At 42.5% G+C, this 115,343-nt stretch carries 96 protein-coding genes, 5 pseudogenes and 1 riboswitch (2 of these 102 cut by a window edge); of the genes and pseudogenes, 35 read left to right on the top strand and 66 right to left on the bottom strand.

Going from position 1 to position 115,343, the window contains the following annotated elements:
* The 4 genes from pgl to AC3CKG_RS09140 all read right to left on the bottom strand — a co-directional run.
* Positions 1-333: the beginning of a 6-phosphogluconolactonase gene (gene pgl, locus AC3CKG_RS09125; protein ID WP_065104019.1), read on the bottom strand. The gene continues 384 nt to the left of window position 1, outside the view; 333 of the gene's 717 nt are visible here — the first part of the coding sequence; its start codon is at positions 331-333; its stop codon lies beyond the left edge, outside the window.
* Positions 330-1,832 carry a glucose-6-phosphate dehydrogenase gene (gene zwf / locus AC3CKG_RS09130; protein WP_065104020.1) on the bottom strand — a complete coding sequence of 501 codons (1,503 nt, stop codon included), beginning with the start codon at positions 1,830-1,832 and terminating at the stop codon, positions 330-332. The genes pgl and zwf overlap by 4 nt, the downstream gene beginning before the upstream one ends.
* Positions 1,833-2,286: 454 nt before the next feature.
* On the bottom strand, positions 2,287-2,982 hold the full coding sequence (locus tag AC3CKG_RS09135; RefSeq protein ID WP_017108183.1) for a response regulator: 696 nt from the start codon (positions 2,980-2,982) through the stop codon (positions 2,287-2,289).
* A gap of 69 nt (positions 2,983-3,051) precedes the next feature.
* Entirely contained in the window at positions 3,052-4,707 is a 1,656-nt protein-coding gene (locus AC3CKG_RS09140) for an ATP-binding protein (protein ID WP_102543267.1), read from the bottom strand.
* Positions 4,708-5,302: 595 nt separating this feature from the next.
* Here AC3CKG_RS09140 and AC3CKG_RS09145 point away from each other — a divergent pair.
* The 6 genes from AC3CKG_RS09145 to AC3CKG_RS09170 all read left to right on the top strand — a co-directional run bounded on the left by AC3CKG_RS09145 (position 5,303) and on the right by AC3CKG_RS09170 (position 12,866).
* On the top strand, positions 5,303-5,530 hold the full coding sequence (locus AC3CKG_RS09145) for a hypothetical protein (RefSeq protein ID WP_017110762.1): 228 nt from the start codon (positions 5,303-5,305) through the stop codon (positions 5,528-5,530).
* 215 nt (positions 5,531-5,745) lie between these two features.
* On the top strand, positions 5,746-7,182 hold the full coding sequence (locus AC3CKG_RS09150; protein WP_102543270.1) for a TolC family protein: 1,437 nt from the start codon (positions 5,746-5,748) through the stop codon (positions 7,180-7,182).
* 3 nt (positions 7,183-7,185) lie between these two features.
* On the top strand, positions 7,186-8,160 hold the full coding sequence (locus AC3CKG_RS09155) for an HlyD family secretion protein (protein WP_065104022.1): 975 nt from the start codon (positions 7,186-7,188) through the stop codon (positions 8,158-8,160).
* A gap of 7 nt (positions 8,161-8,167) precedes the next feature.
* Positions 8,168-9,484, top strand: coding sequence for an ABC transporter permease (locus AC3CKG_RS09160; protein WP_488528217.1), 1,317 nt, complete (start codon positions 8,168-8,170; stop codon positions 9,482-9,484).
* Positions 9,481-10,641, top strand: coding sequence for an ABC transporter permease (locus tag AC3CKG_RS09165; protein WP_076669463.1), 1,161 nt, complete (start codon positions 9,481-9,483; stop codon positions 10,639-10,641). Before AC3CKG_RS09160 ends, AC3CKG_RS09165 begins: the two co-directional genes overlap by 4 nt.
* A gap of 683 nt (positions 10,642-11,324) precedes the next feature.
* Positions 11,325-12,866 carry an alanine/glycine:cation symporter family protein gene (locus tag AC3CKG_RS09170; protein ID WP_065104025.1) on the top strand — a complete coding sequence of 514 codons (1,542 nt, stop codon included), beginning with the start codon at positions 11,325-11,327 and terminating at the stop codon, positions 12,864-12,866.
* A gap of 166 nt (positions 12,867-13,032) precedes the next feature.
* Here AC3CKG_RS09170 and AC3CKG_RS09175 read toward each other — a convergent pair whose 3' ends face one another.
* Both AC3CKG_RS09175 and AC3CKG_RS09180 read right to left on the bottom strand, forming a co-directional pair.
* Positions 13,033-13,197 carry a hypothetical protein gene (locus AC3CKG_RS09175; RefSeq protein WP_198594172.1) on the bottom strand — a complete coding sequence of 55 codons (165 nt, stop codon included), beginning with the start codon at positions 13,195-13,197 and terminating at the stop codon, positions 13,033-13,035.
* A gap of 234 nt (positions 13,198-13,431) precedes the next feature.
* On the bottom strand, positions 13,432-14,694 hold the full coding sequence (locus tag AC3CKG_RS09180) for an MFS transporter (RefSeq protein ID WP_488528218.1): 1,263 nt from the start codon (positions 14,692-14,694) through the stop codon (positions 13,432-13,434).
* Between the two features lie 104 nt (positions 14,695-14,798).
* On the opposite strand from AC3CKG_RS09180, the gene AC3CKG_RS09185 reads away from it, so the two are divergent.
* Positions 14,799-15,701 carry a LysR family transcriptional regulator gene (locus AC3CKG_RS09185; RefSeq protein ID WP_281052538.1) on the top strand — a complete coding sequence of 301 codons (903 nt, stop codon included), beginning with the start codon at positions 14,799-14,801 and terminating at the stop codon, positions 15,699-15,701.
* A gap of 140 nt (positions 15,702-15,841) precedes the next feature.
* On the opposite strand, the gene AC3CKG_RS09190 is transcribed toward AC3CKG_RS09185, so the two are convergent.
* Complete coding sequence (locus AC3CKG_RS09190) at positions 15,842-16,576, bottom strand: chromosome partitioning protein ParA (protein WP_488528219.1); 735 nt, start codon at positions 16,574-16,576, stop codon at positions 15,842-15,844.
* 609 nt (positions 16,577-17,185) lie between these two features.
* Positions 17,186-17,305, top strand: a riboswitch (glycine riboswitch).
* Positions 17,306-17,433: 128 nt separating this feature from the next.
* Here AC3CKG_RS09190 and AC3CKG_RS09195 point away from each other — a divergent pair.
* The 4 genes from AC3CKG_RS09195 (at position 17,434) to AC3CKG_RS09210 (ending at position 22,465) form a co-directional block, all read left to right on the top strand.
* The gene (locus tag AC3CKG_RS09195; RefSeq protein WP_102361157.1) at positions 17,434-18,804 is read left to right on the top strand and encodes an alanine/glycine:cation symporter family protein; all 1,371 of its coding nucleotides are present in this window, start codon (positions 17,434-17,436) and stop codon (positions 18,802-18,804) included.
* Positions 18,805-19,168: 364 nt separating this feature from the next.
* Complete coding sequence (locus AC3CKG_RS09200) at positions 19,169-19,975, top strand: winged helix-turn-helix domain-containing protein (protein WP_488528220.1); 807 nt, start codon at positions 19,169-19,171, stop codon at positions 19,973-19,975.
* Positions 19,972-20,433 (top strand): hypothetical protein, encoded by a 462-nt coding sequence (locus AC3CKG_RS09205; protein WP_076669475.1) that lies wholly within the window; start codon positions 19,972-19,974, stop codon positions 20,431-20,433. Before AC3CKG_RS09200 ends, AC3CKG_RS09205 begins: the two co-directional genes overlap by 4 nt.
* Before the next feature lie 556 nt (positions 20,434-20,989).
* Positions 20,990-22,465 carry an aerolysin family beta-barrel pore-forming toxin gene (locus AC3CKG_RS09210; RefSeq protein ID WP_099165501.1) on the top strand — a complete coding sequence of 492 codons (1,476 nt, stop codon included), beginning with the start codon at positions 20,990-20,992 and terminating at the stop codon, positions 22,463-22,465.
* A 113-nt stretch (positions 22,466-22,578) separates the two neighbouring features.
* Here AC3CKG_RS09210 and AC3CKG_RS09215 read toward each other — a convergent pair whose 3' ends face one another.
* Entirely contained in the window at positions 22,579-23,214 is a 636-nt protein-coding gene (locus AC3CKG_RS09215; RefSeq protein WP_065104032.1) for a LysE family translocator, read from the bottom strand.
* A 295-nt stretch (positions 23,215-23,509) separates the two neighbouring features.
* Here AC3CKG_RS09215 and AC3CKG_RS09220 point away from each other — a divergent pair, with 295 nt between their 5' ends.
* The 3 genes from AC3CKG_RS09220 to AC3CKG_RS09230 all read left to right on the top strand — a co-directional run bounded on the left by AC3CKG_RS09220 (position 23,510) and on the right by AC3CKG_RS09230 (position 27,802).
* A complete protein-coding gene (locus AC3CKG_RS09220) occupies positions 23,510-24,982 on the top strand; it encodes a carboxypeptidase M32 (RefSeq protein ID WP_488528221.1) in 1,473 nt (490 codons plus the stop codon).
* Positions 24,983-25,471: 489 nt separating this feature from the next.
* Complete coding sequence (locus tag AC3CKG_RS09225) at positions 25,472-26,959, top strand: SulP family inorganic anion transporter (protein ID WP_488528222.1); 1,488 nt, start codon at positions 25,472-25,474, stop codon at positions 26,957-26,959.
* A gap of 9 nt (positions 26,960-26,968) precedes the next feature.
* On the top strand, positions 26,969-27,802 hold the full coding sequence (locus AC3CKG_RS09230; protein ID WP_488528223.1) for a universal stress protein: 834 nt from the start codon (positions 26,969-26,971) through the stop codon (positions 27,800-27,802).
* Between the two features lie 208 nt (positions 27,803-28,010).
* On the opposite strand, the gene AC3CKG_RS09235 is transcribed toward AC3CKG_RS09230, so the two are convergent.
* The 16 genes from AC3CKG_RS09235 to AC3CKG_RS09310 form a co-directional block, all read right to left on the bottom strand.
* Complete coding sequence (locus tag AC3CKG_RS09235) at positions 28,011-28,373, bottom strand: YbbD-related protein (RefSeq protein WP_488528224.1); 363 nt, start codon at positions 28,371-28,373, stop codon at positions 28,011-28,013.
* A gap of 138 nt (positions 28,374-28,511) precedes the next feature.
* Positions 28,512-28,754, bottom strand: a complete 243-nt coding sequence (locus tag AC3CKG_RS09240) for a hypothetical protein (RefSeq protein ID WP_017106583.1) — start codon at positions 28,752-28,754, stop codon at positions 28,512-28,514.
* 241 nt (positions 28,755-28,995) lie between these two features.
* On the bottom strand, positions 28,996-29,622 hold the full coding sequence (locus AC3CKG_RS09245; RefSeq protein ID WP_488528225.1) for a GNAT family N-acetyltransferase: 627 nt from the start codon (positions 29,620-29,622) through the stop codon (positions 28,996-28,998).
* Positions 29,550-29,882 (bottom strand): YnfA family protein, encoded by a 333-nt coding sequence (locus AC3CKG_RS09250; protein WP_017110832.1) that lies wholly within the window; start codon positions 29,880-29,882, stop codon positions 29,550-29,552. Before AC3CKG_RS09250 ends, AC3CKG_RS09245 begins: the two co-directional genes overlap by 73 nt.
* 193 nt (positions 29,883-30,075) lie before the next feature.
* Positions 30,076-30,522: a methyltransferase family protein gene (locus AC3CKG_RS09255; protein WP_102291079.1), complete on the bottom strand. Its 447-nt coding sequence runs from the start codon at positions 30,520-30,522 to the stop codon at positions 30,076-30,078.
* 60 nt (positions 30,523-30,582) lie between these two features.
* On the bottom strand, positions 30,583-31,173 hold the full coding sequence (locus AC3CKG_RS09260) for a Crp/Fnr family transcriptional regulator (protein ID WP_488528226.1): 591 nt from the start codon (positions 31,171-31,173) through the stop codon (positions 30,583-30,585).
* Positions 31,174-31,274: 101 nt separating this feature from the next.
* Positions 31,275-31,757, bottom strand: a complete 483-nt coding sequence (locus AC3CKG_RS09265) for a tetratricopeptide repeat protein (RefSeq protein ID WP_488528227.1) — start codon at positions 31,755-31,757, stop codon at positions 31,275-31,277.
* Positions 31,758-31,862: 105 nt separating this feature from the next.
* Positions 31,863-32,384 carry a GNAT family N-acetyltransferase gene (locus AC3CKG_RS09270; RefSeq protein WP_102543433.1) on the bottom strand — a complete coding sequence of 174 codons (522 nt, stop codon included), beginning with the start codon at positions 32,382-32,384 and terminating at the stop codon, positions 31,863-31,865.
* Between the two features lie 101 nt (positions 32,385-32,485).
* A complete protein-coding gene (locus tag AC3CKG_RS09275; protein ID WP_488528228.1) occupies positions 32,486-32,905 on the bottom strand; it encodes a GNAT family N-acetyltransferase in 420 nt (139 codons plus the stop codon).
* Positions 32,906-32,967: 62 nt separating this feature from the next.
* Positions 32,968-33,969 carry a metal-dependent hydrolase gene (locus tag AC3CKG_RS09280; RefSeq protein ID WP_488528229.1) on the bottom strand — a complete coding sequence of 334 codons (1,002 nt, stop codon included), beginning with the start codon at positions 33,967-33,969 and terminating at the stop codon, positions 32,968-32,970.
* A 204-nt stretch (positions 33,970-34,173) separates the two neighbouring features.
* Positions 34,174-34,521 (bottom strand): DUF6404 family protein, encoded by a 348-nt coding sequence (locus AC3CKG_RS09285; RefSeq protein ID WP_099165490.1) that lies wholly within the window; start codon positions 34,519-34,521, stop codon positions 34,174-34,176.
* Between the two features lie 136 nt (positions 34,522-34,657).
* Positions 34,658-35,302: an HAD-IA family hydrolase gene (locus AC3CKG_RS09290; protein ID WP_099165489.1), complete on the bottom strand. Its 645-nt coding sequence runs from the start codon at positions 35,300-35,302 to the stop codon at positions 34,658-34,660.
* Positions 35,303-35,441: 139 nt separating this feature from the next.
* Positions 35,442-35,900: a GNAT family N-acetyltransferase gene (locus AC3CKG_RS09295; protein WP_488528230.1), complete on the bottom strand. Its 459-nt coding sequence runs from the start codon at positions 35,898-35,900 to the stop codon at positions 35,442-35,444.
* A 132-nt stretch (positions 35,901-36,032) separates the two neighbouring features.
* Positions 36,033-36,389 carry a hypothetical protein gene (locus tag AC3CKG_RS09300; RefSeq protein WP_102361172.1) on the bottom strand — a complete coding sequence of 119 codons (357 nt, stop codon included), beginning with the start codon at positions 36,387-36,389 and terminating at the stop codon, positions 36,033-36,035.
* A gap of 288 nt (positions 36,390-36,677) precedes the next feature.
* Positions 36,678-37,469 (bottom strand): EamA family transporter, encoded by a 792-nt coding sequence (locus AC3CKG_RS09305; protein ID WP_488529243.1) that lies wholly within the window; start codon positions 37,467-37,469, stop codon positions 36,678-36,680.
* 103 nt (positions 37,470-37,572) lie between these two features.
* On the bottom strand, positions 37,573-38,133 hold the full coding sequence (locus tag AC3CKG_RS09310) for a Crp/Fnr family transcriptional regulator (RefSeq protein WP_488528231.1): 561 nt from the start codon (positions 38,131-38,133) through the stop codon (positions 37,573-37,575).
* A gap of 680 nt (positions 38,134-38,813) precedes the next feature.
* Between AC3CKG_RS09310 and AC3CKG_RS09315 the strand changes: the two genes are divergently transcribed.
* Positions 38,814-39,338 (top strand): hypothetical protein, encoded by a 525-nt coding sequence (locus AC3CKG_RS09315; RefSeq protein WP_488528232.1) that lies wholly within the window; start codon positions 38,814-38,816, stop codon positions 39,336-39,338.
* A gap of 538 nt (positions 39,339-39,876) precedes the next feature.
* Positions 39,877-40,269, top strand: coding sequence for a hypothetical protein (locus tag AC3CKG_RS09320; RefSeq protein WP_099165483.1), 393 nt, complete (start codon positions 39,877-39,879; stop codon positions 40,267-40,269).
* Positions 40,270-40,649: 380 nt separating this feature from the next.
* On the opposite strand, the gene AC3CKG_RS09325 is transcribed toward AC3CKG_RS09320, so the two are convergent.
* The 22 genes and pseudogenes from AC3CKG_RS09325 to AC3CKG_RS09430 form a co-directional block, all read right to left on the bottom strand.
* Positions 40,650-40,931, bottom strand: coding sequence for a hypothetical protein (locus AC3CKG_RS09325; RefSeq protein WP_488528233.1), 282 nt, complete (start codon positions 40,929-40,931; stop codon positions 40,650-40,652).
* Positions 40,932-41,087: 156 nt separating this feature from the next.
* Positions 41,088-41,595, bottom strand: a pseudogene (locus AC3CKG_RS09330) (GNAT family N-acetyltransferase).
* An 82-nt stretch (positions 41,596-41,677) separates the two neighbouring features.
* Positions 41,678-42,016 carry a GFA family protein gene (locus tag AC3CKG_RS09335; protein WP_102326569.1) on the bottom strand — a complete coding sequence of 113 codons (339 nt, stop codon included), beginning with the start codon at positions 42,014-42,016 and terminating at the stop codon, positions 41,678-41,680.
* Positions 42,017-42,020: 4 nt separating this feature from the next.
* Positions 42,021-42,866 carry an MBL fold metallo-hydrolase gene (locus AC3CKG_RS09340; RefSeq protein ID WP_488528234.1) on the bottom strand — a complete coding sequence of 282 codons (846 nt, stop codon included), beginning with the start codon at positions 42,864-42,866 and terminating at the stop codon, positions 42,021-42,023.
* A gap of 137 nt (positions 42,867-43,003) precedes the next feature.
* On the bottom strand, positions 43,004-43,396 hold the full coding sequence (locus AC3CKG_RS09345; RefSeq protein WP_488528235.1) for a hypothetical protein: 393 nt from the start codon (positions 43,394-43,396) through the stop codon (positions 43,004-43,006).
* A gap of 138 nt (positions 43,397-43,534) precedes the next feature.
* A complete protein-coding gene (gene dfrA / locus AC3CKG_RS09350) occupies positions 43,535-44,020 on the bottom strand; it encodes a trimethoprim-resistant dihydrofolate reductase DfrA (protein WP_065111294.1) in 486 nt (161 codons plus the stop codon).
* Between the two features lie 410 nt (positions 44,021-44,430).
* Complete coding sequence (locus tag AC3CKG_RS09355; RefSeq protein ID WP_102277984.1) at positions 44,431-44,907, bottom strand: DUF2059 domain-containing protein; 477 nt, start codon at positions 44,905-44,907, stop codon at positions 44,431-44,433.
* A 629-nt stretch (positions 44,908-45,536) separates the two neighbouring features.
* Positions 45,537-46,103, bottom strand: coding sequence for a DJ-1/PfpI family protein (locus AC3CKG_RS09360; RefSeq protein WP_372159804.1), 567 nt, complete (start codon positions 46,101-46,103; stop codon positions 45,537-45,539).
* A gap of 52 nt (positions 46,104-46,155) precedes the next feature.
* Positions 46,156-46,581: a hypothetical protein gene (locus AC3CKG_RS09365; protein ID WP_488528236.1), complete on the bottom strand. Its 426-nt coding sequence runs from the start codon at positions 46,579-46,581 to the stop codon at positions 46,156-46,158.
* Positions 46,582-46,754: 173 nt separating this feature from the next.
* Positions 46,755-47,162 carry a GFA family protein gene (locus AC3CKG_RS09370; RefSeq protein WP_488528237.1) on the bottom strand — a complete coding sequence of 136 codons (408 nt, stop codon included), beginning with the start codon at positions 47,160-47,162 and terminating at the stop codon, positions 46,755-46,757.
* 55 nt (positions 47,163-47,217) lie between these two features.
* Positions 47,218-47,370, bottom strand: a pseudogene (locus AC3CKG_RS09375) (opioid growth factor receptor-related protein); the annotation flags it as partial.
* A gap of 18 nt (positions 47,371-47,388) precedes the next feature.
* A complete protein-coding gene (locus AC3CKG_RS09380) occupies positions 47,389-48,252 on the bottom strand; it encodes an MBL fold metallo-hydrolase (protein ID WP_488528238.1) in 864 nt (287 codons plus the stop codon).
* 76 nt (positions 48,253-48,328) lie between these two features.
* Positions 48,329-48,604: pseudogene (locus AC3CKG_RS09385) on the bottom strand (hypothetical protein); the annotation flags it as partial.
* Positions 48,605-48,986: 382 nt separating this feature from the next.
* Entirely contained in the window at positions 48,987-49,460 is a 474-nt protein-coding gene (locus AC3CKG_RS09390) for a response regulator (protein WP_017062404.1), read from the bottom strand.
* A complete protein-coding gene (locus AC3CKG_RS09395; protein ID WP_488528239.1) occupies positions 49,447-50,802 on the bottom strand; it encodes an ATP-binding protein in 1,356 nt (451 codons plus the stop codon). The genes AC3CKG_RS09390 and AC3CKG_RS09395 overlap by 14 nt, the downstream gene beginning before the upstream one ends.
* Before the next feature lie 6 nt (positions 50,803-50,808).
* Positions 50,809-52,227: an SLC13 family permease gene (locus AC3CKG_RS09400; RefSeq protein ID WP_102353201.1), complete on the bottom strand. Its 1,419-nt coding sequence runs from the start codon at positions 52,225-52,227 to the stop codon at positions 50,809-50,811.
* Between the two features lie 241 nt (positions 52,228-52,468).
* A pseudogene (locus AC3CKG_RS09405) lies at positions 52,469-52,681 on the bottom strand (hypothetical protein); the annotation flags it as partial.
* 93 nt (positions 52,682-52,774) lie between these two features.
* Positions 52,775-53,104: a hypothetical protein gene (locus AC3CKG_RS09410; RefSeq protein ID WP_488528240.1), complete on the bottom strand. Its 330-nt coding sequence runs from the start codon at positions 53,102-53,104 to the stop codon at positions 52,775-52,777.
* Positions 53,105-53,249: 145 nt separating this feature from the next.
* Entirely contained in the window at positions 53,250-54,428 is a 1,179-nt protein-coding gene (locus tag AC3CKG_RS09415) for a DUF2971 domain-containing protein (RefSeq protein WP_488528241.1), read from the bottom strand.
* Between the two features lie 170 nt (positions 54,429-54,598).
* On the bottom strand, positions 54,599-55,414 hold the full coding sequence (locus AC3CKG_RS09420; RefSeq protein ID WP_488528242.1) for a TIR domain-containing protein: 816 nt from the start codon (positions 55,412-55,414) through the stop codon (positions 54,599-54,601).
* A gap of 120 nt (positions 55,415-55,534) precedes the next feature.
* A complete protein-coding gene (locus tag AC3CKG_RS09425) occupies positions 55,535-56,434 on the bottom strand; it encodes an FRG domain-containing protein (protein ID WP_488528243.1) in 900 nt (299 codons plus the stop codon).
* 101 nt (positions 56,435-56,535) lie between these two features.
* Entirely contained in the window at positions 56,536-57,411 is an 876-nt protein-coding gene (locus AC3CKG_RS09430) for an MFS transporter (protein WP_488528244.1), read from the bottom strand.
* A gap of 635 nt (positions 57,412-58,046) precedes the next feature.
* Between AC3CKG_RS09430 and AC3CKG_RS09435 the strand changes: the two genes are divergently transcribed.
* Positions 58,047-59,870, top strand: a complete 1,824-nt coding sequence (locus AC3CKG_RS09435) for a M4 family metallopeptidase (protein WP_488528245.1) — start codon at positions 58,047-58,049, stop codon at positions 59,868-59,870.
* Between the two features lie 62 nt (positions 59,871-59,932).
* On the opposite strand, the gene AC3CKG_RS09440 is transcribed toward AC3CKG_RS09435, so the two are convergent.
* A complete protein-coding gene (locus tag AC3CKG_RS09440) occupies positions 59,933-60,838 on the bottom strand; it encodes a LysR family transcriptional regulator (RefSeq protein ID WP_065104069.1) in 906 nt (301 codons plus the stop codon).
* A gap of 312 nt (positions 60,839-61,150) precedes the next feature.
* On the opposite strand from AC3CKG_RS09440, the gene AC3CKG_RS09445 reads away from it, so the two are divergent.
* A complete protein-coding gene (locus tag AC3CKG_RS09445; RefSeq protein ID WP_488528246.1) occupies positions 61,151-61,693 on the top strand; it encodes a DUF3332 family protein in 543 nt (180 codons plus the stop codon).
* A gap of 135 nt (positions 61,694-61,828) precedes the next feature.
* Here the strand turns inward: AC3CKG_RS09445 and AC3CKG_RS09450 are convergent, their stop codons facing one another.
* Positions 61,829-63,298, bottom strand: coding sequence for an MltF family protein (locus AC3CKG_RS09450; protein WP_488528247.1), 1,470 nt, complete (start codon positions 63,296-63,298; stop codon positions 61,829-61,831).
* 439 nt (positions 63,299-63,737) lie between these two features.
* Between AC3CKG_RS09450 and AC3CKG_RS09455 the strand changes: the two genes are divergently transcribed.
* Both AC3CKG_RS09455 and AC3CKG_RS09460 read left to right on the top strand, forming a co-directional pair.
* Complete coding sequence (locus AC3CKG_RS09455) at positions 63,738-66,398, top strand: beta-N-acetylhexosaminidase (RefSeq protein WP_488528248.1); 2,661 nt, start codon at positions 63,738-63,740, stop codon at positions 66,396-66,398.
* A gap of 380 nt (positions 66,399-66,778) precedes the next feature.
* Entirely contained in the window at positions 66,779-67,990 is a 1,212-nt protein-coding gene (locus AC3CKG_RS09460; protein ID WP_488528249.1) for a DUF3103 domain-containing protein, read from the top strand.
* A 93-nt stretch (positions 67,991-68,083) separates the two neighbouring features.
* Here AC3CKG_RS09460 and AC3CKG_RS09465 read toward each other — a convergent pair whose 3' ends face one another.
* The gene (locus AC3CKG_RS09465) at positions 68,084-68,401 is read right to left on the bottom strand and encodes a Dabb family protein (protein WP_372138325.1); all 318 of its coding nucleotides are present in this window, start codon (positions 68,399-68,401) and stop codon (positions 68,084-68,086) included.
* A gap of 214 nt (positions 68,402-68,615) precedes the next feature.
* Positions 68,616-68,855 carry a VPA0252 family protein gene (locus AC3CKG_RS09470; RefSeq protein ID WP_065111198.1) on the bottom strand — a complete coding sequence of 80 codons (240 nt, stop codon included), beginning with the start codon at positions 68,853-68,855 and terminating at the stop codon, positions 68,616-68,618.
* A 277-nt stretch (positions 68,856-69,132) separates the two neighbouring features.
* On the opposite strand from AC3CKG_RS09470, the gene AC3CKG_RS09475 reads away from it, so the two are divergent.
* Complete coding sequence (locus AC3CKG_RS09475; RefSeq protein ID WP_488528250.1) at positions 69,133-70,017, top strand: LysR substrate-binding domain-containing protein; 885 nt, start codon at positions 69,133-69,135, stop codon at positions 70,015-70,017.
* An 83-nt stretch (positions 70,018-70,100) separates the two neighbouring features.
* On the opposite strand, the gene tnaA is transcribed toward AC3CKG_RS09475, so the two are convergent.
* From tnaA to AC3CKG_RS09490, 3 genes are all read right to left on the bottom strand, one after another.
* Entirely contained in the window at positions 70,101-71,573 is a 1,473-nt protein-coding gene (tnaA, locus tag AC3CKG_RS09480; protein ID WP_488528251.1) for a tryptophanase, read from the bottom strand.
* Between the two features lie 829 nt (positions 71,574-72,402).
* Positions 72,403-74,076 (bottom strand): GTPase family protein, encoded by a 1,674-nt coding sequence (locus AC3CKG_RS09485; RefSeq protein WP_488528252.1) that lies wholly within the window; start codon positions 74,074-74,076, stop codon positions 72,403-72,405.
* Positions 74,063-75,175, bottom strand: coding sequence for a YcjF family protein (locus tag AC3CKG_RS09490; RefSeq protein ID WP_488528253.1), 1,113 nt, complete (start codon positions 75,173-75,175; stop codon positions 74,063-74,065). The genes AC3CKG_RS09485 and AC3CKG_RS09490 overlap by 14 nt, the downstream gene beginning before the upstream one ends.
* Positions 75,176-75,460: 285 nt before the next feature.
* Between AC3CKG_RS09490 and AC3CKG_RS09495 the strand changes: the two genes are divergently transcribed.
* Complete coding sequence (locus AC3CKG_RS09495) at positions 75,461-75,970, top strand: peptide-methionine (S)-S-oxide reductase (RefSeq protein WP_102543502.1); 510 nt, start codon at positions 75,461-75,463, stop codon at positions 75,968-75,970.
* Between the two features lie 126 nt (positions 75,971-76,096).
* Here AC3CKG_RS09495 and AC3CKG_RS09500 read toward each other — a convergent pair whose 3' ends face one another.
* Together AC3CKG_RS09500 and AC3CKG_RS09505 are read right to left on the bottom strand one after the other, a co-directional pair.
* A complete protein-coding gene (locus AC3CKG_RS09500; RefSeq protein ID WP_488528254.1) occupies positions 76,097-77,713 on the bottom strand; it encodes a polysaccharide lyase 6 family protein in 1,617 nt (538 codons plus the stop codon).
* 85 nt (positions 77,714-77,798) lie between these two features.
* The gene (locus tag AC3CKG_RS09505; RefSeq protein WP_065104081.1) at positions 77,799-79,571 is read right to left on the bottom strand and encodes a sodium:solute symporter family transporter; all 1,773 of its coding nucleotides are present in this window, start codon (positions 79,569-79,571) and stop codon (positions 77,799-77,801) included.
* A 510-nt stretch (positions 79,572-80,081) separates the two neighbouring features.
* Between AC3CKG_RS09505 and AC3CKG_RS09510 the strand changes: the two are divergent.
* From AC3CKG_RS09510 to AC3CKG_RS09520, 3 genes and pseudogenes are all read left to right on the top strand, one after another.
* A pseudogene (locus AC3CKG_RS09510) lies at positions 80,082-80,694 on the top strand (toxin-antitoxin system YwqK family antitoxin).
* A 350-nt stretch (positions 80,695-81,044) separates the two neighbouring features.
* Positions 81,045-82,598, top strand: a complete 1,554-nt coding sequence (locus tag AC3CKG_RS09515) for a methyl-accepting chemotaxis protein (RefSeq protein ID WP_488528255.1) — start codon at positions 81,045-81,047, stop codon at positions 82,596-82,598.
* Positions 82,599-83,450: 852 nt separating this feature from the next.
* Positions 83,451-84,176: an oligogalacturonate-specific porin KdgM family protein gene (locus AC3CKG_RS09520; RefSeq protein WP_488528256.1), complete on the top strand. Its 726-nt coding sequence runs from the start codon at positions 83,451-83,453 to the stop codon at positions 84,174-84,176.
* A gap of 139 nt (positions 84,177-84,315) precedes the next feature.
* On the opposite strand, the gene AC3CKG_RS09525 is transcribed toward AC3CKG_RS09520, so the two are convergent.
* From AC3CKG_RS09525 to AC3CKG_RS09535, 3 genes are all read right to left on the bottom strand, one after another.
* Positions 84,316-85,032, bottom strand: coding sequence for a 3'-5' exonuclease (locus tag AC3CKG_RS09525; protein WP_065111188.1), 717 nt, complete (start codon positions 85,030-85,032; stop codon positions 84,316-84,318).
* Positions 85,032-86,894 carry a DUF294 nucleotidyltransferase-like domain-containing protein gene (locus tag AC3CKG_RS09530; protein ID WP_065104086.1) on the bottom strand — a complete coding sequence of 621 codons (1,863 nt, stop codon included), beginning with the start codon at positions 86,892-86,894 and terminating at the stop codon, positions 85,032-85,034. The genes AC3CKG_RS09525 and AC3CKG_RS09530 overlap by 1 nt, the downstream gene beginning before the upstream one ends.
* Before the next feature lie 285 nt (positions 86,895-87,179).
* Positions 87,180-87,899 (bottom strand): FadR/GntR family transcriptional regulator, encoded by a 720-nt coding sequence (locus AC3CKG_RS09535; protein WP_065111186.1) that lies wholly within the window; start codon positions 87,897-87,899, stop codon positions 87,180-87,182.
* Positions 87,900-88,241: 342 nt separating this feature from the next.
* Here AC3CKG_RS09535 and AC3CKG_RS09540 point away from each other — a divergent pair, with 342 nt between their 5' ends.
* The 3 genes from AC3CKG_RS09540 to AC3CKG_RS09550 all read left to right on the top strand — a co-directional run bounded on the left by AC3CKG_RS09540 (position 88,242) and on the right by AC3CKG_RS09550 (position 91,408).
* Positions 88,242-89,018, top strand: coding sequence for an SDR family NAD(P)-dependent oxidoreductase (locus tag AC3CKG_RS09540; RefSeq protein WP_102297619.1), 777 nt, complete (start codon positions 88,242-88,244; stop codon positions 89,016-89,018).
* 151 nt (positions 89,019-89,169) lie between these two features.
* Complete coding sequence (locus AC3CKG_RS09545; RefSeq protein WP_065104089.1) at positions 89,170-89,892, top strand: FadR/GntR family transcriptional regulator; 723 nt, start codon at positions 89,170-89,172, stop codon at positions 89,890-89,892.
* Positions 89,893-90,118: 226 nt separating this feature from the next.
* Positions 90,119-91,408, top strand: a complete 1,290-nt coding sequence (locus tag AC3CKG_RS09550) for an MATE family efflux transporter (protein WP_229633136.1) — start codon at positions 90,119-90,121, stop codon at positions 91,406-91,408.
* Positions 91,409-91,778: 370 nt separating this feature from the next.
* Here AC3CKG_RS09550 and AC3CKG_RS09555 read toward each other — a convergent pair whose 3' ends face one another.
* Entirely contained in the window at positions 91,779-92,816 is a 1,038-nt protein-coding gene (locus AC3CKG_RS09555) for a polysaccharide lyase family 7 protein (RefSeq protein WP_102543523.1), read from the bottom strand.
* 535 nt (positions 92,817-93,351) lie between these two features.
* Between AC3CKG_RS09555 and AC3CKG_RS09560 the strand changes: the two genes are divergently transcribed.
* Positions 93,352-94,212, top strand: a complete 861-nt coding sequence (locus AC3CKG_RS09560; RefSeq protein ID WP_076669610.1) for an oligogalacturonate-specific porin KdgM family protein — start codon at positions 93,352-93,354, stop codon at positions 94,210-94,212.
* A 192-nt stretch (positions 94,213-94,404) separates the two neighbouring features.
* Positions 94,405-96,309 (top strand): LamG domain-containing protein, encoded by a 1,905-nt coding sequence (locus tag AC3CKG_RS09565; RefSeq protein ID WP_488528257.1) that lies wholly within the window; start codon positions 94,405-94,407, stop codon positions 96,307-96,309.
* Between the two features lie 615 nt (positions 96,310-96,924).
* Here AC3CKG_RS09565 and AC3CKG_RS09570 read toward each other — a convergent pair.
* The 6 genes from AC3CKG_RS09570 to AC3CKG_RS09595 form a co-directional block, all read right to left on the bottom strand.
* Positions 96,925-98,493: a polysaccharide lyase family 7 protein gene (locus AC3CKG_RS09570; protein ID WP_102579486.1), complete on the bottom strand. Its 1,569-nt coding sequence runs from the start codon at positions 98,491-98,493 to the stop codon at positions 96,925-96,927.
* 424 nt (positions 98,494-98,917) lie between these two features.
* Positions 98,918-100,669: a polysaccharide lyase family 7 protein gene (locus AC3CKG_RS09575; RefSeq protein ID WP_488528258.1), complete on the bottom strand. Its 1,752-nt coding sequence runs from the start codon at positions 100,667-100,669 to the stop codon at positions 98,918-98,920.
* Positions 100,670-100,907: 238 nt separating this feature from the next.
* Positions 100,908-102,779: a methyl-accepting chemotaxis protein gene (locus tag AC3CKG_RS09580; RefSeq protein ID WP_102543535.1), complete on the bottom strand. Its 1,872-nt coding sequence runs from the start codon at positions 102,777-102,779 to the stop codon at positions 100,908-100,910.
* Positions 102,780-103,927: 1,148 nt separating this feature from the next.
* Positions 103,928-104,809, bottom strand: a complete 882-nt coding sequence (locus tag AC3CKG_RS09585; protein WP_004733521.1) for an NAD(P)-dependent oxidoreductase — start codon at positions 104,807-104,809, stop codon at positions 103,928-103,930.
* 625 nt (positions 104,810-105,434) lie between these two features.
* Positions 105,435-107,513 carry a DUF4962 domain-containing protein gene (locus AC3CKG_RS09590; RefSeq protein WP_488528259.1) on the bottom strand — a complete coding sequence of 693 codons (2,079 nt, stop codon included), beginning with the start codon at positions 107,511-107,513 and terminating at the stop codon, positions 105,435-105,437.
* A gap of 220 nt (positions 107,514-107,733) precedes the next feature.
* Complete coding sequence (locus tag AC3CKG_RS09595) at positions 107,734-109,512, bottom strand: sodium:solute symporter family transporter (RefSeq protein ID WP_017110873.1); 1,779 nt, start codon at positions 109,510-109,512, stop codon at positions 107,734-107,736.
* 912 nt (positions 109,513-110,424) lie between these two features.
* On the opposite strand from AC3CKG_RS09595, the gene AC3CKG_RS09600 reads away from it, so the two are divergent.
* The 4 genes from AC3CKG_RS09600 (at position 110,425) to AC3CKG_RS09615 (ending at position 113,896) form a co-directional block, all read left to right on the top strand.
* Entirely contained in the window at positions 110,425-110,895 is a 471-nt protein-coding gene (locus tag AC3CKG_RS09600; RefSeq protein WP_017080997.1) for a hypothetical protein, read from the top strand.
* A 25-nt stretch (positions 110,896-110,920) separates the two neighbouring features.
* Positions 110,921-111,847, top strand: coding sequence for a tripartite tricarboxylate transporter substrate binding protein (locus tag AC3CKG_RS09605; protein WP_488528260.1), 927 nt, complete (start codon positions 110,921-110,923; stop codon positions 111,845-111,847).
* A gap of 85 nt (positions 111,848-111,932) precedes the next feature.
* Positions 111,933-112,388: a tripartite tricarboxylate transporter TctB family protein gene (locus tag AC3CKG_RS09610; RefSeq protein WP_029223531.1), complete on the top strand. Its 456-nt coding sequence runs from the start codon at positions 111,933-111,935 to the stop codon at positions 112,386-112,388.
* A gap of 8 nt (positions 112,389-112,396) precedes the next feature.
* Positions 112,397-113,896 carry a tripartite tricarboxylate transporter permease gene (locus tag AC3CKG_RS09615; protein WP_488528261.1) on the top strand — a complete coding sequence of 500 codons (1,500 nt, stop codon included), beginning with the start codon at positions 112,397-112,399 and terminating at the stop codon, positions 113,894-113,896.
* A gap of 213 nt (positions 113,897-114,109) precedes the next feature.
* On the opposite strand, the gene AC3CKG_RS09620 is transcribed toward AC3CKG_RS09615, so the two are convergent.
* Positions 114,110-114,826: a FadR/GntR family transcriptional regulator gene (locus AC3CKG_RS09620; RefSeq protein WP_017110878.1), complete on the bottom strand. Its 717-nt coding sequence runs from the start codon at positions 114,824-114,826 to the stop codon at positions 114,110-114,112.
* A 265-nt stretch (positions 114,827-115,091) separates the two neighbouring features.
* Here AC3CKG_RS09620 and phnD point away from each other — a divergent pair, with 265 nt between their 5' ends.
* Positions 115,092-115,343: the beginning of a phosphate/phosphite/phosphonate ABC transporter substrate-binding protein gene (gene phnD / locus AC3CKG_RS09625; RefSeq protein ID WP_488528262.1), read on the top strand. 705 nt of this gene lie beyond the right edge of the window; only the first 252 of its 957 coding nucleotides appear in the window; it begins with the start codon at positions 115,092-115,094; its stop codon lies beyond the right edge, outside the window.

The raw sequence follows: 115,343 nt of genomic DNA on the forward strand, positions 1-115,343 counted from the left end.
TTCTGCTTTTGGCTCATCTTCACCACGGATGCGGTGGATGTTTTCAGCAGGAAGGTTTACTTGTGTAAACAGCAATGCGTTTGCTTCACCGTAGTTACTTTCGGCGTCGTCTGGTGCCACGCAACGTTCGTCGCCCCACCAGAAATGAAGGTTATTCCATTGAATGCCTTCTGCATATGGTGCTTGAGCTAAAAGCTTAAAAAGCATTTTTGGCGTGCTGCCACCCGACAGTGAAATGTGAACAGGTTTACCCTGCTCGCTGTAAGCTTTCATTTCGTTTGCTAGGTTTTCAACGACTAATTCAGGCGTTGCAAAGATCTTGTGATTGATCATAGTTCGCAGTAATCCGTGTCTGTTAAGTTTTTGCATGGGAAACGCCATGCGCGGCCATCACGCTGCAGAAGCTCATCGGCTTCTTGTGGGCCCCAAGTACCACAAGCATAGCCAAACAGTGCTTGAGGGTCTTGCTTGAAATCTAAGATCGGTTGAACGTACTTCCAACATGCTTCTACCGCATCGGTACGCGCAAACAGAGTCGCATCACCGTTTAGTGCATCAAGAAGAAGACGCTCATAAGCTGTTAGCATTTGAGTTTCAGGCAAATCAGAGTAAGAGAAGTTCATTTTCACTTCTTTTGCTTTAAAGCCTGCACCTGGCTCTTTCAAACCAAAGCTCATCTGAATACCTTCATCCGGTTGGATACGGATAATCAGCTTGTTCTCTGGTGCATCTTGACCAAACACTGGGTGTGGTGTGTTCTTAAAATGAATCACGATTTCAGTCACACGTGTTGGTAAGCGTTTACCCGTACGTACGTAGAAAGGAACCCCATTCCAACGCCAGTTGTTGATGTGTGCTTTAAGACCAATGTACGTTTCAGTACGAGAGTCATCTGCGACACCATGCTCTTCGCGGTAACCAGGCAAGTGCTGACCACGAACGTCTGATGCTGTGTATTGACCTAGAACCAAATCTTTACGTAAGTCGTCTTCTTCCAGTGGTTTCAGACACTGAAGTACTTTAACCACTTCGTCACGAATAGAATCTGCATTGATTTGTGCAGGTGGCTCCATACCAACCATTGCTAACACTTGTAGCAGGTGGTTTTGGAACATGTCACGAACTGCACCAGAACCATCGTAGTATCCGCCACGCTCTTCAACGCCAAGGAACTCAGCACCTGTGATTTCAACGTATTCAATAAAGTTACGGTTCCACAGTGGTTCAAACATCGCGTTTGAGAAACGAAGCACTAGAAGGTTTTGTACCGTTTCTTTACCAAGGTAATGGTCGATACGGTAGATCTGGTGTTCTTGGAAGTGATGATGGATCTCTTCATCCAGCGCTTGAGCTGATGCTAGATCGTAACCAAATGGCTTCTCAATGATCAGACGACGCCAGCCGTTCTTCTCATCGTTCAGGCCATGTGCAGCAAGGTTTGCTGGAATCACACCGTAAAGGCTTGGCGGGGTTGCCAAGTAGAACAATGTGTTATGGTTTTCGAATTGGTAGTCTTGCTCAAGCTTGTCCAGACGTTGTGCTAGACGAGCGTAATCGTCTACATCTGAAGTGTTGATCGCTTGATAATGCAGATGTTCAATAAATGCATTCAGCGTCTCTGGCTCAGTTTTTTCCATTTCCTGAAGAGACTTCTTCAGCTTCTCACGGTAAGACTCGTCGCTGTACTCAGTACGGCTCACTCCAAGAATCGCAAAAGATTCTGGAAGTTGATTGCTAGCATACAGGTGGTACAAAGCAGGAATTAACTTGCGGTAAGTTAGATCTCCCGACGCACCAAAAATAACGATGCTGCTGTTTTCAGGTATTACCATCATCTTTCCTATAAAAACAAGGTTTTTAGTATTCGCCAAAGGTATCAGCGACATACGAAAATAGATAATAGGTCTTGGCTATTACATCAATAGCGAGTGCCTATTACACTTGAGAATGCGTTTGGTAAACGAGGGTGAATGCTATCACCTCTATTCGGGACAGTATTGTCTATGAGTATTTGATTTACATCAACCACTGTGAAAGCAATCGATTAAATATTGACTCATTTCGAACAAATTCTAGTCGATAGCGAAGTTAACAAAGGTCGAAATAGCAGTAAATCGGCATTCTCAAACATTGTAGTAAAGAAAGAATGCCATCTGGTCTGTGGAGTGAGTAGTAGATTGGTGTTAAAAAGTAAACCGTTCTTATTCAACTTGTTTTACAGTTGAAATATGACAGGATTGTGTCTGTTGTTATCTGTCTTGGGGAAGTCACATTTGTTGAGCGCGACTACTTTCTCGGCTTGTTATAGCAACGTTCAGGTCGCCCTACTGTGCCATAGTTTAAGTCAGCCACTAACTCGCCAGTTGTGATGAGAAATTCCAAATAGCGTCGAGCTGTCGTTCGGCTTGCTCCAATGCGTTCGCCTGCCTCATCCGCAGTAATATCAGCGATGTCGGCTTGTTGAAAAATGGCTCTAATTTTATCAAGCGTTACGCCATCAATCCCTTTAGGTAACGTAGAAACCTTTCGAGAATCTGCCTTGGCATTGGCTTGCAGCATCTTATCGACCAAGCCTTGGTTTAAGTCAGACACACTTTCAAATTCTTGTTGTTGCGATTGGTACTTTTTCAGTGCCGCTTCCAAACGAGGAAACATCACAGGTTTGAGTAGATAGTCGACCACTCCACCGCGCATCGCTTGCTGAAGGGTGTCGACGTCTCGAGCTGCGGTAATTAGAATCACATCACAGCCCTGATTACTGCCACGAACATGGTTCAAAATATCAAGTCCGCATCCGTCCGGCAGATACACATCCAATAAAACCAAATCAGGTTTTAAGATATCTAACTGCATTAACGCTTCAGACTGTGTGGTCGCAATTCCGACCACATCAAAGCCTCCCATCTGTTCTAAATAGCGATGGTGAAGCTCTGCAATCGCAATATCATCTTCAATGACCATGACTCTCGTGATTGCGTTCATTTATGTTCTTCCTTTAACCATTGTATTCCTGTCACGACGATCTTCAGTCGATCGCTCCGTGCTCAATTATTATTGTTGTTCTTCTTTCGGTAAATACACCGTCATGCGTGACCCAAAGTCGGAGTTATCAATCATTTCTAGCTGCCCTTGATAACGGTCAGCAAGCTGTTTAATAAGGTACAAACCAACACCTCGGTTCTGCTTCGCTTTACTCGATACGCCTTTTTCGGTAAGCGCATTGGTTGCCAAGTGTTTTGGCAGACCACACCCCTTGTCTTCGACTTCCACTATGATTTCATTGCCAAAGTCGCTGATCGACACATCGATTACGCGACGAACTGGTGCTATTGACCCTTCTTGTTTAATTGCCATCATGGTGGCATCAAACGCGTTATCAATCAGGTTGCCAAGAATTGTCACGACATCCTCTGCGTTTAACCACGCGGGTAATGCCTCGAGCCTTGATCCCTCTTCCACTTTAAGCTCTAACCCAATCTCTCGAGCTCGCTCTGTTTTGCCTAAAAGCATGCCTGCAATAAGAGGGTCTTTCACCGTCTCTCTTAAGAACTCAATTAAGCTCTGGTAATGAGCGGTTTCTTGACCAATCAATTGTTGAACAGAGTCCAGCTCACCCATTTGAATCAAGCCACTGATCGTATTGAGCTTGTTTTGATGTTCATGCGTTTGCGACCGAAGTAAGTCTGCATACTCTTTAGTTTGAGAAAGCTGATCGGTTAAATCGTTAATCTCATCTCGTAATCGGAAACTGGACACCGCACCAACCACTTCACCCGCCACTATAATTGGGCTGCGGTTGGCAATGATTCGCTTATTGTTCAGGTACAGCTCAACATCGTGATCGGTATCGCCAGTCGATAACAGCTGTTCTAAGTCACTGCCCACCAACACATCTGATAGACGTTGCTGATTGAGTGCTTTATCTCGGTCTATAGACAAAATATCGCAAGCGCTTTTGTTTATTGAGCGCAAAATACCGTTCTTATCAATGCTCAAAATACCTTCTTTCACGGTACTCATAGTCACATCAAGTTCTACATATAAGCGACCTATCTCTTCAGGTTCAAAGCCTAAAATAGCGCGCTGAAAACGACGAGACACATAGCTTGAAATCACCGCATTGACGGCAACCACCAGCAACGCCATCACAATCAAAAAGGCTAAGTAAGGTTCGATTCGATCTTGCAAAGAATCCAATAGATAACCCACCGACACTACCCCAATAACGGCACCTTGGGGGTCTTTTACCGCAGATTTACCACGGACAGAGAAGCCAAGTGAACCTTTAGCCGTCGACACATAAGACTCGCCTAAGATCAGCGCTTTTTGGTTGTCACCACCGCGCATTGGCTTACCTAGCCTATCGTCATAAGGGTGAACCAGGCGAATGCCTTTTTCGTCACCGACAACAATAAAGGCAGCGCCAATCAGTTGAGTCAGGTTTCGGAATTTGATTTGAGTTTCGTCGGATACAACATAAGGAGCACCATTGGGATCAATGGTTCCGTTTTGTTGGATAGCGCGCAAGACAACTGGAGACTCGGCAAGAAAATCGGCAACACCTAGTGCTTTCAAACCCATCTCTTGCTCTTGAGATTGTTTGATATAAGAAAAGCCGGCTGCTGAAAGTATTAATAGTTCAACAAGGCCAGTCACCGTCATGATAATCAGCAACCTTTTTCGAAAGCTGACATTACTCCATTTCATACAAAACCGTCCCTAGTGCTTAATCATCAATGTTAACACCAAGTTAAAGGTATAGCCTTTTTGCTTATGCGAATTTGTGACTGTTACTCAACTAAATTATTGAGCGGATTGTTAATTGATATTCCTTTACGTTATGCAACCAGATTGACTGTTTATTTTTAGAACTGATTAGCTCTAAAAGACAAATAAACGAGTAAATATTGAGCTAGATCACTAAGCTTTTAGGTGTTTTTTAGGTTGTTTAAAATAAATACAATTATAATGGTTGCATATGCAGAAGTTCATTGTTACTAAGCTATGTGTCGCAATTTTAAGACAGCATTGATAACTGAATTTTCAGTTAACAGAAAGGTAACAATCATTCACTCAGTGGACGTGTCAGCACGTTACGAAATAACAAACTCGCCGTTACCGAACGTTTATCAATGTGCGTACCTCTCCAACCCCATTGATACAACAAATCAGTATGAGAACGAAGAGGCGCTACGTATCAATCGGCGCCCAATAAATAACACTGATAGGCAGAGTGACACCGTCGACACGAAACAGGATAAAAAACATAACGTACAAACATTGTTGAAAAGGAAACCAGGCAATGAAACGCGATAATTTTGGAATTTGCCTTACTAAGGCTATGCTGTTCAAAAACTTACAATCTACTTTTACTCATGTCAGAGCTTATGAGAAGGACGAGACATCCCCACTCGACCTAAAAGTATTGTTAGCTTTTCCACAAATGTCAGGCAGAGATTTATTACAAACCATGCAAGGTTCAAGACAATTGGTGTGGCGTGCCGATCACCATTGCCCAAGCTTCAAATAGAGCGCTTCATTTTGTAACAAACGCTTCTATACTGAACTTAAAGAGCACGCTTTGTCGTGCTCTTTTCGTCTCAGTGATCTTTAATATCCATATCACGTAACATATTACATTTAATTAACGAGTTATGAGAGTTTCTATTCATGTGAGACAATCAACTCAAGACAAATGATGATCCCCCTGTTAACATTAGAGCTAATACTCTAATTTGGTATTTAATGCAGATGACCAAACCAAAATTACGATGCCTTGCGATTACCAGTATTCTTATCGGTACTATCGGCGCGCCAAGCTATGCAGCCCCGCTTTCTTTCCCAGAAGCGTGGCAAATATTACAAGAGAACAATAACTCTCTTGCCGCTCAACAAGCGAATGTTGAGCGTTATCAGCACCTTCAGAACTCAACAAGTAGTCTCAACTTGCCTTCAATCACTTTAGGGGCTAACTACACGCACCTTGATAGTGACGTGACGATCAATGGTGAACAGTTCGGCGATAGCTTAAGCGGCGTCAATCCAGCATTTGCTCCCTTGTTAGCTCAATTGGGTGGTATTACCTCAACCATCACCGAACAAGACATCTTCAGCTCTTCCATCCGTGCTATTTGGCCTATCTTTACCGGCGGACGAATTACCGCTGCGCAAACTGCTGCCGAAGGTAAAAGCGAAGAAGCGCAAAGCCAGTTGTTGATGGAAAGGCAAGCTCGCTACGAAGACTTAAGTAAATATTACTTCTCGGTGATCTTAGCGGAAGATGTAGTCAAAACACGTCAAGCCGTTGAAGCAGGATTAACTCAACACCGTGATTTCGCTATCAAGCTTGAACAGCAAGGGCAAATTGCGCGAGTAGAACGCCTGCAGGCGGATGCCTCTTTAGATAAAGCCGTTGTCGAGAGAACTAAAGCGCAGAACGATCTCAAGATTGCTCAACTAGCGCTGACACAGATCCTTGGCCAAAGCCAAAGTGTCGAACCTTCAGAACAACTCTTTATCAACAAAAACCTGCCTCATATGGACGTATTTGTTGATCAAACACTCATGACCTACCCAGGCCTTAAAATCCTCGATGCAAAAGAGAAACAAGCGAGTAGCTTAATCAAGGCAGAAAAAGGCAAATACTACCCAGAAGTCTATCTATACGGTGATTACAGCCTGTACGAAGATGACTCGCTAGCCAGTGAAATGAAACCCGATTGGTTGGTCGGTATTGGTGTGAATGTACCGCTACTTGACACATCAGGTCGTTCCGACAAAGTTGCTGCCGCTCATAGCGCCGTGTCTCAAGTTCAGTTCCTCAAGTCGCAAGCCAAGCAAGACTTAACCGTTTTGGTACAAAAGACCTATCTTGAAGCGAACCAAGCCATTGAAGAAGTTCAAGGCCTCAACTCAAGCCTGTCTTTAGCTCAAGAGAACCTTTCACTTCGGAAAAAAGCCTTCACTCAAGGGTTATCTAATTCGTTAGAAGTGGTTGATGCTGAGCTGTACCTTGCAAGCATTAAAACACAGCAATCTGCTGCTCGATTCAAATACCTAATTTCTCTTAATAAGCTGTTAGCACTCACCAGCGAAATGAATGCTTATTCAAGTTACTTAACGTCTTCTGTCCCGTCTGACTTCGATTCAAAAGCAGACACCGCTAGCCAGTCAAAAGGATAATTCATGAAACCTATTAAGCCACTTATTCTCTCTCTGGTTGGCATCGGCATTATTGGCTGGGTTGGGTACAGCTTTTACCAAGCATACCAACCACAGCCTGTTAAGCTTCAAGGCCAAATCGATGCGCAGCAATACAGCATATCTTCTAAAGTACCCGGCCGAATAGACGAAGTTTTCGTACGTAAAGGTGACTCTGTTGAGAAAGGTGAGTTGATCTTCTCCCTACTTAGCCCAGAAATTGACGCTAAATTAGAGCAAGCAAAAGCAGGTCAAAAAGCCGCTGGTGCTTTAGCAAAACAAGCAGAAAATGGGGCTCGTACTCAGCAAATCCAAGCCGCTAAAGACCAATGGTTGAAAGCAAAAGCGGCAGCCGATCTCATGGACAAAACTTACCAACGTGTAAACAACCTTTATAACGATGGTGTGGTTGCCGAGCAAAAACGTGACGAAGCTAAAACACAATGGCAAGCAGCGAAATACACCGAAAGTGCCGCCTTCCAAATGTACCAGTTAGCGCGAGAAGGTGCGCGTGATGAAACCAAAGTCGCGGCAGCTCAAAAAGCATTAATGGCGGCTGGCGCCGTGGCAGAAGTTGAAGCCTACGCAAAAGACACGCAGATCCACAGTTGGTTTAGTGGTGAAGTGGCTCAAGTACTATTAAGTAGTGGCGAGTTAGCACCTCAAGGTTTCCCTGTTGTGACCGTAATTGACACTAAAGATGCATGGGCGGTGCTCAACGTGCGTGAAGACATGTTGAAACATTTTGAGAAAGGCAGCCAATTTGAAGCTTACCTTCCAGCTCTGGATAAGTCGTTAACATTTCAAGTTACTCATATTGCCGTAATGGGTGATTTCGCGACTTGGCGTTCAACGGATGCAGCACAAGGCTTCGACTTACGTACCTTTGAAGTAGAAGCTCGCCCCGTTGATACAAGCGAGACACTGCGCATGGGTATGAGCCTTGTGGTTGAGCTTTAGGTGACATATGTCTGCTAACTTTCGATCTATAGGCTCTCGATCTACGACCTCACAATCTAGAGGCGCGCAATCACCTGATCACCGTCGAGTGAAAAATACATTGCTTAGGCAGTGGGCGATTGTTCGTAAAGACAAATGGTTGTTGTCTTGCCTAACTTGGATTCCTTTGTTGCTTGCCGCCAGTATTTGGCTGATTTTTTCACAAGGGATCGCTCGAGACTTACCGGTTGCGGTTGTCGATCTTGAACACAGCCAAATCTCGCAACAGTTCACGCGCCTTGTTGATGCGTCACCTACCCTAAAAGTGACTCAGAAATACAGCTCGGCGAGTGAAGCGGCTAAAGCGATGATTGAACGCGATATCTATGGTTATGTCGTGATACCAAGACATTTTGACCGAGACCTTTTTCTAGGCTTGAACCCGCAAGTGTCCGTTTTCTATAACAGTCAATTTATCTTGATCGGCAAACTGGTGAACTCGGCTCTGTTGCAGGCTCAAGGAACATTCAACGCGCAACTTGAAGTGATTAAACAGCTCTCGCACGGTGATACCACGGTACAATCTGCATTGGGGCAAGCGGTGACAGTACAAAGCCAGATTACACCACTGTTTAACAAGAACACCAGCTATGCTCAGTTCTTGGTGTCTGCGGTTATTCCGGCTCTATGGCAAATCATGATTGTGGTGGGCACGATATTGGTTTTAACGGCGAACGTTAGAGCTCGTGGCCTTCACGCATGGTTATCCAACGCCCCGATGAAGTCATTAACATCAACATTAACGCCCTACCTTGTCTTGTTTTTGATGTTTGGTATCGCGTTTAGCTTTTGGTTCTATGTCCTCTTAGACTGGCCGTTTAACGGCAGTTTTGTGGCATTAACCATTGCCCAACTGCTTACCGTCATCACTTGTATCATCATGGGGTGTTTGTTTTTCTTCTTAACGCTTGATCCAGCAAGGGCGATGAGTTTCGCTGGAGCCTTTACAGCACCAAGCTTTGCGTTCATGGGTATTACTTTTCCAGTAACCGACATGAACACGGCGGCGCAAATCTGGAGAAGCTTATTGCCCGTGAGTCACTACATCGAAGTACAAACAGCACAATCCAGTTATGGCGCGAGTGCGGCACAGTCGCTGATCAGCCTCTCCTCAATGTTGTGGTATGCAATTCCTGCTTTCGTGGTGATGTTATTAATTAAGAAACACTTGGCACAGTCAGCTCTATCTGCAAAAGCGGATCTATCTGCACAAGCGGCTATATCAGCAAAAGCAACATCGTCAACACAGCCAGATGCATCAGCACAACAAGGAGTAAAACGATGAGCTTTACTCAACTGCTCAAGCAAGAACTGTTAGCGGTACTGCGCAACCCTGTTGTACTTCTTACGGTATTTGGCGGTGTGGTCTTCTATTCATTCTTGTATCCATTGCCTTACGCAAACCAAGTTCCTCAACAGCTTAAAGCTTCCGTTGTGAACTTGGATAAGAGCCAAAGCAGCTACCAGTTAGAAAGAATGGTCGATGCCACGTCTCAAATTGACTTGGTACGCCGTGACTCCACCATCGCCGATGCTAAGCAAGCTGTTCTTAATCAAGAGATTGGCGGGTTCATCGTCATCCCGGAGAACTTCTATAAAGACTTGCTCCTAGGTAAGAGCCCGACGCTTTCTTACGCTGGTGATGCATCTTACTTCTTGGTCTACGGAACCATTGTTGAAGGGCTTGCCAAGGCAGGTGGCACGTTAGCTGCGCAAGTAAAGGTCAGCCACTTGTTAGTTGAAGGTGTGCCGTTAGAATCGGCTGCCAAAGGCTACAGCGCGTTTAGCTTGAACCTGAAACCAACCTTCAATAGTCGCATGGGCTACATCGATTACGTAGTTCCAGCCGTCTTTGTTTTGATCCTACAACAAACCTTGGCTATGGCTTCTGGCTTAGTCGGTGCAACACAAAACGCTCAATCGACGTTTGGCTATTGGAGTAAGACCTCTCCAGCGAAACTGATGCTTGCTCGCTGTTGTACCTTGGTAGGCATTTATTACCTGTTGTCTATGTATTACTTCGGCGCAAGCTTTTCGATGTATGGCATTAACCTGCTTGCCTCCATAACAAACATTTTGACCTTACTCCTGCCCTTCTTATTGGCCAGTTGTTTGATTGGGATTTTTGTCGGTGAGCTGGTTCCAAGAAGAGAGTTAGTCACGGTTGTGGTGTTAATCAGTTCAATGCCACTCATTTTTTCTTCTGGGTTTATCTGGCCCGTTGAAATGATGCCGGAATGGTTAGTACTGCTATCACAGCTATTTCCGAGTACACCGGCGATCCAAGGTTTCTTAGCACTTAATCAGATGGGTGCTTCTTGGCAAGAAGTGGCGTCTCAATGGACTCTGTTATGGGGGCAAGTCGCTCTATGGGGATCGCTGTTAGCGCTCAAGCTCTTTCATAAATCAAGTAAGAGCATCAGTCGAGTCAGTCCCCACTAGCTTAGCTAAGAATGTTGAACCATCAGATTTATGGTTCTTCAAAAAACCATTTAAAAGCTCTGATAAAGGGCTTTTTTATTATCCTCAGATCGGATTACATCTTAAGTCGTAAATGGTCAAAAACCTCCAAAAACATATCGAACATTCAACTTCGCCTACTTCCTTATAATCTGCCCCCTCTTAGTCATATCCACCACTCATCATCCCCCCACTTTCGTCCATTGCTCCAAGGTTTAGGTTGCTTTGACTGCAAAATCACGACTCAGGTTTTCATGGGAAGCGCTTTAAGCAAGGGGAAAAGCCTAAATAGCGAAATTCACCAGTTGCTATAGCTACGACTGCATATGCCTTTTCCAACCCAAAAAGCATCGACTTATTCCAAAACAATGACAAAACCCGAACAAATGTAAATTTATTGTAAAAATTTCTTTGATGGTATTATTTTTATGTATAGGATTATCAGTAGGACGTGGTAAGCCGAATGCCATAGTCTTATTGGTTCACATTCCAAAAGGATATCCATACAAAGCAAGATCAGTACTTATATTTGTTTCGTTTTTCGACCTAGATACAGCCGTTTATATTGTCGTCGAATGAACTAAATAAACCACTGAAATATAAAAAATCAAATAGAAACAAACACAACAGCAACAACATAATTTAATAAAAAGACAGGGAAAACCATGAAAAACATACGTGAATTATTTTTTGGGTTTATATTATTATTTAGTTCCAGTGCATTTGCAGAAGAAGGATCATTTAGTCAAAGTATCAGTAACTTGAGTAAAAGTGTTGATGGATTTTTCAATGACTACACAGGGTGGTTCGTTGGATTAATTTTTAAAAGTGTTCCGCTTGGTGAAGCGAACTTCCCAATCATTGTTGGTTGGCTCTTGCTCGCCGCGATTATCTTTACTGTTTATTTTGGCTTTGTTCAATTTAAACGTGTTGGTATGGCTATAGACATTATCAAAGGTAAGTATACCGACCCTAACTCCAAAGAGGATGGCGAGGTTTCTCACTTTCAAGCTCTTACAACGGCTCTTTCTGGAACCGTCGGGCTTGGTAACATTGCCGGCGTTGGTGCGGCACTTGCGATTGGTGGCCCTGGTGCAACATTCTGGATGATCTTGTGTGGTCTTCTAGGCATGGCTTCTAAATTTTGTGAGTGTACCTTAGGTGTAAAATACCGAACTATCCTACCTTCAGGCGTTGTTTCGGGTGGTCCAATGTACTACCTAAGCCAAGGTCTTGGTGAAAGAGGATTGGGTGGATTAGGTAAAGCCCTTGCTATTGGTTTTGCCTTAATGTGTATTTTAGGTGCATTGGGCGGCGGTAACATGTTCCAAGCGAACCAAGCACATGCCATGCTCACTTATGCATTTGATGTACCGAGTGAATACGGTGTCATCACAGGGCTTGTACTCGCAACCTTAGTGTTTTCCGTTATCGTTGGCGGTATGCCTTCTATTGCGTCTGTAACAGAAAAAGTTGTTCCTTGGATGGCTGCTCTGTATATCGGTATGGCTCTCATCGTTATCGGTTCTAACCTTGATCAAGTTGGTCCTGCGTTCAGTGCAATCTTTACAGGTGCATTTACCGGTGAAGGTGTAGTTGGTGGATTTATTGGTGCCTTAATCCAAGGTTTGAAACGTGCGACGTTCTCAAACGAAGCGGGTGTAGGTTCAGCAGCAATCGCTCACTCAGCCGTAAAAACAAAAGAACCAATCACCGAAGGTCTTGTATCACTATTAGAACCATTCGTTGATACGGTAATCATTTGTACAATGACAGCATTGGTTATCACTATCGCTGGCTTAAACGTAGGTCCATATGATGGAACAGGTTTAACGGGTGTAACTCTGACTGCTGCATCGTTTACTGAAACTGCAGAAGTGTTTAAATACACACTCGCTCTCGCGGTAATCATGTTTGCATTTTCTACCATGATTTCTTGGTCGTACTACGGTCTAAAGGCGTGGACTTACCTATTTGGTGAAGGCAAAACAACGGAACTGATTTTCAAAGTGATGTTTTGTGTGTTTGTTGTTATTGGTGCGACGATTCAGTTTGGCGCGGTAATCGACTTCTCTGATGCGGCTATCTTTGCGATGTCTATCTTCAACATTCTTGGCCTGTACTTCCTAATGCCTGTTGTGAAGAAAGAACTGCAATCATTTGTTGCACGTGTGAAATCAGGTGAAATCAAGACTTACGACAAATAGCTTATCGATTGTCGTTAATAGCACTGTTCTAAAAATTTTTGTAAGACCCTTTGCTTGAAAAAGCGAGAACAGGACTGCAACTTATCCAAATCCCTACCAGCTTAGCTTGTGGGGATTTTTTATGTCTGATTGAAAAGCTTTGTAGTATGCCTTAAGGTTTCAATAGCTAACTGGCGTCTGTGTTTTCTTGCTCCACTACTTCGGTAGATTGTTCTACTTTTTCTCGCTCAGCTGGTTCTTCGATCTCTCTATGTTCTCGTCGAGCTAGCAGCGAATAACAGTCATCAAAGCAATAGGCCACGGTACACGTTTCGCACTTATATTCAGGCATGCTCCCCTCCTTTGTCCCTTAAGATAGTCTAATCACAGAATGACAACAGACCGCGTGTTCATCCTTGAACCCCACCATTATGCTATTTCCCTAGCGAGCAATTATGCGTGCAAAGTCACCCAATATTCAACTCGCCACATATGAACAGCAGTTTTACGATTCTAATCACAGATAACCTTAGTAACAACGTGCAAACGTAGCCTAGACATTCAACAACACAATGAACACTTTCACTCACTTTTCATCATTCAAGCCCAACCCTCTGCTGTAAGCAACCCAAAGGCAGGGAGTACAAAGTACGATACCAACCGCCACATAAACCAAGGTATTGAAATCCAAAGACGCACCAGATTGTGGCTGTACCAGAGCACTACCGAGCAATCCCCCAAAACCCACAGCAAAATGTTGCAACGAACTTTGTAAACGAATCAAAAGCATGCGTTTGCTGACGCTAAGAGCGTTAATTAATTCAACAGATAGAACTAAAGTCCGAGTAGAGCTCACCACGACAAAGACAACAAAAGCCACAGCAGCGCTGACCACATTGAGCGAACCAAAGCCCCAAACGATAGAAATGACCATGCCCAATGATAAACACACTATGAGGCGAGAAATTGCTTTATCAGTCCCCCTAATACGTGCGAAAGCTTGCATCGCTATGAAGGAACAGGTTCCGCTGATGGCATAACAGTATCCTAATAACGTTGCTGATATTCCGAGGTTCACCTCAAGCATCACTGGGAACTGCGTAGAGACCAGAAAAGTACCCAGTACAGCGCTGAAAGCCAACACAATTGCAAAACGAAGATCCCGACTACATAAATAGTCACCTAACTTAAACTTTTGACTATCAGTGAATTCCGGTTCTGCAGACCCCTCTTTTAATTGAATAGATGGTGACAGAGATACCACAGCGCCAATCAGCAACAGTAATCCTGCGATAACCTGAAAACCGAGTCGCCATTCCCCCATTGAAGACAGAATGATAAGCGCCGGTACGCCCGCACTTAACGCCAATGGAAACGAGCTCAGTAAAACAGCAATGTTTCGCTTTCTATCGTCATCACAAGAGATCAACGTAAGATAGTTCAGGTTTAGAACGGCTAAAGCCCCACCAAATAGTCCCGAGAGCATTCTATAAACGATCAAGAGATCAAAATCTGAGGCCACTGATGTCAACCACGTCGTTACAGCTAAACCTACAACGCAAATATAGACTCGTTTAATTTCTCTATTCGGGTCTAAACTGCCTTTCGTGAATAAACATATCACTGCAGCCGCGATAGCATAGGCTGAAACAAGGTAGCCAGCTTGCGAGGCATCATCTCTTAAGCTCAGGCTTATTGTTGAACTTAATGGGACAATAATAAGAGCATCAAGAGCGACTAGAAAGTGGATTACAAAACAACATAAAATGGTATGACGTGGTAATAAAGCCTTGAATTTCATTAAATACTTAATTAGAAATAACACTTTAATTCGATTTGTACTTAACAATTTTTACTCTACTTTATTGATTGATAATGGTGTTATTGTACAAAGTGAAACTGGTCAACAAAGTGGCTATTGTTGGTTTCATAATCCAACATTTCGGGATAAAGATGATTAATCAAATAGAACAACAATGGCTTCGAAGCTTTCACTGTGTCTTTGAGAACAACAGCTTTAAAAAAGCGGCGGAGTTTTTAGATTTACCAACATCAAACGTTAGCCGCCACATCGCCTTGCTAGAGGAAAAGCTCAATACTCGGCTGTTTGAAAGAACCACTCGTAAGATTGCGCCAACAGAAGCTGGCGAGAAGCTATACCAATCGACACAATCTTTACTGGGTCAGCTTGATGAAGCGCTAGAGGAAGTAACTCGATATTCACACGGCGTAGAGGGACAACTAAGAATATTGATGCCAGACACACCTGCACTCGCACAGGCTGTCATTTCATTCTGTACTGAGCACCCCAAAGTTTCATTGTGTTGTGACACGAGTTTAAGTCCTAAAGACGATCTGCTCGATGGTTTTGATCTTATCTTGAGCTTTGGCCGAGGCAAGCTACCTGACAGCAATTGGATAGCCCGAGAAATTAGACGCTGGCCAAGTGCTGTCGTTGGATCTCCGGAGTTAATTCAAGACTCCAAACGTCCATATCAAATAACAGATTTAGTCCACGTCCCATGTATCAGTAGCTTAACAGCGTTGAGCGGAACGCCTTGGGTATTTAGAAGTACGGAGGGAGAGCTTATCACGCAAAAAGTTAGTTCTTCATTTCGAGTAAATAGTGGAAGCCTTGCCAAAGCAGGAGCCTTAGCTGGCCTTGGGTTTTCTATACTGCCAATCGAAGCCTGTGTTGAAGAGATCAAAGCAGGATCTTTAGAGGTCGTAGAACTCGAGCATAAACCTGAAGATTTAGTTTTATATGCGTTTTATGCATCACGAAAACATCTAGCAAAGAAAATATTGATGTTTATTGAACACTTACAAACTAGTCCAGATCCCCTTCAGAAATAGTCTCAACGTATTCGCCATATACTATTGATAGTCGTAACGAAAAACGCCCACACCATTTTCATGATGTGGGCGTTTGAATATTTGCTGTCACACATTCGCTAGCAAACAGGCTTACTTATGAGTGGGCTAAGCGCCTGAGCTTATAAACCCATCTCTTCAGTTAGCGTTTTAATTTGCTTAAGATCCATGGTGTGAACTTCAATCATTTGTCTGATATCACTCAGTCGAGAGTTCGCGTTATCTTGTTTCTCACAAGCGTCAGATTTCGCATCCCATGATGTTCCATCTAAGAAAACATCACATGCCTTTTTCAATGAACCAAGGCTCAGCTCAAGCTCATCTCTTTCTTTTTGTAGTTTTTCAAGCTCTTGAGATATCTGTAATTCTTTTCGGAAGACTTCACGTGAACGTTCAAAAAGGGTCGATTGCATATCAGCCTGACGATTCAGCTTTTGGTTGTTTTTCTGAGTTTCTTCTAGCGTTTTTTTCTGCTCATTAAGCTGCTGCTCTAATGAATAATTCGCTTTTTCTAAAACGGCAGACTGCTTCTCTAAATCTTTCAGTTCTTTTTGATGCTCTTCGGTCTGCTTCACTAAAGCGGCTTCTACTTTTGCATCGATCTCGGTATCGACTTTTGCCACCTTAGCTTCAACAGACGTCATCAATTCGGTTTTGCTGTCGCGCAGTTCTTGATAACGAGTTTCGAGTACCTGATAAGTAGACTCCCACTTGGAAGCCGTCACTGTAGAACCGATTAAGCCACCAAGAGCTAAACCTATAACCGCAGCAATGCCGATATAAAGCTGACTGCGCTTATCGCGTTCTTCAATAACAACCACTTCATCTTGTTCGCTTTGTCCAGATTGCTGGTTCACTAGCGGGTACTCCCAAAAATATGTTTAACGTTACGCGGTCACTGACACTAATACCAATACTGATAGTGTAGGCTCAGTTAAACCTATCGCTCAAGTCAGAAGCACTTAAGCTTTGCTAACACGTTCATTCTATCTGCTCACAGACAGATTTAACGAGTTAACTCCGAAATCATCAGGCTGGCAGTATACAAAAGGAAGCTGCTAACGATAACTATCACTACCCATTTTTGCAGTTTTTCGTTTGTCCGGTAACGAAACAGCACAAATGCCAAAGCCAATAAAAAAACAATCGCTATTAATCGAGTCATAACTCCTCCTTGTTTCTCTATTTTATACCATTTAAATAAACAAGTTACGTCAGAGACTCGTTGTTTGATCATTTAGTTGAACAACATTTGAGCAAACAGATATTTTGTAGCTGACATCACATTTTATATGATCTAGGATACGCCTACAGATTACCTAATTATTTAGGTAATTGTTCCGATGAAGACTGCAGGAGAGTGGTTTTTAACTAAATTTTAACATTTAGTTAGATTAACCCGCCGAAGAAGTAAATCTTTCAGGCGCTTTATGCTGGAGAAATCCAGAAAAGTGAGGACTGTCGTTGGAGGAACCTCTGGAGAGAACCGTTAGATCGGTCGCCGAAGGAGCAAGCTTAGTGCCCGTTACTTATCTATAAGTGATTCGCTAAGTGAAACTCTCAGGCAAAAGGACAGAGGAGTGGAAAGCAACCGCCTTAATTAACAAAAGAATTCTATCTAGAAATCCGTATGTATTAAGTAGTGCTATCGATCTCTGTGATCTGCACTGCCTTCCCTCTTCTCCTTAAATTTTTAATTTATTAAGGGGAAACTATGAACCACCTACAAGCTACACTACAAACCATCAACCAATTCGTTTGGGGACCACCACTGCTTATTCTGCTAGTGGGAACGGGTATCTACTTTACTTTTCGCTTAGGCTTACTCCAGTTTAGACACCTTCCAACTGCACTAAAAATGGTGTTCACCAAAGACAAATCCGGCACGGGTGATGTATCGAGCTTCGCCGCTTTATGTACAGCGCTTTCTGCAACGATTGGTACCGGTAATATCGTAGGTGTAGCGACCGCAATTAAGATTGGTGGCCCTGGTGCCCTATTCTGGATGTGGCTTGCTGCTGTCTTTGGTATGGCAACCAAATACGCAGAATGTCTACTGGCTGTTAAATACCGTAGAACCGATAGCAATGGCGAAATGGTTGGCGGCCCAATGTACTACTTGCAATACGGTGTCGGCTCAAGAGTCTTAGCGGTGATGTTCGCTGTGTTCGCTTTGGGGGTTGCCTGCTTCGGTATTGGTACCTTCCCACAAGTTAACGCTATCTTAGACGCGACTGAAATTTCATTTGGTGCTTCGCGAGAAATGTCTGCTGTCGTTCTTACGGTATTGGTGGCAGTTGTAACCCTTGGTGGTATTCAATCTATCGCTAAGGTGGCAGGAAAAGTCGTTCCTACCATGGCTATCATGTACATCGTCGCGTGTTTAAGCGTTCTGGTTTCCAATGCAGACCAACTATTGAATGCCATTACCCTTGTTGTGACTTCTGCGTTTACCAATACAGCAGCAACTGGTGGCTTCTTTGGTGCGAGCATCATGCTTGCTATCCAATCAGGCATCGCTCGTGGTGTATTCTCGAATGAGTCAGGCTTAGGTAGCGCACCAATGGCAGCAGCCGCGGCCAAAACGGACTCGTGCGTGAAACAAGGGCTGGTCTCTATGACGGGTACCTTCTTCGATACCATCATCATCTGTACCATGACAGGTCTGGCGCTTATCTTAACGGGCGCTTGGCAAACCGACCTTTCTGGTGCTGCGATGACCACTCATGCATTCGCTGTCGGTTTGAATGCAGACACGCTTGGTCCAATGCTGGTTTCTGTTGGCTTAATCTTCTTTGCATTTACCACGATTTTAGGCTGGAACTACTACGGCGAGCGCTGTGTTGTTTTCTTGCTAGGTACTAAAGCGGTTCTGCCTTACAAGATCATATTCATTGCGTTGGTTGCTTCTGGTGCCTTCTTAAAGCTCGACATGATCTGGCTGATGGCTGATATCGTGAACGGCCTGATGGCAATTCCAAACCTAATTGGCCTGATCTTGCTGCGTCGCGTCGTCATCGAAGAAACAAAGCTATTCTTCAAACCTTTAACTTCTTCAAGTGATTGTGAAGCCGTTAAAGCGTAACCTGAATTGATTGAATACAGCCCGCATTAAAATGCGGGTTTTTTTATATTTATTCAAACGTTAAACTAAAAAAATCATGACTAACACTTATACCCTTACATATAAAATGATATTAATTAGGCCGCGGTGCGAATTAACACATCTCATAGAAAGCTAATAAAACCAACTCTTAATTAGATGTTACTTATATTTAACAGATTATGTATAAATGGCCGTTTTTTAGTCATAAACGAATAAACAACGCTTTGTTTCTACCACACAAAAAATAACTAGAATAAAACATGTGACTTTAATTCATATAATAGTCCGTTTATAGTCATCTACATTGTTGAGAGAATTATAATAAAAATAAAATGTTGGCTATATGATCAGATTCGACCCAATTAAAAACCGTATTTATAACGACGAACGTTCTATTAAAATAGGATATCGTGAGACTCGTGTTTTAGAGTTATTACTTAAAAACTCACCAGAGATTGTGAATAAGCAAGAGATCATTAGTTTCGCATGGGGAAGCGAATTCATTGGTGATACATCACTTGCGAAATGCATCAGTTTACTCCGCCAAGGATTCGTGAAGCTCGGCATCAAAGAGACGCCAATCGTGACGGTACCAAAGGTTGGTTACCGCCTTATAGATGATTGCGTCTTTATTGAGTCGCAACCACAAAACGGAACCACGATTCCTCTCACTCCAGTGAGCGATCAAGTTCCACTCGATAACAGCAGTATTGCGGCCTCTATTGCAAGTAGCCATGAATCTATACCTAAACCAACGTCGCCTGCTCACCAGAAAATCAGATCACACAGAAATAGACTGTGTTACTTCACAACTGGTTGTTTGCTGTTTGCATCAGCGCTGCTGGCTTTTGCTAAGGTGCACGACAGAAGCCTTGGCGATATCAACTCAGTCAACCGACTCAATGAACAGTGGATTGGTCAGGTTCAAGTGTTCCAAGAGTCTGAGATGGCCATGAGCCCTGAACTAGAAGCCATTCTCTATAAATATCAATGCGATTGCGTGGCATACATTAGCGAAGAACCTGACTACTCTGAGCTTTCAATACTCAATAAAGAAACACGCCAGTCCGTCAATATCTTTTACACACCCACGCAATTAGATCGTGCGAGTAGCGAAATAGCGTTATTCCTAGAGAGAGGCCAATTATGATGCCATTTGTTGCTCTATTTTCCGCGTTAGCTCTATTGGTTGGCATATGGAGTATTCCTAACTCTCCACCGCAAGAAGAGCACCGTTACCAACATAGCGTGGTAGACCTCATACTCGATGGAAATGTATTACGTACCGATGGGCTCACCAAAATAAGTAACAACAAAGTTCTGCACCTGATGTCGGTTCAAGATGACAACATGCCCGACCCTATTGTTCTACGGTTTAGAGGTGAGGCTGGCCCTTCTCAATCACTTTCCTTTGCAATATCTGGCACCATTGATTTAGTCTCAGTACAAAAAATAAATAAAACAATGAATGACAGCTTATTGTCGCCCTATCTACTCATCAACAATGACCCATTAACGTTGAAGGTTGATGTCTTAAGTTCGAATGATTTATTTGCCATTATTCGAACGTGTAATACGGGGCGAACACAACTGCTGGCTAAACGATAATTTATCGTTATTTGGCTACCAACTGAATTTATCGACGTTTAATTAACACCATCCTGAATATTACACATAAAAAACGGATGGTTATTTTTATAGCTATGTCAGTAAGTAACTCTCACATTTAAACATTCGATTAATCGGATGTTTAAAACAACTGATTGCATTTAAAAACCTAAGTACAATTTATATCGTTATTGTTAATTCACATATCAACATAAAGCTGTAGACGATGTGAATAATATGTCTCCTATTGTACTTACTCATTCACCTCACATGTGATTAAACAACGTCAAAATAATTTGACGTTAAAGTCGCGAGAATAACATCTCATTTTTCTAAAAATGGTTTGAGCCCCATCAAATAATTGACTTCCAGTTGCATGCAATTTCACCATAAAAACACTTCTAGCAATACAAGTCATTGAATTAATGCGGTAATTTAATTCAACCCTTTTCAGTATCTATCTATTTATCAACATGAAAAAGTGAATTGGTCTTGTTAACTGCACGGCGCACAAAACATTATCAAAATAGAAAAATTACAAACGAGGGAATTGTTAATGATTAATATAAACAGAAGTCTCTTAGCAACCGCAGTGTTGTCTGTTCTATCTACCGGTGTGAATGCAAAGGTTTACCCAGACCAAATAGTGTTTGACCAACTTGGTGAAGATGTATGTCGCTCTGGTTATCGTCCTTTAGACCGTTATGAGGCTGAAGAACAGAAGAGTGCTTTGGTCGCTCGTATGGGCACTTGGCAAATCACAGGGCTGAAAGGAAACTGGGTGATCATGGGGCCTGGCTATCATGGCGAAATTAAACAATCGAACAGCGGGTCAACGTTCTGTTATCCGAACAATGACCAATCTGAAATTCCAAATTACTCTGCTAAATCGGTGCCAGAAGGCAGCGAGATAGATGTTGAATATGACTTAGTGAACAACCGCAATGATTTTGTACGCCCTCTTAGTTATCTAGCGCACAACCTAGGTTATGCATGGGTTGGCGGGAATAATAGTCAGTATGTTGGCGAGGACATGACGATTAAACGCTCAGGTGACTCTTGGGTAATACAAGGCAACAACAGTGGTTCTTGTAATGGTTATCGCTGTGGGGAAAAAACTAAGATCACTGTCGACAACTTCACCTACACGGTTAACGACAATAATTTTTGGCACGGCGATGTCGTCGAGTCCGATCGTGAACTGGTTAAGACCGTTTATGCAACGGCAAGAAACAGAAGTAACATCGCACAACAAGTCGTTGTCGATCTGAAAGTCGATGAGTCTACAAATTGGTCAAAAACGAATAGCTATGGGTTCTCTGAAAGTGTTCAAACAGAGAATACATTCAAGTGGCCTTTGGTTGGCGAGACTAAGCTAACGATTAAGTTAGAAGCGAACCAGAGCTTTGCTGAAACCAATGGCAACTCCACTAGCGAGCAAGTAACACTTCAAGCTCGTCCTATGGTTCCAGCGAATTCAGAGCTTCCGATTCGAGTTGAGTTGTATCGTTCAACCATCTCTTATCCTTACCGATTCAACGCTGACATCAGTTACGATGTTGAATTCAACGGCTTCCTTCGTTGGGGTGGTAACGCATGGCACACCCATCCAGACAACCGCCCTTACAAAGCTCACACCTTCACTATGGGCCGTAGCAGCAATGAATCAGCCGATATTCGGTACCAATGGGATCACCGATACATTCCAGGCGAAACGAAATGGTGGGACTGGGGCTGGGCGATCAAAGAAGCCGGTTTATCGAGCATGCAGTACGCGACTGGAGGAAGCTTACGCCCATTCCACTCTTACGTATCTGGCGATTTTAACGCTGAATCTCAATTTGCAGGCACTATTGAGATTGGACAAGCAACGCCAATTACCAACAGTGTTCGAAGCAAAAGAAGTGTTGATTCAGTCAATGAAACCACTGAGCGCATTGGCGATATCGAAGTTACCACCAACTTTAATGCAGATGAGTTGAGTGACTTAGGTTTCGAAGGCGCTGAGATGAACATTAGCGTTGTTGAATAACACAGTGGCTCACATCTAACACTCGGTTTACCAATAACAAAAAAGCCCACGATACGTCGTGGGCTTTCATCTATTCATCTATTCATCTATTCATCTGCGACAGAAAAGGAAAACTACGCAGGCTCTTCCATCAGAAGCTTAACGCCAAGCCCCACCAGCACCATGCCCGTCACACCTTCCATCCACTTCATAAAGCTCGCGTTTTTAAGCAAGTTTTTAGCGGAGTTCAGAGCCCCAGCCAAACTGCATTGCCACACCATCGCAATCATAAAGTGCACCGACGCCATCACCATGGATTGCAATAAAGGTGAACCTTCTGGGTTTACAAATTGAGGCAGAAAAGCCAAATAGAAAACCGCCGTTTTCGGGTTCAGCACATTAGATAAGAAGCCTTCGCGCAGAGAACGCTTGGCACTGTATGCTTGCTTGGCCTGCTCACCGACCTGCATCCCGCCGCCATTTTTCATCAAAGCGCGTAGACTGCTTAAGCCAAGCCAAATCAGATAAACCGCACCCACCATTTTAACGGCTTGAAAGAGCTCAGCTGATTGAGCCAGAATCGCGGAGATCCCTACAGCAGAGAAAAAAGCATGCACATAGAGGCCGCCACAAATACCAAAGCTCGTCATACAGCCATCAGCTAAGCCCGAACGGCTAGTATTGCGAATCACCAATGCCGTATCTAAACCCGGCGTTAGCGTTAAAATAGTGATGGCAATTAGAAATGCCTCAAAGTTCAAAATATCCATATCATTGTCATTGTTGTTCAGCAATCTATCATCAATACCGTGTATCTGAACAATTCGCAAGCAACAATTGCCACCAGCTATACAACTCACTGATTTTGTGCACAATGGTACAGTTTAATTTGTTAAGAAATAGTAAATTCAAGGCATCGTACCGCCTCCTGCTTTTATCGCTAGATCTTCGACTACGAAGTACAGCGCATTAAAAAGCAGAGCCATAATCAAAGTACATGAGAGATGAACCTTAACCGAAAGGATGTTAAGGATCATTTAAAGAAACCAAATTAAGAGTAGTCAAATGAGCGCATTCAAAAAACTAGTCGAACACTCTCAAAAATGTTCACGCTTTCAACACCTAGCCTCGATTTGTGGTTGGGACCAAGCTTCAATGATGCCATCTGGTGGCAATCAAGCTCGCAGTGAAGCGATGGCCGAGCTTTCGGTTCATATTCACGGCTTAATGACTCAACCACAGCTTGGCGATTGGATTTCAGACGCTGAAAACGAAGCGCTAAATAACGAACAGCAATCGTCTCTGCGTGAAATTAAACGCCAATGGCAACAAGCCAACCTACTCCCAGAAAAGCTGGTTGAAGCTAAATCTCTAGCAGGCTCAAAGTGTGAACATGCATGGCGTAGCCAACGTGGTAACAACGACTGGGTTGGTTTCGAAAAGAACTGGCGTGAAGTGGTTGAGCTGTCTCGTGAAGAAGCGCAGATCCGCGCAAACGCAGCGAACCTAACACCTTATGATGCCATGCTTGATATCTATGAACCCGGCACGAGCTCTGCTTCACTTGATATCTTGTTTGCAGACGTCAAAACATGGCTACCAAGCTTGATTGACGAAGTCATCGAAAAGCAATCGAGTGAGCAGTTTAGCGCGCCATCAGGCATCTACTCGACTGAGAAACAGAAAGCACTTGGCTTAGAAGTGATGAAGCTGCTTCAGTTCGATTTTGAACATGGACGATTAGATGAAAGTGTTCACCCATTTTGTGGTGGCGTGCCTTCAGACGTGCGTATCACGACTCGCTACGACGAAGCTGAATTCGTGCAATCATTGATGGGCATCGTCCATGAAACAGGACACGCACGTTATGAGCAAGGTTTACCAAAACACCTAGCAGGCCAACCCGCCGGAGAAGCTCGCTCGATGGGCATCCACGAATCTCAGTCTTTATTCTTCGAGATGCAAGTTGGCCGCAGCGACCCATTCATAGGGCACTTAGCAAACTTAGCGGGACAGCAGTTCTCTGGTTCTGAGTTTGAGCAAAAGAACTTCCAGAAGATCTACACTCGAGTGAAGAAAGACTTCATCCGTGTCGATGCCGATGAACTGACCTACCCTGCACACGTTATCTTACGTTACGAAATTGAACGCGACTTGATCAACGGCAACATCAAACACACCGATGTTCCAGAATTGTGGAACACTAAAATGCAGTCATACTTGGGTTTAAGCACTCAAGGTAATTTCACTAATGGCTGTATGCAAGATATCCATTGGACAGACGGCGCATTTGGTTACTTCCCATCGTACACATTAGGTGCGATGTACGCGGCACAGTTCATGGCTTCAATGAAGAAGACGGTCGATGTGAACTCAGTAATTGAAAGCGGTGATCTATCCCCTATCTTCACTTGGTTAGAATCAAACATTTGGAGTAAAGGCAGCCTGCTGACCACCGATGATTTGGTGAAAGGCGCTACGGGTGAAACCTTGAATGCACAGTACTTTAAAGATCACTTGAGAAGCCGTTACCTATAATCACCTCAAAGAGCAGCGCTTTCGCTGCTCTTTTTTTGTTCGTTATGTGGGAGATGTAAATTTACTCACTTCGTCTCCTCTTGAACCATATACGCCCATTCTTTTGACAGTAAGAGCTCTTATAGGCCATCAGACGAAAAACCAAGACATCGAAAAATGGAATTTAAGTTTACACTGACGTACTCAGGACTCATTCCACCAGCGATTGTTAAATAAATACATCGGCGTATAGTGACCATTTTTAAAATACAACGAGAGGATATTAATACCTGTGTTAATTACGCCGCCTTAAACGCTCCATCCCCCCTATAGCTCTCACTGCTAACCGAAGCTTAGTACTAGCCTTTAGTATCTTGCTCACTCTTTGCGCTTGTTAATTATCCGCCTATCTTAGGCTGCTTTTTCGCGCCAAAATTTTATCAAAGAAGCACTCATCCGTACCCCAGATCTATTTCTGGTGCGTTTTGCCGTGCCCAAATTGAGAATTCAATGTACAAAAATATCAAACTTGATTGGATGTCGAACATCCGTGGAGACCTACTTGCCGGTCTCGTTGTTGCACTTGCTTTAATTCCTGAAGCCATCGCCTTTTCTATCATCGCTGGCGTTGACCCTAAAGTTGGCTTGTATGCCTCTTTCAGTATTTCTGTTGTAATTGCTTTTACCGGAGGCCGCTCAGGGATGGTTTCCGCCGCCACTGGAGCCATGGCATTATTAATGGTCACCTTAGTAAAAGAACATGGCCTAGAATATTTATTGGCTGTCACCGTGCTGACCGGTGTTCTACAAATATTGGCAGGATATTTGAAGCTTGGTAGCCTCATGCGGTTTGTCTCGCGTTCTGTCGTAACTGGCTTTGTAAATGCCCTCGCTATCTTAATTTTCCTTGCTCAACTACCCGAACTCACCAACGTAACTTGGCATGTGTATGCGATGACCGCTGGCGGCCTAGGGATCATTTACCTGTTCCCTTACCTTCCTGTTATTGGCAAATTAACCCCTTCTCCTTTGGTGTGTATCATCGTCCTTACTGCGATCGTAATGTGGTTCGATATTGATATTCGTACCGTAGGCGATATGGGGAACTTACCTGACACTTTGCCTATCTTCCTATGGCCTGATGTACCTCTCAACTTAGAAACCTTGTCGATCATTTTCCCCTATGCCGTTGGACTTTCTGTAGTAGGTTTATTGGAATCGATGATGACAGCGACGATCGTTGACGACCTTACCGACACCAGCAGCGACAAGAACCGAGAATGTAAAGGACAAGGCATTGCTAACGTCTTTACTGGCTTCTTAGGTGGTATGGCTGGATGTGCCATGATCGGGCAATCAATGATCAATATTAAATCGGGTGGTCGCGGCCGATTATCGACGCTATCAGCTGGTGTATTCTTATTGATTATGGTCGTTTTTCTTGGCCCATGGCTAAAGCAAATCCCAATGGCAGCATTGGTTGCTGTGATGATCATGGTCGCGATCGGAACGTTCTCTTGGGGCTCTATTCGCGATCTAAAGAAGCACCCTTTATCGACGAACATTGTGATGCTTGCTACGGTCATTATTGTTGTGGCTACTCACAACTTAGCAGTTGGCGTACTTGTTGGCGTGCTGCTTGCCTCACTGTTCTTCGCTAACAAGATCAGTCGAATGATGGTCATCAAAAATGACAGCCTGGAGCAAAACAGCCGTAGATATACCGTTATCGGACAGGTCTTTTTCGTTTCATCCGATAAGTTTATTGAGTCGTTTGATTTTAAAGAAGTGATTGAATCTGTGACGATAGATTTATCTTCGGCACACTTCTGGGACGTCACCTCCGTTTCAGCATTAGACAAAGTGGTGGTTAAGTTTCGCCGCGAAGGGACACATGTGGACTTGATAGGAATGAACCAAGCTACACGTACCATTGTCGACAAATTTGGCGTGCACGATAAACCCGAAGAAGTTGAAAAGTTATTAGCCGGACATTAAGGAAAACACATGAAAAACATAATCGCTTGTATTGATGGCGCTAACTCTACAACTTCCACCTGCGAAGCCAGTGCTTGGGTTGCGAACAAAGTAGATGCTCCGTTGGTTCTCTTCCACGCTTTGGATCATTCAACTCAGCCCGTGGTGAGTGAATTCTCTGGCCAAATAGGGTTAGGGAGCCAAGAGGAGTTGCTTGAAGAGCTGGCTGAACTGGACGAAGCGCGCAGTAAAATCATGCTAAAACACGGTAATACGTTATTGGAAGAAGCTCAAAAATGGGCGTTAAGCCAAGGTGTGAAAGACGTGAGCAAATTGCAGCGTCACGGCAGTTTATTAGAAGGACTCTTGGATCTTGAAGAAAAGTTACGTGTGTTGGTTATCGGCAGATCAGGAGATTCTCACTCAGTCGGCTCGCAACTTGAAACCGTCATTCGCTCGATTAAAGCTCATATACTCGTTGTGTGTGAAGGCTTTAAGCTTCCAGACTCATACCTGATTGCATTTGATGGCAGCGCCATTAGCGAGAAGCTAATCGACAAGGCGATTCAAACCCCTTTGCTAAAAGGATTAGATTGCCACTTGGTGATGATTGATGATGGCGGAAGTAAAGACGCCGCGTTCGAAAAGGCAAGAGTCCAACTCGAAGAATCAGGGATCAAAGTAACAGCAGCATCACTAACCGGTGCGGTCGATAAAGCACTTATCGATTACCAACAACAGCATGAGATTGGCATGATGGTGATGGGCGCTTACGGGCATTCTCAACTGAGACAGTTTTTTGTGGGAAGTAATACCACCAAAGTTCTGTCGAACAGTTCCGTTCCTCTCTTGTTAATTCGATAGGTTTTCGTCGGATCCCAATTCATTGGTGAAATCCCGATTGATCCTTATCTAAGGCAATAAAAAATGGCTAAACATCGTGATTTAATCACGCATGTTTAGTCATTTTAACAATCCGTCGTATTCCACTAGCCATTTTTTCCGGCTTAGTTAGCGACCCATTCTATAAGTCATCGACCCTATAAATTACCTAACCTAAAAGCTATCCAGCCTATAAATCACCCAACTTATAAGTCACCAAACCATCAGTGTTAACAGTGAAAGTCCAAACATGGTCGCCTTCAACAAAACGATACTGATTGTCTGAGTCAGTCGGCTTCACTTGTTGCAAGAAAACCTGAAGGCCTGACTCCTCAATCAAAAAACCACCATGCGAGGTGTTATTGTCGAGGTTATTAACCACCTCAATATCAATCGTCGATTCAGGCAAGATGTCAGGCAAGATGTCAGGCAACCACCCTCTTTCAAACAAGCTATCCTGTTGCGCTTCTGCGTATGTCGCGTATTGATTTGTAACAGCATCAGAACAGCCTGCTAATAGAACCAAGGCTGATAGTAGGGATATAGCTTTCATTTTATGACCAAATACTTATAAGTTTCAGACTGGATCACAATACAAATTGGCGACTCCAGAACTACTTCGAATACATCATTTTAAAACGGCCAATCACCGTCGTACTTCCTAGACACCAGACAAACTTGTTAGTAAGCATCAATGCCAAGATCTCGTACCACACTTTTCACACTTAAATTCTTCTTCGTGATCAAGGTGGAATGATCCGGCATGAGAATCACCTTTAAACAACAAAGTCGTTAAATACTCGAATAAGATATGAAAGCTAGATTGCTTAACCTCTAGTGCTGAATCTTCAGATTTTTTGATAGGGACATGCGGAGTCAAACGTTGACACTTTTCGCAATTGTGCGGGTGCTTAATGTATTTATTATCAAACATTTATATAAACCAAGCGAAGATATAAAACGAACTGCACAATATCAGTTTATCAATCAAATCTCTAACATCATATTCAAGGCGCCATTTGGTTAAATGGCATCAGCAATTCGATAGTTTAGACCTTCAAGGTCACCATTAATCCTTAGAAGCTCTTGGTTTCTCGTCAGAGGCAATCTTTTCGATGCGAAAGAAGCATCAAAATAGAACACCTTAGAATTCTGCATAATACATGCTGTATGCGTTAGGTTGATGGCTGGAAAGTCATCACCAACTCATTTCCATCGGTGGTCTTAGTTTCAAAGCCAAAGTCTTGATAAACCTTAATAGCGGCGACATTGCTGGCAAACACAGCCAGTCTCAACTCTTTTTCAGAACGTGACTCTAAAATTGTATTAGCTTTAGCCAACATCTTAGACCCAATGGCTTGCCCTCTAAATTTTGCAGAGACATACATCTGAATGATCTCTAAAGCGTTCCCACCAACTGGTGTTAAACCGCATAAGCCAACCAAATCCTCACCGACAAAAGCGCCAATCATCACACTTTCTTGATTGCCACTTTCAATAAGCCCCTCAAAATACAGAGTCGGCAATTGCGATTGAGCTTCGTAACCTGAACCAAAGCACTCAGGGTGTAATTTCAAACTTTCAAGCCTTACTGCACGGTACTTTAGGCTATCTTTACTTGCTACAACTTTACAATCAACGTCCATATTCTCTCCGAGATAGTGATGAATTTTGCGTATTTCAAGCGAAGCAATACTTGCAACATTTAAGAGTGGTTTAGCATGTTTTTTTAGCCATGCTTGGGGGCAAACATGATGATCGCCATACCAAAGAGTGCTATTGATCCACCAACCAAGTCCCACATCGTCGGCTTTTCGCCATCAACAAGCCACAACCATACCAGTGCAACTGAAATGTACACACCGCCATACGCGGCATAAACACGGCCTGTTGCTGTCGGGTGAAGCGTTAATAACCAAGCAAACGCAGCGAGACTTATTGCAGCAGGGATTAAAAGTAATATGCTCTTGTCTTGCCTAAGCCACAGATACGGTAAGTAGCAACCTACTATCTCTGCTATTGCCGTTAAAACGAAAAGACCCACGGTTTTAAATTCAAGCATAAAAACCTCGAAATGGTGAAAGACGATACCTCGCTAAAATGCCCCTAAAGTGAGGCATTCAACCAAAGCCGTTGTTCTTGATATGTTACAAGCAATCGACATCACTTGTTAGAGGTAAACTCAAAGATAAATACCGAGCATAACGAATCAACTTAGACGCTCTATATTTTGTTTAGATACCGTATATTGCTGTTTAGATCCACCGTCTTACTTTACGGCAATAGTCCTCGTAGTCTCGACCAAACTTATCGCGCATCATTTGTTCTTCAAATTTTATGTACCATCGGTCAGTCACAAGGACAAAGATCGCCGTAAGCAAAAAAGAGGAATTCGCGGCACCGGTCAGTATTGCAAAACCCAACAATGAAATAACAAACCCCAAATACATTGGGTTTCGAGTGTACTTATAGACCCCTTCTGTTACCAATAGGGTTGGCTCATCAAACGTCATGATGTTTGTGTTTCGTTTTTTGAATAGTCGCTTGCCAGACATCGCCAGTAAAAGCCCAACACCAATGACAACCAGTCCAGCTAGGTTATACGGATAAAGCATGTGATGAGGAGAGCCAAGCCACCAGCATATTAAGCTCATACTAATGACGAAAATCAGGAAGAGAATGGGAGGTAATAGTTTTTTCATTTCGATACTCCGTTAAAAGAGTCATCAAGCATATAAAAACCGAATTGCCTTCACCTTAACCTATGTTAAGCCCATCTCCCGACGAATTCTCGATAGAGTCACGTCAGTAACCCCTATATACATCGCCACATGGCGAAGCGGTATTTTCTTACTTTCGTCACCAAATTCAGTTAAGAATTCTTGGTAGCGTTCTTTGGCACTCAACAGGAGAAAGCCAGCTTCCCTTCTCTCTTTCTTGAGCACAAGACGTTCGAATAATTTACGCAGGAACTCGCCCCAATTGCGGTGACTTCTCGATAGCTCAACTAAATTTTCATAACGTATTGAAGCAACTGTACATTCCGTCAGTGCTTGAGTAAATAACGGGCTAGGACTCGATTCGATCAATGAGATCATACTAGTGAACGCGCCACCTGCTCTCACCAGAGATTTATTACGTTCATTTCCCTCTTCATCGATGTAAAAATACCGGCCGATCCCATCGAGAACAAAGTGAACATCTGATACAAAATCACCACTATGAAATATGTACTCTTTCGGTTGGTATGTCTGAGTCGTGAAGTATTGAACAGCCAATTCCACATCGTTTTCGCTCAATGGAGCTATTGCTGAAATAGTATCGTGTAATCGTATTTTGTGGGAATTATCCATAGTTCCTACTCAACCTAATTCGTTGACAGCACAACTACGCGATGCCTGATGCCATTGTCATAACCTCTCCCTCGGTTTGCACGTATTACTGTGTATATCGCTTACCACTTTCTATCTAAGTCTTCGCTATAGAGTAAAATAGCTCGCTGATACTCTTTAATGGCATCGCTATTTGTTGTCGACACCAAAAGGTCGAGCAATATAGACATCGCTTCCTTATGACGCCCTACATTGTACAAACACATAGCATAAAAAGGCTGAACTTCTATTGAATCAGGATACTCACTCAGAGTCTGCTCGAAATAACTCAAAGCCTCTTGATATTGACCCAAGCTTCGATAAGTAGAAGCCAAACCAAATAAAGCATCAAAGCGCTCTGTCGCCGACAACTCGCCAGACAAAGACAAGAGGTAATGATCGATAGCTTCAAGCTCTTTACCTTCATTGTCATATGACCACGCAATCTGTAGATGAGCTTTCGCCGCATAATGACTATTGGTTAGCAACGTCTCTAGTAAAGAGCGAGATTCGTGATACTTAGCTTCTTTACGTAATTCAATGGCTTCTTTGATGACCTGTTCCATAATTCCCTCGAAACTTATAACGATTATCGACTAGTGGTTAACCTTAACGATTAATCCTAACAAATGTTGAGAATCAACCATCAAAATTTACCGCCCTACTGCTGACTAGTACATATAACCTAACCAATCGATGTCGCCTTCCGCCCATTGCTTACCACTAATTGGCTTAACATAGAACTCATCTATATGCTCGACAGCAACACCATAGTTTGTGTGCTCATGAAGCCTCAACCAAGAATGAGTTCCGTTAATGTTGATATACCCTCGAGAGGAATAAAATTCCTTTAAGTCGGAGATAAGTACAATGAAATCCACATCACGATCTTCAGCAAATGATGTGACTTCAGATAACATCGATGACCCGATGTTTTGTCCTCGATGTTGCTCGGCTACACAAAAATCAATGACACCCAAAACTTTGTAAGTCATACCGCCTACTTTTATCACGCGATAATCCAACCCAAGATAACCAATAAGTTGATCTTCTTCGTACTGTAAAGCTCGCATATGAGGGAGTTGTTTGAAATACGAACGTTCCACTTGGTGATCAGGAAAGGACTGATTTCTCAAGGTTTCAATAGCTTTTTGCTGTGCTTTTGTTAAATCAATTTCATTTACTATGTTCATACTTTCCTTGTAATCGGCTAATGCTACTATTGAGCTTCTAATCGCGGATAGACAAGTGCTCAGTTCGACGAGAATAGGATGGCTCTTAACTAAAATGAAGCTTATGAAGAGAACGTCATTAGGTGATAACTATCTAGCTCGTCACCATAAGTTGAAGTAATCACAAAACCATTTGAATGGTAGAAATCAGTAGCGTTTTCATTAGCAACCAAGCATTTTAAGCTCAATGTAGAGTAATGTTGTTTACTGAGATTCAATAGTCTTAAACCTGCTCCATGGCGTAATCTATGAGGGCTAACAAAAAGATGGTGGATAAAAGCATCAGGTTCCCAGATCGAAACAAACCCTAATACTTCGTTCCCTTCCACAGCAACCCAAATTTGTTCACCGTCAGTATCTCGTTCAAAATCTGACAGTTCAAATACGTTGGTATCTTGCCACGTAAACGTCGCAGATCGAGAATCTAAATATAACTGCCTAAGTGCAGGTAAATAGTCACGATGATACTTTACTATTTCCATTATTCGCCTTTATACCGGATGTCCAATTAAGCCACTTTTAGTGCGCCCCAGACCCAACGGTATCAATCACCCTTCAGCATGTCTAAGAAAAGCTGCCTGGACTCTGGTGTATTATCTCTGTGTGTTTCATAACTTACGTGCGCTTCTGAATCCACCAATGGCTCCAATTTAATGCTCCAAAGTGCTCTCAATTGGTTCGGTACGATCGAATACCGGACATCGATAATGCGCATTTCATCCATTGGATCTTGTGCCACATAGCCATTTGAGAACCAGCGGAAACGTTCAATGTCTTTTGCCTGTTGAGAATCAGGATCGAGCCATGAAAAATCTCTGCTAACGTTGAGTTTAGCGATTGATTCGCCAGGGTATGTCTTAACAGAGGTACCGACCCGCACAGCATCTACGTAGTATCGATTCTCTGTTTCGTACACCACCTTCCAAACTAGGATATTCGCAAAGCTCGGCTTAGCCTCTAACCGGATAGGCGTATGTTGTCGCTCTTGCGCTAGCTGCCATCCTACAACCTCTGCTCTATCCCTTTGTATCATCCCAAGCGTTGGATAAATCAAAGCCCAAAGAAACGCGGCACGAGCCAACCAAGGGATTCGTTTCCATGTTGCAAACACAAGCAAGATTAAAATAGGCAGTGTATAGACAGGGTCGATAATCGAAATGGTGTTCCAAGCATAGCGTTCGTTGGTGAGAGGCCAAAACAACTGAGTGCCGTAAGTAGTGCATGAATCCAACAAAGCATGAGTGCCATAACCCAACGCACAATACAGCCAACTTTGTTTAAAAGAGAGGCCACGCCTTTTGGCGATCAATGGATGTAAAACCAACGCGCAAATCAAGCTGCCAATGGGAATAAACAGAAGTGAATGAGTAAATTGTCGATGGAACTCCAAAGCCAACAAAGGATCACTCTGCGATCGAATAAACGCATCTAAATCTGGCGCTAATCCAGAGAGTAAACCCAAAACTCCAGCAACCACCAAGTGCTGCTTTTTGCTCACCGATTGTGACAACGAAGCGCCTAGCACGCCCTGCGTTAACGGATCCATACGTCACCCATTTTTAGCATTCCATTGAATCGAATAAGTACATTTAGCTATAGCAGTGAATCGAGTCAAACAACAAGATTTCATCAACAGACTCATAGACATAATCGTATAAATGTAGACTGGCAAACAAAAAAAGAGCAGCTTCATGACTGTTATTTTCTGCGTCCACCAATAGCTCACACGTCATATAAATAGCTTTTTCGCTTACAACTCTTCCCAACTTGTCAGTTCACACTTCCGATACGTCCAAAGGTAATATGCGCTCATAAAAACAGCATAAAAGGCACCAGCGATGAATGATTCATACAATAAGTTTGAAAAGGTCACTCCCTCTCTCGATATGCTTAGCAGCGATGTTAAAGGAAGGAAAAAGGCGAAAAACTCAACAAAGCGCACCACTACATTGCGTAGAAATGGAACATAGTAAGGTGGTCTTAACTTGATCCCAGCCTTACGCAACCATTGATGCAAAGGAGCGTTGTAGTTCCATTTTGAAATCTTAGCGGCTTGGAGTTGTTGCAATGCCCTCTCAAGCTTTCTTCCATAGCTCATGTTGGTGTGCTCCTTAAGAGTGAACATTAAACACTTGGGCTCCTAGCCTTACTTAAAGTATCCGATCAGTTCGCTCAGCCTGCCCCTTGCGAACATTGCCCTTGTGGTAACCTTCTAAGTTAAGCCACCTTTAACGCTACCAACACAGTTCGTATTGGCTATTTCGTTGTTTAAGCGTTAAATCAGAGAAACCATCAACAATGAGATCAGCTAATGATAAATCTTCTTTTTCATGACTGGTCAAAATGGCGACCGTAAAACATCCTGCATCTTTAGCCGACTTAACCCCCGCTGGAGAGTCTTCAAACGCAACACAATTGCCCGCATCTAAACCTAAGTTTTGAGCCGCTAATAGAAATGGATCTGGATGTGGTTTCCCATTAGTGACGTCTTCTGCGCAAATCATATTGGCGGGAATCTGAAAACCAGACGCACGCAAACTAGTTTCCGCCACTTTCCTGGGTCCACTGGTTGCGATAGACCATGAATGCAAAGGTATGGTTGACACAAAATCTAATGCACCATCGATTTCGGTCGCAGCATTCATAGCTTCCATTGCAATCTCTTTTACAACAGCTTCTTCTTCAGGGTTTGAGTATTTTGAGCCGACTAGCGCAAGTGTTTCACTGATTTTTCTGCCATGCACATGGGGGAGTACTTTTGAGAACTCAATGGCGTTTTGTGTTGCCCATTTCCGCCAAATATTATTGATAACCTGTGTCGTATCAACAAGAGTCGCATCGACATCAAAGATAAAACCTTTACAGACAAACGTATTCACTCACCTAACTCCTGAACATTGACACTTCGATACTTAAACACAACGCAGACTAGCGTTTTATTAAAAACTGCATCGGATAAATAGATTGCAACTTTAACCTTTCTTAACGTCCTAGCTCGCACGTAAATGCTTACCACATTTACCTACGAACCCTCAAAAAAGTCGACCATTTGTCTTTCACGTCAGGCGTCAAATCCAAGGTGAATTCATAACCTAAATGATTCTCACGAGTAATCTCAAAGCCTAGATGCTTGTGAAACTGTACTGACAATTCGTTTATGCGTAACACGTTACTGACCAGAACATTTGCTTGATTGTTCTTGAGTGTCTCGGCAATTGAACGGAACAACGCAAGAAAAGCGGCCTTGCTTCGGTAACTAGGATGAACAACAAACATCGGCACAAACCATCGCCCATCACCCAAGTTACGCAGCGTTGTGTATCCTATTAATTGGTCTTTCCTGCGATATTCGAAAAGTAACCCTTGCTCAATGGATTCAGCTCGTGACGCTAAGTAAACTTCTCTCTCGATTGGAAACCCAGCCTCTTTAGAAATGGCCTCCAAAGTAAGCATGTCTAGTTCTAAATACTCTTCCATAATTCCCTTAACCACGAATGCTTGAATGAATGGCTATCAGTATTAAGTCGCCACTTAATCGTACGTCACTAACACTGAAACCCAACCCTAAAGTGCCATGCATTATGAATCAACCTAAATTGCCTATTTAAACTAAAACTCATCGCTCGTATCTCGCTCATCGTAGTTAGGGAAGTCGATTTTCAGAAAGCCATTTTCATCGAGAGTAAATGATACTCTCCCGCGTTCTATTCCCGATTCATTCATGTCAGAGCATCCACGGAAGACTTCCCAATCAAACGAATAATTAAGCTGATACTGAATACCTTCTATGTAACGCACACTTTGGACCTTTATACCGTTCACGTTGTGAGCCATATGATCTATGTGAGAAAGGTCAGGGATTAACTTGCTTTCAAAGTCACTCTTTTTTTCAGTGAGGAAAACGGCCAATTCAGAGCATAACTCTGAACCGCGAACTAAAGATTTAGACGAACTAGAAAAGATCACGTTCAATTACTCCCGAGACCAATGTTGAATTTGAGTATTCACGCCTAATTAAAGCGAGAAACGATTAACATAAAATATTTTATTTCAATAACTTAAGAACAAAACCTTAAACCTAGATTTCGTGTAGCAAATATGTAGCTTGATAATTCTACATGTTTGAAGCCAACAACAGGTAAGTTTTGACTCATGTCTGGACAAAAGTGAGTTAGGCGTTTCAAACATTAACGATACATCATAGAGGGGCGATATCCGCAAGCTAGAACCAACTCCCCGATAGTTGTCATACGATTAACCGAAAAGTGTAATGGTTAAGGCTGACACTATTAGCCCAAATATCGATATGCAGAGTCTCTTTGTTACAGTCTCATTGTACTTATACCAACCAATCAAAATTGAAAACACAGTCGAGAATCGTCTTAGCGAAGATACAAAAGCAACGTTTCCTATCGAAGCAGCTTGATAAAATGTCAGTAAAGTTAGTAGGTGAGCCAGAGCGGGGACAATTAAAGAAGTAAAGTCACTTAAACTTATAGTCGATGCCCGTATTCTGAGCAGAAAAGGCAAATAATATAAGAACATGACTAAGCATATGTGCGCCGTCCAATTAACAGCTCCAATCTGACCAGAACCATCTTTATGAATGATTGAGCTAAGTGACCAAAGCAGAACGACACATATCATGCTGTTTACCGCTTTGTCTTTTATTATGCTTATTAGGTTTAAACTCTCACCATAAAATATAAAAAAGATCGCAGAAATTATTCCTATGAATCCAAACAAGGAAGGGACTTCATTGTAAAAAACAAAGTTTAAAACTAGCTGGAATACAGGGACAAAGCATAAAAGAGGAATGACTTTGGCTAAGGATCCATTGCGCAAAGCTAAGAGATAAAATGTCATAGCAGCAGCATCAAGCGTGGCAGCCGAGAACATCATTATCACTAGATCAGCGTCGTAGCTCACCTTTTCGAGAATGAATATGCAGGATAGACAAATAGGACAAAGAATGAGCAACATTACCGCTGTAGATTGTATTGCTGATAATCTAGATGTCGACTGTTTTAATGAGACATCCTTCATGGTTAAAAAAACAGCGGATAAAAGAGAAAATAAAACCCACAAAATAGAGCTCTCTAAGTAAAGAATAGTGGTTCTATGTTCTATTGAAATTCAATGGTGTTAATTAACAATTGTTAATGCGGTTTTTTATTCTTGATAAACTAACAGGGCTTATCCCCATGTAATTAGCGATATCAACGCTTGTTAAGTGTTTGACCCAATGCGGAAAATCATTAACTAGATGCTTATATCTTTCTTCGTGTGTATTGAGCAGAAAAAAACTTTCCTTTTTTTCTTTATAAAGCAGTTGCTGTTCTAGGAGCTGAATTTTTGTGTTAACCCATTCTTGAGAATTAAGCATACTCATTGGGACTTTAATGAATTCTACTTTAGTTAATGATTCAATTTGATAGCTAGACCCTCGATTCTCTATCCAACTCGAAAAAAGTATGCAAAGGCTTTGTGGAAAATAAAACTCCTTACATCGCTCTACTCCTGAATCGGAATAATGGCAGGCCTTCAAGATACCAGAGACCAAATAGAATGCATGGGTCTGCGCTTCGCCTTGACGTAGCAATACACAAGATTCATCGACTAATGAAGTTGAAAACGTAGAAAAATAACGTTCAGGATGAGTAATACCTAGCCCTTCAAAAAATGAGCATACGGATTCTATATTTTTCATATTACCTACAATATTCCCTTGAATGGTAGGCTTTGCATTACCCTACACGTAAGCCCTTTCATACAGAAACGAAAGTTAACCACAACAATGTCTAACTTGTATAGGGGCAATTTCGAGTTAGCAAGTGCAACGAGTAAAGTTCAACCTGAGAAGATTTTGGACAAAAATGAGTCAGTGACTTTGCTAGATTAGTCATTCACGGATAACTTCTGGTATCCCAAAGTTAAGAACGGCGCCTCTATGCGAGATGCCGGGCGTGAAAGCTTTTGGACATTTTCGAGCACGGTTAGTTTTGTCGCTTTTTAAATTACGCACTAATAACGACTAACTATGTGTACTGGCCATTTCACTCGTCAAGCTTTGGCCCGTTGCGCGTTATTACGATTGCTCTCCACAGTACAGTTTTACTAGTACGAATAATTCGCGATTGGGTTAATAGGAGGTCTTTCCTATATATATCTAGCGCCCGAACAAAATTAATAAAACATGTTGATGCTGGTCTGCTTTTATGTCTAAATTCAAGGAGATAGGTTTAGGTCATAACCGGGAAAGTGGGATAACCCAGTTCGAGACTGTAAAGGTTTGGCAGGTCAACAGAGTTTTGTGGTGGGATTGGTACTCAGAAAGATATCAAACCAATGCCACCTAAAAGGATATTTAAATAAATAGCGAATACTTAAATGCTAACGAAAATTAAGTTACTTACATACTACTTCAATTTTAGTAGGTTAAAAATTGAGAGAGATTTTCCTCAGGAGAATTCATATACAAAGGCCCTTAGTGCACTATACTGGTTAGTTAGTTACATATTAGCTGCTTTGTTTTTCGCTCTATTACTCAATGTTGTTGACTATGATGTCATTGTTGATGCATGGCCATATGACTTTGGCCGAGAGCATGGAAAAAACTTTATTGCTCCAAGTGCTGTATTTTTTCTGATGGTTTGGTACCTGATAAGGCGAGCTTTTATAGCATCCTTCTTAAACAAAAAAGCAATAGCGGAGATAAAGCAATTCTATCGGTCAGAGAGCATTGAGCAGAAAGAACATGACTATCTAATTAATATTGATACTTTTCTATTCTTTGCCACCACGACATCCATCGTTTTTCAAGTATGGCCCGCTTTTATGGTCTGCTTTGCATTATTTTCCGCTCAGGAAGTATGGATACGGAAGCGTTTCTCACCAAGTAAAAGCCAGAACTAACATTACAGCCTAATCAGCGACGCTAAAAATACGCATAAAAACGCATTGATTAATGTCTGCCGAGAAACTCACTTTTTGCAAGAATTTGGGAGTAAGTGAGCATTGATTCTTCGAAGTCAGTCATGAGGAAAAGCACGGTGACTTCAGTGGCGCGTCTGCCACTAAGTAAATGCGTTAACAAACTTCGGGGCACAAACGTGCCAGCGACGATCATGCTGACACGCCTCTGGACAAACCCTTCTTAGGGCAGTCACTTAAATTAGGCAAATGCTGATAATTTTTGGGAATGGAAAGTCACTTTATGAAATGTCTAATTTTGCAGGTACAGCTCAGATCACGCAGAGAAGTTTCGGGGCAGATAATTTTCACTTTATTGGCTGTTTATTCAATTTAGAATATATCCTTGGATTTGTTGAGTGGTTATTGTTTTTTAGTCTAAATATAAATTACAATGCTATTTTTATATATTAATATACTAATGATGAAAACAAAATTATCCCTAATATTTTTACCTTTTTGCTTAGTTGGCTGTGTAAATATGCAAGAGTTAGACTTGGTTAATCAAGGTGAATATTTAGTGCTTGAGAGAGACCTAACAAGAATTAGGACTCACGCCGTTTTGGGTATTCAAGACTTATTTCCAACATCTTGGGTTGAGGGTGTCTCCTCCGGAGTATATGTTTCAGAGGGGCAAGATTCTCAAGGTATTTTTTATCAAAGTGTAAATTCCTGCATCGGTTTAGAAAACAAGAGAAAAATGGTCGGATACATGCATGGGTGGGACTGTGGCATTTGGGTTCCCTACAATAAAAATGAAGTCGTTAAATCCTACATCCATAATGATAGCCACACTTTTGGGGCACCTTCCTATTTGGATTGGTACGCGGAATTTACATATGACCAATTTGAATCAACTTTGAAAAAACAATAAGAAATAGAGGCAAAGGGGAGCAATTTTATCTCAAACTTGCACAAAGATGTTTGTTGATTCCCTTGCTTTAGTTGTTAACTTTTTCTAAACGAGTCTCTTTGAAATGGTTGAACGTCTCATACACTCAACGACCCACCTGAAAGATGACTCCAAGAAAAGAGTTTTTCTTAATGAAAAAAGTTCAAATAGAGGAAGACGCACGCCCCTAAAATTTTTAGAGCATTTGATCTAACAAGTTTTGGGGCAAAAATGCGTTAGCTAGGATTTCACAAACTCGGAGATAAAGAGAAACAGCTTAACGGGGATTACATTAAGATCTAGGCAGCACTGCCGCCTAGTTTAAAACATTCACATCATCAGCCAGCGCTGCTAAACAAAAACTAAAGAACGGCGACGCCTTCAATCTCGATCACAGAGTTAGCGTTCGCTCTCTCGATTATTTTTAATAAGGTTGTTTGAATGAGCTCATTGTCTCTGATTTCCGTTTCACATGAGAAACGCTCTTCTTGGACACTATCGCCCTCGCCTAGCGCGAATTGAACAGACACTTCAGTCGCGCATTCTTTGGTAGCGCCGTAGTACGCTAGAGTAATTTTAGGATAACCGTTGAAGCCTTTTTTGACCTGTTTAGCGATACGTTTTTTAGCTTTATCCAAGTTCATATTACTTCCTGTTTAATAGTGTTCCTAAGACCAATATAACGCCCAATTCATTAGTAAACCAACACAAATCTGAACCTCACGTAAAACACCTTTGCAGTAAAACCATTAAGGACTGCAAGTGCCAAGCAATAGGAATCATTTTTCAGAGCTTAGCTATCAACCTGACTCTCGGTTGGACACCTTTTCTAACCACATTGAGCTGATGTACTGCCCGTTTTTCTTTGCGTACTCATTGAATACTCCGACTTCTCGAAAACCAAAACTCTTGTGTAACGCAATTGAAGCATCATTTGGTAACGCGACTCCAGACAAGGCTCTATGAACACCGTGGGTGCTAATGGATGAGAACAACTGAGAATACAACTGAGATCCTAAGCCTTTCCCTGTTACCTCTTCCGACAGATAAACGGTGATTTCAACAGTCCCTTCAAATGCTGACATCACTCTGTATTGTTGAGAGCACGCGAAACCTAGTAACGCACCATTTTCTATCGCGACATAAAGTTGATGTTTGCTGTTATTTGAAAACTGAGTGAACCACTGTTGGCGGTTTTTCCAACGTAAATTCCTCTTCTTCAAATCGAGCATTAGTGTGTTGAATATAGAAATTGAAGATATCTGTGATTCCTGCAACATCAGATAACCTCCCGACTCTGATTTCCATGTAATGTCCTTTAAGTTGTCGATCCCTTTTCTCTACTTAGGACTCGCATTTGGAATCCGAGTGCAACACCGAGCAAAATGAATTAATACGAGGCGCCATTTATTTTTCGGACAGGAATACTAGAGAGCAATTCATTTTCAGCCATTCTCATATTCACCGCCACGATATCTTCTGAGCATTTTTCTGTTGTTACGTAGTGTGTTAAACAACCACACAAGTTACAACGATGAAACTCAACTTCCTTATCTCCCCAACAATAGAAATCAGTCTTGTCTTTGGAATCAATTCGAACCTGCTCCGGGGGAAAATACGCCCAAGCAGCAGCATAACGACGACAAATAGAACAATTACATTCGCCAACCTCTTTAGGTATTGAGCTCAACGTTAAGTTAACATTTCCACAATGACATTTTAATTCCATGTAACTACACCTCAATACATTTACCTGTAGACATTGCCTCCAGACGGTCTCCAAGTACTTCTTTCAACAAACCATAAGCCTTCTGGCCGGTACAGTGCCCTGTGTAAAGTTTATCAATCGGATATTGTGATAGCTCAATGCCGAGATCTTTGATGCCTTGCTTGGTTCCGCCAATACTATTGAATAGTGGTAACCCAACGAGATGAAAGCCCCCAACAACCGCCTTAATCTTCTCTCCTGGGAAAAGATCCATCGCAGTATCAACCATGTTGAGAACGCCACTGTGCGCACAACCGGTGAAGATAACTAAACCATCACACTCTTTGATTACCAATAACAACTCGTGATCGAACGAATCTTGCTCCCATCCACTTTGAGATTTTGTATAAAGGTATTGATTTCCCTTTGGCTTCACATGCTTCGAGTTGATATCTGTGACGGCAAAAACATTTGGGGCAATTTCAGTCGTTTTATTGATGAAGACTAACCGATCATTATTATTTTTTAGGAGCTCTGCATTGATGCCAACATCACTTTTAAACCCATAAGATCGAAAGTAATAACTCTTTTCTTCGCAGTTTTTTAAATACACTCTCGCTTTGGAATTATGTTCAACAAAAGCGGCAGTGCCATTGCAGTGATCATGGTGTCTGTGCGATATAACGGCTAAATCGACATCTTCAATATCAACATCCAATAGAGCAGCATTTTGGCAAAACGTACTGCCACTTCCCATATCGAATAATATCTTTGAGCACTCAGTTTCAATATGAAGTGACAGCCCTCGCTCAACGGCTAAATCTTGCCTTTCATCTAATCGGGTATTATCTACCAATGTCGTTATTTTCATGGCTTCCTTCAGGCTCTTTCTAACGCTTACGCCTAGAGAATAATATCGGCTCCCTTATCGAGGGTCTACTGCGCCCCTGTGGTACTGAGATCAGAGATGGGGAATAGCGGTATTCCGAATCAACATGGAACAAATTCCTATGTTCGTAGTTTCAAAATTAACGTCCAACTTTCAGGACTCAATACACATTTTGGAAGGTAAATATTACGTTTTTGCATAGTATCTACAGTATAAGAAAGCTTCACGACTGACCCGATTTGACGAGGTAAGAAACTACTTTTCAAAGCTATGTCGCAAGCAAAACCATTAAAACGTAGATGACCGCCTGATATTTCAAATGAGCTACCGCGGAATTGCCACCATAACGTTAAGATTTTTGCTGCTGCCGCGACGCAATATATCAACCCAATAGTTTGCAGTAACGAATGATCACCGCCTGAGAGCCAATAGACAAGCGCCAGTGCAACAGCAATAAATGACAACTCTGAAAATACGTATTTAATAATATTTAATTGGATACGACTGTCCATGATTCCTCTCGGTAATACAGCATGGTGAAGATGTGAACAACTTAGTTGTTAAACGAAAAACTAACGTGATAGTAAATCGCCATGTTCGTTTTGGTGGTTGACTCTGCAGGATTGAAACGTCAAGTCTTGATAATCACTCTATACGGTTGATTTCCCCTTTAACCAAATTTGATACGTATAATCAATGTTCGAGTTAAACTTCTGCTCAAACACCTGATTGAAACTATCAGGAAGCGAAGGGAATAATACATCCCCAGAAATGTCGCTATGAATGACCGAAAGGTGCACTGTGTCAGCCTGATCGACTAATGCTTTATATATTTCACCACCGCCAGACACAAAAACATGCTCAGTCACTTGAGTTAAATAAGCCAACGCAAACTCAATGCTCGTGAAATAGAAAACATCTGGATCAGATGAAGTAATTTTCGAGCGAGTTACTACAGCATATTTCCGATTAGGTAATTTACCCATCGAATCGAACGTTTTACGCCCCACGATAAGCCACTGATTGTAGGTCATCGCTTTAAACAGCAACTGCTCCCCTTTTACCGTCCAAGGAATATCCAGCCCAGAGCCAATAACTCCGTTTTCGGACACTGCTGCCATTAAAGATATTTTCATTTTCCCTCCAGAGAACGAGTGCAGCAAAGCCATGAGCAACACACCTAACCATTGTGTCTTAAACACTAATTATTAATTGAATTGAAAGCTCGACTAGATTGTCCGCCCTTCTGAATACATCGGTCAATCTGGCTGTAATTCACACCAGTTCGCTTTGGAGTTAGTGTAGTTCTGAGCATCGATTTTGACTGGAACACCCACGTCGAATGTCGAGTTTTCAAGTGCGATATTTTCTAGAGGAAGTCCGTTATGATGTATTGTTCTCGAAAGAAAAACCGAAGTAAGCAGCAATAACAACTGTAATACGTAGAGGATTGTCATCCCACATGGTTCTGACAGGTTGCACCATATGGGACAAAAGCGCGGCTACAGGTCAATCATTCATTCCGTAGTCATAACTAATACACCGGTTACTTAGCACTATGCTCCTTTATAAAAGGAGTGATTCTTTCAAGTAATTGTTGTTGCTTATCTTGAGCTTCTGTCATGCCAATTTGCGCTCCAAGCTTTGCTAGCTCTGGCGATTTTTGTATCAGCTTTTGCCCAATTGGCGTGTCGTAAAACTCTATTATTTGGTTCATTTCCGTAACGGTAAATTGATTAGAATAGAGCTTTGCAATTTCGATACGCATTTTTACTCTATCAATATCATTTTCAAACCAATCTTTATAAAGATCTTTTAGTTGGTCAGTTTCTTGAGAATTAAGCTCAAGCTTACTCGCTATCTGATTAACGATTGGCAACATAGCCTCGAAACCACCTAACATTTGTTCATCAACGTCCATCGCCGTCAACAATTTTTGCGCAGTTTCAAACTCAACGGAAGTATTAGCTTGTGCAAATGTACAAATGAAAACTGACAGGACTAGACTAACCCCTTTAAACATGCTGATTCCTTTTATTTGATAGAATGCTATGGCGTATAACGGTTATTAAGCAGACTGCGTCTGATTTCTCACTCTAAGCTTTCTGCTCCGCTCTTTAAGTTACTAATCTTACTTGACTTACTTTATAAATAACAAGAGGTTATATAACTTTTATCTTAATTCATTGTAGATATGCAACATTACGCAAATTTTCACAGGTTTATTAACAAAAAACTCAGTTTCGTTTTGATTGATACATGCTAAAAATCCTGAAAACTGATAGAAATAATAATATTAAAGATCCAAAAATATCATTACTGATATATTTTTAATTGAATAAAATCAGTACATAAAATTCAAACAGCATTGAATTTACTAACGCATATACACCCACCCACTTACGATAAACAATAAGATTTAATCTCTCAAAGACTTGTCATAACACATGATATTAGAGTGCTGCATATAGACTTACTATAAAGCAGTGGGAAAGGGTATTTAGATTAAAATCAGGAACAAAAAATTAGCCCACAACGTCAAGTAAGCTAGAAGATATCAGCCATTCAAGGTACGTCTTTCAGCTTCACTGCAAACCTGGAAAATAGTCAGAGTCGATAGTAATATTTTTAGAACGTTAGTTATGCGTATTCCTACCAGTTGTATTCCATTTGCCGAGCGACGACCGCGGAAAATTCTAAACCATAGCGCTCAGATATCAGATGTAAGCTCATATCTATACCAGCAGAAATACCACCTGAAGTTGTGAATTTACCTGATGTCACCCAACGCTGCTCGGTAGTCACATTTAAATCAGGGAACTGCAATGACAAATCAGAAATATCTTCCCAATGAGTAGTAACGGTTAACCCTTTAAGTAATCCAGCTTTAGCCAATAAAAATACGCCAGTACAAACTGACACAACTTGTTCAGCATTCGGCTCAACGGATATCAACCAATCCAGTACATTCGACTTGTTCATCTCGTCAGTATGCACACCACCAACTACCATTAACAAATCTATCTCTGGATGATTTTGTAACGAGTAGTCAGCCAAAACTTTAAACCCACCACGGGCAACAACTGGCTCGGCGTGCTCAGAAACCATGAATACATTTAGATCTTCAGCACCTAAGCGCTTTGCCGTACTAAAGACTTCAAATGGCCCAGAGAAGTCGAGAACTTCTGCTTGATTATAAATATAGATACCGATGTTCATTGTACCTCCATGTACAAAATGATGAATATTTAGACTAACCTTCGCATCTTATTTACAGCTGCCTATTTTCAACGGCGATAGAAAGGAGGTGTGCCTGTATAACAGATATCGTGAACACGATTAACGGCACGACTATTGAAAATAACGAGACGAAAATTATAAAGCCAGACATAAACAATTTCTCAATGTAACCAGAGCTATGATCCCAACCCGCGACGTGGCCATCTGCAAATAAACCGAATGCACCATAATAATAAAATGCATAAATCACAGCAGACTTGTGCCATGAACCTCGTTGGAGATCATCTATTGTATAAATCGATGCGAAGCCAGCTAAAACAACGCCCAACCATAAGAACACAAAGTCGGTCGGGTAAACTGACGCTGTGGCTAGATACTCTCCTCGAGAACTTAGCCATACAATCACAAACCCTATAGTCAGCGTAATTAACGCATTTTTAATGATTAACCATCTCATACTTTCCTCCTAGGTTCAGTATGGATAGGTGCCAATATAGGATTGTGTGAAAACCCGATCTTTTCGAGCTGCCTCAATAAAATTGGGGAGAGAAGTCAACATGCGTTAAACATTGGGCAGCACCAAGCACGTAGCCCATCATCACTGTGCGATTCAAAGACTTGAAAGCTCGACTAGCTTGTTCGCCCTTCTGAATACTTGGGTAAATCTGGCTGTAATTCACACCAGTTCGCTTTGTAGTTGGTGTAGATCTGAGCATCAATTTTGACTGGAATATCCACGTCGAATGTCGATATCGCTAGTTCGATGTTTTCTAAAGATTCACCTTGGACTCTGAAGCCTAAACTTGAACCACAGTTGGAGCAGAATGTTCGTGTTGCGCCGTTTAAGGCCACAAATTCTTTGAGAAAATCACGGCCAGAAAGCCAGTTTAAGCCTTGTACGCCAACTAACGTCCCGAAAGCCGCGCCATGAAATTTTCGGCACATTGAACAGTGGCAGTTTGCGGCCTTTTCGCTGAATCCATCAACGGAAAAACGTACACTTCCACACAAACACGAACCTTTAAAACCTGTACTCATCCTGAGCCTCCTTCCCTTTCATACAATGTGTTAACTCATTGGCTATTGCGGGCTTCTAACCATTTAACGCATTACGCCAATATTGCACCATTTTATCAGAGACAGAACCAGTTTCATTGGCTGCTGCGATCAAGAAGTCACATAAGTTGGTCGCAACCTCTTCATTGCCTAACAACTACAAACTGCGAATTGCTCGCGTTGGCCGTATCTATACTTAAGCGAGCGTCTACTGTGAACTTTCCGATTTATTCCGCTGTTGCGCTTCACTGAGTTTTTCTTTCGCTAAGGCTTCTTGCTGGTCTAAAAAGCTAAAGAAGTTACTTTCGCTAATGAACGGATTGTTCGAACCATCGGCATTTCGTTTCTCACGATTAGCGAATAGATGATTCTTATGGGGATGGTTAGACAAATTCACGCTCACCACAGGTGGCTGCAAAGCGCTCTCTCTCACTCTGTCCATGCTCTCGAAGAACTGCTTCGCTAGCTTTGGATCTCGTGCATTAATACTGTGACCGCCAACTACAAATGCGCGATGTGATGTGCCGTTGTCTTTCACCATAAGATCTATTGAATAATCCCCTTCTGTGTGGCCGGGCGTAAGGTAGAACTTAAACTCATCCGCACCGACAATAAGACTACTGCTATCTTGCACAAAGAAATCTACCTTGGGCGGCAAAAAGGTATTCTTACCACTGCTTTTGTTGGCTTGAGCTACGGCTAACTCATAACCCTTCTCCGTCATCACGACCTTTGAACCATATTCAGACTGGAGAAATTGCGCTCCACCAGCATGATCAGAATGGCCGTGAGTCACCAAAATATGAGTGATGGCCTTATCTTGTAACCCAAGCTTTTTTAGATTGATGGGTATCCACATCGAATAAGGGAAATCGAGTGTATCAATCAGAACTAATCCCTTTGCAGTCTCTACCGCATAAGACGACACCCATCTATCACCAACGTAATAAACGTTATCGAACATTCGGAACGGTTCAACATAGCCGTTTTTAATCGACATTTCCGGTACGTCTTTAGATGCCATTGCACTGGTCGAAACCAATAACAACAAAGCCAAAACCAATTTTTTCATTTTACTTCCTAGACTGATAACGACGCATAAGTTAGCTGTAACGTCCTAATTAAATTCACTGTTCTAACAGACGACACTAATACTCTGTGACACATTTTAGCTCTGTAGTATGTCCAGGCAATCGTTCCTGAAGAAAACACAATGCATCCGCTAGGGTTATCAGGTGTTGATTCGACGTATACCCAAAAGCCAATCGGTGGACATTGTCATAGAGTCCATCTGAATTACCTGATCTTTGACACTGATCTAAGATAGCTTGATCAATCTCATCGTCAGGGTATTCCAAAGGGCTATTGGCCTGTTGATAGAGATTAGAAATCATCGACTCATATTGCTGTCGATGCAAGCACTCATGAAATTATTGCAGCCGAGCTAAGTTTGTCGACGGTTACAGATGGAGAAGTACTCCGAACTTACTGAAATAAGCACGCCGAAGTATCCTTGAGGTACTGGAGGCAAGCTCGGCACTCATGTGGTGTATAAAGACTATGCATTAACTTCAAGTATGGTTGGCGTTGGCGTTGGCGTTGGCGTAGCGTATAAGTTTTAGACTTAAGCCAGCAACCAGCGTGTTAATAACTGAGTACTAAAACCTGAACGACTAAAAGAGATAGGCAATATATGCACCGAAGATTACATCTTTCAAAGACAATATCCTTCAGAAAGCGTCCTTCGGTGCGTATCATTTCAAGCGACTGACATAGATGACTAGCGTAAGTCGCTAACATAAGAGGCTAGCGTAAGCGTCTCAACACAACCTGCTGGTCAAGCTCATTCTGATAGTCCGTGTAATCAAGCCCTTGATCAAATATGTACTCAGTGACAAGAGTACGAATGCATTCAACTAACGTGCTTGCTTGCCAAGGCTTTTCAAAGTAACGGTCGATGCCTGCTGCATTAATCGCATTGATTGTATCAGTATGAGTGGCCTGCCCCGTAAGAAGGATTTTCTTTGTATTCGGAAAGCGGCTGTCATGGAACACTTCAGTGAGTAACTCCACGCCCGTTTTCCCTGGCATCACATGATCAGACACGATGACGGTAATGTGTTCGCCTTCTGCATCAAGTTCATCAATGAGATCAAGCACTTCTTGTGCTGATTCACAATCTTCAATATTCAGCCAACTCGCCAGCGGCTCTAAGTCTTGTACCACTGCGCTCAGTACTTCTCTCTGGTCATCGACACAGATTAAATTAAGCTTCTCCATGTTCACCCTCTACTGGTAACTTGATTCTAAATACAGTTTTAGAAGCATCACTTTTCACAATGATACTTCCGCCATAACCCGCCACAATCCGCTTAACGATTGATAAACCCAAGCCCAATCCAAACGATAAACCACCTTTTTTAGTGGTGAAGTTGGGCTGAAATATCTTTCTACGAGTCCCCTCGTCTATCTCAGGGCCGTTATTCGTGATCGTAACTAATATTCTTTTCTTACTTAATCTGGTCTGAATTTCTATTGCAGCATCGTCTGAATTCGACATTGCATCGCAAGCATTCTTTACAATGTTGACCCAAATCTGAACAAGCTCTGTTTTCGAGCCTTTAAAAGTCGGCAAATCTGCGGGGCTCAATCGCACAGATACTCTACGTAACTCACTTTGTAACAACGATAAGGCATGGTTAATGGAGTCGTTAATATCAACCGCTTCTTCGGTGTCAATATCAATTCTGCCAAGTTGTTTAACCGATTTTACGATGCCGACGGTGTGTCTAGATGCCAAACGTAAATCATGTAAATCACAGCCCATCTGCCAAAAACGAATCGCTTCTTCTGGTTTTTTCAGCCAATGTTTTGAAATAACGTCTGTTGTAGATAAAGCGTCAATTGGAATCGCCTTTGCAAGAGAGCGTGCAATGTTTTTGTCTAAACCATATTTTCTTTCAAATTGTCGCCCACGTGTTCGCGCTTCTGACGACGACGTTTTCTGACCATGCATTAACCCAAAATCGAAAAATTGACTGGCTTCTGGATGCACTTCTTCAAGTAGCTCCATGATGACCGTTTCAAGTCGGCCAGATTTACTATTTACTACACCAATAGCGTTGTTAAGCTCATGGGCAATCCCTGCAGCCAATTGACCCAAGGTCGTCATTTGCTCAGCAGTATGTAACTTCTCTAGCGCTTTTTGTTTCGCTATCGCTTCTTGTGTTGCACGGCGTTGACGACGCGACAATTCATTGACAATCACAGGTGTGAACTGTGCGGTAAGAGGGCCAAATTTACGCTCATCTTCTGCCGGCGTGTCTTTATCGATCCACGCTAACTCAACATCGGTTTTAGCAACAACCGTTGAAGATGCTGTCCAATTACCTGAAAAGAAGCTATGAACGCCTATAAAAGCCCCACTACCCGCGCTAAATACTCGCACTTGCGGTGTATTCGCTTCGGAATAAAACCCTTCCAGTTCTCCACTAAACACATAATATAAACGAGTGTTTAACGCTGATTGCTCAATAATGGTGTTACCGGCACGGCACGTCACCCGACGTTCTGTCTGATTAAAATAACGATCGATAAGTGCTTCTAGCTTTTGTTGATACACGTATCGTTATCCTATGTGACCAATTGAATGTAGCACCCACACCATAACAAAACTCAGTAGCACACCAACCACACCCAAAATAATACCGATTCTGGCCATTTGATTACTTTGCACATGACCAGTGGCATGAGCCAACGCATTCGGTGGCGTACTGATTGGCAGCGACATACCTAATGAAGCGGCAAAAGTCACAACCAGAATTAACGTTAACTCACCGCCGAGTGGCGTGAGTGAAGCCATAGACGAACCTAATGCGGCCATAATTGGCATTAACAAGTTAGCCGTTGCGGTATGAGACATAAAGTTTGCCATTACCAAACACAAGAACGCCGCTCCGAACAACACCACATATGGTGAGTAGGAATCAAACGGAATGCTGTGTACCACGAGTCTTGCTAAGCCAGTTTTATCGAGAGCTAAACCAAGCGCAATACCACCTGATACAAGCCACAGTACGTCCCAAGAAATCTTTTTCAGGTCTTCTTTATTGATGATCCCTGTGAGTGAGAACACAGCGACAGGAATAAGAGCGACGGTATAAGAGTTCATGCCATGGCTTGAGCCCATTAACCAAAGAATGATGGTCAGCGCAAAAGTAACGTATACCGCAATGGCTTTAGGCGTTTTAAGGAATTTACCTTTGATGCTTAGCTCGATTTTCTTTTGGTCAGCTTTGTACATAAAGCCTATTAAAAACCACGCTAACGCCATCATAATAACGACAAACGGCACACCAAATGCCATCCACTCACCGAACGTAATTAGATTATCGCCAACTAAATATTTAAGTGCGATAGCATTCGGCGGGGTACCGATCGGGGTACCAATGCCACCGATGTTAGCGGCAACAGGAATACAAAGCGCAAACGCTATACGACCGGGGTCTTTGGGGCCAAACACAGCCAGTACCGGCGTTAAAATAGATAACATCATTGCCGTTGTTGCCGTGTTAGACATAAACATCGAAAAGATACCAGTGATCAGCATTAAGCCGAGCATCACAAACTTTGGATCTTGTCCAAATGGCTTCAATAATACACGGGCTAAGTTTACGTCTAATCGATACTTAGTGGCGGCCATCGCTAAGAAGAAACCACCTAAAAACAGCATGATGATTGGGCTAGCGAATGTCGCCATGATATCGCTGTATTTTAACAGCTCACCAAAATGTTCTTCCCCATGATCAAACCTTAAAAAGATCAGTCCTTTATCCGACAACATCAACAATTGCAGAACGATAATAACAACAGACGTCGCGTAGATCGGGATAGGCTCGAACACCCAGCACAATGCCGCTAATAAAAAGATCGCAATAACGCGTTGTTGAATAATCGTAAGGCCTTCAAATGGAAACGCTGATAGCGGCATTACGAGGATAATGAAAGGAATTAAAATTGGGATAATGTATTTAATATAGGGGCGCATAGCACAAAAACTCTTCCTGAGATAACAACTACTTAGAAATTAGATTTAAAGTTCTAATTTAGATCCGACAACGAATTATCGACCTCTTATCACTATCTCACTATCGGCTAGATCAATGATTACGTAATCGCGATATCCCCTTTTTCGATTCTGTGCGCTACCTCTACGTTTGTGTGTCATTTACTGTTGCAATTAAATTCCGAGAAACAAAAGGCAAACGTTCGCCTTTGCGTGGGAGAACCGTAAACTTCGGCGCTTGCACCGTTGCAGAGTACTCGCCTAAAACTTCAATCTCAGTTTGGTCTATCTGCTCATTCGTTTTAAGCTACACATTGTCTGATTTAGCGAAATAGTTGTTAAGGTGATTCGAAGCCAAATAGGCTTTTAAAGAATGAGGTTGGTGGATGCTGGCACTGCTATAAAGTGCCTTTTCTAATAGTTGGTCGCTTGTCATGTTTCCTCCGTGAAACTGACGCATTTGCCGGGTGAACGTTAAATATAGGGGGTTGAAATAAACTATTGGTGCGATAGCCTCATGTTATGTGTGTTATTCGGTTCTTGCGGAATCTCGTTCTCGGTTTTCTTTGTCGATATTTACTTCCAGTGTACGAAAGTGTCCCATTGCAACGGTCGTAGCGACAACTGCCGTAGCAGGAGCCCACGCCTTCTCGTTGTATACAAGATTAGATAGAACAAACAACCAATGGTTTTCTGAAAGAACCTTTAAACCAAACGAAAGACATATTTCATTAATTAAGGCTGAACTAGCAATCAAAAATATTGCAATAACTAAGAACTTCCCCAACCAGTGCGCAATCCAAGTAGCCAATGTAAGGAAAATATTCAATTTATACGGTATCTCGGTTAGAAGACTCATAAGCTACCTTTTGTTTCTTAGTTATTCTAAGCACATAGTGCCAAATTAAGGCGTTGAAAACTTTGACACATTAGCTACATCATTGTGCCTAAACACTAAACTTCCTTGAATTGAGGACGCCAAACGTTGTGACTCAAATATCTTGTTAGCTTTGTTCTACAATACTTTTGCCTAACTTACCTAAGAATTCTTTTTGATCCGGGTTTAAACGTTCAAACTCTGTTAAGGGGAGACGTTGTGATGACAAAAACTTTGACACCATACCGATAGGAAATACTTGGTAAGAGTAGTTATCATGCGAGTATAGAGCCTGAAAAACAGCTAAATCTAACTTACCTTTTTCACAACCGAATAAATGAGAACAAGCCATTAAAACTCTTTCTTTTGAGCTATCTGAAGTCTTGGGACCAAATATTATCCCTTTGATGTGACGACTATTTACTTTCAGGCAACGATGCTCTGAAGGTAGATCTTCATAAGTGGGGAATAATAAGCGAACCTCTTGCTCATACTTCCAATCAGTGTACTTAACTAAACCAACTTTGTTTTCTTCCATACGGTCAATCATACCTAGGAAGTTTTCTGGGACGTCGTAATGAAACTCTCTTTCGCTGTAACGAAATTTATGTATGAGCCTTTCGAAAGCATTAACTTTACAAGGCTGTTTAGAGTAACTAACGTCTTTTAACATTAAGCTTTCAAAAGCATAGTGACCTATCTCATGCCAACCATTTTCTGTCTCTCTATGGCCAGACAAGTTGCATAAAGTCGATTCTACATCAACAAAACCATCAGAGCTCTCATATATAACTACAAAACCAGTTTCTGCTGCCCCATAGTGCCCCCACATTGTAGGATTTATCGCGTTTTGGGAAAATGAACAAATATGTTTGTTTTCTAGAAGTTCACTCTCACTTAGTGCTAGCAAATAACTTTCAGTGCATTGCTTAATCTTAACCTTTTCTTCAGAGCTAAACTCTTCGCCGAGTACAGCATCGAACCCGTAATTAAACAGCAGAGTAGTATCATATACAGTTAGGTTTCTTTTCTTTATTCGACTAAAACCAGCTTCAAAAATAGGTTCAGCCAATTTAACTAACTTGCATGCATCTTGATGAGAGCTAAATATAGAAGATTCAGAGCAAACTTTATACAACACATAATCTACAAATCGCTCCCAAATCTCTTTTGGGCCATTAAATATATATCTAGCTCGACATTCATGCCGATCATTCAACTCGCTTGCAGAGGCAAAATAGACTTCGCCACGCTTTAGCATCATTAAAGATAGAGGACTAACATTCTGATATTTGTAAAAGTACATTTGTAAACATCTCAACTTACATACATTCGAAAAGCTAGCGCCAAATTTAGGCTTGATCAACGCTACTACCCAAGTTAACCCATTGTTCCAAAAAATAAATCATATCCAACCTAAAATTTCGAGCGTTGGGAATCACTCTTAACGCTTTACTAAACGCACCTTTATCTCTGCTAGAAAAACTCTTTCAAGGTATAGTCACGAGCTTTAAGTTCTTTTGCGACTTCTGTTTTCCATGCACCAGCAGCATCTAACCCAACATATACAACACCGCTAATATCATTTGGTGTTTCAACATCACCTCTAACAAGAGCACAAACATTCTTTCGACTTAATTTAGCCATTAGATAGCCATGTTCAAAAACAACATTTTGTCTTGCACGTTGCCTTGGCTGTACTTTGGTTTCGTGGATGCCTCGACCGTGATCACAAGCCGTGTAGAGAACCAAAGCAAACCCAGCTTCATCAGCATAATGTTCAATTTTTTCTATGATCGTTTTACCCCCACTTGCTTGCTCATGCAGAATGATCGGTATTAACCCTACGCTTTCTACAAACCTTGCTACTTCCTGCTTAGCTGCGTTATCTCGACCATGCACGATGAATACTTTGTCTTTCTTAGGTTCTGAGATGGCTTTTTGATGTGGTGATTGCACACTAAAAGTCTGTTTCATAGGCCCTAACTTAACAGCAGGTTGCTCTCCAAATTCTAGATAATTGCACACAGAAGCGAACTCTTCAGAAAGATATGTACGTCTTTCTGCGTACGTACCTCGTTTATTTTTAATAAAACCCCAAAATGACGCCAGATCACGGTGAAGCTTAAGCCAACCCGGAAGCATAGGTGCTAAAATAGGATTTTTTAACAACTCATGTCGAAGTTGCACAAACTCTGAATTGTCAGCATCTCCACCAGTTGCGGAACTAGTGAGCAAGTTGCTCAAGTAATTTACCTTATCAAGGTCACTCAATAAAAACTCAATACTCATCACTTAACTTCTTAATAAAAAATTCTCATTATAACAATATGTTAGTGGGTATGCTTAATGCTCTATTTGGGTATGAGCAACGCAACACTTGGTGAAAACGCCACTCGTTGCGAATTAGTCTTAACCGGTTTGTATGGGTACATATCTATGACTTTCCTTTCTTAACACCTCTTTAGCTAAACCTGATAAATCAGGAAACACCAATGAGTCAGTTATACCAACTGCTTCTAAATCACGAACCATCGTCGGTATAACACTGTAAGGTATCATTATTTTGACCAACACATCTCTTATTGGTTTGTAATAATCAATTTCCCAGATATTTGCACCATGCAGAGTAAAGTACCCTGATTGCGCTCGAATACGTTTATCAATGTGATTTGGGGAAATGGCGACAGGTAACATATTATTAACTCCACCTTTACTCATTGGATCAATGTACATCTCCCAACTTTCATACTCCTCGGAAATCGGAATTATTCGTTTTTCTAGAATCGAGGCTTCGTTAAAAGTTTTAGGGCATAAGGCAAAAACAGCTGCAGCATGTGTTGAAAACTCCCCAGCTTGTGAAGACAAGTAGTCTTCCAAAGAGATTTCTTCGTCATCATACTGCTCGCTGTTAGAAGGCGTTGATTCAATAGCAAAATATAGTGCTATCAGAGCATTTGTTGTCCAGTCTAGCAGCCTTGTCGGAACTCCGTAGTGCTGCATTAAAAACATCCATTCAAATTCATTTTTAGGCTCTGTTTCCAAAAATGGACCAGCTTTCATTTTAAATTCATCAAACATTCGCTCTGCAGAAATACCACCGACTAGCCCACCACCAGAGCTGAACTGTTGGTCTGGAGTTACTTTATTTCCACGCCCGTCGGTCAACGGGACTGTGTTCCTCAAGACAGATGGAATCAACCGATGAGAAGCCGACGAATGCCCTCGAAACCACATTTGATCGCTATCTCTCGCGACACTTGATGTAACTGATATATATTCAGATAAGCTATTTACTACATATTGCTTCAAAATTGACTCCTATCCTGTGCCCTAACGCCCACATTAAGCGGACTAAAATTGTGTGCCAAACTTGTTGAGGAACGAAACATGGCACACTGTTTTAGTTCTGTTTAAATTGACTTGTTAGGGGAATTTTTATTTTCACTCTTAGTGTTTGTAAGCTGCTCAACTCTACTATTAATCATTATGTACACATTTGATGAGAACATGCCCACGAAAATTGCGACTAGAGCCATTGCATAAAAATCAGAGGGGGAGCTTGTATGTAATGAAGTCATATCCACTCCACTTTTTTCTACGTGTGGTGCTAACAACGAAACAAAAATACCACTTTTAATTCCTACCCATGAAAACATTCCCATCATTCCTGATGATATAATAACAGTTGTATTTTTTACGAGTGTTAATCCCGACATAAGGACTCTTGAAATAGCTCCCAGTGAGCCCAAAAAAAGTGGAATAATAAGGAGCACTAATGCATTAAATGCCCGACTTATAAATGAAACAGTATCCGACTCTATTATATAAATTGCAGGGTTATTTATAGAAGCAAAAATAATAATCATTGAAGCAAAAATAAACACCACAGACATATTATACAACTTTCTACGATCTGCTTTTTTTTCATCTTCTTTTATTTTTTCTATTTTCTCTTCTTTTAGCCTCTCTTTATGCCTAAGCTCTGCTATATTTTTTTGCTCATTGCTTTCTAATATTTCTATCTGCTTTTCAGCTTCCATCAATTGCTTTCTAAGATCTTTTAGTGCTCTTTTGTAATCCTCTTCATTATATTTTTGGTCTTCTAGCTTTCGGCCTATTTCTGGAAGCGGTTCAACTGAATCAATGTCCTTCTTGTCTGCCTGAAATTCATCTTCATTATCTTCTAGTTTTTCACCTGTTTCTGAAAGCAACTCATCTGAATCAATAGCTTTCTTGTCTGCCTGAAAATTATCTTCATTATTTTTATTTATATTACTAATAGACACTTTTATTCCTTGAGTAAATGAGAGAAACAATTCCCCCTAACCGCTATTAGACAGAGAAATTCTGTACTTAAATGCAGAATTTTTCTATCTAGTTTCTTATGTAGCCTATCTTAAACGACTGACTCCTTTCATAACAATTACTTATGCTTGCTAATTTGGGATTGAACAAGAAAATTTGGGATTTTTCTACCTAACAGAACTAAATGAAGAAAGCTTGATAACTTCTCTGGATAGTATTGTTAAAACAAGTTTACTATTGATAATAAGGACAATATTCAACTTCCAAAAACTCGGTTATTTACTCATTTGTAATTAAGTTAAAAACCGAAAAATATCGAAGTCAGCTTAGGTAAAGTTACTCTATAAATTAAAACAAATCAGATTTTAATAACTCACGCCCTATCATACGTTTACGATAAATAACAAACTTAGGTTTTATAAAAACAATTTGATCAATAAGAGATTTTGTAAACTTTGAATTACATACCATAAAATTCAATCTCCCTGATAAACTTGTCATAAATCCAAATGCTCTTCCAATCTTGATTCGCAACACATGGCATTATCGTGTTGCATATAGACTTCCTATAAAGCCGTTGGGAAGAAGGAGTTTATATTAAAATCAGGAATGAAAAATGAACCAACAACGTCAACTAAGCTGGAAAATAGCAGCTATTCTAGGTACATCTTTTGGCTTTAATGCACACGCTGCAGAAATGGTCAGAGTCGATAATGATGCATTACTACAACAAAGCCTCGTCGCTCAGTCGAAGAGTGTTGCTCCACTTGAATTAGGTTTTTCTGAAGTTAAACGGGTGGTATTACCCAATGGAAAAACGAAAGTCCGTTACCAACAAACTCACTTAGGTTTACCCGTCTTTGATACTTCGGTCGTGGCCACCCTTTCCAAGAACCAACCCACTCAAGTGTTCGGTTCCATGGCACAAGGGATCAGTGGAGACCTATCCAGCATTGCACCAAAGCTGAATCAGGAGCAAGCGATTGAAGCCGCACTGTCCGCTCATCGCACGTTTACTGTCGGCAAAAAGTCGATTGAAAATAAAAACGCGAAACTGATGGTGAGATTGGATGAGAACCAAGTCGCCCAAGTGGTGTATCTGGTCGATTTCTTTATCGCGTCCTCTATGCCAGAGCGCCCTTTCTATTTTATTGATGCCACGACTGGCGATGTTCTCCAAAAATGGAATGGGCTAAACCACGCTAAAGCATTAGGTACTGGCCCAGGTGGTAATATCAAAACCACTCGATATGAATATGGCAGTGACTTCCCTAGCTTTCCCATCGACAAAACAGGCACGACGTGTAAGTTAGAGAACGATTCGGTTAAGACGGTCAACTTGAATCATGGAACCTCTGGCAGCGCTGCCTACAGTTACAACTGTGCCGACGGAACCAACTACACCGATCATAAATACATCAACGGGGCATACTCGCCTCTTAACGATGCGCACTACTTTGGTAATGTCGTGTTCGATATGTACAAAGAATGGATGAACACATCTCCTTTAACTTTCCAGCTGACGATGCGAGTTCATTACAGCACCGATTATGAAAATGCCTTCTGGAATGGTACATCCATGACTTTTGGAGATGGCAAAAATACCTTTTACCCATTGGTCGATATCAACGTGAGTGCTCACGAAGTCAGCCACGGCTTCACAGAGCAAAACTCCGGTCTGGTGTACCGAAATATGTCGGGTGGTATGAATGAAGCCTTCTCAGACATTGCAGGCGAAGCGGCTGAATACTACTTGCGTGGTAATGTGGATTGGGTGGTTGGTAGCGATATCTTCAAATCGGAAGGTGGTTTGCGTTACTTTGATCAACCTTCAAAAGATGGCCGCTCGATTGATCATGCCTCTCAATATTACGACGGTTTGAACGTTCACTTATCTAGCGGTGTTTATAACCGCGCCTTTTACCTTTTAGCGAACAAATCGGGTTGGAATGTACGTAAGGGCTTTGAAATATTCACAGTCGCAAACCAACTGTATTGGACGGCAAACAGTACCTTTGATGCTGGTGCTTGTGGCGTAGCGAAAGCCGCAACAGACATGGGCTATGTGGTTGCCGATGTTGAAGATGCTTTTAATACCGTCGGCGTGAATGCAAGCTGTGGTGTCACGCCTCCAACTGGCAATGTATTAACGAAAGGCACACCGATTGCGAACCTAAGCGGGAATCAATCATCAGAGAGCTTCTACACGTTCACCGTTGATTCTGCATCAAGCGTGACGGTTTCAATGTCTGGCGGTTCAGGTGATGCCGACCTTTACGTGAAATCGGGAAGCAGGCCAACGACATCGAGTTACGACTGTCGCCCTTATCGTGCTGGAAACAATGAGCAGTGCAGTGTGAGCGCGCAACCGGGCGTGACTTATCATGTGTTACTGCGCGGATACTCAAACTACTCAGGCCTAACATTGCGTTTGGATTGAGTTAGCGCGAGCCTCTGTCGATAATACAAACTAAAACGCCTACTCACATGAGTAGGCGTTTTTTATATTTCAGAGCTCAAGCTTAAAACTTCGCTGGTAAAGAGTTCCCTTAACCATAAATTCACGATGTCGTCGTTGCGGTTGCTGTGCCAATACACGCTCAATGATGGGGTTTTGTATTCAAATGGCAGGTCTAACATCTTGATTTTGCTTTTATCAAAGTAAGCATTCGCGATGGACTTAGGGAAAGTCGCGATCCAATCACTGTTATAAATCGTGTCAGAGAAATCAGCGATGGAGTTAAGCTTTCTCGCCACCTTTCGTTCAGAAAAGATAGGGCTGTGGAACTCGGTTAATTGATGCACTCTATAATTATCATGAGTCAGCATCACGTGCTTTTCAGACAGATACCTTTCTAAAGTCAGCTGTTCTTCTATCTGTGCGTGGTTTTGGCTACACACCGCACACAACTCATCACTCCAAATTTCTTGGCTCTGCAATGTTGGATGAGCGTTGGTGAGATCAACAACCAAGTCGATCTTTTTCTCTCGAATATCTGTGACCATATCTTCTTTGATATTGACCACTTCGATAATGCAGTTAGGCGCTTCTTTTTGAATTTTATCCAAAATCTTAGGCAAGATAGCGCTGCTTGAAATACTCATCGCTGCGATTCTGAACGTGTAACTGCACTCTTGCGGATCAAAGTCGTGAGTTTCAGGTAAGGAATGCGAAACGAGCTTATACGCTTGCTTAAATATAGGGTACAGATCGTTAGCGACCGGAGTCGGCTCAAGTGTGTATGATTTTCTAACGAAGAGTAAGTCTCGATACTCATCTCGAAGCTGCTTAAGATGCGCACTGAGGCTAGGTTGAGATATGTTGAGCCTTTCTGCTGCGTACGTTAGGTTTCCCTCTTCATATATAGCGATAAAGTAATATATGAGGTTCAGGTTAAATCGTTTCATTCGAGCTCTTCAGGCAATCATTAAATTTAATAAACGATCATAAATAATACCGTTTAAATGACTCCACATTATCGTTTTTTAATTCTATATTTTGGTTAGGGTTATGACAGAGCATTGTTAAAACACTAATTAAAAATAACATGCACTAGTACGGTAGGATATGAGCAATTGAATTCCAAAAATAGATAAGGTCATGTTTTTAATATAGATATAGCTTTTCCTGATATCTAGTATAGGTGTGGCTTTATATTAGAAACAGCTTGAGTTTGCCATAATTACCGGTTCCTAAACATACACTTATAGAAATAGAGAATGATGAACCGATTTGTAAAACCGATAATAATCTCAGCAAGCCTAGTAACTTTATTTGGCTGCGTAGGTAGCAACGCAGTAACGGGTAAACTAATGGAGTTTAACGTTAAAGCCGTTGATAACCGTTACGCTCGTGGTGGCTTAAACATGCTGCTTGCTCCTGCTTACGGAATTACCGTTGCTGCCGATTACATCGTGTTTAACTCGCTGGAATTTTGGACGGGTAAAAACCCAATCAATAAGAAACCACACATCTTTGATAGCAAAATTGATACCTACATTGATGTTAACGACCAACTTGATGACAGCCTAACAGAAGCGCCAATCGACCCGCTGGCAAAGCATGTGATTGATCACAGTGAAATGAAAGTAATCAACCAAGATGAAATCATAATCGAGTTAACTTACAACGACGGTACTCGCGCGACACTGACAGGCCAACGCTTTGGTGATGAAGTGCACTACTCTCTCGATAACCAAGTGATTGCCAAAACAAGCTTAGAAGAAATGCAAATGTACATGGCAGCCGCTAAGCAATCGTAAGTAGCGTAGAATTAACTGATACACCCCCATCAAGTCAGTTAGTCAGTACCTATAAAAAGAGAGGTTAGCCTAGTCGCTAACCTCTCTTTTTTTGTTTATAGTTTTTGCTTTATGGCTTATGACGAATAGCCACAACTAATAAGCAAAGTAAGGAGAAAAACGTTTCACATTCAACTGACGAGTCATGTTACTTAGTTGCTCTTCTCGGATGTCTTGGAATTCATCGAGTCGCTGGTAAATAGTGAAATATCGATTAATGTTTGCGACGTATTTTACTGGCTCTTGGCTAATGTTTTTTCTCGCAATAACCTCAACATGGTTAAACCACTTATTTGGATTAAAACCCTGCTTGGCTGCCAATACTCTCATTCGTCTTATTTTAGCTGGGCCTGCGTTATAAGCGGCTAAGCTGAAATGAATCTTATCGATATCGGACAACTCTGGAAGATCAAAATATCGATCGTAGATGAAACGTAGATACTTACTGCCAGCGTGAATATTGCTTTCTAAGTCGTAGACGTCATCAATATCGACGTACCAATCACGTGCTGTTTTTGGCATCACCTGCATTATACCGACTGCACCACGATGCGATATTTTTGTGTTATCTAAACCGGACTCTTGGAAAGCCATCGCTAACAATATGAGCCAATTGATTTCATACTTTTCACCGTACGCGACAAACAGTTCTTCGAGCTTCTCTCGCTCTTCATTTTGCAGAGCGTTCGATGCTCTATTCATCCATGAAATGCTTTCGAGATAACGATTGTCGATGACATTACCAAGCAACGTACCCTGCTTTGAATCTTGTAAATACTGATCGATTTGAGCTTTCAACTGTGGGTTATTTTTACGTATAGCCCAAGCAATATCCGCATTGTGCCTAAAGGCGAGATCCCTATGAATTCGGATATCTTGTTCTAGGTTTCCCCACAACTCCAACTTATGACTATCGACAATCGTTGCTGTGATTTTTCCACGCTTAATCAAATCCAACAGTTCCAGATCTTGGATATTGTTGTTTAATAAATGGATGTAGATCGGCACCATACCGTTCTGTTCTAGCTGCTTATTCACGGTATGCACACTGCTGATATAGCTGGAGTTCTGTTTTAGCCAAACTTCCTTACCTTGTAGCTGAGTGATGTCGGTAATCAACGGAGTAGAATGGTTCGTCACCAACAGTTCATCAATGTCGCTACGAATGGGGATGCTGAAATCGACCAATTGCTCTCGCTCTTTTGTGACGGTTAAGTTCGCCACCGCAATATCGCCTCGGCCTTGATTTAACGCACTCAGCAGTTCACTTCGTTCAACCGGAATAACCTGAACACGCAGCAAAGGATCACGAACCTTCAACGCCTGTTGAAAGTAATGAATTTGTTCCGCGAGAATCCCTTTCGGCTTGCCATTTTCAATATGATAAAAGCCAACATCACCAGAGACTAAAACACGAACAACGCCTTTTTTCTGCAGCGCATCGAAGTCACCGATATAGGATTTATGGGCGTTGTCAGACACTTCGAAACCAAAAGCTGATTTGGAAATAATAGAAATAAAAACCAACACCTTCGATAAGCGTGAGGCGCCATTAAAATTCGTCATATTTAGTATTCCTAATGCGGTAGAAGCCCAAAAACCTCAATTGTGTCGTATGGGAGGTCTTTCACTTGAAGCAGTTCAACGTGAAGGAACTTGCTTAACGTTGGTCGAGTACGGAGATTATTGCTGTTAAGAGTAACGTGGTGTGCGCAGTGGATCGTTTAAGTTGTGTTATTGATTAAGGGAGACGAATTATACCTAAAACCACCCGCTCCGAAATATCGAGCTCGCTATAGTCGATATAGGTGATTCCTATAACTGTTACTGGCGTACAACACCCTCATTATCTCGTAGTCAACGTCCCGCTCATGAGCATCAACATCAAGCATTAAGAACGACGTGTTATAAATAAACCCTATATCTTGTATAGGCTACAGCGCATTAACGAAAGCCAACCACCCTTGCATAATACGGCCGAAATTTTCTTCCCATTGGAATAACCATGTTAAAAAAATCACTGCTTGCCATTTGCTGTTTCGCCACTCTATCAGGGTGTGGTTCGCCTTCTCAAAACACCACACAAACTAAAGTCGACATGCTCGCCGACAACTTAGACATGTCGTTTGAAATCGTTACAAACTACGGCAACGAAAATGGTATTGCTTGTGCAGAGCTCAAAGCGGATTACGCATCTTGCAACTTGGTCAACATCGTTCTGACCAATGATGGGTCTCAAGTAAACATCGAAGATTGGTCGATCTATTTCCATAGTATTCGCCCAGTCTTAGAGAACCGTAACAAAGAATTTAAGGTCACGCACATAACCGGAGATCTGCATAAGATCGAACCGAGTGATCACTTCACTGGCTTCCAAAAGAACAAGACCCATACTATTCCGATCATATCCGAAGCCTGGCAAGTCTCTTACACCGACTTTATGCCGCGCGCCTTTGTGTTTGCTAAAGGCGCAGAAGCAAAAAACATCGCATCTACAGATACGGAAGATCTCACTATGTTCGTTAAAGGTTTGGACCAATCTCAAGTTCGATTCTCTGTCGACGACAACAACCCAAGATCAACCGCAGAAAGCCGCTTTGAGAATAATCAGGACATGATATTTAGAGAAGCGACGGGCGAGATTCTACCAACACCGAAACACGTAGAGTTCACTGGCAGCTACTTACCCATTATCCAAGGTCTCAACCTAGATTCACTGCCGGTATCAGATTCAACTAAGCAAGCCGTGATTAACCAAGCTGACATGATGGGGATTAGCAATCTGGAAAGTGGTATTAACATCAATGTTCAATATCAAAATGCCGAACTGATTAAGGATAAAGAGAGCTACCAGCTAGAGATCAACTCAGACAGCATTAACATTGTTGCTATCGACGAGATTGGCGTGTTCTATGCGATGCAGTCGCTCCTCAATGTCTACGACCCTTTCTCTCGTTACACCATTCCAACCATGAAGGTGGTCGATGCACCAAGGTTTGAATATCGAGGTTTCATGGTGGATGTCGGCCGTAACTTCCACTCTAAAGACACGATATTCAAAACCATTGAACAAATGGCCGCCTTTAAGATGAACAAACTGCACCTTCATATGGGTGAAGATGAAGGTTGGAGACTAGAAATTCCGGGGCTACCTGAACTGACGGAGGTCGGCAGCCAACGTTGTTTCAATGAAGATGAACAGAAATGTTTGATGCCGCAACTCGGTTCAGGGGCTAGCAGCGATAACTTTGGTTCAGGGTATTTTTCTCGCCAAGATTACATCGACATTTTGCTGTATGCCAAAGCACACAAAATCGAAGTGATTCCTGAATTTGATATGCCAGCGCACGCGAGGGCCGCCGTAATGTCGATGGAAGCTCGCTACCAAAAATACATGAATTTAGGTGACGTTGAAAAAGCGGAGCAGTATCGCCTTCTCGATCCACAAGACGAATCCAACGTGACCACCGTTCAGTTCTATAATCGTCAAAGCTTTATCAACCCGTGTCTTGAGTCTTCAACACAGTTCGTAAACAAGGTCATCACTGAAGTTAAGAGCATGCACGAAGAAGCCGGCATGCCGTTAACCCAGTGGCATTTCGGAGGAGACGAAGCCAAGAACATCAAGCTTGGCCATGGCTTCCAAGACATAAACGATGTGCCTCAAGTGGGCAAAGGACAAATTGATCTGTCCAAAGAACACAAACCTTATGAGAAATCGCCTCAGTGCTTAGCCAAGATCGAATCTGGTGAAATAGAAAACCAAGACGCACTGCTGAGCTACTTTGCCATCGAGGTTTCAAAGCTATTAAAAGAGCAGAACGTATCGACCTTCCAAGCATGGCAAGACGGGCTAAAGTACGTTGAGAATTCAGACGCTCTTGCCACCGACAACACACGTGTCAACTTATGGGACACGGTTTTCTGGGGAGCAAGCGACGCGTCGAGCCAACTCGTGAACGATGGTTATCAAGTCGTGTTGTCTAACCCTGATCATATCTATCTAGACATGCCTTACGAGGTTGATGAACATGAACGCGGCTACTATTGGGCAACACGAGCCTCTGACACTCGCAAGATGTTCTCATACACCCCAGAGAACCTGCCGCAAAATGCAGAACTAGCGAAAGATAGAAATGGAGATTCTTATACCGCTAAAGGAACGCTCACGCCGAACCAACCTGTTTACGGCCTCTCAGCCGCTCTGTGGTCTGAAACCATCAGAACTGACGCTCAGTATGAATACATGGCCTTCCCTCGCCTAATGGCAGTCGCTGAACGAGCGTGGAACAAGGCGGAATGGGAATTAGAGTATCAAGCCGATGTCGAGTACTCATCCACCACAGAACGTACTAACATGAACATCTTGACCGACGATTGGAGCCGGTTTGCCAGTATTCTTGGTCAACGTGAATTGGCAAAAACGGAAATGAGAGACATCACATACCGCTTGCCCGTTCCGGGAGGGAAGATCCTCCAAGGTAAACTGCATATGAACTCTCAGTTTCCGGGCTTATCTTTAGAATATTCAACTGACAACGGTCAATCTTGGCACGTCTACCTCAATGCAAGTAAACCTTCAGTAGAGTCCAGCGTTTTGGTTCGTAGTGTTTCTCACCTAGGGCACCGAACCAGCAGAACCATTGAAGTTCCATATGGCCAATAAACGAATACAGCGGAATAGCCATTAAACGCGCAATTTGAAATTCTAAGTATTAATAACCGCGAATCGATCAAGCCTGCCCATCATGAGCAGGCTTTCTTTTTGCCTACAGATACGATGTTGTGGAGTAAACACCGAATGTACTCATAACAAATACAAAGGAGTTAATTATATTGCAGAACCCCTTATTGATTGGTTTATAAATTTGCATATATCAAGCCAGTGCCAACTTAATATTTTATAAATTATTTAAATTGAGATCCTGTGCTGTACAACGAGATAAAAATGACTGACTAAGTTTTGAACACATTCACGTTGCTGATAGGTTTTATCCTGTAGGGCAAATGCTCTATTAATGATAAAAACTAAAATAAGGATTATTTATGAGACCATCTTTTTCTATCAGTATGGTACTTGCAACGACAGTGGTTGGCTTCCAGTCTTATGCACAAAATATTGAGACAACAGATTCATTAGGTATTGCAGAAAGTAGCGCAGTGCAAAAGCAATCTCTGGCGTTGCAGATCAGTGCCCGCTACTCCGATCTTGAGCTTTCTTTAAAAGACCAGATAACAGAAAAGCAACTGTCTACACCGATAGACAAGCTTAACTCAGCCAAGCCCTACTCCGCGTTTTCAAGCAAGATGCAGAAAGCCGACCTTAGCTACCGTAAGATGAAAGGGGTCAACGACTTCAGTGACTCTTTGCTAGAGATTCGCATGGCCGATGAAGCGATGATTGAAGCTTGGAAGAACGGTGAGAGCCCGCTGTTTGCCTTCGAACCATCAGGCGATGATTCAAATTGGCAATACATTGAAGCCTATGATGTGTATGGGCAGGTTCACGAACTAGACGTGTACCAAACGCCAGACGTTCCCGTATTTGTCATTGATAGTAACGGCGCAGAAGAACTCAAAGCAGGCCTAATGGCAATGCAGAGCGAGATGCAGAAACTAGGCACCACCACGCAAATCAATAGCGATAGCAAAACTGACGCCAATACCCCCAAAATTCAGAAACAAACATTCTTAGGCAAAGCGACTCGCTCAATGACGATGTCTGAACCTGAAGAATTGAACACCACCCAATTATCTAAGATTCGTTTGGCCATTGATAGAGAACCGTGGATCTCTGGCAAAGCTGAAATCTACGCTATTGTCACTGGGGTTGATTCAAGCCGTATAGAGCCACAGATCGACCTCGTTGAGATGCCTTATCTGGATTACGACAAACAAACTTATTACCCAAATCAAACCGTCATTTTCTGGCCTCGTTACCGCTGGGGCGCTGCCGATATGATCTTGATGGAGCACGACGATGGTACTGACTATAAAGCGTTAGCAAAACTATTGGTTCAAGCCGCTGAAGAGATACTGAAGATGATTCCTGATCCAGAAGTTCAGGGGTATGCGATTATCCCTCAGATCACAGGCAAGATTATCGACGTAATTCCTGATGGCGTATTAGTGAATGATGATGACTTCGTGGACGTGTATTACACCTTAATGCAAAACACTCCTTATGTTGATCGCCCAGGCGCTGGCGGTAATGCGGTAGCTTCGTTCACCCCTGTTACGATTTCACCGACAGAGTAAATCGTTTCTTATTTAATTAGGGCTTAGTCACATAAGCCCTAACTCTTCATTATCGAAGGTGAGTAAAACATAAGAGACATACTGAGAAGCTGATTACAGGGAGTAATCGAACACGATGATGTCATCTAACAAAGGACGAAATACATCTTTCAGCGCATCATGCTCTGGGTGCGGAAGATAGTTTTGACGCCCCGCTTCATCTGCGAACGTCATTAAAACGGAATGGGTATAACCTTGGTTCTTGTTTTCTGGGCTGTCATTTAGCCCCCACTCGACTGAAGTCACGCCTTCAACCTTACTTGGCATCGCTTCAAACAGTCCTTTCAGCTTCTCTATTTCAGAAGCTTCAGCCTCTTCTTTAAACTTAATCAGCAAAATATGACGAATCATTCCCGTTTCTTTTCGAGTCATTCCTAGTCCTTTTCGAGTCTTCGTTTGCTTGTGTGTCATTCGAGCCCACATCAAGTCGTGAGTTAACGTTAATAGAACCACAAAATGCCACACGTTACACACCATGCCAAGGCTAGATCACTAGAGTTTATAAAATATTCCAAATCCCAAAACGAAAAATGCCGCACCCAAGGGCGCAGCATTTCTCATGACAATGGTAAGCACATCTTTAACGTTAATCACGACGACCTGTAAGCTGGATCGCTTGATCTTGATCTACGTTCTTTTGGAATTGGATTCCGCCGTTAGACGCTTCATTTCTTCCTTCCAGTGTTAAGTCAGATTCAACACGCTCAGCCTTTACTTGATTACCTTCGCTTCTTGTCATGTCGATAGTACCTGTATACGTACCATCGGCAGCAAATGCAGTATTCATTGAAAGCGCCATCAAGCCTAATGCGATTAGTTTTTTCATACGTCACCTCTTATTGTTTTAATTCTTGTTGTTTGGTTAGTGTGTTGCTTTGTTGAGGTAACTTTAACAACCCGATGTTGTGCACTCGAGGAAAACCAAGATTTACAAAATAGAAATCGCTCACAATCAATACAGTTTTAAATCAATGTAATAGTCACATTTTGACGCTGTTCTGTCTTAACTAGAGACTCTCAAGACTATGATACTAAGGTCAGATGTTTTTCTTTCGTGTAACTAACGCGAGAGCTCATCCTTATCAACTCAATTCGGAGTGCTTGTGGACTTCAATTTAGATATCCAAAATATCTTGGTCATCAAACGTATGTACGAACTTCGTCATGTTGGTTTGGTCGCAGAGTCATTGGGCAAAACGGCAGGGGCAATCAGTAAAAACTTGTCTAAGTTAAAGGTTCAGCTCGACGATCCCTTGTTCATTCAAACCAAACAAGGTTTCGAACCTACTTCATTCGTAGAAGCCAATATCGCTAATTTTGAGCAGATTCTGAGTAGTGTAGAAGCGATAAAGCATCAAGAGTTTTCCCCTGAAACTTACCAAGGCGATATCAAAATCTACGCGAATACGCTGTTTTGGGAACGTTTTGGATCCAAACTCTACTTCGCTCTCAGTAAAGAAGCCCCGAATGCTCACTACTCATTCCTGCGATGGGGAAGCAATGCTAGAAACCAACTCATAGACGGCGAAGAGGCGATAGCGGTGCACTACTTTGATGAAACCTTACCGCAGTCGATTTCTCAAATGGATTTCGGAAAAGGAAAAGTGGTGTTCTTTGTAAGAGACGATCACCCAGCGAAAGACTTTGAGTCGCTCGCCAACTATCCGACGGTTCTATTTAAAACGCCTGGATGGAATGACAATAAGTACCCAATTCTGGAGCGTCTCAGAAACATTGGCTTTGAAATAAACCCTAGAGCAGAAATCGATCACCCAGCGATGATTCACGATATCATGCTCAATTCAGACTATTTTGGGATTACGCTCAGTGGCAGCGTACCAGATGGATGTCGAAGTATTGATTTGCCAGAAAAACTGACTATCGATGTCAGCTATGTAATGAGCTGTCGTCGCTCACAGAAAGACGCGCCTTTGAATCAATGGCTATTACAAATTCTGAAATCCGCTCTGAAAAACAAGCAAGCGTAGATCAACCGATAACGGCTTTATGATCGAAAAAAGGCTCCTTAAAGGAGCCTTTTGATTAGTGACTATTCGCTTATGTTTTTATTTTAAAATGCTTCTTCGAGCGTTTGTTCATTCTTTTTTCCTGCTTGTTTCTCGCTTATTTCTACCTCTTTCAAACGCGCCGTAAAGTGTCTTAACACAGGCGGTTCATAGGTAAAGTCGAGCCCTTTCACTTTGCCTGCGTTCTCTTTCACCTTTTCGAACGCTTCAATAATGAAATCCATGTGGGTTTGTGTGTAAGTCGCGCGTGGAATGGTTAAGCGCAATAATTCTGCAGGGCATGGATGTTGCTCGCCCGTTGCAGGATCACGACCTTGCAGTAAAGAACCAATCTCAACCGCTCTAATGCCCGCCACTTTGTACAGTTCACACGCCAACGCATGTGCGGGGAATTGGCCTGCTGGAATATGAGGAAGCAGTTTACCCGCATCCACAAACGCGGCATGACCACCCGCTTGCTGACACACGATGCCCATCGCTTCTAAGCCATCAACAAGGTATTGAACCTGACCAATGCGGTATTCCAACCAATCTTGACGCATGCCGTCATAAAGGCCAACCGCAAGGCGCTCCATCGCGCCGCCTTCTAACCCACCATAAGTTGGGAAACCCTCTTGAACGACACACAGGGTTCGACAATCTGTGTACACATCCATGAAAGAGTCATCTTTGAAGCACAACAAGCCACCCATTTGTACCATCGCGTCTTTCTTGGCCGACATAGCCAAACCATCCGCGTATTTGTAAGACTCACGAGTGATCTGTTCGATTGTCCAATCTTGATAACCGACTTCACGCTGCTGAATGAAGTAAGCATTTTCAGCGTAGCGTGCAGAATCCATAATTACTGGGATATCGTACTTCTGTGCGATTTCATACACGGCTTTAAGGTTGGCAATAGAGACAGGTTGTCCACCAGCCGAGTTACAGGTAATGGTGCTCACAATATAAGGAACATTAGCCGCGCCTGCTTCTAAGATAGCTTCTTCCAGTTTCACCACATCGAAGTTGCCTTTGAAATCAGCGTTCACTGAAGTATCAAATGCTTCTTTGGTATAAACGTTTTTCGCCACACAGCAATTCACTTGGGTGTGACCTTGTGTTGTATCAAAGAAGTAGTTCGACAGCGCGACCATTTTGCTTCGGTCGAGCCCTTTCTCCATTTCGCGCTTCTTAATCAGAACAGGAATGTAAATCTGCTCTGCACCGCGCCCTTGGTGTGTTGGAATCGTCAACTCGTAGCCGAAGATATCTTTCACCGCATTCGATAGTGCATAGTAACTGCGACTGCCGCTGTAAGCTTCATCGCCCATCAACATCGCGGCTTGCATACGTTGAGTAATTGAACCGGTTCCGCTGTCGGTCAATAAATCGATGAACACATCATCACTGTCGAGTAGAAACGGGTTCATGCCCGCTTCGACAATGGCTTGCTCACGATAAGCACGAGTTGTTCTTTTTACTGGCTCTACAACGCGAATACGAAACGGTTCTGGTAGATGTTTGAAGTTTTCCATAATAGTACCTTTCAATAAATTCAGCCTAAATCGAAAAAGCCAAATCCATTATTTTTAGATATCACGAGTCATCACCATTAATTTAATTTCACGCATAATCACTATCGTGATGATTACGATTAAAATTAATAGCTATAAATAAATTATTTAATCAATGACGTATTGATTAGGATCCAGTTAATAATGACTAAGAGATAAAGAACCACATGCATAACAACACAAATAACGGCCACATGAGCTACGACATATCTTAAAGAAAGAATTAACAGGATTGGGCAAAGCTCAAGGGCTCTGCTGGCGCGTGACGCCTAGAGGGTACTACTCTGAAGAAAGGTGGAACGAGAGTTGGTGATCTAAAGTATACCAAGCTAACAAGGTTAGCCATGTTGTTGATTGCCATTTCAGATACATGTTCACAATATATCCCTACGTTGAAATCAAGGTGATCCGAAATTTAAATATAGTGCAATTGTTTTATAAATACAGCGAAAGAAAGTATAAATGTGATCAATATTTAGAATGAAAATTAAATACCATAGCGTGTTATATAAACTGTGAATACCATCATTTTATATACTATTAAACTAGTTCGCGAGTTAAACAAACATCGATAAATAACTGTAGTGGTAAATAACGGTAGTCCTAAATAACAGTAATGAAAAACAGTTGCGGCAATAAGTGTTCAATAATAAGTAATGGTAGATTAAAACAAGCTCTGATAACCACTGAGTTCCGTTAACTCATCGTCATCTTTAGCCTCATCAGAGCTTGATTACTATTGTTATTGTTATTGTTATTGTTTTGCCATCGCTATTGCCATTAAATCAGGTTACTTCTTCTTAACCACTTGTTTAATCGCCATTTCAGCTAACTTTGGAGTCGCGGCTTTCAGCGCACTTGGTGCAACCTTTTTACCAGCTTTTACTGCTTTGTTCAGCTGTCCTTTAACCGACGTCCCTCTTTTCATTGCTTCAAAACGTTGGCGATTTCTCTGAACGTTATTTGCGTCAGCGATGCGTTCGAGCAACGCTTGCCTTAAAGTATCTAAACCAAATTCCGCCTTTTCTGGAGCAATCGCCAGCGGCAAAGCAATGTCCGGCTGTAACAGTGTTTGATTATATTCGAGCGCTTGAGCAATGATCTTTGCTTTGGCCGATCTTGGGTTCTCTAAGTCATACGGAGGTTGCCACTCATCTACAGGCTTTAACCTATCCACTTGATTCACAACCGACACCACAATCGGCTTCTTGCGCGAGATGTTATTAGGATCGTCATAGAAAGCATCAAATCGATCTTTCAACTGCTTATCCAAATCACGTGCAGACTGATTGGCTTTAAGTACCCACAGCACCACATCGGCTTGAGTCATCTCTTTAAGCATCTGCGCTTCGGTTTTAGCATTACCATCAAGCCCTTGCAGATCAACCACTCGAACGTCATTGTCGTCGACAAACGCGTTGTATACGGTTAAAGTGTCGGTTGATGGTAGAACATCGACCTCGGCAACCAGCTCTTGCTTAAGCGCATTAATCAGTGAGGATTTACCTGAACTTGTTTGCCCCACCAGCACAATTCGCACAGGCTCTAATTCTGGTGCAAAACGTTTCTCGTCGACTTCAGACACATCAGATGCTTTTAATGCTTCATCTTCAATGCTGAATCGCCCGCTATAAAGATCAATCGCCACCGCGGCTACTTCATCGAGTAAGGCCTGTTTGGCGGCGTATTGCATGTCATCGACCACGCCTTTGGTCATGGAAGATGTCGCTTGCTCTCGACCTAAATCGGAAATCACCTTCAATGGATTCAAATACAGGTTTTTAAGGTGGTTGCCCCAGATAGCCGCCTTGAAGATCTTCTGCCCTAGCTCACCGTATTTGTCATAGGCTTCGTAGCCCGCTTTGATGTAGGAAACCTTGAGATATTCGATACCCGGAATGTGTTCTTTCACCACCAACTTGTAGCGGCGGCTGACTTCTTCAAAAAGTTTGAGCCCTTCAGGGATGGAGAAATCGAGCGATTTCTTATCAAACTTTTTGGCGACAAACTCAAGCACCTCTAAACCGGTTTGGTCGAGGTTACCCCACTCTATCTCGACCATTAATTGTTGGCGTACATAGTGTTTCGAATCGTTCCAAATCGACAGCTCCGCTTGAGACCATTCATCAGACGCTTTGACCATCGCATCATTGACCAACGCACCATCAGTGTCAGCAGTCTTAGGCGAAGATTCGGTTTCACCCTCGCTCGCTGGGTTTGCAGACTTATCGCTATAAGTTGGCTCGCGAGAAGAGCGGCTAGAGATGAATAAAGGAATGGTGAACACCAAGGTACTCACCGCTATAGCAATCGACATTTCCAACAAATAGCCGTATTTAACCGCCAAGAAGACACCAAAACCCATCATGATAATGCTTGGGAAGATCGCCGAAATCAGCGCAATGCCCCAACGTCCACTAGACAGAACGGCCAATAATCGAAATAGGTTTCTAATTTTCTTCATAGCCCGACGCCGCCTTACCTTTTTTCAGGGATTCTTTGTAGATTTTTTGCATCTCTTTTTCAGAGACTTCTTCGCCTTTGTTCTTATGATAGAAGTAAAAACACGCCGCGCGACCTAAACCATAAGAGGTTCCGAAACTCATTGCCGCTGCTGCCACCGCGCCTACCGTTTGGCCATAAACCGGAATCAGCTTTATCAGCTGTCGAGTGCCCAATTTCATACCGTATTGCAACGCAAAGCTGCTTCCCAAAGTGCCTATCAACTCGCTAAACACTCTCTTGTTCCATTCGACACCATATTGGTTCGCTAAACTATGGAGCATTTTCGCTTGGATCGCAGGTACAGACACCAAGCCAACACCCGGAATAAGGTCGCTCGCCGCGGCGCTTCCTGCATACCAAAGCACTTCATTTTCTACTTGATCAAAGTTGGCTTCTTCTTGAGTTGAATGTTCTTTGTCTACCACCATCATGCCGATAACAGGAAGGATGTTGGTCAGCTTTTCTAACAAAACGTCATAGTTATAAATTGAGCCACTGTTATTGCTCAAATCATCCGTTTCAAAATCCACCGCGACGGATTCAAAGCTCTTACCCCAAACCGTTTCTACTTGGTTGATGTTGAACAGAACCTGTCTTGCTCGGTCGGTCTCACTCGAAGACAACACCGCCGTATGAACAAGCAGCAAGTGCTTAATTTTCTTTTCCTTCTTAATCTGTTTCAGAGCAGCAAGTACCGAGGATTGTTCAGGTTCATCGGCTTTCATCACCACGACTAACGCATTACCTGCCTGACCAATCTCTTCTAGGTCTTCTTTCGCATCGTAATTCGCTTCACCCAAACCTCGGGTATCGAGAAAGCGCATCACCGGTTTGTCTTGCGGAAACTCATACGACATCGCCGTCATGGTACATGGCGCAAATCCATTGCCGACTTCAACAGAAGAGTCACCCGTGACCGCTTGAATAAACGATGACTTGCCCGCGCCCGTTTTACCCAACAACCACAAGGTCGGAAGATGCGTGCGCTGATATTCATGAGCCTGAGTCAGATCGGGATTCTTGCTCGGATTGATGAAGTCTTTTATTTGATCAAACATGGTTAGACTAACTCTCACTTGATGTTGAGATTCGGGTTGGTGACAAGGCGCGATGACTTATATAATCACATCATCGCATTTTACTTAAGTTGTTCAGTGGCGCGTTTGTTCAGTGTCACTGTTTTACAATGCTTAAGCGCTTGTTTTTATGAGCCTGTTTTATATACGGTTCTATCACGTATTTAAGCCTGCTCCAAGCTATTGATATGCATGTAGCCATAGTTACCTCGGCGGTCTATTCACAATGAGTCGCCAGCAACAAACACAGAGAGCTCAAAAAGAAGTATGGAACAAATTTATTTAGCAGGCGGATGCTTGTGGGGCGTGCAAGAGTTCATTAAATATGTACCCGGAGTGATCAGTACAGAAGCCGGTCGTGCCAATGGTAGCGCCCAGCCAACAGAAAACGAGACAACACAAAGTGATGAGACCCAAAACGCTTATGATGGTTACGCAGAGTGTGTCCAGATTGAGTTTGATCCGAGCATCACGTCAGTCACGGTTTTGATGGAGCATCTGTTTGAGATCATCGACCCATACAGCGTAAACAAACAAGGGGTTGATGTGGGCGAGAAATACCGCACGGGTGTATACAGCACTAACGCCCTGCACTTATCAAAAGCTGCGAACTACATTGCCTCTCGTGAGGACGCAGACCGAATCGCACTCGAGATATTGCCGTTAACTCACTATGTCGCGAGTGATGAGATCCACCAGCATCACCTAAGCCAATATCCTGAGGATCACCACTTATGCAATATCCCTTGGGATCTGCTGCATAAGTACAAATCCTAGGCTTGAGCTTCCACCTAGCCGCTAAGATATTTAGCCTAGAATCTAGAACCTAAAAAGCCCCAGAACGCTGACACGATCTGGGGCTCGTTTTTGTCGTTGCCAGTTAAAAACTGACTTTATGCCACATTACTTCTTGGTATTTTCAAGCACATAATTTGGACCCGCTGTTTCAGCCGTGACAACTGCAAGTTTAGACACGTCTGCACCTTCGCCTTGGTAAGCGTTGATGCCGTTCTCAACCGTCATTTTTGGTAGTTCAACCGAGTAGCTTTCGATCAGTTCAGAATCCGTCACTTGACCCACGTAAGTTTCGTCTGTGTAGGTTGTGCCGACTAATGGGAAGTCATGAGTTGCGCGAACACTGACAAACTCAGGTGATTGTGAGTTATCAACCACATTGTGTTTGAACGCCACATCCACACCTGCGTAAATACCTTCAACTTCTGCGTTGTTGAATAGACTTACACGGTGGCTTTGGTTGCCGTATACAATGCCCCACTCAGTATCAACGAGAGAGTTATTCTCAATCGTGATGTTTTTCGGCGTCCATTGCTTATTCAGCTCTTTGCCCTTCACTGACTGATCTAACTGCTCGCCATTCGCTACATCGATAATGCCGGTGTTAATAACGATACCGCCACGCAGGTCAGCGTTACCTTCAATCACACCATCGCGACCACGAGTATTCGCAATGTAGTTGTTACGAATCACATGGTCTTCATCGTAGATACGCATACCGCCAGTTAGGCGTTTCTCGTTACCCAAAATCATGTTGTTCTCAACCGTATTGCCTTTACCGTGACGCAGTGAAATCAGTGCCGCGCTTTGGAAGATGGTGTTACCTGCAATCGTGTTGTCACCCGACTTAATAGAGATAAGCTCGCGCTCGCCATCCATATCGATCATTAGGTTGTTTACGAACTTAGAGCTTGAATCCCACTGTGAAGATTTAGAATCGCCGATGCGAATCGCTTCCCAGCTGTTGCCGTTGTAACGAATCGCTTCTTTGATATCGAATTCATTAAACTGGTTCGGTTTCTGGTCCATGAAGATGTTATTTGCGATCAGGTGGTTATCCGGTGTGTCATCTTTTTGAACACCGATCAAAGTGCCGCGCTTCTGCTTACCTTCGAAACGGTTGTTGATCACTTTACCGTCTTTGCCCCATAGCGAAACCCAAAGGTACTTTGGATACTCAGAACGACGCTCGTCTGGCTCGTACGTGTAATCGTGGTTGAAGTAGTAGAACGTTGAGTTTTGCAGCGTGTTGCCATTACCCATCATACGTACTGCACCAAAGCGTTCGTTAGGGCCACCTTCGGTAAATACCAAGCCATCAAGCGTGATGTCATCGCCTTTTAGCTCGAACTGAATCAAGCCAGTGATCCACGCAGAACCTGCTTGCTCTGCCTTAATGGTGATATCACTCGCCGTGATAGTGACTTGACCTAAGTTCGCGTATTTACCGTTAGGGATAACAACTTCGTCGCCATCTTTTAGGTTTTCAAATTGTGCTTTAAGCGCGGCCACTTGCTCTTCTGATGCAACGTCTAAGGTGTCGCCATCAACTTCAGTTAGGCGGTCACTGCTCAATAGGTAACTACGGTCGATTTCGCTGATAGCAGGCGCAGCTTGTTCAGCGATACTGACTACTGAAGCTGTTTTTTCTTGTGTTGTACAGCCTGTTGCAAAAGCGAGCGTGAACGCGCTAATAATGCTTACCGATAATAGTTTTTTGTTCATCGTACATCTCACGTTAAATATTGGATTATAAAAATGACGACCACCCATTCAGGTGGTCGTGATGTTATTTTGGATGCGTATTGAATTAGCCTTCGGCTGGAGTCACTTCGTCTTGTTGCTCGACTTTGTCATCGACCGCTTTAACAAGTAACAGACCGACAGAGAACACAATCAAGCCACACAGAACGAATACCATGCGTCCCCACATTGGGTTTGGCAGTACAAACATGGTCATTACGCCCACACCCGCTACCGCGATAAGTGAACCCAACATACGACGTTGCTTGTTATCCAGTTTCTTCTGTTCATTACTTTCAGCAACTAATGGTGTCGCTAGGTTGTTGAAGAACTTGTCGACATCTTTCTCACGGTGTTCCGGTAATGGTTTGTAGAACAGTGTTGAAAGAACAAAGAAGCCAGCTGTAAATACGATGTGACCGATAAGGCCGATAGCCACTTTCAGGTCAGCCCACTCACGACCCGTTAGCTCATTTAGACCGAACCAGTTTTGGATCATGTCAGCAGTGATAACGAAACCAACGAAGTAAGAAACCACACCACCTACAACTAGCGTGCCCCAACCTGCCCAATCCGGTGTTTTACGGATGAAGAAGCCACAGAATGCTGGAATCGTCATTGGGAAGCCGATCAATGCGCCCACATACATCATGGTGTCGAAAAGGCTCAGACCTTTAAGAGAGTTGATGAACAGAGCAACCAAGATGATTGCGATACCGAAGAAGGTAGACGTTAGCTTAGAAACAACCATTAGCTCTTTCTCTGTCGCTTTAGGGCGAAGAATCGGCTCGTAGAAGTTCTTAACGAAGATGCCTGAGTTACGGTTTAGACCAGAATCCATTGAAGACATCGTTGCTGCAAACATAGCGGCAATCAGAAGGCCAACCATACCAACTGGCATGTACTCTTGAACGAAGTAAAGGTAAGCGAAGTCAGCGGCTTTACTGCCTGCTTCTGGGTAAGCTGCTGCTAAATCAACACCTTGACCCGCCATGAACCAAGAAGGCATGAACCAAATGATTGGACCAAGCGTCATCAGTACACAAGCAAGGAGTGCTGCTTTACGTGCGTTGTTTGAATCTTTCGCAGCAAGGTAGCGGTAAGAGTTCAACATGTTATTGGTAATGCTGAACTGCTTTAAGAAAATGAACACAGCCCAAATGCTAAAGATGCTTAGGTAGTTAAGGTTGTCACCCGTAATGAACGAGTCCGTTGGGAAGTCGCTAATGATTTGAGTAACACCGCCACCGTGGTAAACCGCAACCACAGCACACGTCACCGTTACTGCCATGATGATAACCATCTGCATAAAGTCAGATGCGATTACCGCCCAAGAGCCGCCCGTTACCGACATTATCAGTACGACAAGGCCTGTTAGGATGATCGTGGTTGTCATGTCGAAACCAAAGATCCCTGATGCGATGATCGCAAGGCCGTTCAACCAGATACCCGCAGAAATAACGCTGTTTGGCATACCCGACCAAGTAAACACTTGCTCATTCACCTTACCAAAACGCATACGAATCGCTTCAATTACCGTCACAACACGCAGTTGGCGGAACTTCGGAGCAAAATAGAGGTAGTTCATTAAGTAACCGAATGCGTTAGCGATGAAGATAATCGCTACGGCAAAACCATCGGTAAAGGCTTTACCTGCGGCACCCGTAAATGTCCACGCACTGAACTGGGTCATAAATGCAGTTGCACCTACCATCCACCACAACATGTTACCTCCCCCACGGAAGTAATCACTTGTCGTACTTGTAAACGTTCGGAACATCCACCCTATCGCAATTAAGAATAGGAAGTAGATGCCAACTATCAGGGTATTGAGTTCCATCTTTAGACCTTTTATTTATGTTTTTTTGTTGAGGTCACTATAGATAGATGGCAAGCATATTTGTACTACAATAACCCAAATGCGTGACAGTGATCTTACAGTCTGACACTCAATTAATCATACAAGTGATCGAGTTCAAAGTTGCACCACCTAGGAGCGCAATTCCTCAAGTCAGTGCAGTCATCCGCACTAAATTTCGACCAAAACCCCGAAAAACATGAACAAAGTCTCTAAAAACCAAAGAATGCTCGTTAAAAATTATTATTCGTCACGATCAAAGCTCAAATGCGAACAACAAAAAAATCGTTAGATATAATTTATAAAAATGAATCAAACCGACACATTTGTAGTACAAATAAGATTGGATATTTGCTTTTAAAAGTTCCCTATATTAGGTAGCCAATAATGAAAACTTGAAAACCACTATTAGATACTGACAGGGATACACGGAAGTGAAATGCTTTTAACACACCCGTTACAGTTTCTCTCGTCCATTAAAAAGGTGTCATTATGAAGAAATACGTTCCAATCTTAATTGCTCTTAGTGCGGTATCTTCTATGAGCTATGCAGCAACACCACGTGAAGATGCTGTTGACTACTTACAGATGCGTAAAGGCGTGGCTTACCAAGTAAACCATTCAAAACCCTTTACTGGTCAATTTGAAGAGAAGTTTGATAACGGCCAAGTCGCGACCCAAGCTCAGTTTGCTGACGGCCAAGAATCTAGGGTTAGAAACTAACTGGTATCCGAATGGCCAAGTTGCCTCTAAAGTGAATTACGTTAAAGGTGAACTACAAGGCAAGGCAGAAACCTGGTATCCAAACGGACAGAAAAAAGCAGAACTCAATTATAAAGACAATGAACTATCAGGCACCGCCTCTCGTTGGTATCCCAATGGTGAACAAAGCCTGACCGCTGAATACAGCGACGGACAAAAAGATGGTTTGGTAACGGACTACTACCCTAACGGTAATAAGGCAAGCCAAGCGAAGTTCGATGAAGGTGAAGTCGCGAACGGAAAACTAACTCGCTGGAATACTAACGGTGACAAGGTTGAAGAACTGACCTTTAAAGACCACAAAATCACGTCTAAACAGGTGTGGATGCCGACAGAAAGCTAAATACAAACGGATGAGTGCTCGTGTTACAAAGCACAAGTACTCATCTTCTTTAATCTCAAGTAAGCACTGTGCTCTCCATTAACAAGATCTATTGACCTAATCTCCCCCTCCCTCCTTTTCCTCTCCCTTTATGTCCAAAACAATCACTAATAACAAAATAATCACCAATAGCCATTGAAAATAATAAATATTTAACTTGCGCACAACCTTTCCATAAAATACTGTAAGCAAACGTTTCCGTTGCGAGTCAGATCTCAATTACCGACCTCGTAAGCTATCTACACGCAAATAAGAGAAACACGATTCCAAATACGTTGTTGAGTCATATTGTTCTGCTTTGGTGCCCGCCTATGAAAATTAAAACCTCCCTCTTTAGCCTAACTTGTTTATCCATTGTGTCTTTGTTGGTTGTTGTGTCATTCACTGAACTGGCCAACCTGAAATTGATCAAACTTGAAAAAACGCTGATCAAAGTAAAGTCGCTCGAAGTCTCTATGCTTCAGCTCAATAGAACCGAATTAGAGTTTCTAATAAGCCATGAGAAAGCACTCAAGCCGGTATTCGCCAAAGAGTACTCTCACTTTCAACAATTGATGGGGAACTTTTCCGGCCTGCTCACAGAGTCTGACATTGCAGTCCCAGAGCTAGAAAAACTGACACTTGAAGTGAAACAATACGACAAAGACTTCTCTTTGATGGTGGATGCGACTGATCGAAATCCGGCAAAGGTCGCGGAACTGAAATCAGAAATGAAGATGCTGTTTGAAGACATCATCTCAATATTCATCAGCCTTGAAGGCCGCTTAGAACAGCAGGTCGAATCAATTCAACAAACCATTACGACCTTTATTATTGGTTCCATTGTTACCGTCGCAGCATTACTAATGGCACTATCTTTTGGCATTTCATCTCGTGTCGCAAAGAAAATAGCCTCGTTAAACTCAACCATGTTGTTGGTATCGCAGCAACGTGACTTTACCGTAAGAGCCGACGACAGCGGAACGGACGAAATAGCCGATATCGCAAGGGCGTTTAATACCGTACTCGCTGATATTCGTCAGTTGGTCGGCCAAGTTCAGGGCTCTATTCAAGAGTTAGGCAACATATCTAACCAGCTTCAGCACGATGGAATGGAAGTTGAGAGTGCTTTAAACAAACAGCAGCAACAAACCGAAAATATTGCGACCGCGATAAACCAGATGGGCAGCAATATTCAAAATGTGGCCACCAACAGTGAAAATGCCTCATCCAATGCACAAACCAGTTTCACCACGGCGAATGATGGCCTGAACGACGTAGCATTCACCAGAGACACCATCAATACGCTTTCGACTGATCTCGTCAGTGCGAGTGAAGAAGTGAACCGCCTCTCTGTTCATTCCGAGAAAATTAATACGGTTTTAGAAGTGATTAAAGGCATTGCAGATCAAACCAACCTACTTGCTCTGAATGCAGCGATAGAAGCGGCGCGTGCTGGCGAACAAGGTCGTGGCTTTGCGGTGGTTGCGGATGAGGTAAGAACCCTAGCGGGCAGAACTCAGCTTTCAACCGAAGAGATTTCAACGATTATTAAAGGCGTTCAAGACCAGACCCAAACGGTAGTGAATACCATTCAAAACTGTTGTGAGAAAGGCAACAGCAGTGTCGACTCTTGTGAGAAGGCACATTCAAGAATCACATCGGTTATCGCGGACATGGAAACCATTCTAAATAACAGTTTGGAAGTGGCGAATGCAATGAAGGAGCAAAGTGAAGTTACGTCAGAGATCATCGAAAACGTAGATGCCATTAAACAGCTGACACTGACGAATGTAACGAGCGCTTCAAAAAACGCAGCTTCTGCCACGTCTGTGGTAAAGCAAACGGATTCACTTGAACGTGCTGTCATCAACCTAAAAGCCTAGCTCTTAAGCCGTGGTTTACACACTTATTGAGCCTCAAACGACTCTCTACTCAAATTTCAGATAAAAAAACGCTCATGTTGCCTGTATCAACATGAGCGCAAGGGCAGATCTTCGACTACCATCCCCTACCTTTCTTAACGAAAGCAGAAGTTATAATTAGAATAGTTGGGAGCAATAATCAAAATGCTTTCGCAAGCACTTCAACGATTTCTTCTTTATCGCAAGTTAGAACAACGAGTAACTATTCGAACCCTGTTCATTCCTATCAAGTTCATACTTATATAGCAGGCTATGTCACTGCCTTGCCTACTACATTTCAAACCATCTCTATTGAGCTTTAAATCACCTCAAGTAATTGCCTCATGCTCTTAAAGCGGTTGGATTTAATCCAATTAGCTTCGAGACCATTCTTACTTATTCGGCTTTGCACTGTCAGTGCATCCAATCAACACAGCAAAGTTATGTGTTGCTATAGAAAGTTAGTAAATAATAATGTATTACAAATAAAAATGATATATAAAGGTTCAATTTTTTGCTGTAGCGCACATTTATTGACGAACAAAACCATTAAGGACCATCACCTACAAACCAATAAACAACTAAAAATCATTAACTTACTGTGATATCTCAACTTTGTAACCCTTTGTAAACAGTGGTTTTGTCATTACAACACGATCTAATTCACAGATCATCACGCCTCGGATCGTTACCATATTTGTATTATTTAAATGCAAAACAAATTTGAAATAACCAAGAAATAATTTCGAAAACAAAATGCATTGAAGACAAGAACTACTCTATTTGGCTTGTAATTATGGCCAATACTCAACCTATAAATATGGAACTAATACCATGAATAAAACTAAAATCGTGATTGCTGTGGCATCTGTACTCGCTGCTGGCTCTGTATCTGCTGCGTCTTTCGATATGAGACACGAATACAAGAGTCATACAGATCAACACGCTACTCGTGTAAAACTTGGCGATAGCATTGGCAACTTCCTTGTAGATATCGAAGCGAAATTCAAGGGAGAAGACGGTAAATTCATGGAAGATTTGAAGAACAATGGTTGGGAACTTGGTCTAAATTACCGTCATGTACTAAACGATAACTGGACAATGACTTACGGTATGCCAATTGAAGGTCGTGAATCTGGCGTTACATACAAACCTCAAGTTCGTGCAACATACAAAGTGGATAGCGTTGATGGCCTAAGCCTAAGTGCTCGTTACCGTTACGATATGAGACAGAACACGAGCACAACTGAGTACCAGCTCGACGATGATGGTGACATTGTCGGTGTTGAGAAAAACATTGATAACCAACGCCGCCACCGTCTAACGGCAAACGTTAACTACTCAATGGAAAACTGGCGCTTTGGTCTAGAAGGTAACTACTACAAAGCGGATGGATATGACATCTACGACAACGACGATACCAACTACGAGTTGAACGCTAGTATTCGCCACATGATGGGTCAATGGGCACCGTATGTAGAATTTGGTGATGTGAGCACTTCATCAACAAAAGCAACTCGTGAACTACGTAGCCGTGTTGGTCTAACTTACAGCTTCTAAGCCGCACGCTACGTGAAAAATCTAAGATAATTACTGTCCTAATTTTCTAAGACCTAACCAAAAGCCAGCTTAATCGCTGGCTTTTTTATGCTTTGAAATCAGTTCATTCAATAAGAATCGAGAGATTGAAATTACTGCCCTAGTGACTAATTCGATATAGAAATGAAAGTGTCACTTCATCATTAGGGACCACTCGCTTCTGCTGAGCTAACAACAATTCTGCTGTTGAGACTGCATCCGCTAACGCATTGTGGCTGTTGTACTCGGGAAGCCCATACCTTTCGCGAGTTCCAGCCAAGGTTAAGTCGACCTCTTCATGATTGCTGATCGCTTTCTCCATGCTCTTCTCAATACACAGTGTATCTAGCCAAAGTAAAGGCAGCTGCCTTAAGCCATAGCATCTCAATAGATACTGGCTAATGAACTTCTCTTCAACCACACAAGCGTGCGCGACGATGATCTTACCTTTTGCGGCTTCGAAAAACGTCAGCATAGCATCATGAATTGAAGCACCCTCTTCCAGCATTTGAGGTGTGATGTGGTTGATAACCGCGGTTTCAGCGTTGATCTGCGAATCGTTATTGAGATAGATATGCTTGGCCGACGCTAAGTCTATTCGCCCCTTAACCACATCGACCCAACCCATGGACAAGATCAGATCTTGTTCGCTGTCTAAGCCCGTGGTTTCTAGATCCAACACGATATAGTCGCTGTCTTTAGCCAAGTCCGTCATTTCAGGGCAAGGTTGTTCAACAAGATCGTGCAACGCTTCTGGCAATTTAACCGTATTCAAATACTGCTTACGCTTACGTTTAATTCGCTCAAGCGGATGAAAGTAATTTAAAAACGATTTCATTAGCGCGCTCCGAAACGGATTTTCGCTGCTTCTTGAAGATCGGCAATGATCCTAAAAGCATCTTTCAAGTGCTTACGTTCAAAGCTACCAAAACTGTCTGGGTTGATGTTGTTATCTGGCACTTCACCGTTCTTCAGGGCTTCTAACTGATGACCAAAACGGAAAGACAGAATGAACTGATACGCACCAAGGATGTTCTTGAACGCATCATCACTCAACATGCCTTTTTCATTGGCAGCTGCGAAACGTTCGTCGGTTGCTGACAAATCACATTCCACCGCTAATCCGTAAATACGTGCAAGATCGATAATCAAGTTAATGGCGTACTTCTTCACGTTCAACGTTTTCTTGTTCTCACCTGACTTCTCTAATACCAAACTATTGAAGATACCCAGTGGCGGATTGGTGTTCACCGCATCTTTCACTAGAGTGCTTAAGAACTCACGGTTACCTCGAATATTGGAATGCAGCTCATCACGAAGAATGCCTTCAAACTCACTGTTGCCATAGATAGTACGAATCTCTAGGAACACACTGATGTTCAGTAAGCGTTCGTACTCAGGGTTTGCGACCCACTTTTTATAGTAGTGCTTCCAAACACCGAGTGGCTGGCACCATTTTGGTGTCGCCGCCATGAATTTACCCGGACACAGTGGGTAATCACAGCTTGCTAATCCGTTCGTTACCATCATCGCTAGGTGTTTAAAGTAAATTCGGTCGCTATCGGTTGCATCGTCTGCCAGTACAATCGCGCTATCTTGGTCCGACAACATATGCACTTCATTACGAGCGTGCGAGCCCGCAACAATCCAAGAAAAATCACAAGGTGGTGGGCCTAATTTATCAATCGCTATCTGAATCAATCGGCGTGTGTAAGCGTCCATAATCATGGTCATGACCTTACCGACCGTTTCAGGTGCCACTTTGCCTTCCACCAGCGCTTCAAAAATGGCTTGTCGTTCTGAAGTAAATGAAGACATTGTTTTTACGCTACCCGCATATTTGATTTTCTCGATTAAGAAAATCGCTTGAACACGGTGGTTTTGAACTAAGTGAGACGTAGTAAGCAGACCAACAACTTTGTTCTCTTTCACAACAGGCAAGTTACGGATGTTGAATTGCATCATGATAGACGCGGCATGTAACACAAGATCATCCGGTTTGACCGTCAGTGGAGAATGCGTCATCACCTCGGAGATAAGGTTATCGGTACTGACACCATGAGCAATCACTCGCTTGGTCATATCGCGATCGGTGATCAAGCCAACAATCGTTTCACCTTCGTAAATCACCGCACAAGGTGAGCGTTGATGCAGCATTTCGACCGCGACCGATTGGATAGTTTGTTCAGACTTAACGATGGCTACCTGCCCGCTTGCCACTTCTTCAACCTTACGAATGAATAAGCCTTTCTCTTTATTTGACCACACCACATCCAATGCTGACTTCAAACGAACCTGAGCCTGCGACGCAAAGTGTTCTGCGCAGCTTGGAAATGCCTTGAACAGCGCTTGAAGTGCCGAGTGTGGAATCACATAAAGTAAGGTGTTTTCGATTGCGATCGCTCGATAACCTTTCTCATCGTTGACTTCAGAGTCTAAGAACGTAAAGCCGAACAAATCTTCACAGCCTAAACGAGCACGAAGTACACCATCCGACTTTCTTTGTTCCATAGAGCCGGTTCGAATGATGTAGAGCGACTTTTCTTTACCCGACTCACACAAATCAACCACATCCCCTTTGCCGAGATAAGTGATCTGAACATTAGAGGCAAGTTCACGAAGCGCTTGTTTAGGGATCTTATCAAAAGGGTCTATCTGACCGATAAATTGAAGAATATTTGGCAAAAGAGACTGAGGCATAATCACACTCGCAATAATTTAATTAGTATTATTATATAACCAATAACGCTAGTTGCTAGTGCTTTTAACAAAACAACAAACAATAGAGTAAATATTGGACATTGGTCAGGTTTTCATCAAATTTGAATACAAAAAAAGCACGTATCAAACGTGCTTTCTTATCGTCCGGTTTGGTAACCGTTGCGATGTTAACTTTATTTATCTTAGCTTTTTGAGATAGAAACCCTAAAGAGTGAACTTAGAAATCAGCACTAAAATACCTTCTAAAACAATTAGCTAAAACAATTAACTAGCAATTGGCAATCTATGATTTGTTTCTAATAGATGACTTGCTGATGCTTGACGTGCTTTGTCACTATTGCCAGCCATAATCGCTTCATAAATAGCACGATGCTCATTAATGCATGTACTTCCCTCTTCCGAAGAGTGAGAAATAAAGTTAACAAACATGGTCGTTAAAATATTACCGAATGGTAGGTAGAAGTCGTTACCCGTTGCGTTGAAAATCAAGCTATGGAACTTCATATCAATATCTAACCAACGCTCTTTATCAAGAGTCTCTTCGCTAGATATCTCTACCATCTTTTGGAAAATTTCTGATAATTCAATTCGTTGATCCGCAGTGGCAAATGTAGCCGCCAATGCGCAAGCTTCAGGCTCAATAGCACGACGCAAACCTAAAAACTGGTGACAGAATTGGTCTGTATCTGCCAGTCCGTCCATCCATTCGATAAGCTGTGGATCTAAGAAGTTCCAGTATGCACGGTCGACAACACGAGTACCAATCTTAGGGCGAGATTCTAATAGGCCTTTTGAGGTCAGAAGCTTAACCGCTTCTCTTAATGCTGTTCTACTGATACCAAATTGCTCACACAGAGCCATTTCACCAGGGATAATAGAACCTTGAGGCAAATTGCCCGACAAAATACCACGAGCGATTTCACGTGCGACTTGCACATGAAGGCTTCGCTTAGAGCCTGAAATAGAATTGAAATGACCAGCCATGTGTCTACTTACTTATTAGATATGTATTATTTAATTCGGACTATAACACTGATTTATATCTCGACCAACTCAGCATCAGAATAACGTGAGGTCACTACCAATATAGGCTAGAGCATTATTTTAACAATCTTGTAAGTATTAAGCTCATCAAACCAAACAAGCCCATTTATTCATACAAATAGTTCTTATTTACACATTTTTTGTATGCGTTAACTCACAAAACCACTCTTCCTGTCGCTATTTATGCCGTTAATGATCGGTTTTGAGATGAACATCCTTGAATATAGCAAGTGTTATTGTATGATTTATTAATGCAAATGATCTACAATATAGGCGACTCTGATGTTTAACGATTTAAAAGGCAAACGCATTCTAATTACTGGCTCTACTGCTGGTATGGGCTTAGCTACCGCACGTATTTTTGCAAAGTACGGCGCAAAGATCGGCATCAATAGTCGTGCTTTCAGCCCAAAAGTGGATGAGGTTCTAACAGAACTGACTGCACTTGGCGGCGATGTTGCGTTTTTCCCAGCAAACCTAATGGACACATTAGAGTGCGAAAGATTAGTTAATGAGTTCACCGAACATTTTGGTGGTATGGATGTGTTGATCAACAACGCAGGTGGCTTAGGCGGGCGTGCAAATCTCGAAGACATCGATGACGAGTTTTATGAGCGAGTCATGGATCTAAACGTTCGCTCTGCATTGATGACAACCAAGTTCTCTATTCCCCACTTACGCGCCTCAGCGGCTGAGTCAGGTCAAACATCGTGTGTTATCAGCACGGGTTCTATTGCCGCTCGCGAAGGTGGTGGTGTGGGTGCTGGTATCTATGCCGCTTCAAAAGCGTGGTTACACGATATTCACCGTAACTGGGTGAAAGAGTTTGCGAAAGACAATATCCGTTTCAACATTGTTTCTCCTGGCACTATCGACACTGCATTTCACGATGATAAAAGCGACGAGCTGAAATCAAACATTGCTAACAACATCCCAATGGGACGTTTTGGCAGCATCGAAGAAGTCGCCCCTACTTTTACTTTCTTTGCATCGCACGCTTGTAGCGGCTACATCACAGGACAAATCCTAGATGTTAACGGCGGACAAATAGCGCCTTAGTAGGTAGCTAAGTTAAATACATAAAACCTGTTTGACAGGTACGAGTAGATGAGGGAAAACCTCACACTATATTAGACGTATACACTGACACCAAAACGCCAGATTCGTCTGGCGTTTTTTGTTTTTAAAATTTCAATTTCAGGTGGTTTAAATGTCAATATTTACATTGGTGGAAGATTCAAGCCGCCGAATTCATGTTCAAGTCGCGAGACAAATTGCTCGCAAAATCTTGTCTGGCGAGTTAGAAGAAAATCAGAAATTACCCAGTGAAATGGAGCTGTGTGAGATCTTTGGAGTCAGCAGAACTGCCCTTCGAGAATCGACTAAGCTACTTTCAGCAAAAGGGTTGATTGAATCCAAGCCTAAAGTGGGCACTCGCATCAAGCCAAGAACGCAATGGCACTTTTTAGACCCGCAATTACTGTATTGGATTCAAGACTTAGAAGACACCAAGCCCTTCTTATCTCAATTTTTAGGGTTAAGAAAAGCGATTGATCCAGAAGCGTGTGCGCTTGCTGCATCCAACGCTACGGTAGAGCAACGCAAAGAGCTTTCGATTCTTTTCCAAAAGATGACCATCGCGGCAAACGGCTTTGATTATGAAGAGTGGACAACGAACGATCATCTGTTTCACCAAACGATTTTTCTATCGACGGGTAACCAATTTTATATTCCGTTTGCGAACATTCTCTCGACAATCTTCAAGCAGTTTATCGACCATTCAGCCGAAGGCGGCCGCTTCTGTTTAGAAGAGCACAAAGCGATATACGATGCGATTATGTCAGGCAATGCAAATCAGGCTCGAATCGCCTCTCAAGCCTTACTTGATGATGAAAACCAAAAGCTGTCTAGAGTTGAACTAGCCATCGCATAACCGAGATTTACCAGACTGACTCGTGTACCCCAATACACGAGTCAGTCATGTTTTAACGCCCTTTTTTAACCATCCATTACCGTAGTATTTCACTTATAAATGGTGAACTCGGGTCCTCTCAGAGAAAACTTACGGTTATACACATAAGGTATTGTTTGTGTCTTCGCAATCGTATGTAAGGAAAAACTTCTCTCTCGCTTGGCCCCTAGCCTTAAACGCATTATTGATGCAGTCGATGTTAATGATCGACACGCTATTGGTTTCTCCGCTCGGTGAGATTCCTCTTGCTGCCATGGGGATTGCTACGACCATCATCGCGTTTGTGTTGGGTATTCAAATGGCGCTGGCGAATGGTACGCAGTTGGTTCTCAGCCGTGCGGTTGGTTCTGGTGTCACCTCTTCGTTATCCAAAGCATTTTGGGCAGGATTGTTCATCAACTTTGGCGTCGCAGCAATATTCTGGCTTCTACTTACCTTTTTTGAACAACCTTTAATTCAAGCCTTAACCGACGATAAAACTCTTCACCTTGAGATCAGCCACTATCTGGATATTTCAAAATATCTTGTGATTTTTACTGCATTAACGCAGGTTATCATCGCGTTGTTTAACGGGTTAGGAAGAACCAAAGTTCCATTTAAAGGCTACTTGATCGAATTACCGATCAACGCTGTGCTCTCTTATGTGCTTATTCACGGCTTCACAAACTTCGAAGGGATTGGCGTACAAGGTGCAGCGCTCGGCAGCGTTATCGCTATCACTATTCGTCTTGTGTATTTGATTCTGTGTGTTCACTACGACTCATCTGTTTCACTAAAATTGGATACGGAAAAGTCAGAATTCGTCACCAACATTCGTCGCCACTTCATTGAGATATTCCCTGTCGCTGCGAATGTGACCATGCTTTCGATTGGTGCCACGATTTACCAATTGCTGTACTCGCAACTCAACATCAATGCCTACGTAGCGATTACCTTGGTGATGCCATGGATACGTGCTGGCACTCAATTTATTACCGCTTGGGCTCACTCTTCCGCGATTACGATCAGCCAAGCGATCGGTTCTAAGAAAATGGGTGACTTGACTAAGAACGTTGATACCAGTATCGATGTCGCAGTCGGTATATCTGTTGTTTGTGCGGTGTTGTTTGCAGGCTTAAGTTTGGTGATTGGCGATGTGTATCCAGACTTAGATCCTTCTACCTATCAAGCATTGGCTGTTATTGCCCCCCTCTACATCTTCTTGCCGATCGTTCGTGGCTACAACACCGTTCACGGACACGTATTAAGAGCACTAGGCAAAACAACTGACGTATTCAAAATCAACTTTACGGGCCAATGGGTCGTTTCAATCCCGCTTTGCGCATTAATCATCTTTGGTTTAGACGGCTCAATCTTTTGGGCATTTGCTATCCAACCATTCGAAGAGATAGTCAAAGCGTTCCCATTCCGACATCTAGCACGTAAGTCTTTAAAAGAATTTGATGCGAACAAAGCGAATGAACTGATGTATGACTGATCGTCTTACCTAGCTCCAGAAAAAGCTTTAGCTGAGCTGTCGAAAACAACCTTGCCACTTGGCGAGGTTGTTTTGTTTTAGGGGCCAGAATTTGGGGTCTAACTAAATGGTAAATATTTAGTGGTAAGTAGTAGTGACTGGAGGTTTGGTTGAGATGAGTTAACCAACGTTTAAGCATTGGATAGTATTCACAGTCAACGCATCACTAGAAACGGTGGAGCGAACGCGACTGACAAAAAAAGGCCACTTAACGTTGTGTTAAGTGGCCTTTGAACATGTTCTTTGAAGCTAGCGTATCGATCGCCCTACTCTGTTATCTATTTAATCAGCTCTAGCTATTAACTGCTAACTGCTAACTGCTAACTGCTAACTATTTTCCATTCAGCTTAAGTGCTGAGAAAGTCACACTGTTGTAATCGCCATTCTTTTTATCGACAGCGAAATCGCCAGTACCACCACAACCAGGCCCCCATACTGGGTGAGAATCACTCACGCTACATTGGCCGTATGCGCCAGCTTTGTAGTAGAAGTCATCTTCCGCGTAACCCGTAGGTGAATCAAGTTCATCGATGCCCTTACTCAGGTCGATTTCATACTTAACTGTATCGTGGCGAGCAGTTTCAAATGTCAGGTACATCATGGTGCCTTTCACTTCCACTTTGTAACTGAACTCTTCACCTAACGCTATCCCCGCTTCACCCGGCTCAGCTGGGTTTTCCCAAGTATTGCCCCATACTGGGTAAGCAATATCGGCACGGTTAGGATCTTTTTTCTCTAGGTTACGTTCATAGTTCCAGAATACTGAACCCATTTCTTGGTCAGGAAACTTCTTATAGAAGATCTTCAGTGGTTCATTACCATGCCCATAACCGGTTCCAGCTTTGATTAGCTCGTTGTGTTTTTTAGCATGAATCTGACCAACCACAACAGAATGCGCTGGGTATTTTTCTGGGAACTTAGCATTAACTGAGACGTGATTCACTTTTAGCGTCGCTTCTAGCGTTCCACCAACCGCACTGTATTCACTCGCTGCTGGGTGGCTCGACAATGCCCACTGGTTTCCTTTATCGGCCGTATCAATCGAGAAATCGGCTCCGCGCGGCATCTGACGTAACTCTGAGCGAGCATTTTTCGAGTTCTTAGTCGTAATAGCTTGGTTCTGCACTTCAAATACAAGGTTGCCGTCTTTATCGAGATGGAAGAAATCACTATGTGAGTAGCTCATCATGGCTACCCCTTCGATTTCATCAACACGACCATCTTCATTAATATCCGAAGGAATCGTTATTTTCCAATTATGCATATCGAATTTATCGGCAGGTACGGGGTAAGAAACACCGTTATTTGCGAAAGTAACCATTGGCACAGTCGCTAATAACGCCACTGCTAATATGTTTTTCTTAAACATGACTCATCCTTTATTGTTAACAGATACTGAGTACACTCTCAGCACAGAAACTACTTTTGAACACGAATTAGTACTAAATATTTTCTCTTCGACTTAAATAAACCAACCAGTAAATAAGATTTACACTTAGCCATCTTTTAACTTTTATTAAACATTTGGCGATGGTTTGTATCTATATCCCTCAACATGCTCCGCTATGTTAGAACCACAATAACTAAATCATCGACAAAAACGTGGGACTACTCAATATTTGTATTATTTTAACACATGGTAAATTTCAATAACCCAAGGTTTGTTAATATGAGAACTGAGTCATGATTGATTTGATAGACAAGCCTTAAATTGAGATATTCATAACATTTAGCTATATAAATAGGCCATTAGTCGGAACTTTTGATAGATCTCACAGAAATTTAACCCAGGAATAAATACCATATTTGTCATACATTAATTCAATACCATGTAAGGTATTGGTTTGTGAGCCAGGGATACATTGGATGTATCCACAATAAAAAAATAATAGTGAGACAAAGGTATGAATTCTGTTACAAAAATTGCCGCAGCTGTTGCATGTACTCTTTTAGCGGGCACAGCGACTGGTGCAACTCTTGATTATCGTTACGAGTATCGTGCTGCGACGGATTATACAAAGACTAATGGTGATACGGCTCACGTAGACGCTCGCCATCAACACCGAGTTAAGCTAGGTGAAAGCTTTAAGCTGTCAGACAAGTGGAAGCACTCTACTGGTCTAGAACTTAAATTCCACGGTGATGACTCTTACTACGATGAAGATTCAGGTTCTGTTAAATCAGCAAACAGCCAGAGTTTTTACGATGGCAATTGGTACATCTATGGTATGGAGATCGATAACACTGCGACATACAAAATAGACAATAATTGGTATCTACAAATGGGTATGCCTATTGCTTGGGATTGGGATGAGCCTAATGCTAACGATGGCGACTGGAAGATGAAGAAGGTTACGTTTAAACCTCAGTTCCGCGTTGGCTATAAAGCAGACATGGGTTTAACAACTGCTATTCGTTACCGTCATGAATATGCTGACTTCCGTAACCACACACAATTTGGCGACAAAGATTCTGAAACTGGCGAACGCTTAGAATCAGCTCAAAAATCTAAAGTTACACTGACGGGTTCTTACAAAATTGAATCTCTACCTAAGCTTGGCCTTTCTTACGAAGCAAACTATGTAAAATCTTTGGATAACGTACTTCTTTATAATAGTGATGACTGGGAATGGGATGCTGGCTTAAAAGTAAACTACAAGTTCGGTTCTTGGAAACCTTTTGCTGAAATCTGGTCATCTGATATCAGTTCATCGTCTAAAGATCGCGAAGCAAAATACCGTGTTGGCGTAGCTTACTCATTCTAATTAGAAAATAGTCAAATGATTAAAGCCCCCCTCTCCTCTTGTAAAATTTTGGGGCATATTTAATTACTTTATTTTAAAGAATAGGACGTTCTAATTAATATTGTTTTAATTCTAAAAAATATTAGGCGCCTATTCATTATCTATTTCTTATGTGATTTACATATGGATTTAATATCATAAAGAGAATATTTCATGCAGATTTCTAAAGTCGCTACAGCTGTCGCTCTTTCGACAGGTTTATTATTCGGTTGTAACAGTGATGGTTTACCTATCCCGACCGATGGTTCTACTGATCCAGCAACACCAACTTCAGCATTATTAAATGGTTATTGGGAATTTTCTGACACAGCAGCATTCTCAGCTGCCTACTCTTCATCGAGTAGTGATGATTTACCCAATGTCTATCGCTTTTCTGCAGATGGTGAAACACTTTATTACTACACTGACAATTCAGCAGATGCCACACTTGGTGAATACGAACGATTTGAAACCACTTATGAAGAGACAATTGAAGATAAAACTTCAGGTCAAGTCGCGTTCACACTTTTCAATGATGACGGTACGGTAAGTACGGTATCTGTAGATGGCGACTACTCCGCTGCTGACGGTAGCCTTGCTATTAGCGGTAATATTCCTGTCTCAGGTACCGACCACAGAGATAATACTGAAGTTACTGGCCCTGCAGACACCGCAGATGAAGCTTCAGGTGTGGATAACGCTGCTCAAATTTTAGATACATTAACGGATGACACCGGTGAGCTAAGACTAAAGATCTTGAACACCAGCTCCACCGTTGGAAAAACAATCTCTTCGGGTAAATTGACTGTTGATTTGACTTATCAACTCAACCCTGACAGCGAACAGGTTGATGAAGGTCAGAACAACTCTTATATTTCGCTTTACTCAACCAATGATGAGAACGATAAAGTAAGTAACGCTTATCACCATGGTGATATAGCAATTGGTGACGGTATTATTCAATATCGTGACGCTTCAGGCTCACTGACAGCGACAGGTGGCACTTTTGATGCAAACAGCACATTTGATGCGACTGTCGAGGTGGTTTGGACGCCAAACTCACATACTTTTACCATCAATGGCGAAACATACACTGGTGCAGTGTCTTCAGATCCAGGTAGCTTTAAAGAAGTTCAAGTTATCGCACTTCGTCTAGGCACAAACAGTGGCGTAACACCCTATGAGCTAATTGCTGACAACCTTAAAGTATACTCACTTGATGAGTCTACTGGAGAGTATGTTGAAGAGTTCAAAGACAACTTTAACGACTACTCTGTTGGGTATGACTTAAACAACAACCCATATAACAGCAGTACTTCTGAAGCTACAGTTATCAACTTATCGGGTGATGACGGAAGTAATGGCGGTGACGGTGACGGTGACGAAACTATTACAAAAGCAGACTTTGAGTGGAATTTCTCAGATGTTGATGGTGGTACTGGTGTAGGCAAAACTCTTAAGACGAGTAAAAATGACGATAACCCTAAAATGGTTGTAAATGGTGCCGCATCAACTGGTGGTGCAGTACACATTACCCAGTCAGCTGTAAGTGGATCATACGGCTATTACTACACAACAATGGACAGTACTTCAGACCCATTAGCCTTTGTAGACGGTACATATTCTATGGAGGTTGTGTTCAGTGTTGATGATGTAACTTTCAACTCTTCCGCAAGTCAAGATCTACAGTTGTTGGAGAACACAGATAGTAACAACGGTTACAAGTTGATTATCGATAAGACATCATTAAAGCCTAAGTTCCGAGTTTATAACGGTACTGGTAATACTTCGATAGAGGCTGAAACAGCGATCACAAATGATACATTCATGCATATTCTAGCTACGTTCGACAACGGTGAAGCAAAGTTATACGTCAATGGTGTTCTAGAAAAAGAAGGCACTGGCTTAACATTTGTTCCTAATACCAAAGATGGCGACAAAGTCTATATTGGTGGTGGTTCAAACAGCTCTCAAAAAAATCTAGAAGGTGTACTTGATAACGCTGCATTCTTTAATGATGTGTTAACTGCTGATGAAGTGGCTGCACGCGCAAACTATTTCGGTTTTAATGCAGAATAGTTAGATTCATAACTAAGTACTCTAGCCAGCAACATTTGTTGCTGGCTTTTTTTGTAACTGCCCTCAATTATCTAGCCATCCAACATACTTCACATCAAAGATGCCAATCTAAGTAAAACCGTCCCTTGTGAACCTTACTCAAATCTCCCAGTTAGGTGCTTTTAATCTGAAAAGACTTAACGGTAATAACAAACTATGAAAGCCTATACATTCTCTCCCTCTTAGAACAACACTAGCTAGCCCTCAACATACCAATCGAAACCACCAACAAGCATCCACAGGCTGTAAATTCACCTCTGAATATGAGGAAACTTTCATGAGTATTGATACCAATGCATCTGTTGGTTTAATCACGCCCAAGACAACCTAAGCCTATCGTTCTCAGTAACAATAGCTTGAGCCACGGCTTACCAATACAGGCGCATAGAGCGAATAGGAAGCTCTGTTGAAGATTGAACAAGGGGTGAGAGACCAAACATAGAGCTTAGAAATAAGGCTAACCATCAGCCCCTCTACTTGATCTATTTAACGGCCTAATATTTCCTCTACCCAAACAACAGACACAAAAAAGCCTCCGAACTCTACGAGTTGGAGGCTATATTTTATCCGGTTAGATTACTTTTTGTATTGATCGTGCGATACGTCTAGCTGGTAGAAAGTCGCTTGTGAGTAATCATCTAGGTCGCCACTGATGTTTTGGTTGTAAACACCCGCTTTGAAGTACATGTACTTGCCGCCTGCGTCGTAGCCGCTGTTGCTCATATCAACTACTTGTACAACGTCGTCTTTACCTTCGCGCATTAAAGTAACAGTCATCGTGTTACCTTTAACGTCAATGCGGTAGCTGAACACTTCGCCAAGTGCGATACCATCTTCACCTACTTCTGCCGTCATATCGCCCACTAGAGGGTAGAAGTCCTCTTTTGTTGCGTCTTGGCTTTCGTGTGCAAAGTAAACTGCGCCCGTTGCTTGGTTTGGCAATTTACGGTAGTACAAACGAATCGGCTCATCGTTTTGATCGTGAATCTGACCAATGATAAAGCGACCTACTTCATTCGCATTACCCGTCGTTGTCGCGTGGTCGATTTTCAACGTTGCTTCAAGAACGCCGTCGATACCAGCCGCAGCTTCTAAGTCAGACTCAGGTGCGCTTGAGAATACCCAGTTGTTCTTGTTAACACCTTTAGTGCTAATAGACTGATCACCACGACGCATCATTTCACGAAGCTCAGTACGTGCGTACTTAGTGTTTTTAGATGTACGTACACCTTTCACGTAAGCTTTAAATACTAGGCCGCCGTCGTCAGCTGTGTAGAAGATTTCTGGATGTTGGTAACCGTTTGCAAGGTTCCACTCAGACACATCATCAGGCTTGCCGTTTTTGTCATGATCGAATGGTTGAGATAGGTACCAGTGAGTCATGTCGAAGTTTTCGCTCGGTGCATTACCGGCAACTGGTGTCGCTGGTAAGCCTGTCGGTACTGGCAGTGCGCTACGAGTGTCACATTTAACCGAAGTCTCACAAGGGTAAACAGCTGCTACGCCGAAGTTACCAGTGCGCAGATCTTTGCGTGCGGCCTTATGGGCTTTCTCTGCCGCTTTCATTTCAGCGATCATTACTGCTTCTGCAGCAATAACGTCTGAAGTGATGATATGGCTAGCAGGACATGCGTTAATGCTACAGTTAACTGCAGCTAATCCAGTCACACTGTTCCAACCGTTCTTGGTGTTACCGTGACCAACGTATCTTACGTAACGTGCTTTCACCACAGGCTCAAACTGAAAACGCTCTAGGCCAATAGCTTTACCTGAGCTCAGTTGGTTTTCTAGTACCGTCGTCCAGCTTTCACCATCGACACTAACTTGAATATCAAACTTAGATTGGCGCTCGTTACCTTTACTGAATGATGCTTGAACAGCGTCAAATTCTTGCACTGAACCATAATCCAGTGTTGCCCACTCACCATCACCCGCAGAAGACCAACGTGTTGTTAGATCTTGGTCAATAAGACGATCAGGGCCGTTACCATCATGGCTACTAGCGGCAACAGCAACTGGCGTCAGAAGCGCTTCACCAGTTTCTTTGTTATTTGGAAAATCAGCAGTAGGCGTGCTCGTGCTCGCACAACCAACCGCAAGTAGAATAGAAGAAGCGAGTAAAGTTTTTAAAGTAATTTGTTTCATATTTAATCCATTATTATAATACAAAGACAGCGTTCGTAAGTGAAAGCTAAATCAGCAAACACGAGCTATAAGGCGATTCACCTATCAGTATTTGCGATAACATGAAAATATTACGTAATCTTATAATACAAATAAAACACTTCGTTGGATAAATGAGACTAGGAACACTTTCCGATTTTTCCATACTTTAACTGGATCACACTTCCTATTGATAAAAGACAATCTATAATAATTTGGAATGCGAAATGAACTAGCAAGCGCAGATCAACGGACCCGCAATAGTGAGCATTTGTATGGCTCGAGCAGAACCTTTGTCGTTCAAAACACATACTGCAAGCGTCCAAAAAGCAAAAAAAAGACCACATTGTTAGGAGTCAACATGGTCTTCGAAGCAGTCATTTTTGTTATTTAGACGTCAGCTTATTCAATAATGTTCAGCTCTAAGAGAACTAAAGCTCACATCAAACACCTCACCGGCATAGTCGTCGTGAGACTTAAATTGTGGATAGATACCCGCTTTGAAATAGAAAGCAATATCTGTCGATGCCCAATCTGACGTTAACGACACCGTGTCCCCATCCTTATCTGTGTAATCTTGTCTCCAAAGGATTGAGTGATAAACAGTATTGGTTCCATCTGCATCATGGGTTGCCAAGTAGACACCGTCTTGGTTCGCGCGAATCGTATATCGCCACTCTTCACTGGCTGCGTATGTACCCAATTCAACACTGAATGGGTCACAATCGCCGCAATCTTGATTGTTGCGCTCAAAATCGGAGTTGAGTATAACTCGGACGGGCTTGCCCTCTCCTTCCCATAAGAGCTTCACCAATGCTTGATTGATCTTCCAACCATGAATTTGCCCAAGTACCACTTTTGGATCTTGGTTATTAATGTTCGGATAGTCTTCGATTCGCAAAGTTGCACTTAACTCGTGACTGGTTGCGTGGGTTCTAGTGTCGTTCAAATACCAACTTGTATCTTCATCGCTGGTGCTGCAATCCGGTTGAGCACTGCTTTGATACAGCTCCCTGAGCTCAGAGCGAATATAGCTAGAGTTTTGAGTAGAGGTGCCATATCCCATATCTGCTCTAAAGTGCATTCTCCCTTCATCGGTATTGAAGTAAGAAAGGTTAATATCGCTGTGATACACGTCGCTGTCATTTGACAGAAGATCTTTACTCGATTCACAACGTTCCGGTTCTAATTCAGCAGCGCTATCACCACCGCTTCCATACCAAGTATCTTTACTTGTCGGAATGGTCAGCTTCCAATCATTAATGTCCCAATCGTTTGACCCGTTGATTTGAGTCGTGGTGTATCTCAGCGCTTGATAGTAAGCGGTCGCTTCACCATTCTCGAATTGGTTATAGATACCCGCTTTAAAGTAGCTCAACAGGTGCTGCCAGTACGCGATATCTTGATTCACTTTTACTTCGTCATTCACTTTGATCGACAGTGTGTTCTCATAAACAGAAAGATCAAACTTGGTAAAGCTATCCAGTTCCGCCTCACCTAGATCGTAACGATTGTATGAAGTGGCATAACAATCCGAAGAATCAGCAGCACTGCTGCAGTCAATCGCATTGTTCTTCATAACAGCCCAGTAATGTCCTGTGAGGCCGTCCCTCTCTTGTTCCCACACCACACGCAATAACGGATGAGGAATGTAACCTGTCCCACTCTCATCAGTACCCTTATTGTGTATCTGTAGCAATGTCACTTCATCATGATCGGCAGGTGAACTCGCCATTGCATGCTCGATATCAGGTAAGCTTATCTCCGCATACAAGCTTCGTCTTACACCAGTTTCATTGATATCGAAGTTTTCTCCCTCACGAACCTCAGAACGCATCTTATAGTTCGCCATTTTAAAAATTAGGTTTTCCGTCTCTTCATCTGCGTAAAAGTAATCACTGATGTAACCATCGAAATCGCCATCTTTAACTTCAGAGGTTTTGTTTCCCTCTGTGCCGTTAGGATCCGATACCTGAAAGTCAGAATTAGAGAGGATGTTTTGATACTTGGCGATATCGTAAGGTGCGACAACGCCATAAGACGTCCCTGGATTGCTGTTATCAGAAGGGTCATTGCTGTCACTTGAACTATTTGAACTGCTTCCACCGCAGCCATACGTAAGCGAAGCGAGCACGACGACAAAAATTGGCTTATTCACATTTATCTCACTTATCCATAAGAGTTAAGTGATAATGTATATTTGTACTATTTTATGTCAATTGTCCGTTTATCAGAATGTGAGATACGGCAAATGAAGTGATATGAGCTGGTTTTACCGAGGATTTAGAGACAAAAACAACGTAGAAAGGCCACTCTAAACTCGACAGGCTTGGAGCGGCTCTCAAGCTAAAAACCAAAATTAACGCATTGATTCTTAGTGTTTATTGATAGAAACGTCAGACTTTAAAGCTACTCATTAGCTCGCTAACGCTGCCATTCAGTATTTTGATCTCTGCCGACTCTGTCAGTTGATTTTGGCTTAGCTTATTGAGCTCCTCAACGAAGCTTTCAATCTTATGCATGTTCTTAGCGATACTCTGAATCAGGGCGTTTTGCTCGACAGAAGAACCTGAGATATCGTTATTGAAACGACTCACGGTCTCCATCTGTTCCGTCAGCTTCGCTAGCATGTTTACCGCTTGGACAACTTGAGCACGAGTCATCTCGCAATTGCTCTTCGTTAACTCTATCGATTTGACCAAACCATCTGATTTCGACTGCAAGCCAGACAGCGCCTCTTCTATTTCAGAGGTACTGATTTGAGTTCGATTTGCTAACGCACGGACTTCGTCAGCCACCACAGCAAAACCTCGACCATGCTCGCCTGCTCTCGCCGCTTCTATGGATGCATTCAACGCTAGCAAGTTAGTTTGCTCAGCAATGCCACCAATCACAGACACTATCGACTGGATGCTCTGCGTTTCATTAGCCATAGAACGAATATCATCCGACGTCGTACAAACTTGTTTCTCAAGATCACTGATGTACGTTTCTGTCACGGTGTTGATTTGCTTAGTCTCATCACTAAACACGGCCGCATCTCGCGCTGCTTCTGCGGCTGACTGTGAGTTCTTCTCTACTTCACTTGAAGCTTCAGACAATCCATTAATCGCAGAGACTACTTGAACCGTTTCATCGGTATGAACTTTCAGCACATCGCTGGTTTCTTTGCAGCCTTCTCGAATACTTAATACCTTGGTATCAAGATCCGAGTTCTTGAATTTCACGTCTTTAACCATCTCTTGAAGGCCAATGATGAACAAGTTGATGTCTTTGGCGATGTGTCCTAGATCGTCATTGCCTTTTTCAGCGAGCCTTTGAGTTAAGTCTCCATTACCTTGAGAAAGGTCATGAACGATTTTTCGCAGTGACACGATTGGGCGGTAGAAACGATTCAGAAGTAAAATCATCAATATCACCGAACCGAATACACAGGCGACAATCAGCATTCGCGTATTCGACATCACACCATTCAATTGATTGAGCGCGAGTTCTGGGTCAATACTTGAGATCATGTACCACTCTTTCTGACTGCCAATATCGACCTTCTTAGCCATTAAGATTCGCTGATTGCCATCAATTACACCTTCAATGAATTGATCAGGTAATTCGATAGCCTTGTTGAGTTTCATTAAGGCGTCAGCAGAAGAGATATTGCTCTGTGGAAGCACGTTTTCTATTGTGGATGCGACAACCATCCCTCTCTCATCCACGATGATACCTTTGGCTTCGTAGATGCTGTCCAGTTGTTCAAGCTGAGTTTCCAAATCGTCAAATCGAATGTCCGCCATGATTACGCGATCTTGGTATGAGTACGTCACCCCAATCATAGGCACTTGAGTACTTCTAGTGAAAAACAGATCACTAAAAGATAAGCCTGATTTCAATTTCGCTTGTTTATACCAAGGGCGAGTCGTTGGGTTGTATTTTTCTTTGATTCCGACACCGTTAGGAAAAGACTCGGAAGGTCGAGAAGTGTAAGAACGGCCGTCGTCAAAACCCACCACAATCTTGTCAATGCCACCGAGCTTAGCCGCGTAATGCATCAGCGCTTCATTCGGCACTTGATATGGGGATTTCATGAACTCTTGTGCAACGGAATTGACGGTATCGATGGTGCGTTGGACGGTACTTTCAATCTGATTAATTTCTATCGTTAGCGAGTGATCGATCTCGTTATAAATCGTTTGGTTTACCTGGTCTGTTGCCAAATCAAGCGTAAACCAGTTCGTAAATGCCAAAGCACTAGAACTGACGATCGCCACCATTAAAATCAATTTTCCTTTAAACCCTAGAGACAATTTTGAATTCATAAAACTCATCATCCATATCAATCTATGTCTATTATTTTCATCCAAATGAAATGGTTATTTTTACATTATCGAAGATACGGGAAGCGAAAGTCTTTCATGCCGAACCATCGTCACAACCACCAAGTTAATTAATATTGTATGCTTAATTAGACGCCCTTTCTGTGAGCGATATTGATATATTAAAACTGGTTAAAACCACCCTGTGACATAGGTATCATTTATGATTCCTCCATTTTCCCACCATTAGATTAAACGGCGTAAATTTGGATTTAACTCATTTTTTGAACGATTATCTCGTAACTTCGTCGATACTCTTCTTCGCTCTATTCTTCCTCCCAGTATCATCGAGTCGATTGAAAAACGAGTACTGAATCACATTTAGACCAACCAAGCATTCACTAAAGGCATTCAAACTTTAGATTTATTTGTAATACAATAACCCTTAATGTATGGTGTATTTGAATCATAACTTAAGTTCTTTCTGGATGCTTTTGTGCAATTCAAAGTGGTAATTGAAGCAACTCGCTTTAAGGTCATTGAACACGTTTAACGCAGAAACTGTCGGGGGATCTCGTTAATCGTTATTTCACTTGGATTGTTCATTGGTTTTTCCAGACGGCTAGTCCGAATACGCCCACACAGTCACCAGCTGTGTGGGCTTTTTTTTGCTTTTCATTGACGTTGGGGATGTGATTGCTCAGCTGCACTAACTATCACGCATCAGCGCTGCTTTGAAAAACATAAGAATGGTGAGTCAGGTTATGTCTAACAAAGCGTGTCTAGAACAAAGAGTTTCTAAAGAAATTAAGTGCTAGCGAGAAGCTTTGTAGCATTGAAAGGTCGCTCTAAAATGAGAGTAGAAACAGGTAGAGTTTTACGAAGTTAGAACAGAAAAAGAAAAAAGGTAGAGCTAGAAGAGTAGAATTGATGGTAAAAAGCTTTGCGAGGAAGAATGAAACCGTGGAAGCAAACAGAAAGTTGTAGGTACTTGGAAGTTGAGATAAAACTGGCTTGTAGAAAAGACTTTGTGTAGATAAAAACGAACCTCGCTGAGGTATCGCCGTCTAACAGACAAGCAATACCCTGGCGAGGTCGTACGTCGATTACTTCTCTAGTTTAGCGAAGTAGTCGAAGATTACTGGTACGTCGTTGTTGCCCATGCCTGCGTCAACAGCAGCTTGTAGGCTTGTCGCAGTACCTTGAGCGATTAGAGACTCAGTACCTAGCTCTTCACAAAGAGCAAGGAAGTAACCAAGGTCTTTGTTAGCGTTAGCAACAGAGAAACCTAGCTTCTCTTCGCCGTCTACTGCGTAGAACTTACAGAATTGCATGAACGGAGAGTTAGATGGGCCTGCAGACATGATGTCAAACAGTTGTTGGCCATCAACACCAGCGCGTTGAGCAACAGCGAAAGCTTGAGACATAGTTGCAACAGTCGTCATACCCATGAAGTTGTTTACAAGCTTAGTCACGTGACCAGAACCTAGAGCGCCTAGGTGGAATACGTTTTCGCCTTGCTCTTCAAGAACAGGTTTAACTTTGTTGAACGTTTCCATGTCGCCAGCAGCCATGATGTTCAGAAGACCATCTTTAGCGTGTGCAGGAGTACGACCTAGAGGTGCGTCGATCATGCCCGCGCCTTTTTCAGCAAGAGCTGCACCGATTTTCTTAGTAGAAGCAGGGATAGAAGTACCGAAGTCTACTAGTACTGCGCCTTCTTTGATGCCCGCTAGAACGCCGTCTTCGCCGTAAACGATTTTTTCAACAACAGCTGAAGTTGTAAGACAAAACTGAACGATGTCACTTGCAGCAGCTAGTTCTTTAGCAGAAGTGAATGCAGTTGCGTTACCGCGATCTGTAACGCGAGCAACAGCTTCAGCGCTTAGATCCATTACGTTTACGTGGTAGCCGCGCTTTTGTAGGTTTTCAACCATGTTGCCGCCCATAAGACCTAGGCCAATGAAACCGATTACAGGTTTAGTCATGTTCAAACTCCAAATATAGTATTGTATGATTATATGCTCATTATAATAACTACGTATTTCTCGTTACGCAATAGTTTTAGGGCATTGATTCGATGGTTCGATGCAAGTTGTGACGGGGATTCACTTTACGAGAAAATATGGGTCACGCTTTGTACTTACAGGAACTATTTGCCACTTTAAAAACCGTCTATTGATAAATAACATACGTTAAATGTCATACGATTAGTAAGAACAAGCTACGCCTTTACCTATGTATAGTTCACTACTCCCTTACTCAGCCAGTGATTAAACTGTTCACAGAAAAGTAAGTCATAATAATTTCTAGGAAACAGGCGTTGGCGCCCTATTCTTCTAACAGAGCGATACATGCGGGGTCTCGTATATGACTCCTGCACATTTCATTCAACATAGTGGCTAAGTACTACTCGGTCTTTGTGTATCAGTGTCCAGATTCAGCCCTTGAACCACTGACTTGGCATCGAGAAGTTATTTATCTCTGGCCAATCAAGTTTTCTTTCAACCTTGTGAGTTTGCCAACTTATCCAACTTAACTCGCTCGCCAAACAAAAAAACTCCGAGCTTTCACTCGGAGTTTTTAATATTTAGCTTCTGTTACTTCAGCGAATTACAGTTCGATTGAAACCGTTTCGCCATCAACATTGAGCAATAGCGTGTTGCCTTCAAGCTTGTGAGACACTTCAACTTGCTCGCCTTCGTTCTTATTAGGAACGAGAAGCGTCAGGATGTTGTGCTCTTTCGATGGTTTGAATTCCACTTCAACGTGACGGTGGATCTCAAGATCTTTGAACTCGTATGGGTCAACTTCGCCGAAGCCTTCAACGTTCTTAACTGAAGTAATGCTATCAGCAGACTCGTTGATGAAGTTTACGTCTAGGTGTGCAACTTCGCCGCGGATAGTGAAAGACTTGTCAGCCACTTCGTTTGCGAAAGTTGTGTGCATTAGCCAAGTCATGTCTTTCTCTTCAGAAAGCGTTGCCTTGTCTTGCATTACGAATACTTTACCTTGAACGAACCAAACTTTACGCTTGTAAGATTCAATTTCAGGAACGAAGTACTTATAAGATGCCGTTGCATCACCTTCAACCATCTTCACATCAGATTCAGTGTCGAAGTCAGAGATAGCGCCGCCCGCTTCGATACAGAAGCGATCTTGGTGGTTTTCGTAGCCTGTGTTCTTGTTCTCGCCGTACTGACCTTTACCACCGAATAGTGGAAGGTTTTTAGAGAACGTTTGACGACGCCACTTAGTGTGCATGTCTACACCGAAACCACCGTAGTAGCCAGTGATTGATGCTAGCGTTTCACCGAAGGCATGCAACGTGAATGCGTTTTGGTCACCGTGAGAATGGCTAATTGAGCCAAACGGAGAACATTTGAATACCATGTGGATATGGTTATCACGCTCAGTCATCTTGTTGTGGAATGCAGCCCAACCCGTGATTGGGAATACCTTCAACAGTGGATCGTTCGATGGTGCTTTCTCTTCAGGTGCATCCCAAAGGAAGTTAAAACGAAGATCGTCGTAGCCGAAGTCCCACCAACCGAAATTGTAGAATTTGGTGTGTGCTTCAGTATCACGGCCTTTCAGCTGGTTGTAGTACCAAACGTACTCAGGCTTCTGGTTAACACCTGCGTAATGCTTGATGTTGTAAGCCAGTTTTAAACCTGGGAAATCGCCGATTGAAGACTGGTCACAGAAGCTCGCGCGCTTAGAGTGAACCGGCATACAGTAAAGTGGGAAGTCACCTGTGTTTTCATAGAATGTTTTGTTAAACATGTCTACGCCACAGTATGCTTTCAATAGGTCGAATGCTTCGCCTAGGAATGCCGTTTGTGTGTTCCAGTAGTCTGGACCTTCAGCCCAACCGCCGTCTACACCGCCCCATGGTGGGTAGTGTACTGCGTAGTATTCTAGAGCGTAAGCGATGTACTCGCCTGCTTTCGGGTGATCGTGGTAAAGCGCGATACACGTTGGGATGATAGCAGAAGAGATAGAACGAACACCGTGACTGTTTAGAGGGTTGTTCAATAGATCAACCGTCACTTTCAAGTGGTGCATGATTTCGTCCAGACGCTCAATCAAAGCATCTTGAACTTGCTGGCGTTCTTCATCTGTGAAGTAACCGTGTAACCAATCGTAACCCCAAGCCATAGCAGCGATAACACGGAAAGCCGCTTCATCGTTATAACCACGAGAAGTCACACCTTCTGGATCGTATGTAGACAGTTTTAGAGTCCAAGCTTTTGCTTTTGCAATTAACGCTTCGTCTTCTTTTACAACACCAGCAATCGCTAGGTTACGTGTCGCGTTCAGTGCCATTTGGCAATCAACGTACATTTGACGCCAGTAAGGACGCCATAGAGAAGCTTTACCTACCGTCTCAGCTGGGTACGCTTGAGGCTCTTCAAAAGGAGCAGTCTCAAGGAACTTAACTGTCGAGTTGTTGTAGAAATCATCAAACATGCAGTGAGCTTCGTCAGCTTTCACTTTCGCTTTGAATTCTTCTAACTGATCAGCTTGAACAAGAAGACGCGGACGTGCTTCGCTCAAGGTGTCTAGGAATGATAGGTCGAAGTCACGTGTTTGAACTTCGATAGGGAGTAGGTCTACAAGATTACCTGCTGAAGTATCATTTTCCAGCTTCATCTTCCTGATTGCATCAAGAGATTTTTGGTCGCTCATTCTAACTCACTTATTTTTCAAGTTGATTGAAAGGAATTAGCAATAATATACGTCTTATTGTAGGACAATTGAACGTATTTCGATTCAATCGTACAATTTTTTACAGTTTTCGTGATTTAGGTCTGATGTTGTAAAGCAGACACGTTTACTCGCTTCGTAAAGCAAAAAAATGCGACGCCCTTTCGAGTCGTCGCATTCTATTATAAACGTTTTCTATGGTTTAGCTTTCGGTTACTGCTTTCGCCTGCTTGCCGCCGTCATCGACCGCTTTAACCAGTAGTACACCAACACCACCAACAATCACACCACAAAGGATGAAGACTAGGCGCCCCCACATTGGGTTAGTGAGTAGAGCCATTAGCATGATACCAACACCTGCTACCGCAATCAGTTTACCAAGCATTTCGCGCTGTTTGTTATCCAGCGCTTTCTGCTCAGCCGACTCAGCAACAAGTGGCGTTGCTAGGTTGCCGAAAAACTTATCAACGTCGGCTTGACGCTTCTCAGTTAATGGCTTGTAGAACAAAGTCGATAGAATGAAGAAACCACCCGTCAGTGTGATATGACCAATTAGGCCAATCGCAACTTTAACATCTGACCATTCACGGCTTGTTAGCTCTTCTAGACCGAAGACTGAAGACACCATTTCAGCATTAACAACAAACCCTACGTAGTAAGAGACTAAAGCACCGACCACTAGCGTACCCCAACCAGCCCAATCCGGAGTCTTCTTAATAAAGAAGCCAAGGAATGCAGGGATTGTCATTGGGAAGCCGATTAGAGCACCGACATACATCATTGTATCGAACAGGCTCAAACCTTTAAGCGAGTTGATGAACTGCGCGATAAGAATAATAGCGATACCAAAGACTGCAGAGGTAATCTTAGAAACAGTTACTAGCTCTTTTTCACTTGCCGTACCTTTACGAACGATTGGTTCATAGAAGTTCTTAACAAAGATACCTGAGTTACGGTTTAGGCCAGAGTCCATTGAAGACATTGTCGCGGCAAACATAGCAGCAACTAGAAGACCAACCATACCTGCTGGCATGTATTCTTGTACGAAGTATAGGTATGCAAAGTCACCCGCTTTTTTACCTGCATCTGGGTAAGCAGCTGCTAGGTCGACACCTTGACCCGCAATGTACCAAGAAGGCATGAACCAGATGAATACACCACAAAGCATAAGTACACAGGCTAACAGTGCCGCTTTCTTAGCGTTCTTTGAGTCTTTAGCCGCTAGGTAACGGTAAGAGTTAAGCATGTTGTTAGTAATAGAGAACTGCTTCACGAAGATGAAGAATGCCCAAATACTGAAGATGCTTAGGTAGTTAATGTTATTACCAGAAAGGAAAGAACCGCCTTCCGCTACAGGGAAGTTATTAACGATTTCACCAACACCGCCGCCTTGCACTACTGCTACAACTGCACATGTCACGGTTACTGCCATGATGATAACCATCTGCATGAAATCAGATGCGATTACCGCCCATGAGCCACCCGTTACAGACATCGCCAATACAACCAAACCGGTAATCCAGATAGTGGCTGTCATGTCGAAGCCAAAGATACCCGAAGCGATGATTGCTAGTGCGTTTAACCATACACCAGCAGAAACAACACTGTTTGGCATTGAAGACCAAGTGAATACTTGTTCGTTAGTCGCACCGAAACGCATACGAATTGCTTCGATTACCGTTACTACACGTAGCTGGCGGAATTTAGGAGCGAAGTATGCAAAGTTCATGAAGTAACCAAATGCGTTGGCTACGAAGATGACCGCTACTGCAAAACCATCGTTATACGCTTTACCTGCCGCACCGGTGAATGTCCATGCACTAAACTGGGTCATAAAAGCGGTTGCACCAACCATCCACCACAACATATTACCGCCCCCGCGGAAGTAGTCACTGGTGGTACTTGTAAATGTTCTAAACATCCAACCTATCGCAATCAAGAATAGGAAATAAATGCCAACAATAATTGTGTTGAGTTCCATCGTGTGTCCTTTGTCCGTTTTAATTTGTTACGAGGACTATAGGAAATTCGACTCTTTATTTGTAGTACAATAATCCAAATAAGTGATGGTGATCTTATTTTGATTGATTAAGTTAATTATATATATGACATAGGATGGAATATGACCAATTCATCAAGGCAATCACTGATATTTTAGATGAAAATTTGACCGCTCAAAAAAACAAACAAAATAACAATTTAAAATCAGATACTTACATAGAAAGGCGAGACTTTGCGCACTAAATTAAAAATGCAACCAAATACATATAAATATAAAGTCCTCAAAAATAATCAAAGCCAAGCTAAAGGGCAACCCAGCCCATTAATCACACAATAAATCAGTGTTTTCCTTAAAATTGACAAGATATTCTCGTTAGAATTCAATTCAAATTTGTGTAGTGCTCTTATCTTTAGATCTAAATACAAATGGATGAGAAATCACCTCAATCGAGTGATTATTTAGACCATTTCCTGATGAGTTAAGAGAGGAGATTTAAGATGCTGTTTCTGGGAGTGATAAAGAGAACGCGCAAAGACTAGGGGTATTGAGCAACCCGAATAGCTTAAGAAAGATGGAAAAATGATTGAACCAAAACAGTGCAACACACTTCCTAAAAACAAACCGATTAGCTCGCTAGCATATTCGTATGTATCCCATTGTTTTATAGGGTGCTCTGTTATCACGCCAAAATAACTGGATCTGAGTGCATGTATATCCAGCTCAATAAAAGACCAGAATCACACTATTTCCGACATAACATGGTCAAAACAAGACCGACGTCTTGTTAGAAGACTTTCACTTGTGATCGTTCCCCGCTTCCAAGCTTTCGTTAATTGAAGAATTATTGTCATACAATATTCTATATATCTAACCAGACATAAGGACATGTGCATGCGCTCAATGAAAGATATCACTCAAGACGCTATCGATATCGTTAAACCCTCTATCGACAAACTGTTTGAAAGAACCAATAGAAAAGAACTGCATATTGTCGTTATGAATCCACACCTCAAGCCTTGGGAAGCCTCTTTTGAAGACGCCATTCTTTATGAAGAGTCTTTAGGAACCCCTGATAACTGGACTATCAAGTTTGATCACCTTGCTCGTAAGAAAGCTCAGCAAGCATGGCGAGAATCAACAAGCAATCTAACACTTCATTCCCAACACCCATCTTCATTACGTGACGAAGACTTACTGTTTTATGGTTCGTTTGTTTACGGAAACGTGGTTGTTGCCTGCAGTGGCGTACAACAATGGTATGACATGCTGATCAGTGGCTGGATAGCGGTAGCTATTGAACAGCTAGCAATGCATGAATACCAAACAGAAAAAGCAGAAAACCCTACAAAAACATATCGCTAATAATTAGAAACAGAAGGAACTTAATATGAGTAAATTATTGAAATCCATCATGCTGGCTGCCGGCATACTTGTTTCTGCAACATCGATTGCAGCTGACTACCCGAGCAAGAACATTCGCTTAGTTGTCCCATTTGGCGCGGGCGGCGGTACAGATGCCGTTGGCCGTACCCTTGCAAATAGTACGAAAGACATTTTAGGACAAAACATTTCAATCATGAACCGTACGGGTGGTGCTGGCGCCGTTGGTATGAGCTTTGGTGCTCAGCAGCGTGCGGATGGTTACACATTAACAGTAGTAACACGTGAAATTGCTTCACTTCCTCAAATGGGTTTAATGCGTCATACCGCAGATGACTTTAGACTCATTCGTTTAGTTAACTTAGATCCAGCGGTCGTATTGGTTGCAGCAGATAGCCCATACAACACGATTAACGACCTAATTAAGGAAGCCAAAGAAAAACCAGGCAGCGTAAAATTCGCTTCAACCGCTGCGCCAAACTTCTACCTAATGTCTCTTGAAAAAGACCAAGATATTAAACTCAACGCCATCCCTTACAACGGTGCATCAGAAGCAATTCCTGCTGTATTAGGTCATCACACAGACGTGACTATGGTTACTCCTGGTGAAGCTATCGCTCAACTTCGTTCAGGCCAACTAAAAGCATTAGGTGTCATGTCTGAAGAACGTATTCAGTACATTCCAGATGTTCCTACTTTGAAAGAGCAAGGCATTGATGTAGTAACAGGTACATGGCGCGGTATTGGTGCTCCAAAAGATACACCTGATGCAGTAATCGAGAAGCTGGGTGCTGCATTTGATGAAGCAATGGCAAGTGAAGAGTTCAAATCTTTCATGGAGAAAGGTGCAATGACGATTCACAACCTTGATGACAAAGCCTTCACTGAGTTTGTCGCAGAAGATACAAAATCACTGACTCAATTAATTCAATAACCTTTGTTCGGAGGCACAACGATCAGTTGTGCCTTTTTTATCGGTCTGTACCTTTCCCTTGCTTTACTTTTTAGGGGTAAATTCTATGTCTAACGCCAACTTAAATCGGAATGTCGTTTTCCCTTCCATAATCATCATATTGAGCGCAATAGCACTCGCGTTGATTACTCAGTTTGATCGTCCGATGTATCAAGATGCAAGTGTTGATGCAAAATTCTTCCCGATGATGATTGTGATTGCTCAGATTGCTATCTGCATTGTTCTCATCGTTCAACACAAACTCAAAGGCGTCTCAGAACAACAAGAACCGATGATAAGCAAGATGTCTATCTTCGGCGTTGCCTTTCTTATTGGATACGCATTACTCATCAGTGTGGTTGGCTACCTTTACGCGAGTTTGATTGCATTTATGTTCTACCTCGTTTACTTCAAAGTGAAGAAACCAATTTACTACGTTGTCGCCGTTGTCTTTGTGTTTGCGGTTTACTATTTGTTTGGCGAGGTGTTTTACATCGCGCTTCCTGAAGCAACTTGGTCGTAGGAGGTCATATGTTTGAATATCTAATCGATGGTCTCGCAACGGCTGTTAGCTTCGCAGTGCTTCCTGTCCTTGTTTTTGGTGTACTGGGCGGCGTTATTTTAGGCGCACTACCCGGCCTTACAGCGACAATGGGCGTTGCGATTCTCCTCCCGTTTACCTTTGGCATGGAACCGACGTCAGCCCTCGTGATGTTAATTGGTGTATACATTGGTGGCATTTACGGTGGTTCAATTGCCGCAATACTGCTTAAAACACCGGGGACACCAGCGTCTGCAGCAAGTGTACTCGACGGCCACACCATAGCTGTTAGAGGGCAAGCAGCAAGAGCATTAAGTATTTCGGCTGTTGCTTCATTTATTGGCGGGTTACTCAGTACTATCGTCCTTATTGCAATTGCACCTAAACTGGCGACCTTTGCACTGCGTTTTAATGCACCAGAGTACTTCGCACTTGCTCTGTTTGGTTTAACTATCATTGCGAGCGTTTCTTCGAACAACATCTTTAAAGGGTTACTTGCGGGTACGATTGGACTATTGGTTTCTACCGTTGGGCTCGACCCAATCAGCAGTGTGCCAAGGTTTACTTTTGACATCATGGATCTCTACAGCGGAATCAATGTCATCCCTGTTTTGATTGGTCTGTTCGCTCTATCTGAAGCATTAAACCAGTTAGAGAAGCTATTCTCTGAGAAGAAAGTCGTCGCGCCGAAGTTTGACCATAAAATGTTGAGCAAAGGCGACCTTAAAGAAATGCTACCAACCGCAATAAAAAGTGGTTTGATGGGAACAACCATCGGTTCTGTACCGGGTGCAGGTGCTGATATTTCGGCATTCGTTTGTTACAACGAAGCCAAGCGCTCATCGAAAAATCCAGAAGAATTTGGTAAAGGATCAGTACGAGGTCTAGCAGCAGCCGAATCTGGAAACAACGGTGTAACGGGTGGTTCGTTGGTTCCATTGTTAACACTTGGCGTTCCGGGGGATGCTGTGGCAGCAGTTCTGTTAGGCGCACTCATTGTTCAAGGCTTAACACCGGGGCCTCTGCTGTTTGCCCAAAACCCTGAAGTGGTTTACGGCGTATTCAGCTCGATGTTGGTTGCTAACCTTGTGATGTTGGTGATTGGTTTACTGGGTATTCGTTTCTTCTGCCGCATCATTGAAGTACCCAAGATCATCATGATCCCAATTATTGTCTTCTTGTCGATCGTTGGTGCTTACGCGATTAACAACTCGATGTTTGATGTGGGTATTGCGATCGGTTTTGGTCTATTGGGCTTTATCTTAACTAAACTGGACATTCCGTCTTCGCCAATTCTGCTTGCGATCATTTTAGGGCCAATGGCAGAAACAAATCTGAGGAAATCGCTGCTGATGTACGATGGCAGTTGGTCTTTCCTTTATGAGCGCCCTATTGCACTCGCGTTTATCGTGCTGGCTGTATTCTCTGTTTATTCAACGTTAAAAATGAAGAAGAAACAGAAACAAAAGGAAACTGAACAATGTCCATAGTTGACTGCTTGTTCAATGGATAGCGATTAAGGCATAGCATTTAGCTTATGACCTAAAACCTATAACGTTAAAAATCAAAGCCAGAGACCTACGTCTCTGGCTTTTTAGTACACAATAAACAATCAATTTATGCAAAAAACAGACAATAAAAAAGGCATGCACTTGGCATACCTTTTTAGTTCGTTTATCAGAACGTGAGGCAGTTCATTTCTATTACGCTGTAGCCAAACGGTGGTTGGCATCTTGCAAGTGAACGGCAGAAGCAATTCTAGCCTTGTCACAATCACCGGCCATGATAGCTTCATAGATTCTGCGGTGTTCATTAATACATGTGCTTCCCTCTTCAGAAGAATGCACGATGAAGTTAACAAACATCGTAGTCAGAATATTACCGAACGGTAGATAGAAGTCGTTACCTGTCGCATTGAAGATCAAGCTATGGAAACGAGTATCAATGTCTGTCCAACGTTCTTGGTCAAACACTTCAGCTTCATCCACCTCTACCATTTTTTGGAAGATCTCTGAAAGCTCGATACGTTGTTCAGCCGTCGCAAATTTTGCCGCCAGTGCACACGCTTCAGGTTCAATCGCACGGCGAAGGCCTAAGAACTGTGAACAGAATTGGTCTACGTCGGTTAGGCCGTCCATCCATTCAATCAGTTGAGGATCAAGAAAGTTCCAGTATGCGCGGTCTACTACACGAGTACCGATTTTCGGGCGGGACTCTAATAAACCTTTAGAGGTCAATAGTTTAACTGCTTCTCGAAGTGCCGTTCGGCTGATACCAAACTGTTCACACAACGCCATTTCACCAGGAATAATAGAACCTTGTGGCAGTTCGCCAGACAAGATTCCACGAGCGATTTCACGCGCTACTTGCACGTGCAGGCTGCGCTTCGAGCCCGAAATTGAATTAAAAGTGGTAACCATAAGTTCACTTATTTTATATGTTATGTTTATGTATTATTTAAGGATCACTATAACAGTATTTCAACCTACAGCCAATTGAGTAAAATCAAAACGAATCACAGCTTATTAATTTACTCGCCTAATCAATCACTTAGAAAGTATCTAACTCTACTCTGCTAGAAACATTATGTTACACCATTCATAAATCCGTCATCAAAAAGCATCGGTTCTGTCATCCTCGATTCCTATACTTCCTTCCAACAAATCACTCTATTGGACTGACATAATGAAACCGACAAAAACAAATCTCACGCTTAAAAGCGCGATTACTGCTGCGCTGATTTTTTCTGGTTCTGCATTAGCGATGGATACGCGATACGAGGACCGCTCTGGTAACTTGGTCGCCGATGTCCCCCAAGATGAATCACAATGGGTGGATCCAAACACGCTAATTTTTGCTTACACGCCAGTTGAAGACCCAGCAGTATACGCTGATGTGTGGAGCGAGTTTTTGAGCCACCTTGAAAAAACAACGGAA

Source organism: Vibrio sp. QJM3NY_15 (assembly GCF_057785995.1).

Coding starts and splice junctions, on each gene's coding strand:
- AC3CKG_RS09495 (WP_102543502.1), top strand. CDS start 75,461: ATGGAACAAATTTATTTAGCAGGCGGATGCTTGTGGGGCGTGCAAGAG.
- AC3CKG_RS09570 (WP_102579486.1), bottom strand. CDS start 98,493: ATGAAACAAATTACTTTAAAAACTTTACTCGCTTCTTCTATTCTACTT.
- AC3CKG_RS09145 (WP_017110762.1), top strand. CDS start 5,303: ATGAAACGCGATAATTTTGGAATTTGCCTTACTAAGGCTATGCTGTTC.
- AC3CKG_RS09250 (WP_017110832.1), bottom strand. CDS start 29,882: ATGCTTGAATTTAAAACCGTGGGTCTTTTCGTTTTAACGGCAATAGCA.
- AC3CKG_RS09610 (WP_029223531.1), top strand. CDS start 111,933: ATGTCTAACGCCAACTTAAATCGGAATGTCGTTTTCCCTTCCATAATC.
- AC3CKG_RS09140 (WP_102543267.1), bottom strand. CDS start 4,707: ATGAAATGGAGTAATGTCAGCTTTCGAAAAAGGTTGCTGATTATCATG.
- AC3CKG_RS09325 (WP_488528233.1), bottom strand. CDS start 40,931: ATGAACTTGGATAAAGCTAAAAAACGTATCGCTAAACAGGTCAAAAAA.
- AC3CKG_RS09485 (WP_488528252.1), bottom strand. CDS start 74,076: ATGAAGAAAATTAGAAACCTATTTCGATTATTGGCCGTTCTGTCTAGT.
- AC3CKG_RS09540 (WP_102297619.1), top strand. CDS start 88,242: ATGTTTAACGATTTAAAAGGCAAACGCATTCTAATTACTGGCTCTACT.
- AC3CKG_RS09195 (WP_102361157.1), top strand. CDS start 17,434: ATGAACCACCTACAAGCTACACTACAAACCATCAACCAATTCGTTTGG.
- AC3CKG_RS09175 (WP_198594172.1), bottom strand. CDS start 13,197: ATGCCTGAATATAAGTGCGAAACGTGTACCGTGGCCTATTGCTTTGAT.
- AC3CKG_RS09165 (WP_076669463.1), top strand. CDS start 9,481: ATGAGCTTTACTCAACTGCTCAAGCAAGAACTGTTAGCGGTACTGCGC.
- AC3CKG_RS09370 (WP_488528237.1), bottom strand. CDS start 47,162: ATGAGTACAGGTTTTAAAGGTTCGTGTTTGTGTGGAAGTGTACGTTTT.
- AC3CKG_RS09255 (WP_102291079.1), bottom strand. CDS start 30,522: ATGAAAAAACTATTACCTCCCATTCTCTTCCTGATTTTCGTCATTAGT.
- AC3CKG_RS09160 (WP_488528217.1), top strand. CDS start 8,168: ATGTCTGCTAACTTTCGATCTATAGGCTCTCGATCTACGACCTCACAA.
- AC3CKG_RS09260 (WP_488528226.1), bottom strand. CDS start 31,173: ATGGATAATTCCCACAAAATACGATTACACGATACTATTTCAGCAATA.
- AC3CKG_RS09460 (WP_488528249.1), top strand. CDS start 66,779: ATGAGACCATCTTTTTCTATCAGTATGGTACTTGCAACGACAGTGGTT.
- AC3CKG_RS09185 (WP_281052538.1), top strand. CDS start 14,799: ATGATTAATCAAATAGAACAACAATGGCTTCGAAGCTTTCACTGTGTC.
- AC3CKG_RS09525 (WP_065111188.1), bottom strand. CDS start 85,032: ATGAAATCGTTTTTAAATTACTTTCATCCGCTTGAGCGAATTAAACGT.
- AC3CKG_RS09455 (WP_488528248.1), top strand. CDS start 63,738: ATGTTAAAAAAATCACTGCTTGCCATTTGCTGTTTCGCCACTCTATCA.
- AC3CKG_RS09415 (WP_488528241.1), bottom strand. CDS start 54,428: ATGTACTTTTACAAATATCAGAATGTTAGTCCTCTATCTTTAATGATG.
- AC3CKG_RS09555 (WP_102543523.1), bottom strand. CDS start 92,816: ATGTTTAAGAAAAACATATTAGCAGTGGCGTTATTAGCGACTGTGCCA.
- AC3CKG_RS09230 (WP_488528223.1), top strand. CDS start 26,969: ATGAAAAACATAATCGCTTGTATTGATGGCGCTAACTCTACAACTTCC.
- AC3CKG_RS09310 (WP_488528231.1), bottom strand. CDS start 38,133: ATGAAAAATATAGAATCCGTATGCTCATTTTTTGAAGGGCTAGGTATT.
- AC3CKG_RS09355 (WP_102277984.1), bottom strand. CDS start 44,907: ATGTTTAAAGGGGTTAGTCTAGTCCTGTCAGTTTTCATTTGTACATTT.
- AC3CKG_RS09150 (WP_102543270.1), top strand. CDS start 5,746: ATGCAGATGACCAAACCAAAATTACGATGCCTTGCGATTACCAGTATT.
- AC3CKG_RS09590 (WP_488528259.1), bottom strand. CDS start 107,513: ATGAGCGACCAAAAATCTCTTGATGCAATCAGGAAGATGAAGCTGGAA.
- AC3CKG_RS09295 (WP_488528230.1), bottom strand. CDS start 35,900: ATGGAAGAGTATTTAGAACTAGACATGCTTACTTTGGAGGCCATTTCT.
- AC3CKG_RS09390 (WP_017062404.1), bottom strand. CDS start 49,460: ATGGAGAAGCTTAATTTAATCTGTGTCGATGACCAGAGAGAAGTACTG.
- AC3CKG_RS09235 (WP_488528224.1), bottom strand. CDS start 28,373: ATGAAAGCTATATCCCTACTATCAGCCTTGGTTCTATTAGCAGGCTGT.
- AC3CKG_RS09315 (WP_488528232.1), top strand. CDS start 38,814: ATGCTAACGAAAATTAAGTTACTTACATACTACTTCAATTTTAGTAGG.
- AC3CKG_RS09365 (WP_488528236.1), bottom strand. CDS start 46,581: ATGAGATGGTTAATCATTAAAAATGCGTTAATTACGCTGACTATAGGG.
- AC3CKG_RS09210 (WP_099165501.1), top strand. CDS start 20,990: ATGATTAATATAAACAGAAGTCTCTTAGCAACCGCAGTGTTGTCTGTT.
- AC3CKG_RS09275 (WP_488528228.1), bottom strand. CDS start 32,905: ATGGAAATAGTAAAGTATCATCGTGACTATTTACCTGCACTTAGGCAG.
- AC3CKG_RS09400 (WP_102353201.1), bottom strand. CDS start 52,227: ATGCGCCCCTATATTAAATACATTATCCCAATTTTAATTCCTTTCATT.
- AC3CKG_RS09565 (WP_488528257.1), top strand. CDS start 94,405: ATGCAGATTTCTAAAGTCGCTACAGCTGTCGCTCTTTCGACAGGTTTA.
- AC3CKG_RS09465 (WP_372138325.1), bottom strand. CDS start 68,401: ATGACTCGAAAAGAAACGGGAATGATTCGTCATATTTTGCTGATTAAG.
- AC3CKG_RS09490 (WP_488528253.1), bottom strand. CDS start 75,175: ATGTTTGATCAAATAAAAGACTTCATCAATCCGAGCAAGAATCCCGAT.
- AC3CKG_RS09280 (WP_488528229.1), bottom strand. CDS start 33,969: ATGGATCCGTTAACGCAGGGCGTGCTAGGCGCTTCGTTGTCACAATCG.
- AC3CKG_RS09220 (WP_488528221.1), top strand. CDS start 23,510: ATGAGCGCATTCAAAAAACTAGTCGAACACTCTCAAAAATGTTCACGC.
- AC3CKG_RS09305 (WP_488529243.1), bottom strand. CDS start 37,469: ATGAAGGATGTCTCATTAAAACAGTCGACATCTAGATTATCAGCAATA.
- AC3CKG_RS09530 (WP_065104086.1), bottom strand. CDS start 86,894: ATGCCTCAGTCTCTTTTGCCAAATATTCTTCAATTTATCGGTCAGATA.
- AC3CKG_RS09155 (WP_065104022.1), top strand. CDS start 7,186: ATGAAACCTATTAAGCCACTTATTCTCTCTCTGGTTGGCATCGGCATT.
- AC3CKG_RS09600 (WP_017080997.1), top strand. CDS start 110,425: ATGCGCTCAATGAAAGATATCACTCAAGACGCTATCGATATCGTTAAA.
- AC3CKG_RS09380 (WP_488528238.1), bottom strand. CDS start 48,252: ATGAAAAAATTGGTTTTGGCTTTGTTGTTATTGGTTTCGACCAGTGCA.
- AC3CKG_RS09420 (WP_488528242.1), bottom strand. CDS start 55,414: ATGAGTATTGAGTTTTTATTGAGTGACCTTGATAAGGTAAATTACTTG.
- AC3CKG_RS09225 (WP_488528222.1), top strand. CDS start 25,472: ATGTACAAAAATATCAAACTTGATTGGATGTCGAACATCCGTGGAGAC.
- AC3CKG_RS09585 (WP_004733521.1), bottom strand. CDS start 104,809: ATGACTAAACCTGTAATCGGTTTCATTGGCCTAGGTCTTATGGGCGGC.
- AC3CKG_RS09445 (WP_488528246.1), top strand. CDS start 61,151: ATGATGAACCGATTTGTAAAACCGATAATAATCTCAGCAAGCCTAGTA.
- AC3CKG_RS09335 (WP_102326569.1), bottom strand. CDS start 42,016: ATGGAATTAAAATGTCATTGTGGAAATGTTAACTTAACGTTGAGCTCA.
- AC3CKG_RS09520 (WP_488528256.1), top strand. CDS start 83,451: ATGAATAAAACTAAAATCGTGATTGCTGTGGCATCTGTACTCGCTGCT.
- dfrA (WP_065111294.1), bottom strand. CDS start 44,020: ATGAAAATATCTTTAATGGCAGCAGTGTCCGAAAACGGAGTTATTGGC.
- AC3CKG_RS09410 (WP_488528240.1), bottom strand. CDS start 53,104: ATGAGTCTTCTAACCGAGATACCGTATAAATTGAATATTTTCCTTACA.
- AC3CKG_RS09550 (WP_229633136.1), top strand. CDS start 90,119: ATGCAGTCGATGTTAATGATCGACACGCTATTGGTTTCTCCGCTCGGT.
- AC3CKG_RS09535 (WP_065111186.1), bottom strand. CDS start 87,899: ATGGCTGGTCATTTCAATTCTATTTCAGGCTCTAAGCGAAGCCTTCAT.
- AC3CKG_RS09470 (WP_065111198.1), bottom strand. CDS start 68,855: ATGAAAAAACTAATCGCATTAGGCTTGATGGCGCTTTCAATGAATACT.
- AC3CKG_RS09135 (WP_017108183.1), bottom strand. CDS start 2,982: ATGAACGCAATCACGAGAGTCATGGTCATTGAAGATGATATTGCGATT.
- tnaA (WP_488528251.1), bottom strand. CDS start 71,573: ATGGAAAACTTCAAACATCTACCAGAACCGTTTCGTATTCGCGTTGTA.
- AC3CKG_RS09545 (WP_065104089.1), top strand. CDS start 89,170: ATGTCAATATTTACATTGGTGGAAGATTCAAGCCGCCGAATTCATGTT.
- zwf (WP_065104020.1), bottom strand. CDS start 1,832: ATGGTAATACCTGAAAACAGCAGCATCGTTATTTTTGGTGCGTCGGGA.
- AC3CKG_RS09580 (WP_102543535.1), bottom strand. CDS start 102,779: ATGGTGGCGATCGTCAGTTCTAGTGCTTTGGCATTTACGAACTGGTTT.
- AC3CKG_RS09620 (WP_017110878.1), bottom strand. CDS start 114,826: ATGGTTACCACTTTTAATTCAATTTCGGGCTCGAAGCGCAGCCTGCAC.
- AC3CKG_RS09285 (WP_099165490.1), bottom strand. CDS start 34,521: ATGAGCTATGGAAGAAAGCTTGAGAGGGCATTGCAACAACTCCAAGCC.
- AC3CKG_RS09435 (WP_488528245.1), top strand. CDS start 58,047: ATGAACCAACAACGTCAACTAAGCTGGAAAATAGCAGCTATTCTAGGT.
- AC3CKG_RS09345 (WP_488528235.1), bottom strand. CDS start 43,396: ATGGACAGTCGTATCCAATTAAATATTATTAAATACGTATTTTCAGAG.
- AC3CKG_RS09450 (WP_488528247.1), bottom strand. CDS start 63,298: ATGACGAATTTTAATGGCGCCTCACGCTTATCGAAGGTGTTGGTTTTT.
- AC3CKG_RS09170 (WP_065104025.1), top strand. CDS start 11,325: ATGAAAAACATACGTGAATTATTTTTTGGGTTTATATTATTATTTAGT.
- AC3CKG_RS09320 (WP_099165483.1), top strand. CDS start 39,877: ATGCAAGAGTTAGACTTGGTTAATCAAGGTGAATATTTAGTGCTTGAG.
- AC3CKG_RS09270 (WP_102543433.1), bottom strand. CDS start 32,384: ATGAACATAGTAAATGAAATTGATTTAACAAAAGCACAGCAAAAAGCT.
- AC3CKG_RS09595 (WP_017110873.1), bottom strand. CDS start 109,512: ATGGAACTCAACACAATTATTGTTGGCATTTATTTCCTATTCTTGATT.
- AC3CKG_RS09500 (WP_488528254.1), bottom strand. CDS start 77,713: ATGAACAAAAAACTATTATCGGTAAGCATTATTAGCGCGTTCACGCTC.
- AC3CKG_RS09440 (WP_065104069.1), bottom strand. CDS start 60,838: ATGAAACGATTTAACCTGAACCTCATATATTACTTTATCGCTATATAT.
- AC3CKG_RS09505 (WP_065104081.1), bottom strand. CDS start 79,571: ATGGAACTCAATACCCTGATAGTTGGCATCTACTTCCTATTCTTAATT.
- AC3CKG_RS09200 (WP_488528220.1), top strand. CDS start 19,169: ATGATCAGATTCGACCCAATTAAAAACCGTATTTATAACGACGAACGT.
- AC3CKG_RS09265 (WP_488528227.1), bottom strand. CDS start 31,757: ATGGAACAGGTCATCAAAGAAGCCATTGAATTACGTAAAGAAGCTAAG.
- AC3CKG_RS09615 (WP_488528261.1), top strand. CDS start 112,397: ATGTTTGAATATCTAATCGATGGTCTCGCAACGGCTGTTAGCTTCGCA.
- AC3CKG_RS09340 (WP_488528234.1), bottom strand. CDS start 42,866: ATGAAAATAACGACATTGGTAGATAATACCCGATTAGATGAAAGGCAA.
- AC3CKG_RS09205 (WP_076669475.1), top strand. CDS start 19,972: ATGATGCCATTTGTTGCTCTATTTTCCGCGTTAGCTCTATTGGTTGGC.
- AC3CKG_RS09240 (WP_017106583.1), bottom strand. CDS start 28,754: ATGTTTGATAATAAATACATTAAGCACCCGCACAATTGCGAAAAGTGT.
- AC3CKG_RS09215 (WP_065104032.1), bottom strand. CDS start 23,214: ATGGATATTTTGAACTTTGAGGCATTTCTAATTGCCATCACTATTTTA.
- AC3CKG_RS09560 (WP_076669610.1), top strand. CDS start 93,352: ATGAATTCTGTTACAAAAATTGCCGCAGCTGTTGCATGTACTCTTTTA.
- AC3CKG_RS09605 (WP_488528260.1), top strand. CDS start 110,921: ATGAGTAAATTATTGAAATCCATCATGCTGGCTGCCGGCATACTTGTT.
- AC3CKG_RS09360 (WP_372159804.1), bottom strand. CDS start 46,103: ATGAACATCGGTATCTATATTTATAATCAAGCAGAAGTTCTCGACTTC.
- AC3CKG_RS09515 (WP_488528255.1), top strand. CDS start 81,045: ATGAAAATTAAAACCTCCCTCTTTAGCCTAACTTGTTTATCCATTGTG.